A 115,343-nucleotide genomic window follows, 5' to 3' on the forward strand; every position below is an offset into this window, starting at 1 on the left:
TATATTTGATAAAACCCCAATAACTGGAAGAAATTGTTGTGCAAGCTTTATGTCTCTTTTTTCTAATTGTATTATAAATTCAACTGTTCTATACATATGCCCAGATGATCCATTAAGCATAATTGCATTTGTAAGACCTTGAATTCCGTTTTTTGACTTTATATTTAAGTCTGTCATATGATTATAGATTGTTTCTATAAACTCATCTATAGTTTCAACTTCAATCTCATTTAATGCCCATAATGCACAAACTAGATAATCATCCTCTTGCGTTATATTATAGTATTTCTCTTTTAATAAAATATACACATCTTTCATTTTTGAAGCAATATTATACTTGTCCTTATTTTTTCCATATTTCGCAATAACAAATGAAGTTAAAGCTAAATGATCACATTCATTAAATCCCTCTTCAATAAGTATATCCATTACTTTATATATGCTATCTATTAATTCTTTTTCTGATCCATTATCTAATGCAATAAGCAAAGATAGCATGTACAACATATCTCCTCTAAAGGGTGATACTCTTGATGATGTCATTTTTATATACTTTCTAATTTCTTTTACTTTTTCAACTGGAATTTCTTTTTCATAATGAGCATATATAAGAGATGCAAAATGATTTAATACATCTCCATCATTTCTTAACTCTTCTTTTGCTTGTCTATAATTCTCAATTGTCAGCTGAATCCTGTCCATGAGAAATCTTTCCATAAATAATTTCCCCTCGCTTTGCTATTAGCATATTATCGTCTACATATATATTATACTATAAAATTTGTGTCAATTTCATAACAAAATTATAACATTTATAGAAATAACTTTTTTATTTTATAAATTATAATGAGCTAAGCTAAATTTTAGCTCAGCTCACTAATTCTTTTTTTCAAAAGTTATTTATATTTCAAGCTTATTTAAGAGATTATTTTAACTCTAACATAAACAGAATAATAAAAGTAATCCAAATAATCCAAAATCACAGCAGCCACATCCACATCCCCAACCATTTTGATTATTATTTCCCATAAAAGGACTACAACTTCCATTTTTATCAAATAAGAATACTAATTTCACAGTTTCATCAGCATCTTCTAAAAATATTTTAGGATATATGCATAATAATTGTGATAATTGTGGATTATAAGATCTTATTATTATTGCATATTCCTTTTCTCTATTACATCTTACTTCTTCACAGCAAGAATCTTGTAAGCATGAATCTTGACAATAAAAATCTTCAAAGCCATCTCTTCTGTTGTTTCTTTCTACTATTCTTATTGGCTCAGATAATGCAAATAAGTTTTTACATGGAATGCATGGAGGCTCTAATATATCTCCACAGCACCTTACTATGCAGTTAATTTTTATACCATCACCAATTAATGATTCTGGTAAATTATTTCGTATTTCACGAGCTGCATTTCCACATGCATCAATAATCATATTGTACTCACAATTCCTACATCCTATAGGAGATATAAGCTTTAAACATATATTCATCTGTACATCCATCCTTTATCTTAAAGTTTAATCATACTATATAATATGTTTTCTTAATGAATTTGCTAATGATTATTAAATTATAATTTACTTCTTAGTATTATAAAAATTATTTTTTTATATAATATTATTTTTAACTTTGTATAATACTACTTATATATAAGGAGATGATACTTTGATTAAAAAAATTTTTTTCACTTTAATATTATCTATATTAATATTTATTAACACTAACTTTTTACCCACTGTTGCAGTAACTTTAGATAGTAATTTAAGTCAAGTGCCTGTTTCTGATATTTACAAAAAAGGTATTTATAATTTTGATATTACTTGTACTAAATGTGAGGCTCATGCTAAATTAATAACCCCTGATAAAAATTCAGTTATAATGGTAATAAATTCAGATGACTCACTAAGATTATTTAAAAAATGTACACCTGATGATTCTACTGCTACTATAGGGCATCTTACTAAAAATGATACTGTTATAATTGTTGGTGATGGTGAATTTTCTATAGACTTTATAAGGTAGTTTATTACTAATAAAAAAAGCAGAAGGTTTAATAATTTTAACCTTCTGCTTATAATTTTAAGGTTTTCCTTTAAAGCTCTATATTTTAAAGCTTTATAAACTTCTTACATAAAATCCTTTGTTATATACTTCTTTATCATATTTGATTTCAGTATCATTACAAAGTTTCTGATCTTTTTGTTCTATAACAAATTTCACATCATTTATTTCAACTAGTATATCCTCTGAGGTTTTATAGTCAGGATATATCTCATAAGCAGGTTTTCCACATCCTACTGCTGCTACCTTTAATCTTATGTAATCAAAACTACTATTGCTAATAAGGTCTAATAATGCTATTTTTGTTTTTTCACCAAATATTATATTCACTGTTCTCCACCTTTCTATAATTATATATTTAATAGTACTATAGCTATTAAATTTTTCAACTATATTTTATTTAATATTCTCAATAATATAGTTCTTTGCATAAAATATAATTATTATTTATTTTTAAAGGAGTAATTATGAAAAGTGACTTAAGAGATATTAAACATAAATATTGTGTTGACTTACCTTATCCTAAAATTGAAGTTGAAGAAAAAAACATTAACTATGCAAATCTTATTCAACTTAATTATGCTGGAATGGTATCTGAATTTTCAGCTATAGGTCAATATATCTTTCATGAAATGAATTTAGTAAATACTGATCCTAATGCTAGTGAAACAATTAGAGGTATAGCTATGGTTGAAATGCATCACCTTCAAATATTAGGCGAATTAATAATTGCATTAGGTGGTGAACCTGGATTTTGGATAAATAAAAAGTGTAAAAAACTTTATTGGACACCTAAATTTATAGAATATGGAACTACCCTTAATGATATTTTAAAAGAAGATATAAAAGGGGAAGAAGATGCTATAGCTCAATATAGAAAAACAGCTAATCTTATACAGGATGAAAACATAGTTGCAATTATAAATAGAATAATTTTAGATGAAGAGTTTCATATAAAATTATTAAATAATCTATATAAATTATAATTTTATATAGATTATTATTCTTCTCTTTTAATATACTATAAAGGTTTACAGATTTATTTAATTTTTTATTTAATAAAGCTCCTAAGTATGTTATAATGACCTTGTAATTATATTATTTATAATTTTTTATAAATTTTCGCAGATAAAAAGGAGTTTTAATTATGGGATTTAAAGATAAAATGACTAAATATTTTTCAGATGCATATATGCAAAAATATGGAGATAGAATGACTAGTGCTTCTGGTACAGTTTTATCAGTCAAAATTGAAGAAAAAAACATACTAGGTATTATGAGAATATTCAAAGCTCATATCTTAATTAAACCTGATATGGGTAAAGGAGTAGTTAAAACTCAATTTAAACAAAAGAGATGGTTTAAAAAGCCTGAATTTATAGATGTTAAACAAGGTCATAAGATTATCGTCATGGGAATTGGCGGAGAAAAGGGAAAGGATAATTCTGAAGTTATTATGATTTCAAACATAGCTAATTTAACAACTAAAAAAGATTTACATCCTTTCGATCATAATCAATTAAAAAAGGCTAGACAACAAGCAACAAGAATGAGAACTAGATAATTTCTATAAAAAAAGCAATGAATTATTCATTGCTTTTTTATTATTTCTCCACAAGTCTAAGAAACTCTCTAGTTCTCTCTTCCTTTGGATTTGTAAATATAGTTTCTGGGGTTCCTTCTTCTACAATTAATCCCTCTTCCATAAATACAATCCTATCTGCTACATCTCTTGCAAATTTCATTTCATGAGTTACTATTATCATTGTTCTTTTTTCATTAGCTAGCTCTTTAATAACCCCTAAAACTTCAGATACAAGTTCAGGGTCTAAAGCTGATGTTGGTTCATCAAACAAAATAACCTCTGGGTTAACTGCCATAGCTCTAGCTATACTTACTCTTTGTTTTTGACCACCTGATAATGTAGATGGATATGAATCTCTTTTATTTTCAAGACCAACTTTTTTTAACATATTTATAGCAATCTCTTTTGCTTCTTCTTTTGTTTTTTTCTTTACTACTAATAAAGCCTCAGTAATATTTTCAATTACAGTCTTATTATTAAATAAATTATAATTTTGGAAAACCATAGCTGATTGTTGTCTTAATCTATGTATATCATTTTTATTTACCTTAACTGTATCTATATTAATACTTCCTATATTTATTTTCCCTGAATTAGGTTCTTCTAAATAATTTAAACATCTAAGAAATGTAGATTTACCTGATCCAGATGGTCCTATAATTACAACTACTTCACCTTTTTTTACATTTAAACTAATATCCTTTAATACTTCGGTATTACCAAAGCTTTTTTTTAGGTTAATAACACTTATCATCTTTTCTCTCCTCCTAGTAAACTGATATTTTTCTTTCTATTCTTTTTTGAAGGAAGTTAAAGAAACTAATTGTTATCCAATATACTATAGCTACAACAATATAACTTTGGAAAAATTTATAGCTAGCTGCTGCACTCATTTGAGCCCTAGCTAAAATTTCTGTTACCCCTAATGTAAATGCTAATGAAGATCCTTTTATATTATCTATGAAAATATTTCCCAAAGATGGTAATGATATTCTAAAAACTTGTGGCATTACTATTCTTCTCATTGCCTGATCTCTTGTCATACCAACTGATAAAGCTGCTTCCATTTGACCTTTATCTATAGCCTCTAAAGCTCCTCTTAGTGCTTCTGCTATATATGCTGATGCATTTAATGCAAGACCTATCATAGCTGCAATATATGCTGTTATTCCTTTTAACGCAGGTACTAATTGTGGTAATCCAAAATAAAGCAAGAATAATTGTACAAGTAAAGGAGTTCCTCTTAAAAATGAAATGTAAATTTCAACTAATTGCTTTAATCCTTTCATATTATAAAATCTTACTAAAGCTATAATAATTCCAATAATAAGCCCAATTACCATAGATATTACTGATAAACTTAAAGTTGTTTTTAGTCCATTTAATACATTTATAATTAAGCTTTTAAGATATTTTGTATTATTTCCTGTAACATCTGTTTTCAGCCACTTGTTTGATATTTTTGTAAATGTTCCGTCTTCTCTCATATTTTTAAGAGTTTTATTAATATCTTCTACAAGTTTAATATTTTCTTCATTTTTAACAAATGGAAATGCATTTTTAACTTCTTCTATTGGCTCTCCTGCAAGTTCTAACTCTAATCCCTTTTCATTTATAGTTACTATAGCGGATATTTTATCTATAACAACACCATCTAATCTTCCTAAAAGTAAGTCTGTAAAAGCAGCATCTGTATTTTGATAAGTAACTACTGTAACTTCATTATTAGAGTCTTTCTCTCTTATAATTTGTTCATAATTACTTCCTAAATCAACACCAACTTTCTTTCCTTTTAAGTCATTAAAAGAATTAATCTTATTAGGATTTCCCTTATTTACAATAATTTGAGCTCCACTATAAACATATGGATCACTAAATAAGTATTTATCACTTCTTTCTTTTGTTATAGTTATTTGATTTGAGATAGTATTTACTTTTCCTGAATCTAAAAGACCAAATAATCCACTAAATGCAGCAGTTTTAAATTCAATCTTATAGCCTAATCTATTTCCTATTTCATTCCAAACATCTACATCGAACCCTTCTAAACTATTCCCTGATGAAAAGGTAAAAGGATAATAAGTACCTGACATAGCAACATTTATAGTTTTTATACTTTCATCTTTTTTATTATAAGCACATCCTGAGAAAATTACTAAAGTCATTATTATTAACAATAGTAACCTAATCTTCTTTTTCACATTATCCCATCCTTTTTATTTAATTACTTAACTTAATTATTTATATTAATTAAATGTAACTAATTCTGTTTCTTCAATTGCCTTTTCTACTAAAGTGTCTATTTCTAATACACTTTCTGATTTTTGAATTAAATCTACTCTTGGCTTTGTCTTCGGATGTTTTGGTACAAATATAGTACAACAATCTTCATATGGTAGTATTGAAGTTTCATATGTTCCAATATTCCTAGCAATATCCATAATATCCGTTTTATCCATCGCAATTAACGGTCTAAATACAGGTCTATCCGCACAATCATTACTTACCATTAATCCTTCCATAGTTTGGCTTGCTACTTGACCTATACTTTCTCCTGATGAAACTGATTGTATTCCATACTTTTCTGATAAAGTACATGCAACTCTCATCATAAATCTTCTCATTATTATTGTTAATTCATCTTCTTTACATCCATTTATAATTGCCATTTGAATTTCCGTAAATGGTACTATATACAAATTAACCTTTTCTGTATATTTTGCTAATATCTTAGCTAAGTCTTTAACTTTATCCTTTGCTCTTTCAGAAGTATATGGATGACTATGATAATAAACACAATGAAGCTCCACACCTCTTCTAGCCATTAAATATCCAGCAACTGGTGAATCTATTCCTCCTGATAACATTAGCATAGTGCTTCCATTAATACCATATGGAAGTCCTCCAACACCCTTTATCTTATCTTTTGTTGTATATATATAAGCATTTTCTCTTATTTCTATATTAACTAAACACTCAGGATTTTTAACATCTACTTCAATTCCTTCTATATGATTAAAAATATATCCTCCAACTTCTCTTGAAGTTTCTAAAGAATTTTTAGTGAACAGCTTATTTGCTCTATTTGTTTCTATTTTAAAAGTTTTAGGTGAAGCTTCTTTTACTTTTCTTAAAGCCTCTTCCTTAATTTCTTGGATATCTCTTTTAACTTCAGTAACTATACATACTTCAGAAATTCCAAAAACCTTTCTTACTCTCTCCGCTGCTTCTTCTATATTGTCTGATTTAATGAAATATCTACCTTGATCTAATATTATTTCATACTCAAGCCCTTTAAGTTTTTTCTTAATATTATCTCTTAGTTTTTTTTCAAACTTATTTCTATTTAAACCCTTTAAAAATATCTCTGATGCATATTTAACTAAAATTAATTTATTCATCTTCTTACTCTCCTTAAAAACATTAATGAACTACTTAAAACTTCTATTACCTTATCAATTTCCTCTTTTGTATTTTCTATTGAAAATGAAAATCTAATAGCACTTTCTATATCCTTTTTTGATAATTTCAAGCTTTTCATAACATAACTTCCACTAGTTGCACTACTTTTTGATGTACATGCTGATCCCGTTGAAACATAAATATCTTTTTCTTCTAATAAGTGAAGTAAAACTTCTGCTCTTATACCTCTAAAAGATACATTTAAAATATATGGACTAAATCCTTCTTCTATAGGACTATTTACTCTTATATCCTTTATATTAGAAAGTTTTTCTATCATATATCTTTTTAACTCTAGTACTTTATTATAATTACTTTCCATATTGCTTAAAGTCATTTCAGCCGCTTTTCCTAACCCCATAATACCTGGAACATTTTGAGTACCAGCTCTAAAACCACCTTCTTGACTTCCACCTTTTATTAACGGATTTAAAATTATTCCTTTTCTTATAAAACAAAATCCAATTCCCTTTGGTCCATGAAACTTATGAGCTGCTACTGATATCATATCAATGTTCATTTTTCTCACATCTATTTTAAGTTTTCCATAAGACTGTACTGCATCTACATGAAATTTTGCTCTTGAACTTGTTTCTTTTATAACTTTTCCTATTTCTTCTATATTTTGAATAGCTCCCATTTCGTTATTTACATGCATAATTGATACTAAAACAGTATCTTTGCATATTGCTTCCTTTAAGGCTTTAATTGATATTTTCCCATTTTCATCAACTTCTAAATATGTAACTCTTACGCCATTTTTTTCTATTTCTTTACTGCTCATTAAAACAGAATGATGCTCAAATGATGTAGTTATCAAATGGTGTCCATTTTTTAATAATCCTTTAAGTATTAAATTATTAGCCTCACTTCCCCCTGATGTAAAGTAAATTTCTTCTTTATTTGCTCCAATACTTGAAGCTAAATATTCTCTAACCTCTGTAAGTTTTTTTTCTGATTTTATACCTAGTTTATGTAGTGAAGATGGATTAGCATAATAATCACGCATTCCACTAGCAACTAAATCTATTACCTCATCATAAGGTTTCGTTGTCGCACTATTATCGAAATAAATATCCACTCATATCACCCCTAACTATCTTTAGTATTCTCTTTAAAGAATTTTATATTACCTTATATGTAAAATGTTTAATCCCAACAATGTTGATATGTTTACTATGGATTAATATTAAATATATCAGATTTTTATTAAATATCCAACCCTTAAATATAATTTAATTATATTTAAAATGCTTCCTATTATATAAAAACTATTTCTATTATAAAGTGTAATATAAAAAAAGGAAATTGGTTACTATTTCGTTACCATTTCCTTTTTTATATATTGAAACTATTTTATTTACTCCATCGCAATAAAGTCAACTTTTTCTACACCATCTAACTTACCTAAATCATCTAATAATGTTTTTAAATCTACATTTAATGACGATATATCTACCGTTAAAGTTAAATTTGCTCTTTCATTCATTGGTATTCCTTGATTAATAGTAATAATACTGCCATGTTCTCCTGATATATAATTAAGTATTTCAGATAAAACACCTTTTTTATCTACTATCATCATATTAAATGTTACTTTTTTACCTTGAGCTGTTTCTACAAAATCAAAAACAAAATCTTTATATTTATAGTAAACACTTCTACTAATATTTACAGTTTTAGCTGCTTCAGTAACATCTTTAACCTTTCTTTCCTTTAAAAGTTTCTTAGCATTTACAACTTTTTCATATACGTCTGGTAATACTCTTTTATCAATTACTAAATAGTTACCCTTCATTTATTTAAGTCCCCCTCAATTACCATAGCCCCCTGATTATTAACTAAAAGCTCTTTTACACCCCAATTGATCTTTTTAATTTTAAGATAATTTTTTATTGAAGTCAAAAATTCTTTATTGCTCTCCTCTACTATACACATAATAGTAGGCCCTGCCCCACTTAAAAAACAACATATTACATCTAGCTCATAACATTTATTGTAAACATCATCGTAATATTTTATTAATTTACTTCTATAATTTTGATGAAGCCTATCTTTACAAGCAAATTTTAATAATCTATAGTTTCCAGTAGAAAAAGAAGATGCCATTAAAGAAGCTCTGCCTATATTGTATATTGCGTCTTTTAATAAAATCTCCTTAGGAAGTACTTCTCTTGCTTCCTTGGTTGAAAGTTTAAAGTCAGGTATAATACAAGTAAACTTTATTCCTTCCTTTATATTAATTTTATTATATATTGTTTTCCCTTTATCTACTATAGCAATAATCATACCACCTAAAAGTGCTGGAGCTATATTATCTGGATGCCCTTCCATATTTACTCCTAAATCTAAAAGTTCATCTTTACTAAATCTATTTCCCATTATATAATTTGCACCTAAAAGCCCTGCTATTATACAACTTGAACTTGACCCAAGCCCTCTTGCAATTGGTATACATTGCTTTATTACTTTTATTTTTAGTCCTTTAAATTTATAATTTCCCTTTTGAAAGCATTTAATCATTGCTTTATAAATTATATTATCTTCATTACAAAATTCTTCTGGAATACCATCAAAAAACAGCCCACTATCTTCTTCCGAAAATTCATATTCATTATATAAATTAAAAGCTATTCCCATAGTATCAAATCCTGGTCCCATATTTGCTGATGTAGCTGGTACTTTTACTCTTACCATAAACATCTACCTTAAAAATGCACTAAGTGCATCTTTCATTTCCTCTTTATTCCAAACTTCATAATGTAAGATTTCTTGTTTTTCTAAATTCTTTAGATTATTTGGTATTGGTACTTTCGAAAATTCATTTAAAGCTTCCAAAACTTTAAAATCATCTTTATTTTCTACATTTAAGCCTAATGCATTACAAATACTTCTTGGAAATTTATACGGACTAGCTGTTGAAGCTATTAAGTATTGCTTTTTATCTTTTGTTTTATTTATATATTTATTAAGAGCTACATAAGCTACAGCTGTATGAGTATCCATTAAATAATTTTCCTCTTCATACAATTTTTTAATAGCTTTATATACCTCCTTAATATCTGCATAATCAGCATAAAAATTCTTCATAAATTCTTTATATTCTGAATTAATTTTATATACCCCATCATCTTTTAAAGAATTCATTAATTTATTTATTTCATTTCCATTTCTATTATATGCTTCATATAATAGTCTTTCTAAATTAGATGAAATAAGTATATCCATCGATGGCGATTCTGTAAGAATAAGATCTCTTCTCTTATCATATATTCCATCATTAAAAAAATCTGTTAGCACCTTATTTTCATTTGATGCACAAATAAACTTTGCAATAGGAAGCCCCATTTCCTTTGCATAATAAGATGCTAATATATTGCCGAAGTTTCCTGTTGGAACAACGACATTTATTTCTTCCCCCATTTTTATTTTTTGCTTATTGACTAAATCAAAGTACCCATAGAAATAATATACTATTTGTGGTACTAATCTACCTATATTTATCGAATTTGCAGAAGATAAAATATAACCTTTTTTCTTTAACTTTTCCCTAAATAAAATATCTGAAAATATTTCCTTTACTCCAGATTGTGCATTATCAAAATTCCCTCTAATTCCTATAACCTTAACATTTTTGCCCTTTTGAGTTGACATTTGTCTTTCTTGTATAAGACTTACTCCATTTTTAGGATAATAAACAACTACTTTAAATCCATCAATGTCACTAAAGCCTTCTAATGCAGCTTTTCCTGTATCACCAGATGTAGCTGTTAAAATAACTATATCCTCTTGAAGCTTACACTTCTTTTTAGCTATCTTCATAATTTGAGGTAAAAATAGTAATGCAGCATCTTTAAATGCTGAAGTTGGTCCATGATAAAGTTCTAAAAATCCATTTTCCTCTTTAACAGTAAATTTATTTTTGTAAGCCTCATTAATTGCCCCTTTTAATTCAACTTCACTAAAGTCTGTAAAAAACTCCCTAATAATTTTAAAAGCAAGATTTTCATAACTTAATTTACTATTACTTTTTATATTTTCAAATATTTTAGGAATTGTTTCCGGAACATAAAGTCCTCCATCTTTAGCAATTCCATTTATTATTGCCCTTGAAGAAGAAACATTAGTTTCTCCCCCCCTTGTACTCATAAATTTCATATAAACCACCCCAAGCGTTTATTTTTTTCCAACCCCTACCATAATAATAACATGTCTTTTTCTCAAATACAAGTGTTTTTTATGTAAAAACATTATTTAATTTATTCTTTTATATACTAACATTATTTTTTAATTTAAAATTATAAAACCCTTAAAATTCAAATAAATTTTAAGGGTTTTATAATTTTAAATTATTTTTTTGATTTTATTAATAAATATACACTATTTATTGTAAATATTATTCCTGAATAGAATAATACAATAGCCCAATGATTTAATCCTAATGGAACTGTATTAAATACATTTGCTAAAAATGGTACATATAATATACTACAAACCATAATCATTGATATTGTAACTGCCCCTACTAAATAAGGATTACTAAATATCTTAATCTCAAATATTGAGTGTCTTTCTGATCTACATTCAAATACATGTAAAAGTTGTGACATAACTAATGTTGTTAGTGCTAATGTTCTACATGTAACTAAATCCATTCCATAAAATCTTCCACTCATAAATGCTAAAAGTGTACAAATACCTATTAAGCAACCTCTAACAGTTATTTTAGACCATAGCCCTCTTGCAAATATGCTTTCTCCTTTTTCTCTAGGTTGTTGCATCATTATATCCTTATCTGGAGGATCTACGCCTAATGCGATAGCTGGTAATCCATCTGTTGCTAAATTTACAAAAAGTATTTGTATAGGTGTTAATGGATTAGGCATATAAAATAGTGACGCTAAAAACATGGTTAAAACTTCACCTAAGTTACAAGAAAGTAAATATCTTATAAACTTTCTTATATTATCATAAATTACTCTTCCTTCTTCTACAGCAGATACTATAGTTGCAAAATTATCATCCATAAGAACCATTGCAGCTGCTTCTTTTGTTACATCAGTTCCTGAGATTCCCATAGCAACTCCAATATCAGCTTCTTTTATAGCAGGTGCATCGTTAACTCCATCACCTGTCATTGCAACTATGTTATTATGCTTTTTAAAAGCTTTTACGATTCTAAGCTTATGATTTGGAGAAACTCTTGCAAAAACTCTAACATTTTTAACTTTCTTCATTAATTCATCATCAGTTATAGCTTCTATTTCTTCACCAGTTATAGCTTGATCATCTGTATTACATATATTTATTGATTTTGCAATTGCAAGTGCTGTATTTTTATGATCTCCAGTAATCATTACAGGTTGAATTCCTGCAAGTTTACATTTTAAAACTGCATCTCTAACCTCTAATCTTGGTGGATCTATACTACCTGCAACTCCAAGAAAAATTAAATCTTTTTCTAAAGTTTCATTCTTTACTAGTCCTTCATCCTTATACGCAGCTGCAATACATCTTAAAGCTCTATTAGACATAGCTTCAATATAGTTTGCTACTTGTTTTTTCTTTTGTGAAGTAAGAGGTTTTATCTTTCCATTTTCAAGAATATACGAACATTTTTCAATGACTCTTTCTGGAGCACCCTTCATATAGCAGGTTTCCTTTGCCCCCTCTCTAACTATAACACTCATCATTTTTCTTGTAGAATCAAAAGGAATATCATATATCCTTGTTGAGTTAGATACAAAACTCTCTAGAAGTGGTACATCCTTAAAAAATGCTTTAACCAAGGCTGTTTCTGTTGGATCACCATAAAGAGCTTTTTCTATGTTTTTAACTTTAAAATCGTAATTACAATCATTACAATATACAAGTGCCTTAGTTAACATAATATGATCTGTTAAAGTATCTTTTTCTAAGGCATATATTCTTCCATTTGTATATATCTCTTTAACTGTCATTTTATTTTGTGTTAGTGTACCTGTTTTATCAGAACATATAACTGAAGTACATCCTAAAGTTTCTACAGCTGGCAGTTTCCTTATTAAAGCATTCTTTTTAAGCATTCTTGATACGCCAAGAGCAAGTGCAACTGTAACAATTGCTGCAAGTCCTTCTGGAATAGCTGCAACAGCTAAAGAAACTCCAAGTAAAAACATTTCTGTTATTTCATTTCCACGAATTATTCCTAAAGTTGTTACAACAGCGCATATTATTAAACATAATGCTACTAAAACTTTTCCTAAAGAATCTAATCTTTCTCTTAAAGGAGATTTTTCCTCTTCAATGTTATCCAAAAGATTTGCTATCTTACCCATTTCTGTTTTCATACCAATTCCATCAACAAGTAAAATACCTCTTCCTTTTAAAACTGTTGTTCCCATAAATCCTGAATTGCTTCCTCTTTTTGTATCTTTAGATACACCAACTGATTCACCTGTTAATAATGATTCATCTATCATTAAAGATGAAACTTCAATAAATGTACCATCTGCTGGTATTCTATCTCCAGCTTCAAGGATTATAAAATCCCCTACTGTAACCTCTACTGAATTTAAAACCTTTAAAGCTCCATCTCTAATAACTTTACATGTAGGTGCAGCTAATTCCTTTAATGCCTCCAAAGACTTTTCAGTCCTATATTCTTGAACAAATCCAAGTATTGCATTAACAACAACTATAATAAGTATAGTAACCGCATCTGCTTTATCTCCCATTAAACCTGATATAACAGTTGCAGCTATTAATACCCATACTATAAAGTCATTAAATTGTGATAAAAAAATCACTATTGGTGATGTTTTCTTTTTGTGTGATAATTCATTTAATCCATATGTTTTCTGCCTATTTTCAGCTTCTTTTGTTGTTAATCCTCTACTTACTTCTCTTTCTTGTATCACCGGTTGTCCTCCTTATTATGATTTCTATATATTATATTTTGTAAATTTAAAGTTATGATTGAATTTTAATAATGAATTATTTATTATTTTTATGTAAATTATGCACTTATTTAATTTAAATAAATTAAAATCATTTAATTTCTTCTATAATTCGCTAAATAATTACGTTTATTTATCAAATTTCTACATATACTTTTACTAGACTCCTTTACAAATTCTCTACTTATATATTAGAATGAAGTATAAATAAATTTATTGCTAAGGAGGCATAAGACTTGAAAGATATAATTTATGTAACTGGTCATAAAAATCCAGATTCAGATTCAATATGCGCAGCTTATTCATATGCTGAATTTAAAAATAAGACAGGCAATATTCCTGCCATACCTGTAAGACTTGGAAATGTAAGTCAAGAAACTCAATTTATTTTAGATTATTTTGGTGTGGAAGCACCTAGATTCTTAAAAACAGTAAAACTTAAAGTTGAGGATTTAGAATTTGATAAAATAAGTCCTGTAGCACCTGAAATCTCATTAAAGAAAGCTTGGAATATAATGAGAGATAAAAATATTAAAACTTTACCTGTAGCTGATGAAAATGATCATCTATTAGGTGTTTTAGCTATCTCTAACTTAACTTCATGCTATATGGATATATGGGATAATAGAATTTTAGCTAAAAGCAATACATCACTAGAAAATATAGTTGATACGCTTTCAGCAAAAGAAGTTTATGTTGATGAAACTAGAAACTCTTTCCCTGGAAAAATAATAGTTACTGCTATGCAACCTGAAAGTATGAAAGATCATATAGATGAAGGTGATATTGCTATAGTTGGTGATAGAGAAGAAGTTCAAAATGCACTTTTAGATCTTAATATATCATTAATGATAATTACAGGATCACATGAACCACAACAAGCTATAATAGAAAAAGCTAGAAAGAATAATGTAAGTGTTATTGTAACACCTCATGATTCATTTACTGCTTCAAGACTTATAGTTCAAAGTATTCCTGTTGGATATGTTATGGTAAAAGATAAGTTAGTAACATTCTCAACTGAAGATTTAGTTGATGATATTAAACCTGTTATGGTAGAAACTAGATTTAGAAGCTATCCTGTAACTGATACTAACGGTAAAGTAGTTGGAACTGTTTCTAGATATCACTTAATATCAAACTATAAAAAGAAAATAATACAAGTTGATCATAATGAAAGAGGTCAATCAGTAGATGGTTTAGAAGATGCGGAAGTATTAGAAATTATTGATCATCACAGAGTTGCTGATATTCAAACTAATAACCCAATATTCTTTAGAAACGAACCATTAGGAAGTACTTCTACTATAGTTGCTAAAAGTTTCTTTGAAAATGGTATAAGACCATCAAAACAAGCAGCTGGACTTTTATGTGGAGCTATTATATCAGACACATTATTATTTAGAAGTCCAACTTGTACAATACAAGATAAGAATATGTGTAAAAAGCTTGCACAAATTGCTGGCATAGATATTGAAAGTTTTGCTAAAGAAATGTTTAAGGCTGGTACATCCTTAAAAGGAAAAACTGTTGTACAAATATTTAATCAAGACTTTAAACCATTTTCAATTGAAGATACAAAAGTAGGTATTGCTCAAGTTAATACAATGGATATCGAAGGCTTTATGCCATTAAAAGAAGAAATGCTTAAATATATGGAAACTAAAGCTAAAGAAGCTAATTTAGACATGGTTATGTTACTTCTTACTGATATATTAAATGAAGGTTCTCAAATATTAGTTGCAGGTGATAAACCTGAAATAGTAGAAAAAGCATTTAAAGTTACATTAAAGGACAATACAGCTTTCCTTGATGGTGTTTTATCAAGAAAGAAACAAGTTGTTCCTCCAATTACTTCAGCTATTACTTCAGCATAATAAAAAGGTGGCTCTAAGCCACCTTTTTATTATTTTGATCTTAAGTTATTTACCATACTCCACATTTCATCAGCAGTTCTTACTCCCCTTGAGCTTAATTCAAAGGCTCTTTGAGTAACTATCATATCTGCAAATTCAGTTCCAATATCTACATTAGCTCCTTCTAATGCACCTTGATGGAAGTCCACATCTGTTGTTCTTTTAACTTCAGCTCCAGGAGCTTGAGTAAAAAGGTTATCTCCTACTGATAAAAATGCCTTATCTCCCACTGCTATATATGCTGGTACTTCTGCTACTTGTAAAAAATTATCTCTTTGTTTTATATATAACTGTCCTTTTTTATCTATTAAAAAATTATCTTTTGTAAAAGTAACATTATCTTCTGAGTAACCATTTAAATAATTAAGTTCTACCTTATTTCCTCTATAATCTACAAGTCTTCCTCTTCCATCAATTGATAAGGCCCCATCTCTTGTATAGAATGATTCTCCTGTAGGTGATATTACCTTTAAGTAACCATTTCCATCTAAAGCTAAATCTGTTGATTTTAATGTTTCCATAAGCATTCCTTGTGAATTATCTCTAAACCACTCTGAAGTCTTAACACCTGTTCCTATAGTTGAATTTTTATTATTTAGTGGTATCCCATTTCTATCTAATGATTCTGTTAATAAATCCTTGAAACCAACTTCTATTCTCTTATATCCCATTGTTGTAGAATTGCCTAAATTATTAGATATTGCATCAAGTCTTTCTTGATTAGCATTCATTCCACTTTTTCCAGTCCATAATGTTCTTAACATAGCTTTTCCTCCTATTATCTAACTGCACCTATCTCATTAGCTGCTTTTCCCAAAGTTTCATCTAATGTTTGAATCATCTTTTGGTTTGTTTCAAAATTTCTCATTGTTGTTATCATATTTACCATTTCATTTGATACATTGACATTAGAAGCTTCTGTATATCCTTGTTTAACAAAGACTTGTGCATTATATTCAGGATTTTGTCCTCTATAATAATTGTCTCCTATTTTTTCTAAGCTTTTATAATCTTTAAAATCAGCCATTGCAAGTGAATGAGTAGATCTATTTCCTACAAATAAATTATTACTTTTATCTAAAACAAACTTTTCTCCACCTATAAATATTGGTTCCATGGCTCCTGTATTTTTGTTTATACCAAGAACCTTATCACCGCTAGTATTAATTAAATATCCATTATTTCCAACTCTAAAGCTTCCATCTCTTGTATAAACATTTTCTGTCCCAGTAGCTGTTGCCTTTTGTATTGTAAAAAATCCTCTTCCTTCAATAGCAAAATCTGTTGGCTTTTTAGTTGATTTAATTAACCCTTGAGTAAAAGCAGTATCTACACTATCAATTTTTGCCCCAAGGCTTATACTTCCTAGCTTTTGAACAATATTTTGATTTCCAACTATTTTATCTTTATTTTGAAGCATAACTTCATCAAAGCCTTTTACAGATAAATTATCACTTTTAAATCCATTTGTATTTGCATTTGTTATATTATTCGTTATATTAGCTTGTTTATTTTCCAATGTTATTAAACCAGATACTGCTGTATATAAACCTCTAATCATTTTTGCCATCTCCCTTAAATAATACTTTGCACTCACCTTCATAGTGCATTCCCATGCCTCTAGCTTTTTCTTCTATTTTATCAGGTGAAATACTTCTATTGAAGTTATATCCAAACATTAAAATAACAGTTAAAACCATACCTATTCCTATACCCATAAGTATTTTTCTATCACAAAAAAACTCTACTGATGATTTTAATTTTTTAATAAACCTTTTATTAATAGTACTTCCCCCTTACCTATAGACAATTTATCACATATTTCATCTTCTGTTAAACCTTCATCTAGAAGATCTTTAACTATATTAACCTTATTTTTTTTATCTTCTTTAATATTGAAGTTTATTTCTGAAACAACTCCATTTTCTATACTTGGTAAAGCTGTTTTATTTTCATTATTCTTTATATTATCGTCTTCTAATTTAATATTCTTAATAGAACTAATTGAAGTTTTTAGTTCCTCTATTTCTTTCTGTAAGTCTAATACTGTTTCTGCTAAATCTTTTCTAATAGATATTATTTCAATATCATAATCTCTATTAGAGTTTTTTTCCTCTTTTTGTAGCATTGCAATAAAGGATTTATCTTCTTTTTTTATAGCTCTAACATTTAGAATTATTAAAGTTATTCCTATTAATAGTATTAATATAGGATTCATTTTTCTCCCACCTTATATGTAGTTTACACTCTCCATTATTCCTCTTAAATTTCTAATAGCTCTACTATGTAATTGACAAACCCTAGATTCTGATACCTCTAAAATTTGTCCTATTTCCTTTAATGTTAGTTTTTCATAATAATATAATGTTAATATTAATTTATCTTTTTCTTTTAGCTTATCTATAGACTTAGCTAAAACTTCTATTTTCTCTTTATCTTCTAATGTTTCTTCTGGAGATGGACTATTTTTATCCTCTAACATCTCAATTACCGCTACTTCATCTTCATCTGAGTATATAATAGATTCTAATGATACAACCGACATATAATTAATATAGTTTTCTACTTGAAAAACTTCATCTATATCAATATTCAAGTCTATAGCAATTTCTTCTACCTTTGGTTCCCTCATATATATATTTTGAAGTTTTTCTACAGATTGATTATATTTAGCAAGTTTATCCATAGCACCTTTTGATATTGGTCTCTGCTTTCTAATTTCATCAATCATAGCACCTCTAATTCTTATAGTAGCATAGGATGAGAACTTCATCCCTTTACTTGCATCGTATTTACTTATTGCATCTAAAAGCCCTATAATACCATATCCTACTAAATCTTCATATTCTATATATTTAGTTTTTCCTATCATTACCCTTGAAGCTAAGTGCTTTACAAGAGGTATAAATTTTTCAACAATCTGTTCTTTGTGTAGTGATGGGCTTTGATTTTCCATAAACAAATACCTCCTCTAAGATAACTCCCTTTGCTTTCTCATTATTGTAAAAACAGTCTTAATTATTTTTTCTCTTGTTCCATTATCTATATCACAAAATTTTATTCCACAAATATATCTATTATCCTCAGTTTTTTCTTTTCTAACTATTTTTCCTCTAATAATTATCTTTTCATTTTGATAAATTAAATTTCCAACTATACTATCTCCATATGAAATATCTTCTTTTATTTTAATTTTCATACCACCACCACTTAGATCTAATAAAAGTGCTGGATTAAACTTCTCTTCCTTTTGAAAATCTCTTATTAAAGATTCTTCTTTAATATAATTTATAACTTGTACTACATTTACTCTTACATAATCTCTTCTTTGTATTTTTCTAATATCATATGGTTTTCCTAATTTATAAAATGGTATATTATTCTCTATTACTCTACCTAAAACTTTACATTTATAGTTAAATACATTTCCTTTATCATCATAATAAACTTGATCTACTTCGTCTCCATCTCTCATAGTTAAATATATTCCATTACATACTGGTATACTTATTAAACTTTCTTTTTCATTAATATCTTGAATTACACTTTTATATATTTCTTCATCCCATAATATAGCTACTTTGTTATTAACCCTTATATTTAACTTCATTATAATCCCCCATTAAGAAAAAATATTAAATAATTTTTTAAAAAGCCCTTGTGCTCCTAATCCCTTTTCTACCTTTTTTTCTCCCATAATTTTACATGAGATTTCTTTGATACATTTTGCAGCATCTGAATTTGGATAACTTATTAAAAATGGTATCTGCTCTCTTACAGCCATTATAAGTTTTCTATCTTCATATATACATCCTAGATAATTAGTCTTTAGTTTAAGAAATTTTTCTACAGCCATTTTAAACTTTATAAAAGTCACTTCTCCCTCTTTTTTATCTAAAACTTTATTTACTACAATATTTACCTTATTTTTTATTTTAAAATGATTTACAGCTTTTAGCAAGCTATATCCATCAGTTAGTGATGTTGGCTCTGGAGTAGTAACTAATATAAGTTCTTCTGAACAAGCGATAAAGGCTAAAACACTTCTGCTTATTCCTGCACCTGTATCTATTAAAATATAGTCAAAACCTTCTAGCATCTCTATTTTTCTTAAAAATAAATCCCTTTGAATTTGATCTAAATCTTCGATATTATTTAATCCACTTCCACCTGGTAATAACTTTACTCCTTCAGGTCCATCAACTATTACGTCTTCAATAGCTAAATTTTCCTTCATTAAATCAAGAACATTATTTTTTGTATATATACCCATTAATACATCATCATTTCCCATACCTATATCTGCATCAAAAATTAAAACTTTATTCCCATTTCTACTTAATGATATAGCCAAGTTAACAACGAAATTACTTTTTCCAACGCCACCTTTACCAGAGGTAATAGTTATTATTCTAGCTTTTTTATTATTAGAAACCATGCTTTCACCACTAGCTAATCTTCTTAAACTTTCTGCCTGGTCTAACATATAGTTTCCTCCCCTAATATTAACCTTTTAAGTTCTTCCTTTGTAGGGATTTTTATATCATCTGGTACGTTTTGCCCTGTTGTAATATAGGCTATTTTCCTTTTTGATCTTTTGGCTATATTAAAAATAGCTCCATAGGTGCTTGTTTCATCTAATTTAGTTATTATTAACTTTTCATATCCAAGCTCTTCATATCCAGATAATATTGTTTTAATATCTTTATTTTTAGTAGTTCCACTAATAACTAATGCAATATGATCTGCATTTACTTTTTGAATAAATGCCCTAAGTTCTGATATTTGCATTGAATTTTTACTACTTCTTCCAGTTGTATCGACAAGAATAACATCACAATCCTTCAAGCTATTTACTGCCTCTTCCATTTCTTTTAATGTTATTACAACCTTAAATGGAATATTCATAATTTCCGCATAAGTTTTTAGCTGCTCTACAGCACCAATTCTATATGTATCAATAGTTATTAAGCCTACCTTTTTCTTCTCTATCAATGAAAGTCTACCGGCAAGCTTAGCTATTGTTGTTGTTTTTCCAACTCCAGTTGGTCCAACTAAAGCTACTTTACCTTTTAATTCACTATTCCATAATTCTATTTCGCTATCAATTACTTTTTTAAAATCTTCTTTAAATATCTCTATTTCTTCTTTACAAGTTTCTTTTATCTCATTGTAATATTCACTATCTATATCTAAATCTTTTAGTAAATCCTCTCTTAAGTCTTTACTTTCTTCTTTAGTTGTATTTTTAATTACTTTATTTAATAATTCTTTTATTTCTTTTACTTCGTTTTCTAACTCTTTTTCTTCTTTTATAACTTCTATCTTCTTATTTTCATCAACTGAAGTGTCATTAATTAGTTTTTTTAATCCATCTAGAGATTCCTTAAAATCTATATCTTCATCCTTCTCTACGCTTACTTTTTTTCTACTATCTTTTTTACTATTTTCCAATGCTGCTGTTACTTCTATAAGCTTTGGTGAAAAATATCCTTTAATTCCAGGCTCTCTAACTTTTCTTTGGCTAATAATTATAGCATCCTTACCTAGCTCATATCTAATTCTTGTTAAAGCCTCATTCATATTCTTAACTGTATATTTTTTTATTATCATTGTAATGATACAACTCCTTCAGTTCTTATTTCCACATCATTTGGAATTTCATTTAAAGAAATAACCATAATATGTGGAAATACCATTTCTATTAGCTTTCTAAATACTGAACGAACATTTGGTGATACTAATATTACAGGTTGATTATTATGGAAATATACCATCTCTATAGTATTTCTTAAAGATTCTAATATTTTACTTGTAGTATCTGGATCAACAGCTGGGAATGAACCTTGCATTGATTTTTGAGTATTTGCAGCTATTATTTCCTCTATTTGTGGTGATAAAGTAACCACAGTAATACTTCTATTTTCATCTATTATTTGATTACATATTGTTCTTGCTAAAGAAAATCTTACATACTCTGTTAATAACTCTAAATCTTTAGTAAGTCTTGAATTATCTGCTAAGGATTCCATAATTGTTACCATATCTTTTATTGGAACTTTTTCCTTTAAAAGATTTTGTAATACCTTTTGTAATTCACCGATAGTCATTAAATCTGGTATTAACTCTTCAACTACAGTACTATATTTTTCTCTTGTATTATCAACTATTAATTGAACTTCTTGTCTTCCAAGTAACTCATAGGAGTGTCCCTTAATTGTTTCAGTTAAATGAGTTACCATTACAGTTGTAGGGTCTACTACTGTTAATCCCTTTATTTCAGCTTCTTCTCTTTGATCTTTATTAATCCATACCGCAGGAAGATTAAAAGTTGGCTCAATTGTTCTAATACCTGCTATTTGTGAGTTTTCTCCTGATGGGTCCATACATAAAAGCATATTTGCCATAAGCTCTGCTGAAGCTATAATTGTTCCCCTTATTTTAATAACATATTCATTAGTTTTAAGTTGAAGATTATCTCTAATTCTTATAGGTTGTACAACTATACCCATTTCAATTGCACATTGTCTTCTTACAGAAGCTATTCTTTGAAGTAAATCACCACCTGTAGATTCATCTGCTAAAGGAATTAATCCATACCCTATTTCTACTTCCATAGGTTCTACAGAAATTAAAGTCATAACATTTTCTGGCTCTTTTCTTTCCATTTCTGTAAATTCTTCTTCTTCCTTTAATATTTCTTCTTCTTCCTTTTTTTGCTCTTCCTTATATAGCATATAAGATAAAAATCCTGCTGATAATGATAATAGTAAAAAAGGAAACATTGGCATCCCTGGAATTAAAGATATAAATAACATTACTGCTGATACTATTCCTGTTGCAATAGGAAAAGCTGTAAGTTGATTTGTAAATGTCTTACCAAAGTTATCCGCTGAACCTGATCTTGTAACTAAAATACCTGATGCTGTTGATATTAAAAGAGCTGGTATTTGTCCAACTAGACCATCACCAATTGTAAGCCTTGTATATAATTCACCAGCTTGAGAAATATCCATATTTTTTTGTATTACACCAATTACTATACCTGCAACTATATTTATTATAGTAATTATAATTCCTGCTATTGCATCTCCCTTTACAAATTTCGATGCCCCGTCCATGGCTCCATAAAAATCTGCTTCTGATTGCAAATCTTGTCTTCTTTTTTTAGCCATTGTCTCATCTATTAAACCTGCATTTAAATCTGCATCTATACTCATTTGTTTACCCGGCATAGCATCTAAAGTAAATCTTGCAGATACTTCTGATACTCTTCCCGCCCCATTTGTAATAACTACAAATTGTATAATAACTATAATTAAGAATATAATAACTCCTACTACATAATTACCACCAATTACAAATTCTCCAAAGGCAGCTATTATTTTTCCTGCATCACCTTCACTTAAAATTAATCTTGTCGATGATATATTAAGACCTAATCTAAATAATGTTGTTACAAGTAATAATGTAGGAAATACTGATAATTGTAATACATTTGTTGTAAACATAGTAATCATAATAATTACTGCTGATAATGTAATATTAAATGCTAATAATATATCTAATATAAATGATGGAAGAGGTATAATAATCATAAGTACAATACCTAAAACACCAAAGGCAACTAATACATCTAAATTTTTCTTAAATTCTAACCTTCTATCTAAAAGCAACATTATCCCATCCTTTATACTCTAGTACATCTTCTTTTTTTTTCTTTAATTTGTACACCATAGCTAAAATTTCAGCTACTGCTTGGTACATATCTTGTGGTATATCTTTATCAATATCCACTTGCTCATATATCATTCTTGCTAGTGGTTTATTTTCTATAATTGGAATATCAACTTCCTTAGCTTTTTCCTTTATTTTCATAGCTATTATGTCAGCTCCTTTAGCTATAACTTTAGGAGCTTCCATTTCACCCTCTTCATACTTTATAGCTACAGCTAAGTGTGTTGGATTTGTTATTACTACTGTTGCATCTCCAACTGATTGCATCATTCTTCTTTGTGACATTTCTCTTTGTTTTTGCTTTATTTTAGATTTTAACTGTGGATCTCCTTCCATTTGTTTATATTCCTCTTTTATTTCTTGCTTTGTCATTTTAAGTTCATTATTATGTAGCTTAAACTGAACAAAATAATCTATTGCAGCAATAGTAACTAATAAAATAGCTATCTTATTAAATATACCTAAAATTAGAGATTTTACTTCTCCACCTAATGTAGGTAAATATAAATTTCCAATTTGCATTATACTATCAAAGTTATCTTTTACATATCTATATCCTATAAAGGCAACAATAGATACCATAATTAAATTCTTAACTAAATCTATTAACGCTTTTTTGGAAAACATATTTTTTAGCCCATTTATAGGATTTAATTTTCCAAAAGATGGTTTTATGGCATCTTTTGTTATTAAAAATCCTGATTGTGCTAAACTAGCGGCAACTCCAGCTATCATTATTGGTAATACTACTGGCATTAAAGCCACTGCTATCTTACTAAGAACAAGATAGTTCAATCCCTTTACACTATTTTCATTAATCTTAATAGCACTTAAATCATTTAAAAAATATATAACATTATTTTTTAAACTAGAAACTAAAAAAGTACTAAGTCCTGCAATAACTAATATTACTGCAATCATTGTAAGTGCAAGCCCTACATCTTTACTTCTAGCTATCTGTCCTTTTTTTCTAGCATCACTCTTTTTCTTTGGAGTTGCTTCTTCAGTTTTTTCATCTGCTGCAATTATAAACAAAATAGGAAAGGCTGTCATAATTTTTCTAAATATATCTGGTAAATAGCTAATACTACTTATAAATAGCTTTATTATTATTGGTAATGCTACCCCTATAGCAATTATTCCTACTAGCATCTTTACCGGCATACCAAGAATCATTACATTTATTTGTGGGACTGCTCTCGAAACAAGTCCCATACAAAGATCTGTTAATATAATTATCAATACTATTGGTATTGCAATTTTCAATCCTATAACAAAATATTTTGCTATTATTTCTATAAGTACCATCATAGTTTCCCCATAAAGAATTCCATTACCAAGTGGTACTAGCCTGAAACTTTCCATAATTGATTTAATTATCATATGATGTCCATCTATAATAAAAAAAATAATCATTGCAACGTAATGAAGTAAGTTTCCAGTTATTGTTGTATTTGTTTTACTATTAGGATCTAAAGTACTTACCATACTAAGTCCTATATGAACATCGATTAAACTTCCCGCCATAATAACTACTTCAAAAGCTATATTACTAATAAGTCCTAATATTAATCCAGTAGTTACTTCAGCTATCATATAAAAAATTAAAACATAATTGCTTGTAATTAAATTTATATTTGTATAATCTATTCCTCCAAGTACTGCTGAGGAAAATATTAAAGCAAATACTACTTTCAAAGTATTTGGAGTACCACTTGGAAAAAACACCTTAGCAATTCCCAAAAACGCAGTAACTCTTAAAAACACAAAAAATATAGCTAAAAAGTAGGCTGTATCTATCATACTGCTCTACCTCCTAGGTTGATATTTTAATAATAAGTTCAAATATTCTTTCTGTAAAGGCAACTATAGTATGCAGCATAAAACTTCCTAACATAAGCCCTACTGCTGCTATACCAAGTAATTTAGGAACAAATGTTAGTGTTTGCTCCTGAATTTGGGTAGTTGCTTGGAATATACTTATTATTAATCCAATTAATATTGCTACAATTAATATTGGTCCTGCAACCTTTAATGATGTAGCTAATGCATCTTTTACAATGCCAATTACTAAGTTTTCGCTCATTCCTTTTCACCTACCCACCAAAACTCATTATTAAAGATCTAACCATCAAATACCATCCGTCGACCATTACAAAAAGTAATAGCTTAAACGGTAAAGAAACCATTACTGGTGGTAGCATAAACATCCCCATTGACATAAGTACACTTGCTACTACCATATCTATTATTAAAAATGGTAAGAATAATAAAAATCCTATTTCAAATGCTGTCTTTAACTCACTTATTGCAAAAGCTGGAATAACAACATGTAAAGGGATATTTTCTTTAGTAATTCCCTCTTTATTAGTTTTTGAAGCTTCTATAAAAAGTTCTAAATCTTTTTGCCTAGTTTGCTTTAACATAAAGCTCCTCAAAGGCTTACTTCCAGCTTCCATTGCCTGTTCTTGAGTAATGGAATTCTCTAAAAATGGCTTAAATGCATTATCATTAATCTCTTTATAAACTGGCTGCATAATAAATATTGTTAAAAATAATGCTAGTCCAATTAAAATTTGATTCGGAATAGATTGCTGTGCTCCTAATGCACTTTTTAAAAATGAAAACACTACTATTATTCTAGTAAAACATGTAGTCATTATTATTATTGATGGTAACAATGTTAATATTGTTAATACAATTAAAAGTTTTATATTATCTACATAATTTTGAGGTGATGAATTTTCTCCTCCAATAGAAACATTAACATTAGGCACGCTTATTGGTTCAGCACTTACCTTAATAGTTGATGTAAATATTATTACTATAGCTAAAAATGTTATAAATAGGTATTTCTTTTTATTTACCATCTTTCTCTTCCTTCAACTTAGATTTACTCTTAAGCTTTAAAATTTTATCCTTTACTTTATCAAATAACTTTTGATATTGTAATGTTAACTCTTTCTTTTCCATATTTTTGCTATTTTCTAATTTTAAAATTTCTTCTTTTGATATTTCTTCTAATTTTTCTGTTTTTCCATTTGATATTGACATTACATAGCCCTTTTCACCTATTTTTAATAGGACTATTGAACTATCCTTTGACATCTGAATTCTCTCTAAAATTTTAATATACTTATTTTTATTTAGTTTATCTATTTTTTCTCCACTAAGTTTAAATGCTAAATACATAAGAGCTAATACTATACCTAATGCAAATACTAATTTAATAATCATAAATAAAAAACTTAATTCCATAGTTTACATCCCTTTATTGTACAATAATATCATTTATATATACGTCTATTAATGTACCTGATTTTAACTTTTGATTTAACCTCGTTAGCATATCTCCTTTTAGAACTGCTTCATTAGCAGGTTCAAAGGATTTTGCTTTACATGCTTTTAAATAAAATATTGCTGTATCTCTAAGAGCAACTTTCTTTTCTTTTAATTCTTTTTCTAAATCTTTATTTGATTTATTATAACTTACTGATACTGTAAGTTTTACATATCTCTTTGAGCCTTCATCACTAAGATTTACAAATATTTCTCCAACTTCAAAAAATGCTTCTTCTATAACAACAGGTGCAGTAGCAGCCCCCTTATTTAAATAAAAATAAACACTAGCAAAAGTTCCTCCACCTAAAATAGCTATTAGTGCTAAAGATATTATTAAAATCTTAGATTTACTTTTACTTCCATTCTTTTCTTCAGCCAATTTTTACCCCTCCTTATTAGTTGTCATTATTAAAATATTTACTCGTCTATTTTTAGCCATATTTTCATAAGTATCATTCGGAGCTACTGATCTATATGGTCCATATCCTGCAGCACTAAATCTGGATGCATTTTGTCCCATTGCTTCTACAAAATATCTTACTACATTTACAGCTCTATCCGCCGATAATTCCCAGTTTGATGGGAATTTTGATGTATTTATTGGCCTATTATCAGTATGTCCCTCTACTAAAATTTCATTATCTATAGATGTTATTAATGAATTAATAGTCTTTAATATAGCTTTACTATCTTCTCTTAAATCTGAACTTGAAGTTTCAAATAGAATATTATCTCTAAGTTGAATTACAATACCTCTATCACTATCAATTATATCAGCTACTGATTGTAAATCATTTTCATTAATAAATTCTTTTACTATTCTGTACATCCTTTTTTGTTCAGTTTCAACATTACCTTCAGTATCACTTTCAACCTTTATTTCTCCTCCAATAAGAGGAACTTCTCCATTATATAAATCGTATTGCATCAAAGAATCTCCACTTTCTCCTCCCATACTTAACTGAAAAGCTTGAGCAAGTTTCTTTATTTTTTGATTATCTACTGATGACATAGAATATAAAAGAATAAAAAATGTAAGAAGTAATGTAATACAATCTGCATAAGTTGCTAACCATTCATCACCTTTAGATTCCTCATATTGCTTCTTTTTTCTTCCTTTAGCCATTAAATAACAACTCCTTCATTGCTTTCAATAGTGCTATTTAAATATTCTAATTTTTCCTTTGGTGGTAAATATGATAGTAGTTTTTCTTCTACAATTCTTGGGTTAACACCTGACTGTATTGCTAAAACCCCTTCTAACATCATTTCTCTTGTACCTACCTCTTTAGCACTTTTTTGCTTAAGGTTTGCAGCCATTGGATTACAAAAAAGATTTGCTAATACTGATCCATAAAAAGTAGTGATAAGAGCTTTTCCCATACCTGATGCTATATTAGCAACATCAGTTAAGTTTGCAAGCATTTGAATTAACCCTATAAGTGTCCCTATCATACCAAAGGCTGGTGCATATACCCCCCAAGTACTATAAATCCCTGCACTTTTCATATGTCTACTTTCCATTTCTCCAATTTCAAGTTCTAATATTTCTCTAATTGTTTCAGGTTCTATACCATCTACTACCATTTGAAGACCTTTTTTAAGAAAAGTATCATCTAGTTCAGAAATATCGTCTTCTAACGATAGTAACCCTTCTCTTCTAGCTTTTTTAGATAAATCTGTAAACTGAAGTATAATTTCTCTAGATGAAGATTTATTTTCTTTAAATGTTTGTACAAATACTTTTGCTAATGTTTTAACTTCACTTAATGAATAAGTAATTAAAACCGCACTAAATGATCCTCCAACTGTTATTAATACTGATGGAAAATCCCAGAAAATTGTTAAACTACTTCCTGCAAGCATTCCATAAACTAATAGTATTCCTCCAATTATTAATCCAGCAAAGGTTAATGCATCTGACTTTTTCATAATTATGCCTCCTACTAAACCCTATATGTAACGATTTTATTTTTATATCTTATAACCTTTTCCACAACTTCATCAACTTCTTCTAATACAAGATATTTTTTTCCGTTTGTTAAAGTTATTAAAGTTTCAGGAACCTCTTCTATCTTCTCTATATGGTCTGCATTTAAAATAAAATCTTTATTATTCATTCCAGTTAAGTTAATCATAAATTCACCTCCATGTTTTATGGAAAATATAATTGATTGCGGGAAATAGATATAAAGATACCTTGAATCTATTCCCCATCCTTAATTTATTATTTGAAAACTATCTCTTTAAATTAATTATATCTTGAAGTATTTCATCACCAGTAGTTATCATTTTACCAGCTGCTTGGAAAGCTCTACTAGAAACTATCATATCTGTAAATTGTCCTGCTAAATCTACATTTGACATTTCAAGCATTCCTTGTAAATTTTCTCCATACCCCTTTGAATTATCATCATTAAGAGTTCCTACACCACTTTTTATAACAGCTTCTCCTGAGTTAACTGAACCACCATATAAATTTCCACCTAATTTAGTTAGTCCTTCTGGATTTTTAAAGCTTGACATTGCAATTTGTCCTAAAGCTGCAACTCTACCATCTTCTAAAACTCCATTTATTATTCCATTTTTAGCTATTGTATATGATTTAACTCTTAATTCTATATCAGTTCCTGGAATTTTCACCTTATCTGGAATCTTAAGAGTCTTAAGCTTACCGTCATATGATTTTAAATTTTTAGTTCCATCTACAAAATTTATGTTTCCATCATTATTTATACTTTCTATAGGTGTACCTCCCATAGTTTCTTCTGATACTACTCCACCTACTTCAATAGGTTTTCCTGTTACATTAACCCCTTGATCAATACCTTTTTCTGCAAGAGCTTTATTTAAAGCCTCTTGTACATTACGTGTTGATATAGCATTAGCAGTTACAAAGTCACCATTAACTATAATTGTTTTATTTTTTTCATCTATTTTAGCTTCAGTTTTTGTTCCTGCCGTTATTTGACCTATTTGAATTTTATAACCATTTAATGAAGCTCCCTTGTCAAGTTCAAGCTCCATGCCTCCAACAAGAACTTTTCCTGGAGCTTTATCAATTTCTCCACCTTCAACACTATCAGATGTTAATCCTGTATAAGGCCTTGATGTTCCTGATATTTTAACCTTTGGTTGTTCAACTACATACTTTTTAGCTAACTCTTCATTTATTTTATTTTCTAAATCCTTAGCTGCAACTTTCTTAGTAAAGTCTCCTTTAATTACAAGCTTAGGTGGATTCCCCCCAGCTGCTTTAGTATATTCTACTGAAAGAGTTGGTTCATTAATATCTGCTATTTCAAATGTAACATTATTTAATAAATCACTCTTTGGAAGTTCTACATTTAACCCTGCTATATTAAGTGCCTTTGGTGAAGTAGCTGTTACACCATCTTTAAACTTTACTTTATTCGCAACTTTTGCATTATCAATAGTACCATTTACAGTAAGTTTTGTTCTTATTCCTGCAGTTTTTAATGCATTATCTAATTTCCCTTGTAAATCTACATTTGTAAATTTAGCTGGCGCACTAAAATCACCTTTTATTATAATATTTCCATCTTCTACAACTACTGAAAGATTTGTACCTGCTGCCGATTCTGCAATTGAAATTGTATAGTCATTTAACTCTGCATTAGTTGCTCCTGTAAATGTAAATCCTCCAATTGAAAGATCTCCTTTAGCTATTTCATTTACTAAAGTAGGTGCCTTATCATTTTTCCCACTATCATCTGATGCACCTTTTATATTACCTAAAGTTGCTGGTGCTCCTGTAACCTTTGCTTCTTGAGTAAAGCCAGCTACTTTAAGCTTTCCATTAATTTCATCTTGTAAATCTGATGAATTAAATGTTTTATTTAAAAAGTCTGCACTTATTACAATTTTTTTTCTTCCATTCTCTACTTTTGCTTCAAGTGTCTTAGGTGCAATCTCTCCAATTTCAAAACTATAGCCATTTAATCCACTACCTTCACTAAGTTGAATTGTAAATCCACCTATACTAATAGCTTTTGGAGCAGATGCATCTGTTCCTCCTATAATAGCTTTAGAACTTAAGTTTTCTATATTTATTGGTTTGCCTGAAACAAATATTTGTTGTGAAAGCCCTGCTGATGATAATCCCTTATTAATTGCAGATTCTACTTGTGCTGTTGTTAATGCACCTGGAGTAGAAAAATCACCATTTACAATTATAGTTTTTTCATCTTTTTTAACATCAGCTGATGTAACTGTTCCTGGTCCAACTGATCCTAAAGCAACTTTATATCCATTTAACTGAGAACCTGGTCCAAATCTAAAATCTAATCCTGCCGTGTTTATAATACTTGGATTCTTACCTGTTGCTTCCATTGCGCTATCATCATTAGTTAATGAATATCCAAGCACTCTAAATCCAGCTCCTGTTAATAAATTTCCTGCTTCATCTAAAATAAATGATCCATCTCTTGAATACATAATTTCTGAACCTGATTTTGCAAGTGATTGTCCAGTTATATTATGAGCTCCTGCTCTATGATTTACTTCTAAGTTGCCATTATAAATTGCAGGCCCCTTACTTACCATAAAGAAACCATCACCATCTATTCCAACATCTAAAGATCTTCCTGTTGGTTGCATTGCACCTTGAGTCATTACTGAATCAATACTTGAAAGTTGAACTCCAAGCCCTACTTGACTTGCGTTAACTCCCCCCTGATTACTAGATGGTGCCATAGCATCTGATACATTTTGGCTTAACATATCACTAAATCTTGCTCTTGAAGATTTAAATGAAGTTGTTCCAACATTTGAAATATTATTTCCTATAACATCTAATTTTACTTGGTTTACTTTCATTCCGCTAATTCCGGAATACATTGATCTTAACATAATTATCCTCCAACCCTTATATTTTACCTTGCTTCTATCCTTCCACAAGGTTTAGCCTCCTAAATAGGTCCGGCCTATAAAACTACTACGCTATCTATATTTGTAAATATATTATCCTTAGCTCTTTCTTTCTCTACAGCAGTAATAACTGTTTTATTTTCTATACTTGCAATAAGTGCAACATCCTTATATAACATTACAGAATTTTTAGCACCTTTTCCTTCAGCAATTTTAAATCCTTTTGCGATTTCGTTCATATCATATTGAGTAAAATTAATTTCTCTTAATCTATCTGCTGCATGTTTTGAAAGTGTATATTCTTCATTTTTTATTGTTTTATTTAAAATTTCACTAAAGCTACCTTGTTTTATTTTATTATTTCTATTTTCATTTAGTTCACTAGTTGGTCTTTCAAAATTACCAACTGGATAAGCTTTTCCATTTATTATTCTAAAGCCCATCTAATCACCTACTCTTTTTCGGTTACTTCACCATTATCTTTTTCTGAATTGTCTTCTTTAAATATCTCTGATTTAGAATTTGCAACCTTAGTAACTTTATCATAGGTAAATTCTTTTATTTCATCTGTTCCATGAAGTTTTATTCTAACTTTAACTAAACCATCATCTTTAAGAACTCCTAAAACTTCACCTGTTAATTTATTCTTATCAATATCTACTTCATTTAATTCAACATGTTTCCCAATAAAAGCTGATGCAACTAATAAAGAAATATTTCCATTCATATTATTAAGTGGTGGAATTGAGTAATTTGGAACATCTAATACTGTCACTATTTCTGACATATCAAAATCTTTATATATATTTTTTCCATTTTCACTTACTTCAACCGAAACTGTTGTTTTGCCACTTTTTATAGTTACCGCTTTAACCACTCCAGTATAAGGCTTTCCTTCACTGTCAACAGATTTCATAGTAACACCCTTACCAACTAAGTCATTTGATGCAAATCCTGTCATAGTAGTATTTAAGTTTGACATCTGCTCCATGCTTGCAAATTGAGCCATTTGAGTTATATATTGGGTTGAATCATTATTCCCCATTGGATCCATATTAGCTAATTCTGCTGATAATATTTTTAAAAATGCATTTTTATCCATATCTTCACCAGGTTTCATTATCTTTGTCCCACGATCAGTAGCTCTATTTAGTCCTCCAGAATTACTAGCATTATTTAACCCTGTTCTATTTAAATTATAATTTCCAGCTTTTGTTCTATTAAAATTCTCAATTATACTTGACAATACCTTCCCTCCTAAGCTAGTAGATTTACATTACTATCATTATGAGTATCTCTACCTTCCTCTAAATCTTCTAATCCATTTATTTTTATTGTTTTATTTTCATTATAACTTTGGTTTTCTTTCTGATTGTTAAAGTTATCTCTTTGATTATTTCCACTAAAAAATGTAGTATCTTCTTGATATAATCCAATATTAACATCATGGATTTTTATATTTTGATCAGATAATCCTTTTTTAATATCATTTAGATTAGAATTTAAAAGATTATAGGTTTCTTTTGATGTAGCCTTAATTTCAGCTCTCATAATACCCTCTTCTGAAAGTATTTTTATTGTCATCTCTCCAAGTTCTTTTGGATAAATTTTTACTTTCAATTCAGATATTTCATTTCTCATCATGAATTTTACATTCTTTATTATATCCTCTCCCATAGTTTGCTTTAAAACTGGAATAGGTTCTTTTATAATATCTATATTTCTCATTGCAATTCGTTCATAAGGGGATAAAACCTTAGAAACATTTAAATCTTCTTTTCCTAATATTTTTGATAAAACTTTATCTTCCTTTAACAGTCCAGAAATTTCTTTTTCTTCTTTTTTTACTCCTGTTTCTTCAAACTTACTTTCAGTATTTTCTAAATTAGAAACTTTATTTATATACTTTAAATCTTGATTTTTAATTGTAGATAATTCGTTTTTTTCTTCTGAGAAATTACTATCTACTTTAATAGATTTATCTTCTAAAACTATTTTTTTTAAATTCTGATTTAAACTATCTTTATTTTTTCCTTTTACATTACTTAAATCTTCTTTATTTAATATTCTTTCTTTTAACAAGCTTAATATTTCATTAACTTTAACTAACTCTTCTTCAGATAATGTTTTTGGTAAATTATCTGACTCTACTTTATTTAATAATTTTACTATTAAATTTTCTATTTTTTTAATATCTACTTTACCATCTACATCTATTAAAGTTTTTTTATTTTCTATATTCTCTATTAAATTTGATATTTTATTTTTCAAATCTATATTTAAACTTTTAATACTTAAATTATCATCAATATTATTAATAGATTCTGATTTTACTTTTTCTTCATCTACTTTTGTACTTCTTACTTCAACAGATACTTGTAATAAATTAGCCATTTTATTTAAAAGTAACATAATTTCTTCTAAAGTATTCTCATCAAAATCATTTCCTTGGAAATTATCTTCTAATAAAAGTTCTTCTATTTTATCTGATATAGTTAAAATATCATCATTTACTTCTTTGTTTTTTATATTTAATTTTTCACTTTCATTAGTTTGATTTTTAGAGTATGTTATTTCTTTCTTTAATATATCCTTAAAACCTTCATTAGGAGTATTTGTAACTTCTTTTGACATTTTTTCTTTTGGATAATCTTCTCTAATATTTCCTACACTTTGAATTGAATTTACTTCCATCATCTACTTTTCACCTCCCTTCCTTGAGTTCTCATATATGCATAAAGGGCAAATTCATCATTAGATATTTGCTCTAATCTATTTTGCTCTATATCATATGCTAACTTTTGTTTTTCCTTTAATATATCAACTGTTTTTCTTTCTACTTGTTTTTGTATTAAATCATCTCTTCTAATTTCTACTTCTTTATTTTTTATAACAACTTCTTTTTCTGTTATATCTATTCCTTTATTTAAAGCAAACAAATAATTTTTCTTTATTTTTTGATATACTAAAGATTCTCCTTTATTAATGCCACTATATTTTTCATAGCTTTTTTTCAAGTCTTGTAATTTATATTCTGCAAGCTGCTTTTCTCTTTGAGATTCAGTAAATAATCTTTTACTTTCCTCTTCTTTTTCAATTCTAATTTCAAGAAGCTTTTCTAATCCAAATTTAAACCCACTTGCCAAATTATTTCCTTCTTTCTACTTAATTAAATAATGATTTAAGTATATTTATAGAATCCTCAAAGGTTGAGGATTCTTCAACTCCTTGTCTTAAATAATTATTAAGAGCATCATTATATTCTATTGCTAAATCTATTTTGCTATTTGATCCCTTTACATAAGCTCCTAGATTAATTAAGTCCTCTGAGTCTTTATAGGTTGCTAAAAGATCTCTAGCAATAGAAGCTGCTTCCTTATGGTTATTTTCTGCTATATTAGACATAAGTCTACTTACACTATTTAATATATCTATGGCTGGATAATGATTTTTGTGAGCTAAACTTCTAGATAAAACTATATGTCCATCTAATATACCTCTTACAGTATCTGCTATAGGTTCATTAAAATCATCACCATCAACTAAAACTGTGTAAATTGCAGTTATAGACCCCTTATCTGATGTTCCTGGTCTTTCCATTAATTTAGGCAACTTTGCAAATACAGATGGTGTATATCCTTTTTGCGCTGGAGGCTCTCCAATTGCAAGTCCAACTTCCCTTTGTGCCATTGCAAATCTCGTTACAGAATCCATCATTAAAATAACTTTTTTCCCTTGATCTCTAAAATATTCTGCTATTGCCGTTGCAGTTAGAGCTCCTTTTATTCTTATAAGAGCTGGTTTATCTGAAGTTGCACATACAATTACTGATTTCTTCATTCCCTCTTGACCTAAATCTTTTTCTATAAATTCTAAAACTTCTCTTCCTCTTTCTCCTATTAATGAAATAACATTAACATCGGCATCTGCTTCTCTTGCAATCATACCAAGAGTTGTACTTTTCCCAACTCCAGATCCTGCAAATATACCTATTCTTTGTCCTTCACCTATTGTTAAAAATCCATCTATAGCTCTTATTCCAGTTGGAAGAACATCCATTATTCTTTTTCGTTTTAATGGATCTGGAGGTTGATTTTCAAGGGGATATTTCTCATGGTTTTCTATCTCATTTCCTTCTAAAGGATTCCCAAGACCATCTAAAATTCTTCCTAAAAGTTCATTTGAACATTTAACCTCTAGGGGCCTCCTTTCTGGTACAACTCTACAACCTGGAGCTATTCCTGTTAATTCTCCTAGAGGCATTAAAAGAACAGCATCTTCTCTAAATCCAACAACTTCACATTTTACTTCTTTGTTGTCTAAATTATATATTGTGCATAATTCTCCTACAAAACCTTTAATTCCTTGTACTTCGATAGTTAATCCAATAACTTGTTTTACTTTTCCTTCATAGTAAACTGGATTAATTTCATTTACTCTTTTTGTTATCCCTTTGAAGTCTATATCTATCATATAACTGCCTCCAAGTTTTCTATCTAAATAGCTCTTCTTCCAATTTTTCTAATGTAATATCCATTCCTACTATTGTTTTTCCTGTTTTTCTTTCAACTACTGCATTACCACTTTTCATAAGTGGATCCTCAATTAAAAAAATCTCACCTTTTATGTTATAAGCTTTTTTATAATAATCACTTTTTGCCTTTATTGCTTCTATATGAGTTTTATTACATCTTATAACTATATTTTCTTCACCCTTGGCTTCTTCTACTAAAGGTTCTACTAAAGATATAATTCCTTCGTCACAACATATTTTTTGTCCTGCAATAATTTTAGCCATTTCTAATGCAAGTATTATTATTTCTTTTTGTTTTTCTTCTATATACTTTAAATAATCTTCATTTGCATTTTTTAATATATTATGAGCTTCTTCTATATCCTTTGTGACTTTTTCTTCTGTTTCTCTAGTTATATTCTCATAACCATTTTTATATCCAGAGTTATACCCATCTTCATATCCATTTTTTTGCCCTTGATTATATCCTTGCTCATATGCATCTTTTTCAATATTAGCTGCTGTAGTTCTTGCTTCTATTAATATTTTTTCAGCTTCCATTTTAGCTCTTTTTATAATACCTTCTCCGATATTTTCATAACTTTTTTTCATATCTTCTAAGGCTAAAATTTCTGCTGTTTTTTCTTTATTATCTTCTTTAATTTTACTTATATATATAGTATCTATTTTTTTATTATTTCCATCTTTTGCAGAAACATTTTTTATAAGGTTATACGATAATTGCATCTTCTCCACCTCTTGAGATTATAATTTGATCTGCATCCTCAAGTCTTCTAATGATAGAGACAATTTTTTGTTGTGCCTTTTCTACGTCCATTAATCTTACTGGTCCTAAGTACTCCATATCTTCCTTTAATGAAGCAGCAGCTCTCTTTGATTGGTTTCTGTAAATAGAATTTGCAACATCATCAGAGCATCCCTTAAGCGCAAGAGCAAGTTCCTTACCTTCAACTTCTCTAAGAATTCTTTGAATAGATACATCATCAAGAGTAATAATATCTTCAAATACAAACATAGAACTCTTAATTTTATCTGCAAGTTCTGCATCTTCTCTTTCTAAGCCTTCAGTAATATTCTTTTCTGTTGTTCTATCAACTTGGTTTAATATATCAACAAGAGTTTCAACTCCACCTAATGATGTCATATCACTTCTTACTACAGTACTTAATTTACTTTCGAGAACCTTTTCTATCTCTTTTATAACCATTGGTGAAGTATTACTCATAGTTGCAATTCTATAAGCAACTTCACTTTGCACATCTTCTGAAAGTTCAGCTAAAACTTGTGCTGATTTATCTGGCTGAAGATAACATAAAATAAGCGCAATTGTTTGAGGATGCTCATAAGTAATAACATTTAACAATTGATGAGCATCTGCTTTTCTAGCAATAGAAAATGGCCTATATTGCTGTGTGGCTTCTGTTACTTTACTTAATATTTCACTTGCCCTATGCGGACCTAGTGCTTTTGCTAGAAGGGTTCTAGCATACTCTATTCCCCCTTCTATTATATAGTCTCTAGCTTTATTAATTTCTAAAAATTCATCAAGTATAGTTTCTCTTTGTTCTGATGTTACAGATGAAATATTAGCAATTTCATAAGTGATTTTTTGTATCTCACTTTCTGGAAGCTTTTTAAGTATTCCTGAAGAAGCTTCTGGTCCAAGAGTTATAAATAATATAGCCGCCTTTTGTATTCCATTTAATTTTCCTGACTCTCTTGCCATCTTATCACCTCTCATCTTCTGCAAGCCATGACTTAATTATATCTACTACTTGGTCTGGTTTGTCTGTTGCATATTTTTTAATTTCTTCTTCAATATGAGCTTTTGGATTAATTGAGCTAAAATCTATTGGAGGAAGTTTCTCTGTATTAACTCTAGAAATATTATCATCTATAACAACATCTAATAAATTTTCTTCCTCATCTTGATTTTTATTCTTTTTCTTTCTAAATAATAAAATAGCAATTATTAATGATGCTAAAGCTAAAGCACCTAATGATATATATGTAATCATTTTATTTCTATTTTCCTTTGCCATTAATTCATTTAGTGCATCAAATTCTTTTTGAGCATTTTCTTTTGTTGCAGGATCAAATGTCATTCCTACTACTGAAATCTGATCTCCTCTTTCTCCATTAAATCCAATAGCTGTTTGTACAGCTTGTTCAACCGCTTTTTGAAGATTAGTATCTAAATTACCATCTATAAAAACAGATGCTGTTAATCTTTTAACTTCTCCTGGTGCACTTATTGTTTTTGTTTCTGTTTTTCCACTTTCATAATTTGTTTTTTGTTGTTCTTTTGAAGATGTTGTATTTCCATTTCCTGAATTCACTGTATTTCCCATATTATTATCTACAGGGCTATTACTAGTTGCACCATTATTATTTCCATTCAACTCTTTAGTTGTTTCTTGACTTATTATAACTTTATTAGGATTAATTACTGTTTCTGTTTTATTTTTTGAATCAAAGTCTAAATCTACATTAACAGTACTTTTTACCTTATTTTTACCTACAACAGGCTCTAAAAGTTCAACAATAGATTTTTGTAAATTTTCTTCATACTTCTTTTCTAATCCATATTGTTTTTCTACACTTTCAGCACTTGCTACACCATTTTCTAAATTATTTATATCTTTAGATAATAAATTCATCTTATCATCTACTACTTCTATATTCTCTTTAGGTATATTTTCTGTACTACCTGAAACAAGAGCAACTATTGCTCTTACTTGTTCTAAAGTTAATTTATTTCCAGCTGATAATTTTATATATACTGCCGCTTTTCCCGGAGTCTTATCTTCTACAAATACAGAATCCTTAGATGGTGTTATATGTACTCTTACATTTTCTACTTGTGGAAAGCTCTTTATAGTTTTTTCTAACTCTCCCTGTTGCATCCTTAGCTTTTTAAGCTTAAACTCTTCATCTGTCATTCCAAATGAACCACCACTATCCATTAGTTCATAACCTTTACTTCCAGTTGAAAGCTCTGGAGCTAATTCTAGTCTTAATTCATCAACTTTATCTTTAGAAACCATTATGGTCTCACCTTCAATTTTCATATCAACTTTTTTTTCTTTAAGTTTATTTGTAACCACCTGTGCATCATTAGGATCTAAATTTGAAAATAAAACTTTGTATTTATTGGCTGAACTATAAAAAATCATAGATATTATTGCAATTATAAAGGTTACTAAAGCAATAATTATAGCTATTCTCACGCCTTTTCCAAAGGATTTAAACTTTTCCATTAGTTTCTTAAAACCCTCTTTAAGCTTATTCATTAATCGCACCCCTTACTTCTATAACTGCATTCTAGTTAATTCTTGTACTGCCTCTACTACTTTATTTCTTACTTGCACAGCAAGTTGAAGTGACATCTTTGCTTCCTCTGTAGAAAGCATCACTTCATGCAAATCTACTTTTTTTCCCATAATAAGGTCATTATTCATATTATCTGATTCTACTTGTTTTTCGTTTAACTTATCTAAATTTTCTTTTAATATATTCCTAAAATTATTAGATTTTATATTATCTTTCTTATTTATGTCCTGTGAAAAAATATTTTCACTAGGAATGAATCCGTTTATTTTCATCTTTTATTCTCCTATCTTCCTAACTCTAGCGTTTTCATAAACATACTTTTTGTTGCATTTAAAGTATCTATATTTGCTTCGTATGCCCTAGATGCTGCAATCATATCTGCCATTTCATTTAAAATATTTACATTAGGCATATTAACATATCCATCCTTATCTGCATCAGGGTGAGATGGATTATACATCTTTTTAAGTGGAGATTTATCATCTACTACTCCCACAGCTTTTACTCCATTCAATCCCTTTTCATTATCTAAATTTTCTTGAAAAACTGCAATTTTTCTTATGTAAGGCTTTCCATCTTTACCTCTAGTTGTTTGAAAATTAGTTGTATTAGATGTTATTGTATCCATTCTTAATCTTTCTGCTGAAAGTCCACTTGCAGTTATCCTCATAGTATTAAATAAATTCATTTTTATCTACCGCCTCCTGAAATAACATTTTTAGTCATACTCATTTTAGAGTTTGCTTGTGTAATTAACGCATTATACATTAAACTATTAGCTGCTTGATCAACCTTTTCTAAATCAATATTTACATTATTACCATCCATTCTCATGCTTGTACTATCATCTTTCTTAATTAATACACTATTTGAATCATCATTTCCTTTAATATGCTGCTCTTTTGTTCTTTTTAAAGAAAATACCTCTTTAGCATTAGAAAAACTTTCATCAAATGATACATAAGACTTTTTAAATCCTTTAGTATTGACATTAGCCATATTATTAGATATAACCTTTTCTCTTAATGCAGAAATGTCTAATCCTTGTTTAATTAATCGATATGTGTTGTCAGTATTTATATTCAAATTTCTCACTCCTAAAATAACTCATAATTTATTGTATATAATTTCTATTACAAATAATTTTTGTAATTATTCTCCTTAACTATATTATAGTTTAATATAAATTATTTTTCTATAATAATTTTAAAAAAAATTCACATTTTATTTTACATATTTTCTCTTTTTTTGTATCTTTATACACTTTATTCGTCAATCTAATCACATTCTATTTTTTTCGACATTTTTCTCTATGATTATTATTCTCATCCATTAAAACTAAAAAAGGAGTTTGCTACTTTAAAATTTATAGTAAGAATATATTTTAAACTATTGGATTAAATGTTTATTTTGATACATGCCTAAAAGAAGTAAATATAAGCACAAAAAAAGTTACCATTGTAATTTTTTATTAATATTTTTTTAATAAAACGACTACATCATATCTATCATTAATAAGTTTAATAATTTAAGTTTATGAAAAAGGATGGATTCGATAGAATCCATCCTTTTTCATATATTAGCCTAGTTACTTTTGCAACATATACTTCTTTTTTTATAATCTATTTAATATTTTCTAATATTCTTAACACATCCTGTGGAAATCCATTACTTTGACTCATAAGAGCTATAGATGTTTGATGTAAAATTGATGTTCTAGAATACTCTGCCATCTCTAGTGCTAAATCCGCATCTCTTACCTTACTTTCCGCCTTTTCTAAATTTAAAGAAGTCGATGATAAGTTTTCTGTAGATGTCTCCATTCTATTTTGAATTGCACCATATCTACTTCTTATAGAATTAACACTTTTAATAGCTTCATCTATTACTAAAAGATTTTTATCTTTATCTTCTTTCTTTCTTACATCTAAATTCTTTAATGTATTTCCTTTTTCATCCTTTAAAACATCAGTTGTTACATTAAATACAGGTATCTTTATTTCTTCTTTAACATTTGCACCAATAACATGCGGTATATGTATTGGATAGTCATTATTCGAAACCTTATTGCTGTTTAATAAATTTACCCCGTTAAAAGATGAATTTTTAGCTGTATAATCTATATGATTTTTTAATTGATCTATTTCTGCTTGAATTGAATTTAAGTCTTTATCAGTTAAAGTACTATTGCTACCTTGAATAGTTAATTCTTTAATTCTAATAAGCACTTCCCCTATTGAACTTAGTGTTCCATCTACTGATTGCATCATAGAAACTCCATCTTGGAGATTTCTCTCTGCAGATTGAAGACTTCTAATTTGCATTCTAAGACCTTCACTAACAGCAAGTTTATTAGGATTATCTTTTGATGAATTAATTTTACTACCTGTACTTATTCTATTTAAAGCTACAGATTGTATTCCTAAATTCCTTTTATAATTCTTATATATATTTAATGAAGTCATATTTTGATTTAATCTCATAATAACTCCTCCCATCTTTTCTATTTATTAACATTATTATATAATAACTTATCATCATCTTAACCTTTATAGATTATTTTACTAATACTATCAAATAAGATAATTTATCATAACCTAGCTTTTTAACTTCATCACATATTTTATTAAGAAATTTATTATCATGCTCTATCACTCTAGAAAAGGAATAAAATATCTCTATTAATTTATCTTCTGTAAATTCTTCTTTATAAAAAGCTAAAGATGTAGTTAATAACATTTTTAGTGAGGAATAACTTACAATTAGCTTTATAACTTCATTATAAATATCTTTATTTTCCAATCCACACATAAAATTATTATATATGTTATAAACTAAATAATTTTCTATTATATATTCATGTTCTTTTAAAAACTTATTATAATAATCCTCCTCTATTTTTGAATATATTTTTATTAAATCTTCTAAAGATTTTTTCTCATCAAATCCTATTACTTTATCAAAATTAATGCACATTTCATTAAATTTATTATTTATAATTATTCCCATTTTTCTTCTTGCTTGTAATATACTTTTAACAACAGGAAACTTTACCTTTTCTATTGTTGGTATATTATCAAAAGAATCTATTACATCTTTATATTCTAAAATACCTTTATATTGATTTATAATTTCATAACATTTTTCTATATTACCATTGCTATCTAATATCTCTTGAACTTTTTCACTTATCATTACCACTATAGCAATACGTTTCCATATAGGTATATATCTATATTGTACAATACTAATACTTGTACTTCTTAACTCCCAAAATAAATTATATAAATCTTCATTTGTTTTTGTTATAATTTTAAAATACTTTTTATTATCTAAATTCAACTCTTCTTCACTATAATTAAAAGTTATACATTCTTTATTAAGTAAAATTTTTCTACAAGCTTCTGGACAAGATATTGTTAATCCAAGTTCATATAAATTATTAAACTTATTAGTACTTCTTGGATAAGTTTTGCATGTAAAGCTTAAATATCCACCCCCTAATTTTTTATAAACACTACATAAATTATTGCTGTCAAGCATTGAACATGCTCCATAAGAATTTAATTGAATTCTTGCATAACTATTACCACTGACATTTTTTCTATTTCTTTTTATATTTGAGTTTAATTCTAATCCAAAACTACTTTTTAATTTTCTATATTTAATAAATGTTTCCTTATCAATATCAATATTCCATATAGCAGAACAACAATTTGCTTCACAATCACTTCCTATACATCTAAAGTCATCATAATATTGAGGCTTTAAAACTTTATCCATAAATTTTATACCTTTCACTTTATTATTTAAATTTCATATTTATTATCGTTAAAATTTTACGAAACTTTATATAATAATTATTTATACTTATGTAAAAAGAGCGAGATATAATCTCACTCTAAATTAATTTTATAAATATTATCTTAATAATTGAAGAACACCTTGTGGTTGTTGATTAGCTTGAGCAAGCATTGCTTGAGCAGCTTGAGAAAGGATGTTATTCTTTGAGAAACTCATCATTTCTTTAGCCATATCAACATCTCTAACTCTGCTTTCTGCAGCAGTTAAGTTTTCTGAAGATGTACTTAAGTTATTAATAGTATGTTCTAATCTATTTTGTACAGCTCCAAGCTTAGCTCTTTGAGTTGAAACTTGTTCTATAGCTGTATTAATAGTTTTTATGCTACCATTAGCAGTTTCTCTACTTGAAACATCTGAACCATTAATTGTAAATTTAGCTTTATCTTTTAGCTCTTTATTTTTAAATCCTAATTCTGCATCTGTAATTTCTTTACCATCAATAGTTATTTTGTCAGTTCCTAATGTTCCTACTAATTTACCATCTTTTATAACATTAGTTCCTGATACTTCATAAGTTCCAGGTGCTAATTCCTTGGCTTTTCCTGTAATTGCATTCTTAATATCTGCAACACCATTTTTAACTGTTATTACAGCTCCATCACCTAATTTAGATGTAACTAATGTTGTTTCTTTAGTGTTTGCTGTTATTTTAGTTCCATCGTCAGATGTTGCTACAACATTTCCATCTGTATCCACTATATTTTTTCCTTTTAGTGTATAAGTTCCATCAACTAAGTTACTTTTATCAGTTAATTTTATAGTTTCAATTGAGTTTGTTGATGTTAAGCCTAAACTACTTGAATCCATTTTTGAAATATCTAAATCTATACTTTGATTACTATTAGCTCCAATATGGAATTTACCTTTAAATCCACCATCTAATAGCTTTTGAGTATTGAATTCTGTATCGCTAGCTATTCTATCTATTTCTTTTGTTAAAGCATTAACTTCTTCTTGGATAGCTTGTCTATCTACAGCAACGTTTGTATCATTTGAAGATTGTACTGATAATTCTCTCATTCTTTGAAGAATGTTGTGAGTTTCGCTTAAAGCTCCTTCAGCAGTTTGGATAAGTGAAATACCATCTTGAGCATTTCTTGAAGATTGATCTAATCCTCTGATTTGACCTCTCATTTTTTCTGATATTGCAAGACCTGCAGCATCATCTCCAGCTCTGTTTATTCTTAAACCTGAGCTTAATTTTTCCATTGACTTTCCTGACATTGCAGTGTTACCTGTCATATTTCTGTGTGCGTTTAACGCGTTCATATTGTGATTGATAATCATAATAAATTCCTCCTTGAATTTTCCTTTTAGACATCCTTGTCTTTTATTTTTTTATTTTAGAAACTAAATTATTATAATTTAGTTTTACTAACTATTTACTCTTAAGAGTTTTTAAAGCTTTATATTATATTTATCGTCATCTTTTTATATAACTTTAGCTTTTTATAAAAATATTTTTATAAATATTTTAAAGCCTTATGTTATACTTATCGTTGCTTTTTTATATAACTTTAGCTTTTTTATTATATTTGTGTACTAAAAAAACTTTGTATTTTCATATTATTACTATATGCACTATTTACACTTTTTCTTTTTCTAAGAGTTAGTAATTCCTCTTTTACCTTTAATTGTTCTTCTTCTATTGTAACTTTAAACAACTTATCTATTTTGTCTATTTCTAAATCTAAGTACCTTTTCTTAATTTCATCCTTTGATACTTCTAATGAAAATATTTTTTTTAGTAATGTATCTCTTTTTTCCATTATATCTTCTACATCTGCATCCATTTTTATTTTATTTAATGCTTTTAATGTTATTTTTTTATATTCTAATAAAATTTCTTCAATCATAACTATCTTCCTAATTGTTGTGCAAGATAGTTTTGTTGTGAATTATATTTATTCATCATTTTTTCTAGCTTTGAATATTTAGTATAAAGTAACTGTTCTCTTCTTGAAAAATCTTTTTCTAAATCCTTCATTTTCTTTTCATGCTTTTCAATAGTTTTTGTAAGTTCATTATTTACAATAGTTGACGAACCTTCTATACCTACCTTTTTAATAAAAGAAGATCCTACTGTCACAGTTTCTTCATATAAAATACTTTTTAATCTTTGCATTAATCCACTTTGAATATATTTTTTGCTATCTGATACCCCTTCTGTAGTTGGTTTAGATTTTATAAATAAATTCATTACTTCTTCAGAATTTTGCTCTAATGATTCAGTCAGCTTTTTTTCATCTATTGTAAATGTTCCATTTTTTGTTCCTTGATAATTTGCTACTGGTTTTATTCCTATTTTTTCAAGACTTAATCCTGAACCTTCTACTAAATCTCTCATTGCTTGTTTCATACTATTTGCAATTCTTGTTACATCTTGATCTCTACTAAGCTGTCCCTTTTTAACTTTTTCATTCCAAAGCTTTACTTCATCTTCTGACATTGATTTTTTTTGTTCTGCTGTTAAAGGCATAAAACTTTTATCCCTTTTTTCACTTGTCATAGTATTAAGCTTTTCTATTAGTTTATTATAATCATTAATAAAGTTAACAAGCTTTTCTTTAATTTCTTTAGAATCCGTTTTTCCTGATATTTTTATTGGTGTAGAAGTAGGTGTTACATCATTGAACTTAAAGTCTATTCCATCTACTACAACTCTATTTCCAGTTAAAGCTATTTCTCCTACGTTATCTCCATATTGAATTTTATTTCCATTACTATCTTCAAGCTTTACTCTAGCATTTTCACCCTTTGTTATAGTATATATATGACTATCACTTTTCATGGTAAAGTTAATATCTTTTCCTGTTTCTTTAGACGATACAACTATCCCCTTGGTAAAATCAGAATATTCTGCTTTAATACCTATGTTAGATAACTCCGAATCCAATTTATTAACTATTTCTTTTTCACCAGTTAATCCCTTTAAATCTACATTAATAGTTTTTCCATCCTTTTCAATTGTTAAAGTCTTATCTTTTAAATCATCTGGATTTATTATCTCACTTTTAGTTGATGTTGCTAATTTTTCTACCGTAACCTTATAATTCCCTGTTTTAGCTCCTGCTAGTCCAGTTGCTGAAACTGAAGTTTCATCACTTGATGTAAACTTACTTGTTCCATAATTACTTGAAAGTAATAAACTATCTTTATTAGCAACATCAAAATATTTATTGTAAAATTCTCTTGAATCCTTTATTACTTCTCTATATAGTTTTTGTTTTATTTCAACTATCTCTTTTTTTTGACCTTGCTGATCTATTTTTACTCTATAAGGTTTCATTGAATCTTTAACTATTTGATCCATATCTAAACCTGATGCTAAGCCTGTTATTCTCATACTTCCTCCTTTTTAATAAAAAAATCTTTTTTATCTTTGTTTTTTTGAAATTTCATATGCTTCATGCCATGTATCTCTAACATTTTCTATTACTGGTATTAACTCCTCTAAAGCATTTAAGTCCTTACTTAAGTTTATTTCAAATAATCTTGTTTTTATAAACTCGTATACTTTAAATATTTGCATAGCCCATTCCCCTGCATTTCTATCTAACGAAACCATTAATTCTGTAAATATATCTTGTACTTTAACTAAGTTTTCATGGCTCTTTTTAATATTCTTTTGTTCTAAAGCTTCTTTTGCTATTTTAGAAAACTTTACTGCACCATCTACAAGCATTAATAGTAACTGTTCCTTTGAAGCATAATTTACACTATTATTTTTATATACATTAAATGCATTGCTGCCATACATAATATAATCCTCCTATTTTTTCACATCCAGAAATGTTCCTTGTAATAAGTTACTTTCTTTTTCTTCCTTTTCTGCATTAAGTTTTATTGCTGGTTCTTCTAACCTAGTAGCTTTGACAATTATTTTTCTTTTTTTATTTTCCTTAGCTTCTGATTCTATATACTCTTCAAAGGATTTTTTATTTCCTTTTTCGCTATCTCTATATATAGAAATTTGTTCTTTTCTATGAACTTTTCCATCTCTTGTTCTTTCATAAATCTTTCTTCTTAAGTCAGTATCTATTTTATTTAACAAAAAGTTCATATAATCTCCTCCAGCTAAGCCTTTTTATCAATAGCAACACCTACTAGTTCACACATTTTTGCAACTAAATCTAGTATTTTTTTAGGTGGACATTCCATTATCACTTCTTTTGTTTTTGAATCTACAATCTTAATCATTATATCTCCAAATCTATCGTGTACAGAATATTCAGCATAAGTATTATCATCCTTTAAAAATTTATTTAACTTATCCACTGCCTTTGCTAAATCTTCTTCCCTATACCCCTTATCTTTCGAAGTTACATCTACTACAACATCCTTGTTATTGTTATTTAAAACTTCTCCACAGGAATAAACATCAAGGTTAGCTTGTCCGCCTTGACTTACAACCTTCATATCCATCTCAAATTCCTCCTCCCTTTAAAAATGAAAAGGGAATAATCCCTTTCGTCTATACTATTTTATTTAATATTTTTTAGAATATCTAAATCTATTTTAATAGCTTCAAGATTTTCACTTTCAACCGCTTTATAAATTTCTTTTCTTAAAATACTTATATCTTTCGGAGCTGAAACTCCAAGTTTTACGCTACCATCGTCTATTTTAGATATAGTTATCTCTATATTATCACCTATTAAAATCGACTCACCTTTTTTTCTTGTTATAACTAACATAACAACCACCTTTCTTCAAATTGAAAATGGATATTTATTTAAAAATTATAGGATGTTTTATTTGATAAATTTCTTTATCTCCTATAAATTGTTCCCCTATTTTCTTTTTTATATTTATAACTAGTGGAGCTTTAAGATTTGCTGTTATGTTTTCAACCTTAGAGTTTAAGGTAACTATTGAGTAAAGCATAATATCCTCTGGGGATACTACTTCAACTTTTTTTATAATTTCATCACTAAGTTCTATTTCATAAGTACTTTCTACATCAAATGGAGATATTACAATAAATGCTATATCTTTATTTTCTATTGATTGTACAATACTAAATGGACTTTCATTTGAAACTTTTTTAATAACATATTTCTTTAAGTCTTCGAAACCAGGAATTCCCTTTTTAAAAGTTACTATTTCATCTTCATCATAAATAATCTTTCCATGTACTGGTGATACTAATTCCATTTCACTTCCCCCTATCTTAAGAAGTCTAATAGTGATGGTTGTATTATTTTTGCACTAGTTTGAAGTGATGCCATATATACGCTTTTAGCTACTGATACTTCAATATTTTTTTCTGCAAAATCTATATCTTCTGTTTTAGATAAAATATCTTTCATATTAAAGTTTTGTTCTTCATTTTGCTCTCCAGCAGAATCCATTCTATTTTGCTTTGCACCTACTTCTGATCTTATTCTTAATAAGTTTGCCATTGTTTCATCTATAGCTGATAAGTTTTCATTTGTAACTTTTTCTACATCTATCGAATCCTTTGAATCTAGATTATTAGTAATATCTTTTAAAAGATTCATTACATTAGATTCTTTTCCATGTCTATCTTTAAATAATAATAAATCTGTAGCAGATACACTATATTCCATAGTTACACCTTGTGAAATTTCTACATTAAGCTTTTTATTAATCATATTAATTTGTTGCTGTATTTCAAACTCATCGCTATTAAGATTTAAGTGCTCTCCATTTTTTCCACTTAAGTACATTATATTATTTCCTGTATCTGTATCCTCCATTGATCCAACAGGTTTTGAGCTTCCTTTAGTTCCTCCAAATATATATTTACCATCAAAGCTTGTATTTAATATTTGTGTTATTTCATTAACTTTTTCATTTATTTCATCTTTAATTGCTTTCTTTTCATCACTTCCATAGGCTGCATTCCCAGAAGAAACCATAAGTTCTCTAACTCTTTGAAAGCTATTATTTAATTGTTCTAATGCCGTATCAGTTGTATTTAACCAGTTTGATGTATCTTTAATATTTTCATTATATTGAATATTAGTAGATATATCTGAATGTAATTGCATACTTCTTGCTACTTTAAAAGGATTATCAGATGGTCTTCTTATTTCTTTACCTGATGTTAATTGGTCATTTAATCTTTTTAAAGTATTTTGATTTCTATTTAAATCTTTTAGAAAGCTTTTTGCCATCATTTGATTTGTAATTCTCATTCACTTTCACTCCTATCTCTTTAATCCATTAATTACCACATCTAAAAGTTCATCTATTGTAGATATAATCTTTGCACTTGCGTTATAAGCATGTTGAAATTGTACTAAGTTTGCCATTTCTTCATCTAAAGATACACCAGATTTTGATGCTCTTGTCTCTTCTAAGCTAAATAGTAAGTCCTGTTGATTCGTAACCATTCTTTTAGCTTCTTGAGCTTGTACACCAAGTTTATCAACTGAATCTTTAAAGTATGAATCTAGTTTCATACCTGATGATGAATTTTCTATCTTAATACCATTTCCATCTATAGAGTTTCCACCTTTAGAAATATCAAACATATCTTTTCTTGAAAAAATAGTTTCATTTACACTTTGTATTTTAAGAAGTGAATCTCTAAGTTGCGCAATTGCTAATGCTCTTGCTCCATCTGATTCACCATCAATTGTGTTATCAGCTGTATAAGCAAACATATTATCATTGGTTTTAGTTTTTATTTTCATAACATTCTCTAATATTTCTTTATTAATTGAAATATTTTTAGCTGTTATTTCTTCTTCTTTATATAAAGTTTCATCTAAATTTTTTAATATATTATTATTATTGTATTTAGCTATATCTTTATTAACAAAGTATGGTAAGTAATCTCTATCAATACCTATTCCTGTATTTATCGGATTATCCATACCACTATGGATTGTATTTACTGAAAATGCTATTGATTTTGCAAGCTTGTTTAGTTGATTCATATATCCAAAAATATCTTTTTGTACTGAAACTAAACCACTTAAATCACCGTATTCAGGTTTAAACATCATAAGTTCTGTTGCATATATAGTATCTCCATCTCCAATTGGATAACCATCACCCTTTACAGCTTGACCATCTTTACTCGCCCAAATTATTCTATTATCATTTATAGCTTGTATCTGTTCTTTGGACATGCCAGAAACTATCATAGTTTGTTTATTACTTTCACTATCCATATTACCATTTTTATAATATGTAATTATATAACTATCTTCTGACATATCAGCTTCATTTTTTGAGATTTCTGATACATATGAAAATCTAGTAACATCTCCATTTGGATTTGAATTTACTATAGTAGAAACCTTCATTCCACCTTCATCAGCTGGTCTTAAGTCTATACCATTAAATTCTCTCTTATCAACTTTTAAATTAAACTTATAGCTTAATTTATCTACTAATAAGTCTCTTTTATCCATTAAGTCATTTGGACTATTTCCAGATACACTTACATTAATTATCTCTTGATTCACTCTATCTACTTGATCTAACATGCTATTTAATTCTGTTATTCCACTTCTAAGCATATTTTGAGCATTACTCTGTAATTTTTCTAACTTTGTATAAGTGCTATTTAAAGCATCTGTCAACGCAGCTGTTTGCTGTGCAGCTACAGTTCTTGCATTTGAACTATTAGGTTGCTTAGATAATTCTTGAAAAGAATCAAAAAATTTACCCATAAGGCTCGAAATGCCTGTTTCTGATGGTTCATTTAAAACACCTTCTATTTCATATAAAAATTTATTTCTTGCATCATACTTTCCAAGAATAGAACTTTCATTTCTTACTTGAAAATCTAAAAAACCGTCTCTTACTCTTTCTATAGCTTGAACTTGTGCTCCTGTACCTAATTGTCCTGGTTGAACAGAAGATCCCCTATAGGCTCCACCAAAAGGTCTTGTTGTTTCAATTTTAGCTCTTTGTTTTGAATATCCTTCTGTATTGGAGTTATTTATATTATGTGAAGTTACATCTAGGCTCTTTTGAAAAACATTCATGCCTCTTTTTGCTATATTGAATGTTGAAAATAGTCCTGCCACCGCTTTTCCTCCCTTATTTATGCATAATTAAAATTATTTTAATACACTTATTATCTTTTTATATTTCCATATGAATTATAAACTGGAACTTCTCTTCTTGGATTAATAAGATTTAATAATCTATTTGTAAAGCTAAGTTGTTGTTTTATAAGTAATTCATTAGTATCTTTTTGAAGCGTTATTTCTTGTAAAAGTTTTTGAAGATTTCTATATACTTGATCTAATTCTCTATCTTTAGAATACTCTACAAACTCTTTTATTGAATTCTGTCCAAGTAATTGTCTTCTTTCAACCTCTACTTCTGCAATCTCTCTATTGCATAACTTAATTTCTTCAACTATACCTTCTAAACCAAAAATATCTTTATCCATAATCATTTTATATTGCTTCTCAAGTAATATTAATAACATTCTTAAAGCGCTATCCTCTTTTTTTAAAATTTGAAGTAGCCTATTAGTCATACTAGTCTCTTCCTCTCATCGAATCTACCATTCCTTTAGCTATTAATTTTGAATTGTAGCTATAAGTTCCTGTAGATATTTTATTTCTTATCTCTTCAACTTTAGCTTTGTTATCATAAATATTTTTATCTATAGAATAATCCTTTAAAGCTTTTGCTTCTTTAGATAGTTCAATTCTATCTACTTGGATTTTTTTATCAACTTTATTCACTTTATTAGATGACATTTTATTGTAGTATTCCGCACTTCTTACATACCCAATTCCTTTTATGTTCATTTGAAGCCCTCCTGAATTTATTATCTATTTTATTTATCGTACATGATTCTATTAAGTTTAGTTTTAAAAACAAAAAACTAGAAATGGATTTAATCCATTCTAGTTTTTATTCCTATCTTAATGACTTTATTCTTTCAGCACCACTTACTATACTTGTTATTCTTACTCCAAAGTTTTCGTCTACGACTACAACTTCGCCATAAGCTATTTTCTTTCCATTAACTAAAACCTCAACTGGTTCTTCTGCTAATTTATCAAGTTCAACTAATGATCCTGTACTTAAATTTAATATATCTTTAATACTTTTCTTAGTTCTTCCTAATACTACTGAAATATCTAATGGAACATCCAGTATAAGATCTATATTTTTATGACTTTCTCCAACTGTCCCTTGATTTAAAGGTTCAAAGCTAGCTTTATTAACTTCAACAGGAGTTTCTATAGTTTTTACACTTTCCGTACTTATAGTTTTTTCTTCAAATTTATATTCTTCTTTAGGTTCATTTACAACTATTTCACTAGCTACTTCCTTTATATCGTCGTCTTCACCCATCATTATTGAAACTATTTTTTTTGCTGTAGGTATTGGAAGTATTTGCATCATATTTGATTGAACTAATCCTTCAATACTTAAATCAAAACATACTTGAACTATAGGTTCTGTTTCTGTTATAGAATCTGTAATAGTTTCATCTATATCTTTCCATATCTTTGATTTTGGTGGAGATATATTTACTTCTCTTGCAAACATAGTTGCCATAGAAGTTGCTGCTGAACCAATCATTTGATTCATAGCTTCTTGAACAGCACTAACTTCAATTTCTGACAACTCTGTAGTTTGTACTTGTCCATCTCCTCCCATCATAAGATTTGCTATTACCGCCGCATCTATTGTCTGCATTATCAATATATTTCTTCCTGTAATACCTGATGTATATTTAACATCTAATATTATATTAGGATATTCAAAGTTCTCTTTTATCTCCTTTAAAGTTGTTATCGTTACTCTTGGAGTAGTTATATTTACTTTTTTATTTATAATTTGATAAAGAGCTGTTGATGCAGAACCCATTGATATATTTCCAATTTCACCAAGTAAATCTTTTTCTATATCTGAGATTATTTCCTGCCCATTATTAGTTGGTTTCTCTTCTTCTGCTTCTGATCCGCCATTTAATAATGAATCTATTTCCTCTTGAGACAAAAAACCATTGCTCATTCTAATTCACATCCTTATCTAAAATATCTAAAAGTTCTATTCCCATGTTTTTACCAACTATTCCTGGTTTACCTATAAAACAATTTTCATCTTCAACGAATACTTTTACAGGTTCATTATACTTTGTATCTAAAACCAAAACATCTCCGTTTACTAGCTTTAAGAAATCATCTATAGTAATTTCTGTATTACCTAATTCAACACGCATAGAAACTTCTACAGGATCTAATCCCTGTTTAACTTTTTCCCTAGATTCTGCTATTAGATCTGACTCATCTGACTTAAACCAGTATTGAACTATAAGCTTATCAAGCACCTTCTCTACACTTAAATATGGAATACAAAGATTCATATATGTAGTATTTCTGCCTAATTCTACTGAAAAACTAATTAATGCAACTGGTTCATTTGGAGCTAAGGTTTGATTTGCTGCTGGATTTGTTTCCAACCCTTCAAATTCTGGACTTACCTCTAAAATACCATCCCATGCTAAAACTAATGATTTTATCATTTCAGATGTAATGTTCGCCAGTATATTTTTATCTATTTCTGAAAATTCTTTTTCATATTCCTTACGTTCGCCTGTACCGCCTAATAATATATCTAGTACTCTAAAGGAAAACTGAGGGTTCATCTCTAAAAGTAAGTTTCCTTGCAGTGGTGGCATTCTAAATACTGAAATCATTGTTGGATTTTGAATAGAGTGAATAAATTCTTCATATGTTATCTGCTCTACACTTTGTATTTCTACTCTTACATGCTTCCTTAATTGTCCTGAAAGATAGTTTCCAATTATTCTTGCAAATCCATCATGAACCATTTCTAATGTTCTTATGTGATCTTTAGAAAATTTTTGTGGACTTCTAAAATCATATTTTTTTATTTTATGTTTATCGTCCTTCTCTACTAACTGTTCAGGTGCTACGTCTCCTGTAGAAAGGGCAGATAACAAAGCATCTATTTCACTCTGTGATAAAACCTCTGCCATTTTCTTCCCTCATTTCCTTATTGATTTAGTAGTTTCTCTATTTCTATTACTGTTAATAACCTTCCATCAAGGTCAATTACACCCTTAATATATCCTTCTATATTATGAGCTCCTAATTTTTGCATTTTAACTTCATCTATATCTATTACTTCTTCAACTTCATCTACTGATATTCCAATTTCTTCACCATCTACTTTTAATATGATTATATTATTCTGTTTATTTTCTGAAGTTATTTTTAAAAGTAAGTTAATATCAACTAAAGACTTTATACTACCTCTTAAATTAATTAAACCCTTAATATACTCTGGAGCTCTTGGGACTGTAGTAATACTCATCATATCATTAATACTTAATATTTTATCTGTTTCTACTGCGAAGTGTTCTTCCCCTAATTTAAATACAACAAATTGCATTTGACTCTCCTCCTAATTAGTTTAGCCAATTACTTTTCTAATAGCCTCTAACACTCTATCTGCTTGGAATGGCTTAACTATAAAATCCTTTGCTCCTGCCTTTATAGCATCCATAACCATTGATTGTTGACCCATTGCTGAACACATTATTATTTTAGCACCAGCATCAAAAGATCTTATTTCTTTAACTGCTTCTATTCCATCCATATCAGGCATTGTTATATCCATTGTTACAACATCTGGATTTTCTTTCTTATATAAATTTACTGCCTCTATTCCATTTGAAGCTTCTCCTACTACTTCAAAACCATTTTTTTGTAGTATATCCTTTATCATCATTCTCATAAATGCTGCATCATCAACTATTAAAACTTTTGTCATTTTTTTATCCCTCCAAAATTATCTTATTCCTAATGAATCTAATATTATTTCTAATGAACCTGGAGCTGGAATGTAATAAAAATGTCCATCTATATTACTATCATCTTCTCCAATAAATAATGTTTCTATATCTAAAATATACTCTTCGTACTGTCCAGCTTCTACAAATGTAGAAACAAGTATAGCACTTAGCATATCATTAGCTACTGCTGGCACTGATGCCGACGCTTTTACTTTAATAAAATCTGCTATGGCATTCATAAATGAAGAAGATATTATATTACCTATTTCCCCCATAACTGAAGTTCCCATTTCATTAATAGTAGTTTCTTTTGATCCTGTTAAATTTGATATTATATTTAAAGCTACATCAGTTTCAAATACATATAAAACACTTCCTGGAATATCATCTTGAACCTTTACCAATACTGCAACTACTTCGTTTTCTTTATAATTATCAAATAATTCGCTAAAAGCTATAATATTTAAATTTGGAACTGACATATCTATTTTTGTTCCAAGTAACATCGATAGAGAAGTTGCTGAGTTACCAGCTCCTATATTAGATACTTCTCTTAATGCATCTAGTTGTAATGAGGTTAAATTTTTGTAATTCATACAATACCTCCTTTTAAATCAATGCAGCCACATCTAGAATTAATGTTACTAATCCATTACCTAATATAGTAGCTCCAATATACTCTTTTAGCCCCTTTAGTGTTTTCCCTAATGGCTTAATTACTATTTCTTGTTGACCAAATAATGAATCTACTAATAATCCCACAGTTTTTTCTCCAACTTTTACTATTATTATAAAGCTTTTTTTACCATGTTCTGTTTTTATTCCAAGTCTCTTATTTAACCTTATTAGAGGAATAATATCATCTCTATAAACTATAACTTCTTCGCCATTAGTTTTCTTAATAAATTTTTCTTTATAATCTATTACTCTATCTATAAATCCAAGAGATATAGCTAAAGTTTCCTCTCCTACTTTTACTAGTAACGCTTGTATTATTTGAAGTGTAAGTGGAAGCTTAATTACAAAAGTTGATCCCTTCCCCTCTTCACTTACAACATCTACAGTTCCTCCTAGAGATGAAATTTTTGTTTTAACAACATCCATTCCAACTCCTCTACCTGATATATCAGTAACTACTGTATTAGTGCTAAATCCTTGAGCAAAAATAAGATTTTTAATATCAAAATCACTTAATCCCTCAGTTGATATTCCCATTTTTTCAGCTTTGGCTTTTACCTTAGCTACGTTTATTCCTGCTCCATCATCACTTACTTTAATAAGTGCCTTTGTTCCTTCTTGATATGAAACTAATTTAATTGTTCCAACTGGATCTTTACCATTTGCAACTCTTTCTTCTTTACTTTCTATACCATGGTCTGCAGCATTTCTTAAAAGATGTATTAATGGTTCTCCTATTTCATCTATAACAGTTCTATCAAGTTCTGTTTCAGCACCTTCAATTACAAAGTTTATTTCTTTCTTAAGTTCAACCGATAGATCTCTTATCATTCTTGGGAATCTGTTAAATACAACATCTAAAGGCAACATTCTAATTTTCATAACTAAATCTTGCAAATCAGAAGTTGTTCTCTCAACCTGTTCTAAGGTTTCGACTAACTCTTGTGATTTATTATCTATAACTATTTGTTCTAATCTAGTTCTATAAATTACAAGTTCAGATACCATATTCATTAACTTATCTATTCTTTGTAAATCTACTCTTACTGATTGATGTCCTCTTTTATTTTCTTTCTTCTTCTCTGTTTTAGATGCTATGCTTTCCTTTATTGGCAGCGTTTCTATCTCTTTTATAATTTCAGTATTTATCTTAACGTCTTCTATAAATTCATTTAAAACTATCTCTTCTAATTCTATGTAAGAAGTTTTAACTTCTCTAACTTCTGATATATTTCTTACTACTTTTCTAATGTTCTCACTTGAATTGCTAGTTACTAAAACAAAGGATAATTCTGAATCAAACTGTTCATTTTCAATATCTTCTGTAGATGGAATAGATTTTAAAATTTCTCCATGGCTTTCTAACTCTTGAACTATTAAAAATGCTCTAGCAGATTTTAATAAAGTATTTTCACTTAAAATAATTTCTATATTTACTGCATTAAATCCATTTTCATTTGCTTGTTTTATTACTGAAACATCATATTCATTCAGCTCTACCTTCATATTTGGGGTTTCTTTTTCATCAACTGATACGGTTTGCTCTTCAACCACCTTATTATTAGCTATATCTTCTAATGATTCCATAATTTTTATTATATCTACTACTTCATCATTACTTTCTTCTATGTTATTTACCATTCTTTCAAGAGTATCTAAGCAATCAAATAATGTTGTAACAACATTTTGTGTAACTTTTAATTTTCCTTCTCTAAAGTTTGATAAAACATCTTCCATTTTATGTGTTAATTCTGCTATATCATTAAATCCCATAGTAGCTGCCATACCTTTTATTGTATGTGCTACTCTAAATATCTCATTTAATTTATCAATATTCTCTGGTTCTTGTTCTAAATCTAGCAATGCTTCATTCAATGTTTGAAGATTCTCCATAGATTCCTCTAAAAACATTCCCATGTATTGAGATACATCCATGATTTATTCCCCCTTATATTTTTTTATATATGAATGTTGATACTTTGTCTAAACCATATTCTTTATAATTATATATACTTTCTGTTGCTCCAACAAAAAGTAACCCACCTTCTTTTAAGGAATTTGTAAATTTTTTAAATATTTCTTGCTTAATTTCATTTTTAAAATATATTACTACATTTCTACAAACAATTAAATCAAAACCTTTTTCATAGTTATCCACAATTAAATCATGCTTTTTAAATTCAATCATGGATTTTATACCATTATCTATAATATAATTTTTTTCACTTTTTACAAAATACTTTTTTAATAAATAATCATCTATATTTTTCATTTCAGCTAAAGTATATTCTCCCTTTTTAGCTCTTTGTAATATTGTACTATCTATATCAGTAGCTAAAATTGTATGTTTATAAGATGAATTTATTTCTTTTAATATCATTGCTATTGTATATGGCTCACAACCTATAGAACATGCTGCACTCCATATTTTAAGTTTATTACCTTTAGATAATAGTTCATTTTTTATAGCCTTCTCTAACTCTTTAAAAAGTTCTGGATTTCTAAAAAATTCAGTTACATTAATAGTTATAAAGTCAAGAAATTTTTTTCTTTGATCATCATCTTTAATTAGAAGTTTTTTATATTCTTCCAAGGAAGATATTCCTATTCTAGACATTAAACTTCCAATTCTTCTATTTAATTGTTCTGGCTTGTAGGCATTTAAGTTAACTCCTAGTTCTTTAAAAGCCCAGCTATGAAAATCATTAAAATCCATATTTCCTCCTAAGCTTTATTTAATAAGCTTTTTATTTTTTCACTTATTTTATCTAAAGGTACTACAAAATCTACAGCTCCAGTTTCATATGTAGCTTTCGGCATCCCATATATAGTACAAGTACTTTCATCTTCTGCTATAGTAACTCCACCATTTAACTTTACAACTACTGTACCTTCTGCTCCATCCTTCCCCATTCCAGTTAAGACAACAGATATAACTCTCTTTAAATATATGTTTGATGCTGATATAAATAATTTATCTACTGCAGGTCTTACTCCCCATATAGGCTTTTCTTGATTAAGATTTATAACCCCCCCTTTAGAAATCTCCATATGATATCCACCGGGTGCTATGTAAACAGTATTCTTTTTTAATTTTAATCCTTGATATGCTTCAAGGACTTCTAGTTCACATTTATTATTAAGTCTCTCTGCAAATGACTTTGTAAATCCACTTGGCATATGTTGTACAACTAATACTATAAGATTTAAATCTTTAGTAATATCCTTAATAACTTTTTCAATCGCTCGTGGGCCTCCTGTAGAAGCTCCTATTAATAGTACATCATATACTTTATCCAAGTTGCATCACCTCCTAAAGACGCTTTACTACGCTTCCTATACTCTTTATTAGCACTGTACCGTCTTCAGTTTCTACAATCATAGTTCTACCTTTGTTTCCTCCAACATCCTCTGCTATTATCGGAATTCCGAGACTATTTAAAGTCTCTACAACAGCTGTTGAATTTCTTTTTCCTACATCACTTATTATCTTTTTATCTGGAAAGTTAAACATAGATGCTCCACCTGCTATTTTAGCAACTATATTTTTCTTAATACACCCATTATCAACCATCTTAGATAACAAACTTGGAATTCCAATATCTGCGTATTTCATTGGGTTCACTATATTTTTAAACTGTGTACTATAGGGAAGCATTATATGTACAAGCCCTGCAATTTTCTTTTCTTTATCATATAAAGCAATCCCTATACATGAGCCTAATCCCATAGTTATTACTCTATCTGGAAAAGAGACAATTGAGTGATCTGCTATCCCTACTCTAACCTCATTTTTTTCTCTCATTTTTTCACCCCTGGAAAATCATCTCTTCTTCTTCTAAGGTTAGTATCATATCTAAATCCAACATAATAATTATACTTTCATTCTTCTTGATTAAACCTCTTATATATTTTTTAGAAACAAGAGTAGAAACCGCATTAGGGTTGTTTATTTCTTCTTCTGTAATACTTTTAACTTCGCTTACATTATCAACTAAAATACCAAACTTTCCTGACTCTTTTTTTACTACTATAATTTTTTTATCATCACTATCTTTATTTTCTGGTTGTCTAAACTTTTTCACAAGGCTTATTATAGGTAATACTCCAGTTTCATAATTAATTACACCTTCTAAAAAATCTGGTGAATCTGGTAATGTTACTGGTTCTTCATAACCTAAAATTCTTTCTACCTCCATAATATCTGTAGCATAAAATTCATGTCCTAACTTAAAAACTAAAACTTTTATTTCTCCCATTCTTTACCCCTCCTATAGAAGTAACTTATCAACAGCTAAATTTCCTTGTTTATCTATATAAATTTGTATATCCTTTGAGGCTCTATCTAGGATATAGCACTTATTTCCAACACAAAAGGTCGTATTTTGATATGCTACATCAACATTGATTCTCCCATTTTCTCCAACTTCAAGTTTTGTCTTTACTCCAGCTTCGCTTCCTACTACCCTGGCTACTATCTCATTTCTTGCCTTTAAACATCCACCTCTACAAACAGAATTTTTTAAGTAAAAGGATATTTTATCTAAAGATTTTATTTCTGATGCAAAAACTCCTTTTCCAATAATATTTATACTGCCTGAAGTGTAAATTTTAGCATCTTGTCCATATTCTATAGTTAAATCTGCTGGTAACGATCTTTCTTTTTTTAAATTTTCAAGTTCTAAATTTATTTCATCTATTATTTTTAAAACTTCTTTGAAATTCTTTATATTTACTGGAGCTAGTCCAATTAAATACTTCTTAATATTTTCTGAAACCTTAGAATCTTGACAACAATCACTTAAAGCCGAAGATATAACTTGTATACATATTTTTGATAAGTTTTTATATTTAGTTTCTATTAATCTTTTTATAAGCATTCCATCATTTACTGTTCTATCAACTAGATTTCTTTCTTTTAAGTAGCTTATATTTAAGTATAAAGAGTTTAAATATTCCTTTAATTGAGTAAGATTATCAATTCTAGTTTCTTTAATAAGATCTTTCCCTCCAATTTTAATTTCTGAACTTACTATATTTCCACAAATTTTAGAGGTATCTTTACCTTCAACAAAAGCTGAGAACACTCCATTTCTTATTTCTACACTTCCTCCTGATATTACCTTCATACCTTCTGTTACTTTACCGTTTATTTGAACATTTGCAGGAAAGTCAATATTACCACTTGATATATTCACATCCATTCCTACTATGTGTATTGGACTTACATATATCATACCTTTTTTAAATGAAGGCTTTCCATCTATTGTAGAAATTATTTTATTATCAATTTTCTTACATCCAGCACCTATTTTAATAACCAGTTTACTCTTTAACTTTTTGGGTATTTTTTGAGAAAATACATTTATTCCATCTTCTCCATCTTCCCCTATTATAATTTCGGCCAAAATTTCTCCAGCTTTAACACTTGAAATTGATTTTAAGTTTTTATAATCTATTTTATTTAAACTTTCATCAATTTTTATTTTATTATCATCATTAAAATAAAACTCTACTTTATCTTCTATTGGCTCTTTAGCCTTAATTCCTTTAGCAATTAAAAGATCCCTTATTTCCATTTTTTCTTTTATTTGTTTAATAGCCTCTTCATCTAAACCAAAAATAATTCCCTGTTCTTTTAAAGTTTCTCTTATTTTATCTTCACTTATTATAGAAGGAATTTCAGTTTTTTCTTCCACCTCTAAGACTTTACAATTACTTTTTTCACTATCTTTAAGTCTATATACTTTATTATTTTTATATGATAAAGAAATATACGCTTCTGTATTATCATTATTAAGCTTTAGTGATATATCTACTTCACCATCTTCTACCAGTTCTTCAAAACTTATTTTATCAGTTTCTTTTACTATATGAACTCTATTTATAACTTCATTATTTATAATCAAATTCCCTTTTTCCGGTGGTATAATAGTGGCAAACTTCCCTTTTCCAATTGGATTTCTTACTATTATATTTCTGTCTCTAACATAGCAAAAACCATCTATATCTTCTTTATTATTTTTCATATTGATATTAACCATACTATATCCTCCTATCAAAACCATATATACTTAGTATATCATAGCATTTAAATCATTTAAATTAATTATAATAAAAACATTAAATAAATTCGATTTTTTTCTAAATAAAAAAGAAATATTTGTATTTATATTTTAAATTCTTCTATATAGCTCCTTATTTCATCATTTAATTTAACCATTAGTAATTTAATTATTTTATTATTAACATTCATACTATATTTATCTACACTTGATATAGGCAAAATATTAGGCGATGTACCACTTATAAACATACCTTCTATTTCATTCAATTTATCTGAACTTACTTTTTGTTCCTCAAATTCTATCCCTATATTTTTAGCCAAAGCTATTATTCTTCCTCTTGTAACCCCTGGTAGTACATCTTCAATAGGTGACGTAATTAAAGTATTATCCTTCACCATAAATATATTGGACTTGCTGCCCTCTGTAATAAATCCATTTCTATCTATTAATATTGCTTCAAAAGCATTTTCTTTTTTTATACATTCCATCACTTTTTCTCTAAAGGTACTATCTATAACTTTTGCATTTGGATTTTCTCTTTCTCCATTATATAGTATAGTTTTAACACCATTATCATACATTTCCTTTGTTGGATAGGAATGCTTAATGCTAAAAACCTTCATAGTATCACATTCTATATCAAAAGTAATTTTAATGTTTCCATTTTTTATATCATTTGCTTTTATTAAGTCTATTAAATATTGTTTGATTTTATCATATCTATATGAAAAGTGTTTGTTCATTAATCTAAACGATCCTTCAAATCTTTTTATATGATCTTCAAAAAATAATGGAACACCATCTATTACTCTTATAACCTCATATATTATCCTACCTTTTTCTGAAGTATCTTCCGTGTAATTATTTAATTTTTCTAGATGCCCATCTTCTAAATAGAACTTCTCTATAGCTTCCATTTTAATTCCTCCTTCTATTTCCACCTTAATATCTCAAATTCATGCCTCTTCTTGTAGTTAATAAGATATGGTTTTCCAACTAAGTCAAGTAAAGGTTTATCTGATAAAGAATCTGAAAACATATATGAATTTTTAAAGTCTATTTCTAATTTTTCTTTCTTTAAAACCTCATATAATCTTTTTACCTTTTCCTCTCCTTTACAATTAGCCCCCTCCATTTTTCTAAAAAACTTTCCATTATTAAATGAAAATTTAGTTCCTATTATCATATCAACTTCTTTAATTGCATATAGTTCTCTTAAATAAAATTCTGGAGAAGCAGATATTAAATATATCTTATACCCCTCCTTCTTTAATTTTTTTATCATGTTTAATGCATCTTTATATAAAATCTTATCTAGTCTATCTTTATAAAATTCCTTTACAAGTATAGCTAAATCCTTTTCATCTATTCCATCTATAAATTTTAAAAAGGTTTCCTTTACTTTCTTTTCATCATATAACTTCACACCATACATAATCCCACTAAATAATGCCCTTGGAATAAACTTAATATTTTTTTTATCTTTATAAATTACATATTTAAAAAGTTCCATTAGGGTTTCTTTTCTAGTTATTGTATAGTCTACATCAAATATTGCTAATTTATCCACTAATATTCCTCCTATAAAACTCTTATATCCTATTATATAATAATTTTTTCTACATTTAAACAATTAACCATTATAGTAACTTAAAATATAAAATTTCACATTAATAAAGCTAGAACCCATTTCTGGAATCCTAGCTTTTTACTACTTCAGTTTATTTAAAAATGCTTCTATTCTATTTAATCCTTCTTTTATAATATCTATTGAAGTTGCATATGATAGTCTTATATAATTATCAAGACCAAATGCAACACCTGGAATAACCGCAACCTTTTCTTCTTCTAAAATTTTACTTGCAAACTCTAATGAATTATTTATTTTATATCCGTTTAATTCTTTTCCGTAATACCTACTTATATTTACCATTACATAGAAAGCTCCATTTGGCTTTATTAAAGAAAGTCCTTTTATTGTGCTTATTTTATCAACCATAAAATTTCTTCTTTTTTCAAATTCTATAATCATATCTTTTATTTCATCTTGTGGACCAGATAAAGCTTCTAAAGCTGCATATTGAGAAATAGAATTAATATTTGATGTAGTATGACTTTGTACTGATGTCATAAGCTTTGCAATTTCATTTGAAGAAGCTGAATAACCTATTCTCCATCCTGTCATTGCATAAGATTTAGATAAACCATTTATAACTATAGTTCTATTATATGCATCCTCTGAAAGTGAAGCTATACTAATATGTTTTTCATTATCATATATTAACTTTTCATATATTTCATCTGAAATGATAATTAAATTATATTCTTTTGCAAATAGCGCAATAGCTTCTAATTCTTCCTTTGTATATATTGTTCCAGTTGGATTATTAGGACTATTAAGAAGTATTACCTTTGTCTTATTTGTTACAGCTTTATATAAATCTTCCATTGTATATTTATAATCATTTTCTTCCTTTGTTTCTACAAATACAGCCTTTCCATCTGCTAACTTTACAAGTTCTGGATAGCTTACCCAGTAAGGTGTAGGTATTATAACCTCATCTTCTGGATTTAAAATAGCCATAAAAGAATTGGCTAAACTTTGTTTTGCACCAGTTGAAACAACTATTTGTGAAGCCTCATAATTTAAATTATTATCAACTTTAAATTTTTTGCATATAGCTTCTCTTAATTGTAATATTCCATTTGTCGGTGTATATTTTGTTTTCCCTTCTTTCATTGCCTTAACAGCTGCTTCTATTATATTGTTAGGAGTATTGAAATCGGGCTCTCCTGCTCCAAAACTTACTACATCTACACCTTCTTCTTTTAATGCTTTTGCCTTTGCCGTTATTGATAATGTTATTGATGGATTAATATTTTTAGCTTTTTTTGATAAATCCATTTCTGTACCCCCATTTTTATGTTTACTTTATTAGCTTATTAAATAATATTTCATTTATACCAAAACTACCTAGCCCAGTGTCGTGTAATGATTGCTTTCCATGATAATCACTACCACCAGTTATAGAAAGTTTATGTTTCTTAGATAAATTATAAAAATTATTGGTTTGTTGCTTTGAATGACTAGGGTGATATACTTCTAATCCCTTTAAACCATAACACTTTAAATCTTTAACAAGATTTTCTATTGACATTCCTCTATAAATTTGCCCCGGATGAGCTAAAACTGCTATTCCTCCGGCATTATTAATAACCTCTAAAGCTTCTTTATAATTAAGCTTAAACCCTTTCACATAGGCTGGTTTACCTTTTACTAGATAGGAAGTAAATGCAGTTTTATAATTATCAAAATAGCCTTTTTTAACCATAGCATTAGCAACATGACTTCTACCTACTGTTGAATCTAAATCTGTTGCTAAATCCTCTATTGTTAACTTTATATTATGATTTTTAAGTTTATATAATATCTCTTCAACTCTTGAAATTCTTGAAAAATTTAATTTTTCTACAACCTTTTTTAATTTAATATTTTCAATATCTATAAAATATCCAAGAACATGTAACTCTAAGTCTTTATATTCAGTACTTAGTTCTATTCCTGATATTATTTCTATATCATTATATTTCTTGGTTGTTATATATTGAGCTGCTATAGAATCATGATCTGTTATAGATATTGCTTTAACTCCTGCTATTTTAGCTATTTCAATAATTTCTTCCGGTGTCATAGTTCCATCTGAATAACTTGAATGTATATGTAAGTCAGCATACTTCATCTTTAACACCTTATTTCTTAATATATATTTAAAATATATCACTACTAAAGTAAATTGACAATTAAAAAAAGTGCCTAATGGCACTTTTTTTATATTATTCGTTTGCTAACTCTTCGCTATAATATTTAGAAACTCTATCAAACTCAGCTTCTTCTGGAACTGTAAGTTCCCCTTCTTCTCCTGATCTAAATAAATAAACTGAATCTTCATTTGGATCTTGAGCTAAAATATATTCATTTTCTTCAAATTCAAAAGCATCTATTATTGGACATGAAATTACATTTCCATTATCATCTTCTAAATCTACAACAAAGTGTTCATGTTCGTGTTCACCACATCCACATCCAGCTTCTTCATGATCATGGTTACATCCACATCCAGCACCTTCTGAATGACATCCACATCCTTGTTCTTCTTCGTGGCATCCACATTTATTTTCGTTACACATATTAAATTCCTCCTTTTTATTATCTAGTCACTTTCATTCTACCCCTAATCATAATAAATTAAAAGTAAAATAATTAAATTTCTTTATAAAAAAATAAATAAGAGGCTAAATAGCCCCTTATTTATTTAAATTATTCTTGTTCTGATAACTTTTTATATCCTGCTAATCTTTCCATAGCATCTTTTTCAGTTTTTTCAAATAATGCTTCTGCAGCTTCTGGGAATGCCTTAGCTAATGATGCATATCTTACTTCTCCCATTAAGAATTCTCTGAAGTCACCCTTTGGTTCTTTTGAATCTAATGAGAATGGATTCTTAGTTCCTATTAAAGTAGGATTGTATCTGTATAATCCCCAGTATCCACAATCAACAGCTTTCTTAGCTTCATCTTGACTGTTTGCCATACCACTCTTAATTCCATGGCTGATACATGGTGCATAAGCGATTATTAATGATGGTCCCTTATAAGCTTCAGCTTCTGCTATAGCCTTAAGAGTTTGGTTCTTATCTGCACCCATTGAAACTTGAGCTACATATACATAACCATAAGTCATTGCCATCATACCAAGATCTTTCTTCTTAGTTCTCTTACCTGAAGCAGCAAACTTAGCTATAGCTGCTGTAGGAGTTGATTTTGATGATTGACCACCTGTATTAGAGTAAATTTCTGTATCGAATACAAGAACATTTACGTCTTCTCCTGAAGCAAGAACATGATCTAATCCACCGTATCCGATATCATAAGCCCATCCATCTCCTCCGAAGATCCATTGTGATCTCTTAACTAGGAATTCCTTATCCTTTAAGATTTCTCTAGCTATATCAGAATCTACAGTTTCTAATGCAGCTATTACATTATCAGCTCTATTTCTAGTACCTTCTCCACTTGTCATATTTTCTAACCAGTCTGAAAGTACTGCTTTAACTTCTTCAGAAATATTTTCTTCTAAAAGTTTCTTTGCATTATCAGCTATTCTTTCTCTTATAGCTTCAACTCCTAAATGCATACCTAATCCGAATTCAGCATTATCTTCGAATAATGAGTTTGCCCATGCTGGACCGTGTCCATTGTGATTAACTGTGTATGGTGTAGCTGGAACAGATCCACCCCAAATTGATGAACATCCAGTAGCATTAGCAATCATCATTCTATCTCCGAATAATTGAGTTACTAACTTAGCATATGGAGTTTCTCCACAACCTGCACAAGCTCCTGAGAACTCAAGTAATGGTTGTTCAAATTGGCTACCCTTTACAGTATTCTTGTTCATTGGGTTCTTCTTAGCTGAAACCTCTTTAACAGCATAATCCCAAGCTTCAACTTGTGCTTCTTGTGTGTCTTGTGGCTTCATAATTAAAGCCTTACCTGGTGCTGGACAAACTTGAGCACAGTTTCCACATCCTGTACAATCTAATGGAGTAACTCCGATTGTGTAGAATGTTGGTTCTTCTGTCTTTAACGCCTTAGCAGCAACTATTTTCATAGCTTCTGGAGCATTGTCTTTTTCATTTTCATTTAGTAAGAATGGTCTTATTGCAGCATGTGGGCATACATAAGAACATTGGTTACATTGGATACATTTATCTTGAACCCATTCTGGTACATTGATAGCTACGCCTCTCTTTTCATATGCAGCAGTACCTGCCATGAAAGTACCATCTTCCATTCCAACAAATGTTGAAACTGGTAAATCAAATCCTTCTTGTTTATTAATAGGTTCTACTATATTCTTAACGAATTCTGGAATATCATCATTTTCCTTGTTTTCTTCAACTACGATATCTTTCCATGATGCAGGAACTTCAATTCTAACAATTGATTCAACACCCTTATCTATAGCAGCGTTGTTCATATTAACAACTTTTTCACCTTTTTTCCCGTATGACTTAACAACAGCGTCTTTTAAATACTTAACAGCATCTTCAACTGGGATAATGTTAGCTATTTTAAAGAAAGCAGCTTGCATTATCATATTGATTCTTCCACCAAGACCTATTTCTTGAGCTATCTTAACAGCATTTAAAGTGTAGAATTCAATGTTGTTTTCAGCTATATATTTCTTCATGAATGCTGGTAATTTTTCTTCAACTTCTTCTGGAGTCCAGATTGTGTTTAATAAGAATTTAGCATTCTTCTTTAATCCATCTAAAACATTATATTTGTAAACATAAGCTTGGTTGTGACAAGCTACAAAATCAGCCTTATCTATTAAATATGGTGACTTAATTGGTTGCTTACCAAATCTTAAGTGAGATACAGTGATTCCACCTGATTTCTTTGAGTCATATGCAAAGTATCCTTGAGCATACATATCAGTATGGTCTCCGATAATCTTGATAGCACTCTTATTTGCTCCAACTGTTCCATCTGATCCAAGTCCCCAGAACTTACAAGCCTTTGTTCCTTCTGGTGTTGCATTGATGTCTTCAGTAACTTCTAATGAAGTATTAGTAACATCATCTACAATTCCTATTGTAAATCCATTCTTTGGTTCTGATTTAGTTAAGTTTGCATAAACTGCTGCTATATGTGATGGGTTTGGATCTTTTGATCCTAATCCATATCTACCACCAACTATAACTGGGGCATTTTCTCTTCCATAGAATGCATTCTTAACATCTAAGTATAAAGGTTCTCCAGTAGCACCTGGTTCCTTAGTTCTATCTAATACAGCTATTGCTTTTACTGTAGTTGGTATTACTTTTAATAATCTTTCTGTTGAGAATGGTCTGTAAAGTCTTACTTTAACAAGACCTACTTTTTCTCCATTTGCATTTAAATAATCTATTGTTTCTTCAGCAACATCTATTGATGATCCCATTGCCACTATAACTCTATCAGCATCAGGAGCTCCATAATAATCAAAACAATGATATTCTCTTCCTGTTATTTTAGTTATTTCAGCCATATAGCTTTCAACAACTTCTGGTACTTCGTCATAGAATCTATTTACTGATTCTCTTGTTTGGAAGTAGATGTCTGGATTTTGAGCTGTTCCTCTAGTTACAGGATGATTTGGATTTAATGCTCTCTTCTTAAAAGCATCTAAAGCTTCATAATCAACTAATCCTGCTAATTCATCATATTCTATAACTTCTATTTTTTGAATTTCATGAGATGTTCTAAATCCATCAAAGAAGTTCATAAATGGAACTCTTGTCTTTATAGCAGTTAAATGAGCTACTGCTGATAAGTCCATAACTTCTTGTACTGAACCTTCTGCAAGCATTGCAAAACCAGTTTGTCTTGCTGCCATAACATCTTGGTGATCTCCAAATATACTTAATGATGATGTAGCTAAAGCTCTAGCTGATACATGGAATACTGTTGGTAATAATTCACCAGATATTTTATACATGTTTGGAATCATTAATAATAATCCTTGTGAAGCTGTATAAGTTGTTGTTAATGCTCCAGCTTGTAATGATCCGTGAACAGCACCAGCTGCTCCAGCTTCTGATTGCATTTCCATTACCTTAACAGGTTGACCAAAAATATTCTTTCTTCCTTGAGCTACCCATTCATCAACATGTTCAGCCATTGGTGATGAAGGTGTAATTGGGAAAATAGCAGCTACGTCTGTGAAAGCATATGATATATGTGCCGCAGCCGTATTACCATCCATAGTTTTCATTTTTCTCATCGTATTTGACCTCTCTTCCTTAAATTAAATTAATCATCAATAAACATAATTATTGTTTAATAAAAAACTTGAAATACAATATACAAAAATATATTTTGTATATAAAAATTAAATTGCTTAATCTTTATATACATACTTACCCCCTAAGCAAGTAATTTATTAATGTATTTTATCCCCTAAATCTATTTTGTTAATTCCTCTCCTAATTTGATAGCTTCACTAAGTTCTGCTTCACTAGGTGATTCTTTAACTGCAATGCTGCCTACTACATTGAAATCGTAGTCCTTCATTCTGTGAACCCAATCCACCATAAATTTACCGTCATCCCAACCATATGAACCAAATAAAACTAATTTCTTTTGGTTATTTGGTAATAGTTTAAACTCATTTATAAATGGCTCCATTTCACGTTGCTCTATCCTATTGTTGTCCATAGATGGACTTCCAAATGCTACTGCGTCTGCATTTGTAACATCCTCAATTAAAGCATCATAAACATGCTTTATAGTAACTTCAGCTCCATTATTTTCAGCACCTTTTGCAATAGCATTTGCAAGTACTTCAACATTGCCTCCATTACTCCAATAAATAATTGAAATTTTCTTCATAAAATATAGCACCTCATCCTTTGACTAGTATATAAGTCACTTTTTTGGATATTTATTACCTAATTTTTACTTACCTTTTAATTATATACCACTATTTTATTTTTGCAAGTTTTATACTGTCCATATTCAGTTTATATATCTATCTCATCTTTAAAAATCCTTATTTTTTTAATTTAACTCAATGCTCTTTAGTATTACTTCCGATATCGCCTGTACTCCATTTTTAGCCTTACTATTTTGCATATTTTTTATTAGCTCATTTCTTTTTAATTTAAGTTCTTTAACTTTTTGAATTAATAAATGACTCTCTTCCATCATTTTATCTTCATCTAAAACTAAGGAATATCCTTCTTTTTCAAAAGAATTTGCATTAAGTATCTGGTCACCCCTACTTATTTTTTTAGAAAGTGGTATAAGTAAAGTTGGTTTTTTTAAAGCTAATAGTTCAAATATTACGTTTGCTCCTGCTCTAGATATAATAAAATCTGCGGCATTAAGTAAATGTGGTAATTCATCTTTTACATATTCATATTGTTTATATCCATTTGTGAACTTTAAATTATTGTCTAAATTATTTTTCCCACAAATATGAATAATATTAAAATCTTTTAATAATTCTTTTATATTTTTTCTTACTTCATCATTTATACTTTTAGCTCCTAAACTGCCTCCAATTACTAAAAGTATTTCTTTATCATCTTTAAATCCACATATTTCTTTACCTTTAAATTTGCTACCTTCAAATATCTCTCTTCTAATTGGTGTCCCCGTGAGAACTCCCTTTCCATCCTTTACATAATTTAAGCTTTCTCTAAATGTTACACATAATTTATTACAAAATGGAGCTGATAATTTATTAGCAAGTCCTGGCGTTAAGTCCGACTCATGAGATACAACAGGAATTTTCTTCATAGAGGCTGCTATTACTACAGGAACAGCTACAAACCCTCCCTTTGAAAAAATAACATCTGGCTTTTCTGTCTTTAAAATTTTACTAGCTTCCATTACGCCTTTCATTACTTTAAATGGATCTGTGAAATTTTTAACATCAAAATATCTTCTAAGCTTTCCTGATGATATTTCAAAATAAGGAATATTAGCATCCTTTATTATTTCTTTTTCTATACCATCTTTACTTCCAATATACTTTATTTCAAATCCCTTTTCTTTTAATTCAGGAACTAAAGCTAGGTTTGGAGTTACATGTCCTGCTGTACCTCCTCCAGTCATTATAATTTTATATTTTTTCATAAAAACACCTCTTAAATTATTGATTAATCATTTTATTGCTACTCTATTTTACCATCTATTCCTTTACTTACATCTTATAATAATAAAAAAATTACACAAGCTATAGTCATTAAAGGAAAAGGAGGTGGACAATATGGCAAAGACATTAGTACCAGAAGCTAAAAACGGATTAGCTAAGTTCAAAAATGAAGTAGCTAGCGAAATGGGAGTTCCATTTACTGACTACAATGGTAACCTTTCTTCAAAACAATGTGGAAGCGTTGGTGGAGAAATGGTTAAAAGAATGGTTGAAAAGTATGAAAGTGGTATAAAGTAATATCTTTTCAACTACTAAATCTATATTGTATTATGTTAAAGATTATATACATAATACTAAAGTATAGGGTATCTTTTATAAGATACCCTTTATTATTAACTAAGTCTTATACTTTTAATCATTAGTTGAATGCTTCTCTTCCCATTAAATTCATTAATATTTGGATAATATATTAAATCAGCCTTTGCATTAATATATGAACTCTCACAAGCTTTAATAAATTCGTATTCTCCATATCTATATATAAACTCTTCTTTAAATTCAATAAATTTATCAAAGCTTATTCCGTCAATATTTAAATTTGTACCTTCAATTTCACATCTTAATTTTAAGAAGTTTTTCTCTTTTCCAATTAACCATATACGATTTAACTTAACATTTTTAACTGCAAAAACAGGACTTGTATTTCCTTTCCCAAAAGGTTTTAGCCCATCAATCATATCTATTAAAGTTTCATTTAAATATTGTAATGGTAATGGAGAGTCAATTTTAATTAAAGGTGTTATATCCTCTTCTGTCAAAGTACATAATTTATTTAGTTTTTCTCTTAAAGGATTTATATTTTCCTCTTTTAATGATAATCCTGCCGCCATTGGATGTCCACCAAATTTCTCTAAAAGTTCACTACATTTTGATAGTTCCTCAAAAATATTATATCCTTCTATAGACCTAGCTGATGCCTTTGGCATATCCTTCCCTCTTGTTATTATTATGCAAGGTAAATTAAATCGTTCCTTCACTCTCCCTGCAACAATTCCTGCTATACTTTCATGTACATCTTTATCATAAACAACTATTACTTTATCACTTGATTGCTTTTCATTTTCAACTCTTTCTATAATTCTATCTGAACTTTCTTGTGTTAACTCCTGTCTTTTAGAATTTAATGTATATAATTGATCTGCTAAATATTTTGCTCTCTCTTTATCTTTAGTAATTAGAAGTTCAACTGATAAATCTGCTGTCTCTAATCTCCCTGTAGCATTTATACAAGGTCCTATAACAAAACCTAAATGATATTCTTCTAAATTTTTATCTTTTAAATTCGTTACTTTTCTTAATTCATTAATACCTATATTTTCACTTGAATTTAATAACTCTAGACCTTTTTTCACTATAATTCTATTTTCATCTAATAAATCAACTACATCACACACTGTAGCTATAGCCGCAAATTCTATAAGTTCTTCATATTTTTTATAAGGAATATTAAAGCTTTTAAATAAACATTGTGAAAATTTTAGCGCAACTCCAGCTCCACATAGTTTTTTAAATGGGTAGTTACAGTCTTTTCTTTTTGGATTAATTACTGCATCTGCTTTTGGAATTTCTTCTTTTATATCTCCGCTTTCATTTTTTCTAAGTGGTATATCATGATGGTCTGTTAAAACAACTTTCATACCAAGGTCTTTAGCTAAATTAACCTGTTCAAATGCAGAAATCCCATTATCACAAGTAATAATAACGCTATATCCTTCTTCATAAATTTTTTTAACTCTTCCACTATGCATTCCATAGCCTTCTTCTTCTCTATTTGGAATATGATAGTTAAAATTAGCATTTACAGTTTGTAACGCCTTATATAAAATAACTGTGCTTATAACTCCATCACAGTCATAATCTCCATATATTATTATTTTTTTCTTATTATCTATAGCATCTTTTATTATTTTTATACCTTTTTCCATGTCTTTTAGTAAAAAACCATCATAAAGATCTTCAACTGTTCCGTATAAAAACTTATTTGCAACCTCTTTATTATCAATCCCTCTATTTGCAAGTAATCTTAAAACAAGAGGATTTTCATTTATAGAATTGGAGAGCTTTAAGAAGCTCTCCTTTTTATTAATTAACATCCACTTTTCTTTCATTATTCCCCCATAGTACTTTGAAATTATTTAAATAACATTCCTTTAGAAATTTCATCAACCTTATTTGAATCTATTTTTTCTAGTATCTTAAAAGCAAATGGAATTGCTGCTGCTGGTCCTCTTCCTGTAATTATATTTCCATCAACAACTACTAATTCTTCTTTATAGTTACATTCTCCAAGCTCCTTTTCAAAGCCAGGATAGCATGTAATATTTTTGCCTTTAGTTATCCCAGCTTTTCCTAAAGCTATTGGTGCTGCACAAATTGCACAAATATATTTTTTATTGTTATTGAATTCTTTTATAACTTTTATAACTCTATCATCATCTCTTAAATTTTTAGACCCCGGCATTCCACCTGGAAGAACTATAAAGTCATACTCTAAAATTTCTTTTTCATCTAAAACCTTATCCGCTATTATATTAATTTTATGAGATGTAGTTACTTCTAATGAATTAAGTGATATTGTATCACAATTAACCTTAGCTCTTCTTAAAATATCAACTACTGTTAAGGCCTCTAAAGTTTCAAATCCATCTGCTAATAAAACCGCTACTCTCTTCATATCCAGTTACCTCCAATATTAAAATGTTATTGAATCTCTTTTATCTCATCCTCTAAGGCAATTACAATTATAGTACTTCCTCTACCAGCTCTATTTTGTAATTTTATTTCTTCTATATCTACATCTTTTTTAATTTTATTCTTTGTTGTTATTGAAATTTTCTGTTCTATATCTAGTGATATTTCTCCATTTGCGTTATTTTTTCTAATTTCAAATACCTTTCCATATAGAACTTCATCATTTTCCTTTAAGCTTATTCCTGTAACTCCTGAAGCTATTTTACCCATTGGATTTACGTTTTCAGATGAAAATCTAATACCCATTCCTTTTTTAGTTGCAATTACTATTTCTGAATCTGTTGAATCTAATATTTCAGCAGCTACTACATAATCATTTTCATATTTAAATTTATATGCTATTTGTGAGGAGTAACTTCCTTCAAACTCTTTTAAGAATGTTTTTTTGATCATTCCTTTTTTAGTAAAGAAATAAACAACTTTATTCTCATCAAAGGACTTTATAGAAAATACTTGAATAATTTCTTCATCTTTTTCCAAGTTATCTACTATATTTGCTAAAGGAATTTCCCCGTTATTAACATTTTGAAGTAAAAATGCTGGGATATTAAATATTTTTCCTTTACTACTAAACAGTAATAAAATTCCACTTGAGGTTGTATTTACCTTAAGCTTTTCACTTTTTCTAGCTTTGGCAAAAGCTTTAAAGTTCTTCTTATTAGTTACACCTACTGTAAATTCAACAAAATTCATTGAGTCACAATATTCTACTTCAACTACTTCATCATTATCTGGAAGAGTAAATAAAGAAGTAGGTAATATATTTCTTGGTTGATCTTCAATTTCTGGAATTTCTAATTTAAATTCTATTCCCATTTTAGTCTTAAAACTTGCAAAATTCTTCTTTTCCTCATTTTCAAGTATAATAATTTTTTTAACTTCTTCATATTCTTTCATCTTTAAAGCTTGAAGCTTTGTATATGCAGTTTGGAATTTATCTAGTGAACTTTTCTTAATTCCACCTTTAGAAGTTATAAATTGAATATATCTATTTGGCATTAGGTTTGATATAGATATTACATCAACTATTATTTCTTCATCAAGATTTAAAGCTTTAATTAAACTATCAACTTTTTCACCTTTTTCTTTCCATTTACACTCTGGTATATTTATCCCTTTAATCTGATACATATTCCCTTTATTTGTGAAAATCCATAGATTTTCTGTTGTATTAGATTTAAATAAGAATTTTAGTTCATCGCCTTCTCTATAATCAATATCTTCAGCTTTTGCATTTAATCTATTAAAACTCTTCACTGGTATTCTTTTTATAAATCCATCTTTAGATAAAGTTATCATAACATCTTCAACTATAATTAACTCTTCTACATCTATTTTTGCTTCACTATCATCATGTATTATTTGAGTTTTTCTTGGATTTTCATATTTTTCAGTAACTTCTTTAAGTTCCACTCTTACAACTCTTAAAAGTTCCTTTTCGCTTTCTAAAATCTTTTTTAGCCTCTTTATAGTTTTTTCTAATTCATTGTACTCTTTTTGGAATACTTTAATTTCTAATCCTGTCAGTCTATAAAGCATTAACTCTAAAATAGCTTCTGCTTGAATTTCTGTAAATCCAAATTTATTTATTAAATTTATTCCAGCATCTTTTTTAGATTTAGATTCTCTTATTGTCTTTATAACATCATCTAATACGTCTATAGCCTTAATAAATCCTTCTACAATATGGAATCTCTTTTCAGCAATTGCAAGTTCTTTAATTGTTCTTCTTGTAACTATTTCCTTTTGATGGTTAACATAATGCATTATAATTGTTTTAAGCCCCATAGTTTGTGGCTTACCATCTGCTAAAGCAACCATATTAAAGCTTATATTGCATTGTAAATCAGTTTTCTTAAATAAATACTTTAAAATTTTATCAGCACTTTCTTCATCAACTGATTTTCTTAGTTCTATAACAGATCTTACTCCACTTCTATCTGATTCATCTCTTATATCTGTTATAGCCTCTAATGCCTTTGCATGTCTTTTATCCCCTGTCATTTCTGATATATTTTGAAGGAGCTTTGCCTTATTTCTCCTATAAGGGAATTCAGTTATTACAATTCCTAATCTTCCATTTTCAAGTTTTTCTATACTTGTCTTTGCTCTTAACGATACTTTTCCCTCGCCTGTCTCATATGCAGAAAGTAATGAGTTTTGTCCAATAAGTATTCCTCCTGTAGGAAGATCTGGGCCTTTTATATATTTCATAAGCTCTTTTGTTGTTATTTCTGGATTGTCTATGTATGCTAAAACCCCATCAGTTACTTCTCCTAAATTATGTGGAGGGATATTAGTTGCAAGACCAACTGCAATACCAAAAGTTCCATTAACTAAAAGATTTGGATATCTGCTTGGTAATACTTTAGGCTCCATCTCACTATCTGAGTAGTTAGGTACCATATCTACAGTTTCTTTGTCTATATCTCTAAGCATTTCCATCGCTATTGGCGCAAGTCTTGCTTCTGTGTATCTCATTGCGGCTGCTCCATCACCATCCATTGATCCCCAGTTTCCATGTCCATCTATAAGAGGCTCTCTTGTTGAAAAGTTTTGAGCCATAATTACCATTGCATCATAAACCGAACTATCCCCATGAGGATGGAATTTACCTAAAATATCCCCAACTATTCTAGCTGATTTATAATATGGTCTATCTGGATATGCCTTTAAAAGATATGCTCCATATAATATTCTCCTATGAACAGGTTTTAAACCATCCCTTACATCTGGAAGTGCTCTATCCTTTGCAACTTCTATTGCATAAGGTAAATAATTATCTGGCATAGCTTCTTCTAAAGGAACTCTAATAATATTATTATCCTTAGGTATATCATTTACTTTCTTTGCCATACTATTTCTCCATTCTATCTATATTAAAATTCACCATACTTATACATATAATTTTTTCTTGGTTCAACTATATCTCCCATTAATAGTGATACCATTTTTTCAGCTTTTGCTGCATCTTCTATAGTAACTTGCATTAAAGTTCTTGTTTCTGGATTTAAAGTTGTTTCCCAAAGTTGATCTGGATTCATTTCTCCAAGACCTTTATATCTTTGTATTAACGCACCCTTTCCAATTTCTTTTTTAACACTTTCCAATTCATCATCACTATAAGCATATTTGGCTACATCTTTTCCTTTTCCACTTTTATAAACCTTATATAGAGGTGGTTGTGCTAAGTAAAGATGTCCATTAGCTATTAAAGGTTTCATATATCTATATATATATGTCATCCAAAGAGTTCTAATATGATATCCATCAACATCAGCATCACTCATAATAATTATTTTATCATACTTCAAATCTTCTTCCTTATAGTTATCTAAAGTTCCTGTTCCTATTGCTGTATTAAATATTTTAAGTTCCTCAGATGCTAATACATTTTCAAGCTTTTGCTTTTCTGTATTCATTATCTTACCCTTAGATGGCATTATTGTTTGAAAACGTCTATCTCTAGCTTGTTTAGCTGATCCACCTGCTGAATCTCCCTCAACAACTATAAATTCATTAACAGTACTATCTTTTAAAGTACATACTGCTACTTTTCCAGCAAGAGGAGCTGTACCTTTCCCAACTTTTTTCTTTTCTGCATCATTTATTTTTTTTATTTTCTCTCTTCTTTGAGCAGCTTGAAGAGCATTGTTTATAATCATTGCTGCTACTTCTTTATTATCTTCTATCCATTCACTAAACTTTGTATATGATAAATCATTCATCATTGTATAAGCTTCTGTGCTTCCAAGCTTTGTTTTTGTCTGTCCTTCAAAGATAGGATTAGTAATTTTTATTCTTACTATAGCTGTCATTCCCTCTCTAAGATCATCACCTTCAAAATCCTTATCTTTTTCTTTTACTAAGCCTAGTTTTTTAGCCCCTTCTTTAAAGGCTCTTGTCATACCAGTTTTAAAACCTGTTTCATGTGTACCTGCTTCTGTTGTTGGTATATTATTAACATAACTTGCTATATTTTCTGTTGTAGAATCTGTAAATTGAATACAAACTTCACCAAACATTTGAATATTATCTAAACTTCTTTCCCCTTCAAAGTATATAGGCATTTGATGAAGAGCTGTTTTAGATTCATTTAAATATTCTATAAAATCTAATAATCCTCTTTCAGAATAGTATTCTTTTTTATTCTCTTCATCTTTTCTTTTATCTATTAATTCAAGATATATTCCTTTATTTTGGAATGCTAATTCCTGTAATCTTTCATCAATTATATCAAATTTAAAATCTACTGTTGAAAATACATCTTTATCAGGCATAAAAGTTACTCTTGTTCCTGTATTTTTAGACTTTCCAACTAATTCAAGCTTTGTAACTGGCGTTCCTGGCATGTCTTTTTTTAATTCTTCATCATATGCATATTGAAATCTTTGTTTATATATATTTCCATTTTGATGAACTTCTACTTCTAACCAGCTAGATAATGCATTTACTACAGCTGCACCTACACCATGAAGACCACCAGAGGTCTTATAATTTTTATTATCAAATTTTCCTCCAGTATGAAGCTCTGTAAATACCATTTCCACTCCTGATTTATTTTTTATAGGATGTATTCCCGTTGGAATTCCTCTCCCATTATCAATAACAGTTATACTTTTATCTTTATTTATAATAATGCTTGCTTTATTACCATATCCGTTTGATATTTCATCTATAGAGTTATCTAATATCTCCCATATGCAATGATGTAATCCCTTATTTCCTGTTGAACCTATATACATCCCCGGTCTTACTCTAACAGGTTCTAACTTTTCTAAGGATGTTAAGTCAGTTACATCATATCCTTTAATTAAATCCTTACTCATATAAACCTCCAAAATTTAATCCACATCTAAAAATAGGTTATATACATACTATAATCTATCTACATAAACTATAATTTATCCAAGTACAAACCTTCTATGCAATCTTTATAATTTTATCATACTTAACCTATCAATAAAAATATATATGTAATAAAAAAATTTGTCAAACAAATGTTCGCACAAAAATAAAGCCAGCGCTTAGCGCCGGCTTTATTATACATCACATATTTCTATGCTTCTAACATGCTTAGTTGGATTCCATTCTTTATTATTTTTTCTTAATATTCCTTCTATAGTTATTGGTATCCATGTTAAAGTATATAAAGAATATAGTAAAAATCTAAAGAATAATATTAAATTATTTTTACCTAAGAATAATGCTGTTGCTAATAAAAATGATACGTTATACACAATATTAATAAGTACTATAACTGAAAAATCATGTGTTTTATTGGCAAACATAGGTAAAACAAATATACTTAGTGAATAGAATAATAACATTGCAAAAAATCCTGAAGATATTTTTTTATCTAATCTCATAATTAATGGCGTTAATAAAAATTGCATAACTGCTATAGCTTTAAATAAAAAATCTCCTACAACATATGTCATTACAAATATATTAAGCCCATTTGCACTCATTACTTGAAGAGCAGTTAGTAAAATTGAAATACCTATCATCAATGTGAAAAATGGTTGAATAACATATAAAGCACAGTCTAAAACAAACCATTTTCTTTCTAAAACACCCTTTTTAATAAGTTTAAAGAAATATCTAGAGGCAACATCTGCAAATCCTTGCATCCATCTTCTTCTTTGGATCCATGATTGTTTTAATGTTAATGGTTTTTCATCATAAATAATAGCATCATGTGCCCAACCAACTTTTTCTCCGTTTAATATTAGTTTACAACTAAATTCTAAGTCCTCTGTTAAACAGGTAGCACCCCATCCAAATTCCTTAAGTATTTCAGTATCTATAGCAAATCCAGTCCCACCTATTTGGTTAGATAGTCCAACATTTGCTCTTGCTAATTGATACATTCTATTTTGAGACCAAAACGCTATTGAATATGAAGCTGATATCCATGAATCGTTAGGATTTTTACTATCTATATATCCTTGTACAACTTTATATCCTTCTAACATTTTTGAATTTATTTCTTTACACCAGTTTTTTTCAACTAGATTATCCGCATCAAAGATAGCTATTGCATCATATTTCTTTTTCATTTTAAATATTTTTGCAAACATCCATTCTAATGCATAACCTTTACCTTTTTCGGTATTGTTGAATCTTTCATAAACATATACACCATATTTTCTTGCAACTTTTGCTGTATTATCTGTACAATTATCAGCTATAACAAATACATCAAATAATTCTCTTGGGTAATCTTGATTTAACATACTCTCTATAAGTTTACCTATTACGACATCTTCATTATGGGCTGCAACAATCATAGCAAATTTTTTCTCAGGTTTATAATTCTTTTTTTCCGACTTTCTTTTTAGGCCAAAAAATGCCAATATAAAATAATACATGGTAACAATAAAGACGAAAAGCTGAAATATTCCTGTTACAGTAAAAATAATTTCTCCCATTATATCCACTCCTATAAATCAAAGGAAATTTCCTTATATTACTATTTTTCTATTTTCTCTTTTGCATCTTTTTAAATATATTCTAATAGAGACTAAAAATCAAGCATAGAAATCTTAAAAATTAATTAAGATTATTTTTTGAAATTTCTCACTTTTAAAAATAGTGTTTTTTATTTCTATAAAAATATTATTTTTATAGAAATATTACTTATATCTTCTCCAATTACTTTAATAAGTATTTATCATAAGTTAATCATTTACATAAACACTTATATTATTACCATATCCTAAAAAAATATTACAGTCTAATTACATATTTTTCTTATAATCTCAAATAATATTAAATAATATTAAATTTAAAATATTATAAATTTAATTTAATCTTTAAAATTTATTTTTTATAGTAATACAGCATATCTATAAAAAACACCTAATTCATTAAGAATTAGGTGTTTTAATTAAACTCAAAATAGGGGTTACTATTATTGAGGTTTAAACTATTCCTTGAGCTAACATAGCTTCAGCAACTTTCATAAATCCCGCTACATTTGCTCCAACTAAAATATTGCCAGCTTCTCCATACTTTTCTGCTGCTTTTTTTGAATTTTGATAAATATTAACCATTATATCCTTAAGTTTTGAATCAACTTCTTCAAATGTCCAAGATAGTCTCATACTATTTTGTGACATTTCAAGAGCTGAACAAGCAACTCCGCCTGCATTAGCTGCTTTAGCTGGACCAAACATAATTCCAGCTCCCTGAAGTAAATCAATCGCTTCTAATGTTGTTGGCATATTTGCTCCTTCTGAGACAACTTTAACACCATTTTCAATTAATTTTTTAGCTGATTCTATATCAATTTCTCCTTGCGTTGCACAAGGAAGAGCTATATCACATTTAATTGACCAAATACCTCTATGCCCTTCAAAATACTTTGCAGTAGGAACTTCATTAAGATACTCTTTTATTCTACCTCTTCTTACTTCTTTAATCTCTTTAATAACCCTTAAGTTTATTCCATTATCATCATAAATATATCCATTAGAATCACTTAAAGCAACTACTTTGGCTCCTAATTCTGTTGCCTTTTCTGTTGCATATATAGCAACGTTACCTGATCCAGATATTACGACTGTTTTCCCTGAAAAACTTAATCCATTATCCCTTAACATTTCTTCTGTAAAATAAACCAATCCGTATCCTGTAGCTTCTGTTCTTGCTAAGCTACCACCATAAGTTAGTCCCTTACCAGTTAAAACACCTTGATCATTTGCATTTCTTATTTTTTTATAGTATCCATACATATATCCAATTTCTCTTCCACCAACTCCTATATCTCCAGCTGGAACATCGGTGTCAAGTCCTATATGTTTACATAATTCAGACATAAAACTTTGGCAAAATCTCATTACTTCTCCATTTGATTTTCCCTTTGGATCAAAATCTGATCCTCCTTTTCCTCCGCCTATAGGAAGTCCTGTTAAAGAATTTTTAAATATTTGCTCGAAACCTAGAAACTTAATAATACTTTGATTTACTGATGGATGAAATCTTAACCCACCTTTATAAGGTCCAATTGCACTATTAAATTGCACTCTAAAACCTCTGTTTACCTGTACTACACCCTTATCATCAACCCAAGGAACTCTAAAGAATATCTGTCTTTCCGGTTCTACTATTCTTTCTAATATTCCAGCCTCAACATATTCTGGGTGTTTGTCAAACACAGGTGCTAACGAATTCAAAACTTCTGTTACAGCATCTAAAAATTCTATTTCTCCTGAATTTCTCTTTTTAACTTGTTCAAGAACATTGCTTACATATTCTTTTCCATTCATTCTACCATCTCCTTTGACTTCCAATTTATTTATATAATACAATATCCTAGTAAATTTTGCTATATTTTTTTCAAACATTAATTTTTTTTGAAAATAACCCATATTTTCAATTGTTTTTTAACAAATCATCATTTTGAAAACCTTTAATTATTTATTTACACATTATTAATCTTTTATTAATTAACTTATATTAATTTTAATATTATTTTTTTATTATTTTGATAATATAAATAAAGCGATCATTTTTAAATTTTTACCAAAAGTATTTTTATCAATAATCGCTTTGTTATTTTATTGTTTAAACTTTGTATATAAAGTTATTTTTCCATTTCTTTTAACATATACTCTATAATCTTTATCTTTTTCCCTTTACTATGTAAATATATAGGAATTGCTGTTAATATACCTACAACTGTACCACAAATTATATCCCACATAGTATCCTCTAAACCATTTTGTGCTGTTAATCCAAATAAAGAATCTGTTGTAAACTCCCATATTTCCCATATCCCCGCAGCTGCTGCCGAAAATATTATAACAAATATAACTGAAGTTTTTGGGTTTAAATCTTTTATTTCCTTTCCATTACATAAAAATATAAAATATATATATCCAATAATAGCTATAATTGCTCCTGATCCTAAATGTAGAAACTTATCATAGTTAGTTATAGAATAAAAGTCCCATATACTAGCTAAATACATTGATAAAAATATAAACCCTAAAATAATATAATAAGACGTTTTTGATTTTTTTTAAAAGCTTTTTCTATAAAAGATATATGTTCCTATAATAGTTACTGCTATTAATGCTATTCTTGGAATCTTTTCGCCATTTCTTACAATCAAATCATAAATAGTAGTAAAAACTAATAATATCATAAAGCCTAAGGTTACTAATAATTCTCTATTTTTCGTTTTCATTTTATCACTCCTAAAACTACTAAATTAACCTTAATATTATATCAAACTTATTATATATTATTCCTTTTTCAAGCTAATTTTAACTAATTGTTAATTATATATCTTATCTTTTATAGTCTTATATAAAATCAATGAATATATACTTCCATATATTAGTCCACCTAAATGGGCATAGTTATCTATATTAGGTATAGTTACACCTATAATAATATTAATAACTATAACTTGTATTATATTCATCATATAATCTTTTCCAATATTTTTTCTTTCTTTAAAAGCAAATGTAAGCATTGCTCCTAATAATCCAAATATAGCTCCAGACGCTCCAACTGATACACTATTTGGTCCTAGTATATAGCTTAATAGTGATGATCCAATAATTGATATAAAATAAATAGAAATATATTTCTTAATTCCATAAATTTCCTCAACCTGTGTTCCAATTATTTTTAGTGATAACATATTAAAAAATACATGAATTAATCCTCCATGTAAAAATGCAGATGTTATTAATCTCCAAACTTGACCATTATCAATTAATATATTTACCTTTGCTCCCATCTGTATAAGAGTTCTTACGTCTATATCAAATAAATTTCTAGCTTTTATAGCGGAAATAATGTATATTAATACGTTTATAATAATAATTGAATATGTAAGCTTATACTTACCAAACTCCCTTTTAGGTGTAGTATCTACTTTAACTATATATTCAAGTATTGGTACTAATGACTTGGAAGCTTCACTACAATAAATTACACGTCTCTCTTTTAATGAAAATACGACTTTATTTTTTATATTATAATCACCATCAAAATTTATGTAATCTTCTGATGCTAATACAACTAAATTTAGTAAGTGAGGCTTATTAAAAGCCTCACTTAAATATTTGTTTCCTTCTTCATAATTTATATCTTCTTCTGAATCCTTTGAAATTATTACTCCTACGACTACATTACCCATATCAAGGATTCCAATCCATTTAGTTTCTTTATGAAACTCACTATAGTAATCCTTCATATAGAACCCTGCATTTTTAGTTAAAAGATTAAAAAATACCTTTTCAAACTTTTTCATATTCCCCTCTTTTTCTTCTAAATTTCCTTTTCTAACATATCTAAAAGTTGCTTAAATCTTTCCATTGTAGCTTCAAGTGGCTTAGAAGTTGTCATATCTACTCCAGCTTTCTTTAATATTTCTATAGGATAATCACTTCCACCACTTTTTAAGAACCCAATATATTTTTCAGTGGCATCTTTTTCTCCATTTAATATACTCTTAGCAAATGCTGAAGCTGCTGCATAACCTGTTGCATATTGATATACATAGAAATCTGAGTAGAAATGTGGTATCCTTGCCCACTCTATATCTATTTCCCTATCAACTATCATATGTGAACCAAAATATTTCATATTTAAATCATGCCATGCACTACTATAATCCTCTGAAGTTAAAGGAATTCCACTTTCTAAAGTTTCATGAGTATATAATTCAAACTCTGCAAACATCAATTGCCTAAATACTGTTGTTCTAATTTGCTCAAGTTCTTGATTAATTAAGTATAATTTTTTCTTTTTATCATTTTCTTTATTTATTAAATAATGTATTAATAAAGCTTCATTGGTAGTAGAAGCTACCTCTGCACAAAATAATGTATATCCTGCATATATATATGGCTGTTCTTTTCTTGAATAATATGAATGTATTGAATGGCCCATTTCATGCGCTAATGTAGAGACATCATTTAGTTCATAATTATAATTTAAAAGAACATATGGCATTGTACTATATCCCCCCCAGGAATATGCACCACCACGTTTTCCTTTATTTTGATAGATATCAACCCAGCCATCTTTAATTCCATTTGTAAATATATTTAAATATTCTTCTCCTAGTGGCCTTAAGCCTTCTAAAGTTATTTTAACTGCATCTTCAAAGTCTATATGCTCTTTTGGAATTTCTATAACAGGAACATATAGGTCATACATATGCATCTCCTCTACTCCTAGCATCTTTTTCTTTAATTCAATATATCTATGAAGTAAGCTCAAATTTTCATTTATTATCTTAATTGAGTTTTTATATACTTCCACTGGAATATCATTCGGTTTTAAAGAAGATTCTAAAGCTGAATCATACTTCCTTATCTTAGCTCCAAAATTGAAATTTTTTATTGAACTTGAAAGTGTTGTTGCAAAAGTATTTTTAAGGCTCTCATATTCTTTATATAATGCTTTAAACGCTTCTTCTCTTACTTTACGATCTTTACTTTTTATAAATGATGAGTAATTTCCTTCTGTTAATTCAACTTTTTTACCATCTTCATCATTTATATCTCCAAACTTCATATCTGCATTTGCCAACATATTATGTATAGCTTCTGGAGCCTGCAAACAATCTGATACCCCTGCTAGAAGTTCTTCTTCATTTTTGCTTAATATATGAGGTTTTTCCTTTAATATATCTTGAAACATAAATCTATACATTTTTAATTCTTTATTACTATCTATAATTTTATCTATATATCCATCATCAAAAGCTAATACTTCTGGAACAAAATATGCAGTATATGTTGCAAATTCTGCCATATATGCATCTATTTTATTCATCATACTTTGATATTTTGTATTTGAAGTATCCTCATCACATTTTAAATGTGCATATACATAAATAGTTTCTGCCTTAATTCCTATTGATACATATCTTTTTAAATACTCTATAATATTATCCTTATCTTCTAATTTACCCTCAAATTCTTTTAATTTTGGTGCTTCTTCCTTTAAATCTTGAAAAGCTTTCTCCCACTCTTCATCTGAAGAAAATATTTTGTTAACCTTCCATTTGTACCTTTCTTCTATTTCCTCCCTTTTCTTTAAAACCTTTGATTCACTCATATTAATCCGCCTAAAAATTTAGGCTCCTCCCTTCTTAGTTATATTCTTCTTCTTTACCTTTAATATCATTAAATACTTTTTCCATAGCTTCTTCTATTAAATTTACGCATTTATCTAATCTTTCTTTTATAATAATATAATCATCTTCGTAGTTAAATTTAATTAAAAATGTTGGATTATATTCATCTAAAACATCCTCAATTGAAAATCCACTTTCCTCAAATGTATCATAATTAAAAAGATCATATATAGCTGAGTATTCCCATTCTTCAACATCTTTATTTGTATCAAAATATAAGTTTATTGTATTATCTAAAACAAATAATTTTTTTACATATAATGCACCTTCTGAAACTTCAAAACTACCTAACTCTTTTGTAATAAACCCCGTTTCTTTATCTTTTTCCATTAATACTAAACTTGAAAAATCCATATTAAATCTCCTCCAAATAAATTTTACTTTTGTTCTTTAATATAAAATATATATCTATTATATGTTTTTCCCATATAATAAGGCAATATCAATAATTTATATAACTAAAATTCTCTATACTACCTTTACATAATGGTAAATTATGGTAATATAATGTTAAAGGGTTTGGAGGGATATTATGAGAAAAAAAGTTTCAAAAAAAGGTTTAATGATAAAAAGAAGGGAAAGACTTAAACAGAGAAGAAAAAGATTTTTTATAGCATCATCTATAATTATATCACTTATTCTTTTATCTTCCTTTACTATTTACACTCTTATAATAAGAGGTAAGCTTAAAAATTTATCTTATGCCGTTGATTATCACTTTACTAGTTCTTCTTTAAAAGAAAATAGGCTTTTAAGGGTTCAAGAGTTCAATTTAGAATTTTCCGATAATGAAACTGCAATTATAGAGGCTTATGGTCTTACTTATAAAAAGCCACGTGAAAATGCTAAAGTAAAAGCTTATTTAAAAAGAGATAAAAATGGTGTATGGAAACTAGATGCAACTACATCACTTAATGAAATTGCTGATAAAAAGTAGTTGTTGCAAATTATTTGCATTATCATATATAATAGAGTTAGAAATATTAGGAGATGATTTTAATGATTACCATAGACAACTTGTGCTTTTCATATACAAATAAAAAGCCTTATTTACTTAACAATATTAATCTAACTATTCCTAAAGGAGCTTATGTTTCTGTAGTTGGTGAAAATGGTAGTTGCAAAACTACTTTAATAAAATTAATTTTAGGACTATTAGCTCCTACATCTGGCTCTATTACTGTTAAATCTAATTTAGTAAGCTACGTACCTCAAAAATTAGATACATTTAATTCACAGTTTCCTATAACTGTGAATGAGGTATTAACTTGCCATAAAAAAGTATTAAAAAACTCTGAAATTAATATTAATTCCATATTAGAAAATGTTAATATGCTAGAATTTAAAGAAAAACTTCTTGGAAACCTTTCTGGCGGGCAACAACAAAGAGTTCTTATTGCAAGAGCTTTAATGGGTAATCCTGAAGTTATAATTTTAGACGAACCTTCTACTGGTGTAGATGAAGCAAATCAATTAGAAATTTATAATATATTAGAGAAACTAAATCGAATTAATAATAAAACTATAATTTCTATAGAACATAATATAGAAATTGCTTTAAAATATTCAACACATATACTTAAAGTACATAATGGAAAAATTTCCTTATTTACAACAGAAGAATTTAATAAAATAAGACAAAAAGATTTAAGGTTTAATAATGCTATGTAGGCATTATCCTTTTCTTTACTTCTTAGAAAGGTAGAATTTCATGTTTCAATTAGATTTTATGCAAAATGCCTTTATGGCAAGCTTTATTATCTCTATATTATGTCCTTTTATAGGATTATTTTTAGTTCTTAGGCGTTATTCTATGATAGGGGATACTTTATCTCACTCTTCCTTTGCAGGTGTTGCTATTGGTTTAGTTATAGGGATTGACCCTATAATAACAGCTTTCTTATTTACATCATTTTGCGCTTTAATAATTGAATTTTTAAGAGATTATTATAAAAAATATGCAGAGTTAGTTATGTCTTTAGTTTTAACATTTAGTCTTGGAATTGCAATTATTTTAATAAGTAGTGGAAAAGCTTCTGCAAAAGTAAATTCATTTTTATTTGGTAGTATTCTAACTGTAACTACTTCTGATATTATTTTAATATCAATAATAGGACTTATCTGCTTAATAACTTTAATAATTTTATATAATAAGTTAGTATATATTACTTTTGATGAAGAAGGTGCTAAAACTGCTGGTATAAAAGTTAAGCTAATTAACTACATATTTACATTACTTGTAGGTGCTACAATTTCTATGTCAATTAGAATAATGGGTATTCTTGTAATTTCATCTATTATGATAGTACCTGTTGCAACAGCCATGCAACTAAAGAAAAGTTTTAAATCAACATTAATTTTTTCAATTTTATTTGGATTTATTGATATTATGTTAGGCTTAGTACTTTCTTATTACATAAATAGTGCCCCTGGTGGAACAATCGCAATAACATCAGTTTTCACCCTTATATTAGTAATAATTTTTGATAGATTTAAAAAATAAAACTATAACCAAAGTTATTTTTACATATCTTTGGTTATAGTTTTATTTTTTTGCATTCATCACAAACACCTTTTAACTCTAATTTATGTTCTGTTAAACTGAATCCTGCTTGAGCTTTTATTATTTCTTCAATTTGCTCCATAGGACATGGAATTTCAACAGACTTATTACATAATTTACATTGAAGCATATGACTATGATGTGATTTTTTTAGAACATATAAAGCAGCCCCATCTCCAATATTAACTTTTTTAATTATTTCCTTCTCTTCAAGCAACTCTAAACTTCTATAAATAGTACTAAGATTTAAGTTTACACCTTGTTTTCTACATTTATCATATAGGTTTTCCGCTGAAAGACCTTTATCAGCTCCTTGAATAATATCTAACAGAAGTTTTCTTCCCTTTGTAATTTTAATTCCTCTTTCTCTTAGAAAATCATCCCAATTCATATCTTTCTCCTAATGTTTATTAGATTAATTAATATTATATCATATTGTTATTATTTTTTGTATTGTTAGAAAAATATCATTTTTATTCCAAATAAAATTAATATTATTCCACCTAAAAAGTCAGCATATTTGCATATAAAGTTTATCTTTCTTACATATCTACAAAGAAAAAATCCTGTAGTACAAATTAATAGCGTAATAAGACCTATTAAAATAGAATCTACAAATAATAGTAAAATCAATTGCATTTCATGAAATGCTGTAAAACCTATAACCAAAGCATCTATACTAACTGAAACACCTAAAATTATATACATTGCTTTTCTTATTAAAAATGAATCATCTTTATCATCTTTTTTAAATCCATCAATTATCATTATTGCACCAATTGCTCCTACTATTAACCCACCAATTATATTTGGAATACTTGCAATATATGTATCAAAAAACACCCCCGATACTCCACCTATAAATAGAAATAAAAATTGAAAAAATGCAAAAGATACTATAAATCCAATTTTATTTTTCCTTTTTAATGATGGATTTATTCCAAGACTTATACTTAATCCTAAAGCATCCATTGCTAATGCCACTCCAATTAAAATTACCTCTTTTAATCCCATATACTAATTTCTACTCCTTTTTAATAATTCTACCTTATATTTTATTAAAAAGAGTAGCATTTATGAATTTTTATTTTAAATAAACACTTTAATTTCTCTAAAATTTATTGTATATTATTAATTAGAGTACATAATTTTTAAAAAGTATATCACATTTTGTAATATAGTATAAAGGAGAGTAACTTCATGGCAAATTGTATAATAGCACAATCAGGTGGACCAACTTCGGTTATAAATTCTAGTGTAGTAGGATTATTAAAGGCAAATAAAGATTTAGGAATATATGACAAAGTATATGGTGGGCTAAATGGTATTCAAGGTATTTTAGCTGGTAATATAATAGAGCTTTCATCTTTTAGTGATGATGAAATAGAAACCTTTAGATATACACCATCATCTGGCCTAGGTTCTTGTAGATATAAAATGAAAAAATTAGAAGAGTCAACTGAAGAATATGACAAGCTTTTGGAATTATTAAAGGTTAATGATATAAAAGCCTTTTTTTATGTAGGCGGAAATGATTCAATGGATACAATTGCAAAGCTTGGAAAATATGCAAAAGAAACTGGTCTTGATATTAAATTTATTGGTATTCCTAAAACTATAGATAACGATCTAATGTTTACAGACCATACACCTGGTTTTGGTAGTGCTGCAAAGTTTATTGCAACTTCAACTCTTGAAACTTATTTAGATGCTTCTGTATATATAAATAATGGTATCTTTATATTAGAAACAATGGGAAGAGATACTGGTTGGCTAGCTGCATCATCAACTTTAGCAAGAATTGATAATAAACCCGTAGCTGATTTTATCTATTTACCTGAAGTAGCTTTTGATATAGATAAGTTTTTAAATGATGTAAATAATAAATTTAAAAAACAAAATAAAGTATTTATAGTTGTTTCTGAAGGATTAAGAAACTCTGAAGGTAAATTTATAACTGAAGTTGAAAAACAAGCTCATGATACTTTTGGACATGCTCAACTAGGTGGAGTTGGATCATATTTAAAAAACTTAATAATTAATTCAGGTATAACAACTAGAGTTAAATCTCTTGAACTTGGAGTTCTTCAAAGATGTGCTATTCACTGTGCTTCTGATATAGATCTTACTGAAGCCTTTGATGCAGGATATTCAGCTCTTAAATTTTCTAATGAAGGAAATAGTGGTTATATGGTTGGTATTAAGAGAGAGTCAAACTCTCCATATAAATCATCACATTTTTTAATTGAAGCTGATAAAATTGCTAATAATGTTAAGTATTTCCCTAAGGAATGGATAAATAAAGAGGGAAATAATATTAAAGAAGAAGCTTTTGAATATTTCTCTCCTTTAGTATTCGGAGCTCCTAATTTAAAGATTAAAAATAGTTTACCAAAGTTTAAAACTTTTAATAAATAGTTATAATTAAAATAGTCTTGGAATTAATTTTTCCAAGACTTTTTTTCTTAATTATTTTTGTTTATCCATTCTATAGTATTTAAAAATATATCTACCTCATCTAAGCTATTATAAACACCAAAACTTGCTCTTACCATACCTGGCATTTTAAAGTTTGGATTTATTAAATGCTTACTAGCTTCTTCATCTGATAGCTTTAAAAGTCTTTTTATATATGGATGAGCACAAAAAGCTCCTTGCCTTACAGCTATAGCCCTAAATTTAGCTAAAACCTCTGCAACCTCAGCATTATATATTCCATCTATATTAAAAACTACTATTCCTAATCTATCATTAATTTTTTCACAATCCCCGTAAAGTATTACTTTATTTATACTCTTTAATCCATTAATAGTCTTTTCAAGTAGTATATGCTCATTATTTTCTATCTTATCATATCCTATTATTTGAAGCTGTTTTATGGCCTCAACTAGTGCTACTGCTCCAAAAAAATTAGGACTGCCGGCTTCATTTTTCTCTGGTGAATCAAGAAGTATTTCTTCATAATCTAAAACTGACTCTACCATTCCACCGCCTTTAAAATCAGTATCTAAAGAGTTAAATCTCTCTTTTAATCCTATAATTGCTCCACTTCCAAATGGTGCATACATTTTATGAGCAGAAAATACTAAAAAATCTATTTCCTCTCCTTTATTTTCTCCAGATAAATTCACTTTCCTATGAGCTACAATTTGCGCACCATCTACAATTATTTTAGCACCATATTTATGAACTAATTTTGCAATTTTTTTTAAATCATTAATATAACCAGTAACATTTGATGCTGCTGTTATGGATACATACTTAACTAAACCTCTATGTCTATTAAGTGTTTCTTCTAATTCATCAATCTTTAATCTTCCATCTTCATCTACTTCTATATATTTTAAATTGCACTTTCCTCTCCATGGTAAATCATTTGAATGATGCTCCATTCTAGTTGTTATAACTATATCGTTCTTGCTTTCTATTAATATATTAGAAAGCCTATTTATCCCTTCAGTAGTATTATTAACGAAAATAACAGTGTACTTGTCTTTAGGGGCATTAAAAAAATCAAGTATAAAATCTCTGCTTTCATTATATACTTTAGTACAATATTCAGATTTTTGCCCCATTCCTCTTCCTATAGAGCCATAGTAGTTACAAGATTCCGTTACTTCCTCTAAAACTCTTTTAAAAACAGGAGTGGTAGCTGCATTATCAAAATTTATTGGAACTATTTTATGCCCACCTAATATAGGAACTTTATAATCAAGCCCTATAAACAAACTTCTTAAATAATTATCTCTTAATCCATACATGCCATTACCTCCCCTATATCCTATTCATTTATGTATTTTATGGTGATAGTAAAGATTTTATACTATTGATAAAAATTGTACTAATTCTAGTAAATCATACATATTTTATAAGGTAACATATGCAAATATAAAACATATATTTATATTAAAATATTCTTTGGAGGAGAAATATGAATAGATCTAAAAAAAATTTAGCTATAGATGACGATTTAAAGTTTATTCCATTAAATATTAAAGAACCTTTTTCATCAAAGGATTCTAATTGGCTTCCATTTATAAATTTAAATTGTCAATCTACTACTAATATGACAAATAATTTTATTGCTGATTTTGCTACCCCTATGCTATATGAAAATCTTAATAAAGGACTAGTAAATATTCCTGACTTAGAAGTTATTCCATTGCCTAATAACGTTACAAATAATACTTCAAATAAAAATGAACCTAATTTAAATATGAATAATAAAAATGTTACTACGCCTAATCAATCTTCTGAAAATTATACTTTAGAGTACCCTTCTGAAACTATATCTGAAGAACTGTATTCTTATAACTCAAATTTACCAAATTGCCATACTACTCAAACACGAGATAATGAATTTTTTCAAGAGCCTCTTCATATGAATTTACTAAGAAATTTTGATTTTATTTTAGACGAATTTGATGATTTAAGAGGATGCTGTCCTAATAAAATAGATAAAATTTTTAGGGATATTGAAGAAAACCATTCATTTATTATAGGTACATTAAAAGCATATAAAATTCCTTATCCAATTATATGTTTGTTAATAAAGAAAATTATAAAATTTACCCTTAACTATTCTGAAGATTGAGGTGATTAAATGATTCTATTTAGAGAAAACTTACCTAATTTACAAAGTAAAATTAGATTTCTTCATAGCCTTCCTAGTTCTCTGCAAGTAGATATATATGCTAATGGAGAATTAATTGGAAAGGATTTATCCTTTAGTAAAATTACATGCTATAAAACCATTTCACCTGGCAGCTATAAAATTGAAATTTTCAACTCTGGAACCTATGATTCACCTATATTAGCCAAAAATATAGATCTTTTACCTAATACTAGTTCAACAATATCACTAATTACTTTAGGTAATGATATTGATATTTTTGTTCTTAATGATGCAAATATACCTGAAACTATAACTAATTCATTTTTAAGATTTATACATTTATCACCTAATGCCCCATTATTAACATTATCACTACCTAATGATATATCTTTGTTTGGTAATGTAGAATATGTTGAAACTACTGGGTATTATCCTTTATCTCCAGCAATATATAACTTTAAAGTTTTATTTTTACCATCAAATACATTTAAATATATAAAAGACATAACATTAAAAAACGGAAAATTTTATACTATATATATAATAGGATCACTTAATGCTAGTCCTCAATTGGGTTATTTACTTGTAGAAGATGGAAATCAATAATTTTTATATCTAAAGCTTTATTCTATAAATATAAAATAATAAAGCCTTGAAATCTATGGTTTCAAGGCTTTATTATTTTTGTTTATTTGCCTACCTCCGCCCCTTCTAGTATAATAAAATTGAATTTATAGAAATTATATTTACATTTATATAGATATAAACTTTTGGAGGATACATTTATGATAGTTTTAAGCTGCAAAGATATATGTAAAAGTTATGGAATACGTGATGTTTTAAAAGGAGTAAACATTTCTATTAATGAAGGTGATAAAGTAGGAATAATTGGTGCAAATGGTGAAGGTAAATCAACTCTTTTTAAAATTATTACAAAAGAACTTTCTCAAGATAGTGGAGAAATTTTTATAGATAAAAATAGAACTATTGGTTATTTAACTCAACATTTAGATTTATCTACATCGAATACAATTTATTTAGAAATGACTTCTGTATTTAAAGACCTTAATGAAATCGAGAAAAGACTTTTAAAAATAGAAGAAAAAATGAATGAACCTTATGATGAAAATAATGCTGAATACCATAATAAATTAATAAAAGATTATACTACTCTTCAAGATCTTTACTCTCATAAAGGTGGATATACTTATAAAGCTGAAATATCAAGAGTTCTTAAAGGCCTTGGTTTTATAGAAGATGACTTTGATAAAGAAATTTCAACTCTTAGTGGTGGACAAAAAACTAGAGTTTCATTATGTAAATTACTTTTAAAAAATCCTGATATAATTTTGCTAGATGAGCCTACAAATCATCTTGATTTAGAAGCAATAGAATGGCTTGAAGCTTATTTACAATCATATAAAGGAACTGTACTAGTTATATCCCATGATAGATTTTTCCTTGATGCCGTAACAAATCATACTTTTGAAGTAATAAATGGCCATGTTAATTGCTATAATGTTTCTTATACTAAATTTATTGATCAAAGAAAGAAAAATTATGAAGCTCAACTTAAAGCTTATAATCTTCAACAAGCTGAAATTAAAAGACAAGAGGCAATAATAGAAAAATTTAGAAGTTTTAATCGTGAAAAAAGCATTAGAGCTGCTGAAAGTAGAGAAAAAGCATTAGATAAAATTGATCGTTTAGATACGCCAGATAAGGAAAAGGAAGCTTCTAAGATACAATTTGAAACTTCTGTTAAAAGTGGCTATGATGTTCTTCATACAGAAAATTTAAGCAAAAGTTATGGTGATAATACTTTATTTAAAGACCTTAGCTTCGATTTAAAAAGAGGTGAAAAAGTTGCTTTAATAGGTGAAAATGGTAGAGGTAAAACCACTTTATTTAAAATAATACTAAATAATTTAAATTCAGATAGTGGTAATATAGTTCTTGGTACAAATGTTAATGTAGGTTATTATGATCAAGAACAATCTGATCTTAATCTTAATAAAACTATAATAGATGAGGTTTGGGATCAGTTTCCTAATTTAACTACTTCAAAGCTTAGAGGTGTCCTTGCATCATTTTTATTTACAGGTGATGATGTGTTTAAAGAAATAAATACATTAAGCGGCGGTGAAAAATGTAGAATAAATCTTTTAAAACTTATGCTTTCAAGATCTAATTTACTACTTTTAGATGAACCTACAAACCATTTAGATATTATGTCTAGAGAAGCCTTAGAAGACTCTCTACTTAATTATGATGGTACATTAATGGTAATATCCCATGATAGATATTTTTTAAATAAAGTTGTTTGTAGAATTCTTGAACTTAAAGAAAATGGTGTTAAGGAATACCTTGGAAATTACAGCTACTATCAAGAAAAAAAACTAAATCCTAATAGATATGAAGAGCTTGAAGATCTTTCTAATGGTAAAACTAAAACTCAAATAAAAGATGAAAAAAAGAAAAAGAAAGAATTAGAAAAAGAAGAAAAAGCTTTAAAGCTAAAAATTAAAAAACTTGAAGATGAAATCTCTTTTAAAGAAGATGAGCTTCTTTCTCTTCAAGAACAGCTATGTTTAGAGGAAATTTATTCAAATCCATCTGAAAGCGAACGTGTTAATAAAGAAATTAGAGATTTGGAATCTACTATTTCTAAACTTTATGAATCTTGGGAAGAACTTAATGAAAATTAATATTATAAGAAAAAGCTGAGTAAATTCACTCTCAGCTTTTTTCTTAATTATCTTAATCCAGTAGAACCAAATCCACCATTTCCTCTTTCACTATCTGATAATTCTTCAACTTCTGTAACATCAACAGCCCATACTGGTTTAACAAGCATCTGAGCTATTTTCATACCCTTTTCAACTTTAAATGGGTTTTTACCATGATTTATAAGTATAATTCCTAGTTCACCTCTATACCCTTCATCAATTGTACCTGGAGTATTTAAAACTGTAATTCCATGTTTTAAAGCCAACCCACTTCTTGGTCTTACTTGTCCTTCTGTTTGCTTAGGTAACTCTATTTGAATCCCAGTTCTTACAAATCCTGTTTCACTAGGATTTATAATTATTTCTTCAACTGAATATAAATCTAATCCTGCATCTCCTTCATGGGCAAAGTTTGGTATTATTGCGTCTTTATGTACTTTTTTTACCTTTAATGAAAATTTGTTCATTTGTATTCCTCCATTGCACTAACAAATATATTAATATATTATCATATTTATTTAGTTTTGTAATATAAATTTAAAAGATTAAGACCATTCATTTATGATCTTAACCTTTAACCTCTAACGTTTATAACAATTTGCTTTTATTTTATTAATTACAATTACTGATGATTCTTTATTCTCATTATCTATTATTACTTCATTCCATGTAAGATAACAAGGTTTTTCAAAAAATCTTCTATCTAGAATAGCAATAACTCTGTAACATCCATTTTCTAAATTTGTAAATTCTATTTTCCCATCATCATCAGTTACTTCTGAATAGCAAAGCTTTGGTGAAACTCCATTTATTTTATAGAGATTTATTTTAGCTCCTTTTAAAGAAACTCCATCCTTCTTTCCAAGTTTTGAAAATACAGTTATATGTCCTTTTTCTTCTACAACACAATTTTCTTTTTCACTATTTATTTCTTCTAAGTTTTCATTGTTATTTTCATTATATTCTTTAGAGGTATAGTCATTTTCATTATTATAATTATTTTCAAAAATTTCATAATTATTATTAGTATTAAAATTATTATTTTCCTCATAATTATTACTATAATTATGGGTTATGTGCTCATCATCTCTACCATTGTTAATTATACAAGGCTCTGCTTCACTTTCACTTACCTGTATAAATACATTATAACCTTCATCATTATCTACTCTATATGACTCATTATGCCCACTATTTTTAGCTTTTGATTCAATCCCCTGATTTTCACTATTGTCATTCTTATAGGACTTTTCTCCATTTTCATCCATATAATATTGATCCTCTATCATGATTTTCATAATATCCTCCTAAATATAATATAGTTACATAATATGATAACCATCTATATTTTGTGATAAGAAAAAAGTGCTTTAAAGCACTTTTTTAATTAAAATATCATTGATGATATTTGACACAAGTTTTTTATATAATTATACTCTTTAAAATTAAATTCCTTTTCATTTACAGATACTGAAAAATAAAATACAGCAACTACCTCACCATTTTTTAAAACTGGTACTATACATACTGAATTCCAATCTGGTAAATTCCCTTCATCCTTTAATATATTAATATTATCCCAGTCAATAAAATATATCCTATTACAATCTTTTACAACTTCATTTATATCTTCTATTGAAGCTTTGGCAATATATGAATTTATTATATATTGAAGTTTTCCTAGTTTTTTTGCTATATCTAAACATTTATTTAGATATATAATAACTTCTTCTTTTTCTTTTAAATCAATATATAATTTACTAATTTTAAATGATAATTCTAATGAATTTTCATTTACATCAATACAATTTGTAAATGCCATTTTATAATAATATAATGCTTTTTCTATATCTGTTTTTTCTTCAATAAACGAAGCATATTTTTTATAGTAAATAACTAATTTCTCACTACCTTCTATTCCCTCCAACTGATATAATAGCTCCTCTATTAAAGTATTATCAGTATGGCACTCTAATTCTATTAATTCTATTAACTCCACTTTTAATCTTCTAACTGTGCATGTTTTAATTCTAGAATATATTATTTTTTTATCCAAATATCTTTTAAACTCTACAATTGTAATTTTCCCATCTACTATTTCTTGAATTATTCTTAATGATTTAAGAGATAAAAATTCACTTTTATCTACATCATTTTTTATAATATATTTTTCTACAAACTCAGCATTTATTGGATACTTAATTACTGCTAATTTATTTAATATAAGCATTTGTCTATAACTTACATTATCTAAACCTTTAAAAATATTTTTTTACAAATGATTTTATATATGATGGATTTCCTAGGGTATATTTATATACTTCCTTTGCAAATCCCATTTCTATATATTTATTTCCAAATATTTTCCCTATAATATATTGAGTATTATATTCATTAAATAATCTCATTTTATATTCTTCAAACTCTTTTATGCCTCTTAACGAATCCAAAATCCCCTTAAAAATATCTCCCTCTATGTTTTCATTATAACTAAATAAAATAACCATATTTTCAAGTTTCCCTTTGGATAAACAAAGATATTTTATAAATATTTTCAATACTATATTTCTAATATCGATATCATCTATAATTAAAATTGTAAATTTATTAGAGGAATGTTCCCTTAACATTTTTATAACTCTATTTATTACCTGTAATTCATTTTTTAATATGCTATCTAATTCTAGTTTTTCATTAGTTGAAATTTCAGAAAATCTTTCTATATGCTCTTCATATCTTTTTACAATTTTTTTATCTATATTTTTAATATTTTTTAAAAATTCAGTCCTACCTATACCATTTTGCCCAACTAACCCAATTATCTTATAATTTATTTTATTTTCTTCAACATCACTAATAGAATTTTTTATTTTATTTAATTCTAAATCTCTTCCTATAATATCTATTTCACTATATATAGAATCTATTTTTTTTATATCATAGGTATTATACTCTTTATTAAATATCTTATTTATAAGAAGTATTAATTCAGTAATTGAATTTATATTTCCCCTGCTAAATTGATTTATTGTTTTTTTACAAAATCATTATGCTTTTCATTTGATATTACCTTTACTGATTCTTTAAATATTATTTCAAACAAGTCCATAATATCTAATAAATTATTATTTCTATATCTTGTATGAACTATAAAATTATTTTCTTTACTTTTTAATCTCTTTATTATATTTAATCTTCTAAATTCATCCTCTAATATATTATTTAACTTTATTATTAATTCACCATTATTTTTTTTATAAATTAAAATATCTTTAATATTTATTTTATTAAACTTATATCCTTTAATATTTAATGTATTAACTATTTCACATATCTTAATAAATATATCTATTTTTTCTTCAAAGCTAGTTTTCTTTATATATTCATAGGAGTTTCTATTTCCAAAAAAAACCTCTGTAATATATCCTACCTTATAATCTGTTAATTTTATTCCATCAATATTTTTTACAATTAAACTATCTTTTAAATTAACAATACCTTCAAAATTTAAATTATATGATGTCTTAAACTTTGTTAATAAATACTCTTTAACTTTCTCTTTAATTACGTTATTCTCCAGTATATAAACAGAATATTCCTTTTCATCTTCTAAATCCCTTACTAAATAATTAGAAAAATCATCATAATAGCTTATAACATCTTCAATAATATATCTATTATTTATAATTCTCATATACAATCATCCCCATAATAAAATAAATCCCTATATATTAATTTAACTTTATAAAAAACTGCTTGATTTATTTTCCTAATTAGATAATAATTCAAGCAGTCTTAAATTTTCTTTAATTTAATATCATCTTTGACGCCTCTTCAAAAAATTTTGGTTTACTATAATAATATCCTTGTATAATATCACAATTTACTTCTTTTAAATACTTTAATTGCTCTATAGTTTCTACCCCTTCTGCTACAACAAGCAGCTTAAAATAATGTGATAATTCAACTATACTTTGTATAATATGTTCACTTCTATCATCTATATTAATACCATCTATGAAACTTTTATCTATTTTTAATACATCAATTGGTAAAATTCTTAAATAATTCAATGAAGAATATCCTGTCCCAAAATCATCTAATGCTAAAGTTATTCCAAGTTCTTTAAGTCTTTGTAATATCTCTATATTCTTTTGAACTGACTTCATTATTATACTTTCAGTTATTTCAAATTCTATATACTCTGGTGAAAGATTATATTTTTTTAGACAGCTATCTACAAATCTTACAATTTCCTCATCTCTAATTTGAACGTCTGATAAATTAATAGCCATTTTAAATTTTTTATCAGTTTTTAAAGATAGATCTTTACAATGTTTAAAACATTCTTCAATTATATATTTTCCTATATCAACTATTATTCTTGAACTTTCAGCAATAGGTATGAACTCCTTTGGAGGAATAAATCCTAATTTACTACTTGTCCATCTTGCCAAACACTCATATCCTATTACTTCTTCTGAATTCACCCTAATCTTAGGCTGATACACTAGGTTTATTTCATTATTTATAATAGCTGATCTTAAACCTTTTTCTATTTCAAATTCTCTATTTAAGGATTCTAAAATACTCATATCAAAAAACTTATATCTATTTTTTCCATTTTCCTTTGCAGTGTACATTGCCATATCTGCTCTTTTTAATAATGTAGTTATATCCTTTCCATCTGATGGATATATACTTACTCCAATACTTAAAGTACAAAAAACCTCTTTATCATTTATATTAATTGGCTTACTTAAAGTTTTAATAATATTATCTAATATTACTGTTACTTCATTTTTATCCTTTATATTATATTTTGCTAATATAAATTCATCTCCTCCAAACCTTGCAATAAACGATTCTTTTCCACTTAATTCATTTATAAGTTCTGAAAATTTTATTAATAATGCATCTCCTACATCATGACCATAGGTATCATTTACATATTTAAAATTGTCTAAATCTATAAATATAAAAGCTACCCTTTCATCAGTTCCTTGTCTTTTTTTTATTATCTCAGTAACTGAATCAATAAAATATCTTCTATTTGGCATTCCTGTTACTTCATCATAATAACTTAAATGTTTAACTTCTATTTCTTTTTCTTTTCTATCTGTTATGTCACATAATGATCCATAAATAAATTCTTTTCCATTATTATCAATAGATTTTTTTCCTTTGCTTTGTAACCATAAGATTTTATTATTTCTACATTTTATTCTATAATCAATTTCATAATAACTTTCTATTTTTGAATTTACTATCCTTTGCATTTCTAAATTATATTTTTCTATATCTTTTGGTACTATATATTTGCTCCATTCAGAATTTGAAATTATTAAATCATCTTTAGTTTCATAATCTAAATACTTTATTATTTTATTATCAAAAGCTACATTATTGCTTTGTAAATCCCAGCAAAAAATTATATCTTTTGACCCTTCTACAACTAGCCTATGTTTTCTTTCCCTTTCTTTTAATATTAATTCTTGCTTTTTTCTTTCTGTTATATCCGTTATAATACCTGATAAATAAAAAGTATTATCTTTTATTTTTCCTTTTCCCTGTACTTCTACAACCATACTTTCCCCTAAGGAATTAGTAATAAAATGATCTATATTAAATTCACTTAAATTTTTCTTTTCACATATATTTTTATAAAATAATTTTGCATCTTCTTTTTCTTTATCATCTGTAAAAAAATCAAACCACTGATTTAAACTTTCTATTTCTTTATTAACTTTTAAAATCCTTTTCATCCTATTAGACATGTATACTGTTTGGCTTTTATTATCCCATTCCCATACTGCTCCATTTAAAGCTTCTAAAGCCATTTTATAACGTCTATTATTAACTTCTGCAATTCTATATAATCTTTTGTATCTCTTATTTTTATAAATATTTTTAATAAATAAGATAACACATAATAAACTTAATGTAATTATAATTGAATCATTAAAATATATAGTTATTCCTATTGCTATTATTACTAATATGCCTAAAAATATATTAAATACTAACTGTGGCCTTTTCACTAATTCTCACCAATGCTTCCCTTATATATATTTTTCATAACACTATTTTATCATATTTTTCCATTTTTAAGAACAGATTATTTATTAAAAATAAAAAAGAGCCTAGTAAAACTAGACTCCTAACTTGCATATATTATTTTTCTTTAATTAATTTTGTTAAAATTAAGTTTGCAATAACTCCTACTATCGCAGCTAAACTTAATCCTGATATACTAACTGTTTCTGTAATATTTATTCCTATTGCCTTTGGTAAGAATAATCCTGAAAGTCCTACAAAAATAATACTACTCATTACTATTATATTTTTTATACTGAATTTTACTTTTTCATTTATAACAGTTTTTACACCAACTAATGCTATCATTGAAAACAACATTATACTTATTCCACCCATAACTGATGATGGTATAGTTCTTATTGCAGCACCAAATTTATCTATAAAGCTAAGTATTATTGCAAAAATTGCTGTTAATCTTAAAATTGATGGATCATAATTTTTTGTTATTGCTAAAACTCCTGTATTTTCTCCATAAGTTGTATTAGCTGGACCACCTAACATTGAAGCTGCTAAAGTCGCTAATCCATCTCCAAGTAATGTTCTATTTAAGCCTGGATCTTCTATAAAGTTTTTTCCTACTACTGTTCCATTTGTTGTAATATCTCCAACATGTTCCATGAAAACAGCTAGAACTACTGGAACCACTATCATTATTGCTCCTAAATCAAACTTTGGTAATGTAAATTTAGGAATAGCCACAACGCTTGCATTTTGTATCGCTGAAATATCAACTTGTCCTAGCACTAAACTTAATGTATATCCAACAATTACTGCAATTATAATTGATATTTGTGATAAAAACCCTTTTCCAAACTTTTTAATAGCTAAAGCTAAACCTAAAGTTATTCCTGCGATCATTAACTTAGTAGAAGCTCCTGCTTCATTCGCTATAACAGCATTTAGTCCCGCCATTTCTAATGCAGTTGGTATAAGATTTAATCCTATTACAACTATCATAGGTCCAACTACTTGTGCTGGAAGTACTTTTCTTATTTTGTCTACACCTATTTTTTTTATTATAAGAGATACCGCTACATAAACTAATCCTGCTACAAACATACCACCTTGAGCATATCTTAAATCTCCATATTGTGCTACAACAGCCCCAATTACTGGTATAAAAGCAAAAGATGATCCTAAGAAAACTGGAACCTTACCTTTTGTACAAAGATGAAATATTAATGTTCCAATCCCTGCTGAAAATAATGCTACTGATGGATCTAATCCTGTTATTATAGGTACTAAAACAGTTGCTCCAAACATTGCTATCAAATGTTGAATTCCTAAAATTCCTTTTATTATTCCTTTTTTTACTTGTTGTATTTCTGTACGTTCCTTTGATTCTACATATTGTGCCATTAGATGACCTCCCTATTTTTAGTAAGGAGAAAATTTAATTTCTCCCTTTTTAGCCTCTCTGGACTAATATTAAAAGGTTTATTTTAATAAAAAAGACCTCTCCACAAAGCTGTGAGAAGTCATGAAAATTTCATAAAACTATTAATTACTTAACTTCTTCTCAGCCTCTCTGGACTAATTTAAAGAACTTTATTATTGCTTTTGCTAAATTATATCAGCTTAATTATTTTTTTGCAAGATAAAATTTAATTTTATTTTTAAATATAAATTTTATTTTTTCCAAATAATAAATATTTTATTATTTTAAAAATAAGGAATACTAAATTTATAGATAAATTAAAGGAGGCTTATATATGAAAAACAAAAAAATAATTTTATCTATTGTATCACTAAGTATTGCTTTAATTTTATCATTCTCTTTTGCACCTAAAGCACTTAGAAGTAATGATGAAATAGATAATAATAAAGTTGAAAAAGTTGTATATCTTACATTCGATGATGGTCCTGGTGGAAAAACTACTCTTCAAATTCTAGATACATTAAAAAAGGAAAATGTACCTGCTACTTTCTTTGTTATTGGATGTCAAATTAAAGGTCAAGAAGAAACTATATTAAGAATGAAAAATGAGGGGCATAGTATTGGGCTTCATAGTTTTTCTCATAGTAGAAATAAATTATATCACGGAGATGAAGGCTTTTTAAAAGAAATGCTACAAGCTCAAGATGTGCTTTACACTGTTACAGGAGAAAGATATAATATTTTAAGATTTCCATTTGGTTGTAATAATAATACATATAAATTATCTCAATCTTTAATTGATGAAATACATGCAAATAATCTTAAAATATATGATTGGAATACTGATAGCGGTGATGGAGCAAATCCTCATGCATCACCAGATAGTATTTTGCGTAATGCTTGTAATCATAAAAAAGATAATACTTCTGTAGTAATTTTAATGCACTGTTCATATGCAAACAAAACATCCGCTGCCGCATTACCTGGAATTATTAAACATTATAAAGATGAAGGATATACCTTTAAAGCAATTGATGAGTCAACACCAGAATTATATAAGGTTATGAAAAAATAAAAGGTGGTTTATACCACCTTTTTTAATATCTTATTTTTGTTCCTGTAGCTTTAAAGGCTACTTCTACAGCTTTATATAAAATTGTACCTAGAATTAAATTCATTATTATTGCAGGAATTACAACTAATTTTACTAGACTCATAAATTCTCCTGGTAATCCTACTATTATTTGTGCCGATGCTAAAAACACTAAACCACTTATCAATGTTCCAAACAAAAGTGATAATATTATTTTTACGTTATTACTAACTTTATTTTTAAAAGGTAAAAGTATTAAATAAATAATATTTGCAGTTACTACTTTATCTATAATATTTGGCAACTGACCTCCTGGAAACTTAGTAGTTAATGCTGTGAAAATTCCAATTATTATTCCCGATAAAAGGCTTGTCTTATAATCATCATTTATTATAATTATTATAAATAACATAGCAAGTGCAAAGTCTGGCTGCATTGGTAATCCTAAAGCTGGTGTAATTTGATGTAATAATGCTCCTATTCCTATTAATATTGCATTTAATATCATTTTTTTTGTATTAACATTTCTATTCATTTTCTTTTCCTCCTTGAATTTCAACTATTTATACTTTAATCCACCATTCATTTCATACCATTTTTATCAACCCCTTTATCCCTAATAATCTATTAAATTATTTTTAAATATAAAAAATCCGTCCTATATAAATATATAGGACGGATATAATCCGCGTTGCCACCTAAATTGCTTATAAAAAGCCTCTCATTTTCAGGTACTACCATACCCTATTCCCTATATCGTGGGACATACGGATCAACTAATATCTAATAAAGATTTCGTATCACACCTCAGAGGCCCATTCACTATTTGCTACAGTACCGAAATCACACCACCTTCGGCTCTCTTAAACCTTACATAATAGCTACTATCCCTCATCAAAGGATTTATTAATTATTACTTTAATTATATATTATGAAACTTCATCTATTTTGTCAATACTTTTATAAAATTTATCTCTATTTGGAAGTATAACCATAAATATGAATAAAACCAATAACAGCACTCCTTTTATCATACTTGTAGCACTTATAGACCACCAAATTCCATTTATACCTAGTAAGTCTATTCTTGAAAGAAGTACACAAAGTGGTACTCTTATACCTGTAAATATAATACTTACCCATGATGGTGTAATAGTATCTCCCAAACCTGAAAAAGCACCTGCTGTTGTTATTTCTAAACACATAAATAATTGAGAATACCCTAATATCTTTAAATATATTGCTCCTTGCATTATTGCCTCTTCCTCTGGAATAAATAATGCAAATATTCTTTCACCTGAAAATACAAGTAATATAGTTGCAAATATACCTACTATAATTGCCATTATCATAGTAACTTTAAAGCCTTTATATATTCTATCCCATTTATTAGCTCCATAATTTTGTCCAATAAATGATGTTAATGCTGCCCCTAAACCACCTGCTGTCATCCATGATATAGCTTCTATTTGAGAACCTACTTTTTGAACTGCTATTGAAACGGCACCAAAACTTGCTACCACTCTTCCTATTAGCATAGCAAATACTGAAAATAACCCATTTTGTAAAGCTGCTGGTATCCCTAGTTTACATATTTTGTTTATATATATTTTATCTATATACTTTTTATTTTCAAATTTTAAATTATATCCATTTCTTATAAATGCTACTATAAATATTAATGTTACTATAGCTTGTGCTAAAACAGTTGCTATTGCAGCTCCTGAAACGCCTAAAGCCGGTAATTTTCCAAATCCAAAAATTAAAATTGGATCAAATACAATATTAAATACTAATCCTACTGTATTTATTATAAATGGCGTTTTACTATTTCCTGAAGCATTAAAAATCCCTGTAAATAAAGGTGGCAAGAACATAAATATCATACCTATAGAAACTATAATTAAATATTCTATTGACATATTTATTATGTTTTCATCCCCAAGATTAAAAAATCCTATTATTTCTCTTCTAAATATTATTAATATAATTGTATATGCTAATGCTATTACTACATTAATAAATAAACTATTATATATAAACTTATTTTTTTCTTTTAAATCATTTCTTCCGCTAGCTTGTGCTACTCCAATTTCAGCCCCAACCTTTGATATAAACACTAAAGAACTTCCAAACCAAGTAAAAAAACCTGCTGTTCCAACTGCCGCAACTGCCTCACTTCCAACTCTTCCTATCCAAATCATGTCTATCATGTTATATGCCATTTGTATAAATGACGTTCCCAAAATAGGAAGGGATAGTTTAAATAAAGTACTAAATATATTTCCTGAAACTAAATCAACTCTTTTTTTCATAACACCCTCCTTAATTATCATAATAAATAATCAAATTTAAATTATATATTATTTCTAAACAAAAATAAAGAACTACAAATAACTTTGTTAGTTCTCTTAGAAATTATATAACTCTCTATTTAACATACTAATTACATTTTCAAATGAATCTGGTTTGCTATAATAATATCCTTGGACGGTATCACAATATACACTTTTTAAATAATCAACTTGTTCTTTAACCCCTACCCCTTCAGCAACTACTGATATACCTAACTTATGTGATAATTGTGTTATATTTTCTACTATGTATCTACTCTTATCATTATCAGCCATATCACTTACAAAACTTCTATCTATTTTTAATACATCTATGGGTAATCTAGTTAAATGATTTAAATGAAGAATATACAGTTCCAAAGTCATCTAATGCTGTTCTAAGTCCTTTTTGAATTGAATATATTTTATTTAACTCGTAGGAGATATTATAATTAAATATTTGATATTGACTTTTACCATTACTTTTTGCTATATCCATTGCTGCATCACAGTTCTTTAGAAACGACTCAAAATCCAATTAACTCTTTATATTTATTACGCTTTCCTCTACCTTTTATGCTTATCCATTTCTCTTTTTTCTTCGTCAACTATTTTAATTTCTATTTCCTCTATATTATTATCAATATAACTATCTATAAGTTTAATTATGTATAATTTATAGTCATTGTGTACATATTTCCTACATTCACTAAAAGTAATAGAAATAATTTTTTCTTCTATACTTAAAATATCTTTATTATTTCCATATAACACAACTAAATCTTCTTCTATATCTATTAAAATAAAAAGTCCTTTTCTAAATATGTTTTTATATTTAACTATCTATTAACTATTATAACCAAACTTTTCTATTTATCACTTTTTACTTTCTTATCATTTATTAATGTTGCAACTAAAGCTGTTGATGCTGCAATAAGTAACGCTAATTTTCCTGCTTTTTTAACCTTCATGATTTACCCTCCCTTTAAATTTATTTAAATTGATTTTGTTCTATAACATATTCATATCCAGCTTTACTAAGCTTATTTTTCAACTCATTTTCTGAAACGCCAAATTCTTCGCAAAATCCCTTTAAGTTAGGATAAAAATCTCTTAGTTTCATGTTAATAACACTTACTAAAATATTAGGATCCATGGCCATAATGCTATCCCTATCCATATTTCCTCCTTTATAAAATTATTTTTCTTATAATTTTATATTATCCTCATATTATATAGTTATTCATTTCTCTTATTTTATCATATAAATAATAATCTTTTATCTAACTAAAATATACCATAAAGTCGATAATAAAAAAAGTGTATTTATACTACTTTATTTCTATTAATTAAATATTTTTATTTTTCAGTATATAATTAATTTATATTAATATAAAACAAAAAAAGAACTCTAATGAGTTCTTTTTAATTTTTACCTTTATCATTAACTTCTGGTACCTTTGCTGCTTCACTTTTTTTCGGAGATTCATATCTTTTCTTCTCCCAAGTAGCTTGCTGTCCCTTTTTAGCCATAAAATTTCACCTCCATTTATATACACTTAGTATATATCTAGGAGATTTTATTATTCCAAATATTAAATACAAATTTGGAATTTAAATGTAACTTCAAAAACTATTCTTCATCATATATATCTAAATACTTTATTTTTTTACCATCTTTTTCCCACCCTAATATTGAATCCATACTAACATTTTCAGCTGATTTAAAGATTGATTTTTCAACCCCATCAAAATTCTTTTTAAGTTCTTTTATTAAATCCTTTATTTCATATCTTTTATTACCTATTTTTTCTGCAGCAACCATGCATGCACAATTTAGTGGCCATATTCCTGCATTACTTGTAAATCTTTTTATATAATCTTCCTCTATATAATAAAGTGGTCTTATTAACTCCATATTCTCAAAATTTTTAGATTTTAATTTTGGAAGCATTGTTTTAAAGTTTCCTGCATATAAAACATTTAAAAGTGTTGTTTCTATTACATCATTATAATGATGTCCTAGTGCAAGCTTATTGCATCCAAGCTCCTTAGCTTTATTATATAAAGACCCTCTTCTCATTCTTGCACAAAGATAGCATGGATAATCCTTTGCCATTTTATCAACAACTTCAAATACCTTACCTTCATAAATATGTACTGGAATTCCTAAGTGATTACAGTTTTCTATAAGCAATTCTTTTATTTGAGGATGATATCCTGGATCCATAGCAATAAATTCTAATTCAAAATTCATTTGCCCATGTCTTTTTAATTCTTGAAAGCATTTTGCTAATAATAAGGAATCTTTCCCACCTGATATAGCAACAGCTATTTTATCTCCTTCTTCTACTAAGTTATAATCTTTAACAGCTTTAACAAATTTAGACCATATGTGTTTTCTATATGTTTTAACAAGACTACGTTCTATTTCTTGTAATGATTTTTTTTCTTCACTTGGAATAAGTCTTTCACAACCTTTTCCTGATATGCTACTCATATTTTCACCTCTAATTTAATAAATCTTTTTTTCAATTATAACACCTTTTATAACTTATGTCTTTATTTCTTCCCTTTTGCCAGTATAATAGTGGATGATAATATACATAAAGTCCCTATAGCCAGGGCTAATGTTAACTCTTCACCAAATAATATCACTCCTAATATTATGCTTACAATAGGCTCAAAAGTTCCAAGTATTGAAGATGAAGAAGTACCTATTATCTCTATAGATTTAAGTAAAAGTATCATTGAAAGTATTGTAGATATTACTGCAATTCCTATATATGATAATGAATTTTCTAGGTTGATATTTAATAAAATATCATTTGTAAATAATCCATATAAAAGCATTCCTACTCCAGCTCCTAATGTTACATACATAGTTGTTACTCTGTTATCTAAGCCCTTAATAGATTTTAATCCAAATGATATTATAACTAATCCATATGTTATTCCTGAAAAAATTGCAAGAATAACCCCTATTATATTTAGAACTTGATTTTCAAATGCAATTAATGCATATACTCCTATTATAGCTAGCAATAATGAAATAACCTTACTTTTACTCATTTTTTCTTTAAAAACTACGAATCCAATTATACAAACAATTGCAGGATATATAAAATGTAGCGTTGTTGCAAGACCTGCTCCTAAATAATCATATGACATAAATAAAGTTTCAGTAGTTATTGTATATCCAAAAAATCCAATTAAAAGTAATATCTTTACTTGTTCCTTACTAACTTTCATCTCTACTTTTTTATATTTTAAGTATAAAAATAATAATGTTGTAGCTATAAAAAATCTAAATATTAATACAGTAGTAGGATTTGATTCATTTTCATAAGCTACCTTTGCAAAAATAGGCATAAGTCCAAAAGCAGCTGATGATATTATTGCGTATATTATTCCTTTATAATTTTTCAAATTGTTATCCCCCTTGATGATCTTCATAATTAGTCAAAACTTACGCATTAATTATATATCAATAACTCTGAAATATCACTGTATAAATTTTGTTTTATACTTCCCTTTTCCCAAGAAAATATATAATAATAAATCCTAATATCATTAGTCCTATAGCAAATATACTAGTTATACCTCTAGGAACCCCTGGATATATAGGTTGTATTGATCCTATTACAAATCCTAAAATAAGCATATATGTTTCCTCTGGAAATTTTTTCAATAACTTTTCTATTATTTTTGTTGTCGCTAATGTTCCTATAATTACTCCAATAACTAAAGGAATTAAAAATTCTATATTAAAATTATTAATTGAATTTAACGTAATATCATAAAGTCCTAATGCTAATAGCATAAAAGACCCACTAATTCCTGGAAGTATAAGCGCTACAGCAATAACAAAACCTGCTAAAGCTAAAAATAACATACTTTTTATGCCTCCTAAAGTTGCCATAGTAGTAATTGCTTCTGGTTTTGAAGACATAAAAAAAGCTATTCCCAATCCAATCAATAAAAATATCAAATTATACTTACTCTTATCTTTAGTTGTTGCTCTTTTATATAAAATTGGTATTCCACCACAAACTACTCCTATAAAAAAGAAACCAGTTAATATAGGATACTTATCTATTGTTATTTCAATTATTCTACTAAATGCAATAAGTCCAACTAAACCACCTAATCCTAATTCCAGTAGTAACTTGCCATTACTTTTCCAATCTTCAAAAAAAGAACTTATCGCATGAATTAAATCATCATATATCCCAAGAATTATTGCCATAGTTCCTCCACTAACACCTGGTACAAGTGTAGATAAACTAATAGCAACTCCCTTAAGCATATTTATAAAACTTTTCATATTTCACACCTCTTACATAATAAATATTGAATTTTCGTAACGTCTCGTTATATTATCATTAAAATTACTTTATTTCAATATATTAACAAGCTTTTAACAAACCCCCTAAGTTTTATAAACAATATTTATATTTTTATAAACTAATATTTATTACTTATTAGCTCTTTCTCCTATAGCTTAAGTTTTATTATATCTGTATCACGAATAAAACTTGTAAAATTATAAAGTATAAGTACTTCATCAAAAGTATTATCTTTTATATAATCACTTACCTTAACTCCAAAACTTCTTAAATCCACTACATGAATTTCTTCAAAGTTTTGAGTTAAAAATGGAACTAGTGAGTTAGCATATGAATCTTTAAATATTAATATTCTTTTTCCATTACTTAAACCTTTGTTTCGTATTATACTTAAGGGATTATTTCCTCTTAAAAAAATAGAATATTTATCTCTTATATTTACTTTTGAATAATCATATATACCATCATAATTATTTTCACCTACTGACATAGTTAAGTTATCTATTTCATAAAAAGTTAATTTATCGCCCAAACTGTTAAATGGTTTAGCTTTAGAAAAATAAGTTCCATAAAAATTATCTAATTTAACCTCATTAAATTTTTCTAATTTAACTGGTGATTCCATTAAGAAATTTATATACTCCTTATAAGCTAAATATGCACCATAAGATGTCCAATGATGATCTGTTTTATAATATATATATTTATCTTTATTTTCTTTCATTGTATTTATTAAATTAATTTTATTGCAATTTTTAAGCTTATTATAAATTATATCTATTTCCTCTTCTTGATTTATTACTGGAGACTCTACTGGTAATTTCTCTTTATATATTTCTGATGAGTTTGGAACTAATATAACTGAAACTCTAGTATCTATACTATTTACCAACTCATTAATAGCATTTATATTTGTATCTACTCTTTTTTCATCAAATCTAGTAACCTTATCAAATAGAAATCCATCTTTTCCATATATTATATTGTTATTTTCAATTTTACCTAATAAATATTCACTTCTAGATTTAATATTAATCCAATTATCCCTTAGAATAAATTGATCATTTACATACTCCTCATATTTTTTAGAAAAATCTCCATTATAGTATTCTCGCCATGAAAATTTAACCTTTGTTTTTAATTTTCTATTTTCTAGTTCTGAAAATATTTTATCTTTATTTAATATATCAACAATAAATATTCCAAAGATAATGATAAAAAAAGAATATACAAGCGGATTTTTTTTCATACCATTATCTCCTCCTTAATCCACTTATTGTAAATTATGAAAAATGCTTTAAAAACAAATAAAGTTTTTAAAGCATTTTTTAACTACTATTTTAAAGCTTCTTCGAATATTTTAGCAGCATTTTCTGAATTATTTTGTCCATCTTCATAATCAGGAATTATAAACAGTCCTACATAATTCCCAACTATTTTAACTTTTGCTGCTTCTACTGCTTCTGGCTCTCCTGGATAAAAAGCTGCTGCCTTCTTATCTTCTATTACCTTTTCTAATGAAGTTTTAACTGATTCTACCTTTCCATCCTTGGCCTTTATAACAGCTATAACTTCTAATCCTGAATTAATCATGCCGTTTTCAATAGAATATTCTTCAACATCATCTAAATTTAAATGAATTTTTTCTTTTGCTAATTCCTCTTCAATTGGCATCATTGCTCTTAATTCAATTTTTTCTTTAATTGTTTTTACAATATCAGACGGCTTCACATTCTTATCTTCTCCACCTTTTGATGAACAACCTGTAATTGTAATTCCCAATACAAATACAGCTAATAAAGTAGATATAATCTTTTTCATTACTTTCCCCTCTTTTCCTTAGAATATACTTTAGCTAATTGCTATTATACACTATGAAAATAACAATTCAAAGTAAATGTTTACCTTAAATATTTTATTAACATTCTCACTATATTTATACGAAAACAAGGAACTAGAAAGCTTCTAGCTCCTTATTCTTATATTAATTTAATTTCTATTTATAATTTGTTTATAATAATATAACATTTTATCTATATTATTATTCCTTGAGGAAAATTAAATATATTATCAGGATCATACTTCCTTTTGACTTCTTTTAACTTATTAATATTTTCACCATAATACTCTTTTTCATATTCATTAAGTTCTGCAATAGGAAAATTAATAAAAGAACCCGTGGTAATTGTTTTTATATATTTAAATTTTTCATTAACCCATTTTCTATTAATTGGTGCATATTTTTGTTCTTCCCATACTGATTGAAATCCCATAATTGCTTTTGCATCTCTATAATAAAATGCTGTTTCAGTTTTATAAATATCTTTTACAGCCCCTCCTAATCCATAAAAAGAAATAGCTGTATATATGGATCCTTCTGGTTTATTATTTACTATAGATATAATTTCTTTTATTTCTTTTATAGTATAATCTTTAAATATGTATCTACCTGTTGATTTATACATTTCATAATCTGGATGACTATCTTGAATTTTTCTATTTCCTTCTAAGACAGTATCATACTCTAAATTAAACTTTCCATTGTTACTAATATCCTTAAAAGGTTTTAATATATTAATACATTCTTCTTTACTTCCATAAAATAGGCCTGTAAACTTAATTCCCTTTCCCTTTTCTTTTGAGTTATAAATTGCCATTTTTAAATTTATACGTCTATCTAAATCTTTATATTTATTTTGCCAAGTTTCTATTATTTTTATTTTCTCTTCAAGGTCTATATTAGGAAAATCAATATTTATTAAAGTTGCCATTTTTATTTTTTCTGAAAGATTAAATGTTAGTGAAGTAACTATACCAAAGTTACCACCACCACCGCCTCTACAAGCCCAAAACAAATCCTTATTAGAGTTTTTATTTGCAATTATTAATTTTCCATTGTAATCTATAACTTCAACCTCAATTAAATTATCACAACCAAGTCCTAGCATTCTACTAGAGTAACCCCAACCGCCTCCTAAAGTAAAAGCTGCAACTCCAACTGTTGGACATCCCCCTCCTGGAAATGGATAGTTTTTTTCACCTAAAGCTTCATATAGCTCTCTGTTTCTAACCCCACCTTGAATTTTTACAGTTTTCTTTTCTTCATTTATATATATATTATTCATTTTACTAATATCAATAACTAAAACATCATTCCCTGTTGAATACCCTTCATAATTATGACATCCTGATCTTATTCTTATTGGTATTTCATTTAATTTTGCCCATGATATAGCATTTATAATATCAATTTCCTCATAGCAATATACAATTACTAATGGATACTTTTCTATAGCCC

Annotated in this window: 117 protein-coding genes, 2 pseudogenes and 1 other annotated feature (2 of these 120 running past the window's edge); of the genes and pseudogenes, 13 read left to right on the forward strand and 106 right to left on the reverse strand. The window is 27.8% G+C overall.

Features of this window, described 5'->3' with window-relative positions; translation table 11 throughout:
• Positions 1-717: the 5' portion of a DUF4003 family protein gene (locus tag ACYQ1T_RS00620; RefSeq protein WP_459830772.1), read on the reverse strand. It extends 234 nt beyond the left edge of the window; 717 of the gene's 951 nt are visible here — the first part of the coding sequence; the start codon lies at positions 715-717; its stop codon lies off the left edge, out of view.
• Between the two features lie 219 nt (positions 718-936).
• The gene (locus tag ACYQ1T_RS00625) at positions 937-1,503 is read right to left on the reverse strand and encodes a hypothetical protein (protein WP_459830773.1); all 567 of its coding nucleotides are present in this window, start codon (positions 1,501-1,503) and stop codon (positions 937-939) included.
• A gap of 175 nt (positions 1,504-1,678) precedes the next feature.
• Between ACYQ1T_RS00625 and ACYQ1T_RS00630 the strand changes: the two genes are divergently transcribed.
• Positions 1,679-2,035, forward strand: coding sequence for a hypothetical protein (locus ACYQ1T_RS00630; protein ID WP_459830775.1), 357 nt, complete (start codon positions 1,679-1,681; stop codon positions 2,033-2,035).
• 93 nt (positions 2,036-2,128) lie between these two features.
• Here ACYQ1T_RS00630 and ACYQ1T_RS00635 read toward each other — a convergent pair whose 3' ends face one another.
• Positions 2,129-2,404, reverse strand: coding sequence for a hypothetical protein (locus ACYQ1T_RS00635; protein WP_459830776.1), 276 nt, complete (start codon positions 2,402-2,404; stop codon positions 2,129-2,131).
• A gap of 137 nt (positions 2,405-2,541) precedes the next feature.
• On the opposite strand from ACYQ1T_RS00635, the gene ACYQ1T_RS00640 reads away from it, so the two are divergent.
• Both ACYQ1T_RS00640 and ACYQ1T_RS00645 read left to right on the forward strand, forming a co-directional pair.
• Positions 2,542-3,060 (forward strand): ferritin-like domain-containing protein, encoded by a 519-nt coding sequence (locus tag ACYQ1T_RS00640; protein ID WP_459830777.1) that lies wholly within the window; start codon positions 2,542-2,544, stop codon positions 3,058-3,060.
• Between the two features lie 161 nt (positions 3,061-3,221).
• Positions 3,222-3,638, forward strand: a complete 417-nt coding sequence (locus ACYQ1T_RS00645; RefSeq protein WP_459830778.1) for a hypothetical protein — start codon at positions 3,222-3,224, stop codon at positions 3,636-3,638.
• Positions 3,639-3,678: 40 nt separating this feature from the next.
• Here ACYQ1T_RS00645 and ACYQ1T_RS00650 read toward each other — a convergent pair whose 3' ends face one another.
• The 8 genes from ACYQ1T_RS00650 to ACYQ1T_RS00685 all read right to left on the reverse strand — a co-directional run bounded on the left by ACYQ1T_RS00650 (position 3,679) and on the right by ACYQ1T_RS00685 (position 14,020).
• The gene (locus ACYQ1T_RS00650; protein WP_459830779.1) at positions 3,679-4,413 is read right to left on the reverse strand and encodes an amino acid ABC transporter ATP-binding protein; all 735 of its coding nucleotides are present in this window, start codon (positions 4,411-4,413) and stop codon (positions 3,679-3,681) included.
• A 13-nt stretch (positions 4,414-4,426) separates the two neighbouring features.
• The gene (locus ACYQ1T_RS00655; protein ID WP_459830780.1) at positions 4,427-5,860 is read right to left on the reverse strand and encodes an ABC transporter permease subunit; all 1,434 of its coding nucleotides are present in this window, start codon (positions 5,858-5,860) and stop codon (positions 4,427-4,429) included.
• A gap of 45 nt (positions 5,861-5,905) precedes the next feature.
• A complete protein-coding gene (gene thiI / locus ACYQ1T_RS00660) occupies positions 5,906-7,060 on the reverse strand; it encodes a tRNA uracil 4-sulfurtransferase ThiI (RefSeq protein ID WP_459830782.1) in 1,155 nt (384 codons plus the stop codon).
• On the reverse strand, positions 7,057-8,202 hold the full coding sequence (locus tag ACYQ1T_RS00665) for a cysteine desulfurase family protein (protein WP_459830783.1): 1,146 nt from the start codon (positions 8,200-8,202) through the stop codon (positions 7,057-7,059). Before ACYQ1T_RS00665 ends, thiI begins: the two co-directional genes overlap by 4 nt.
• A 279-nt stretch (positions 8,203-8,481) precedes the next feature.
• Positions 8,482-8,919, reverse strand: a complete 438-nt coding sequence (locus ACYQ1T_RS00670) for an ACT domain-containing protein (protein WP_459830784.1) — start codon at positions 8,917-8,919, stop codon at positions 8,482-8,484.
• Positions 8,916-9,818, reverse strand: a complete 903-nt coding sequence (gene thrB / locus ACYQ1T_RS00675; RefSeq protein ID WP_459830785.1) for a homoserine kinase — start codon at positions 9,816-9,818, stop codon at positions 8,916-8,918. The genes ACYQ1T_RS00670 and thrB overlap by 4 nt, the downstream gene beginning before the upstream one ends.
• A gap of 6 nt (positions 9,819-9,824) precedes the next feature.
• The gene (gene thrC, locus ACYQ1T_RS00680) at positions 9,825-11,279 is read right to left on the reverse strand and encodes a threonine synthase (RefSeq protein ID WP_459830787.1); all 1,455 of its coding nucleotides are present in this window, start codon (positions 11,277-11,279) and stop codon (positions 9,825-9,827) included.
• A gap of 191 nt (positions 11,280-11,470) precedes the next feature.
• Complete coding sequence (locus ACYQ1T_RS00685; RefSeq protein WP_459830788.1) at positions 11,471-14,020, reverse strand: calcium-translocating P-type ATPase, PMCA-type; 2,550 nt, start codon at positions 14,018-14,020, stop codon at positions 11,471-11,473.
• Between the two features lie 275 nt (positions 14,021-14,295).
• Between ACYQ1T_RS00685 and ACYQ1T_RS00690 the strand changes: the two genes are divergently transcribed.
• The gene (locus ACYQ1T_RS00690) at positions 14,296-15,936 is read left to right on the forward strand and encodes a putative manganese-dependent inorganic diphosphatase (RefSeq protein ID WP_459830790.1); all 1,641 of its coding nucleotides are present in this window, start codon (positions 14,296-14,298) and stop codon (positions 15,934-15,936) included.
• 29 nt (positions 15,937-15,965) lie between these two features.
• Here the strand turns inward: ACYQ1T_RS00690 and ACYQ1T_RS00695 are convergent, their stop codons facing one another.
• The 62 genes and pseudogenes from ACYQ1T_RS00695 to ACYQ1T_RS01000 all read right to left on the reverse strand — a co-directional run bounded on the left by ACYQ1T_RS00695 (position 15,966) and on the right by ACYQ1T_RS01000 (position 71,887).
• Positions 15,966-16,739 (reverse strand): flagellar hook-basal body complex protein, encoded by a 774-nt coding sequence (locus ACYQ1T_RS00695; protein ID WP_459830792.1) that lies wholly within the window; start codon positions 16,737-16,739, stop codon positions 15,966-15,968.
• Between the two features lie 14 nt (positions 16,740-16,753).
• On the reverse strand, positions 16,754-17,536 hold the full coding sequence (locus ACYQ1T_RS00700) for a flagellar hook-basal body complex protein (RefSeq protein WP_459830794.1): 783 nt from the start codon (positions 17,534-17,536) through the stop codon (positions 16,754-16,756).
• A complete protein-coding gene (locus tag ACYQ1T_RS00705; protein ID WP_459830796.1) occupies positions 17,529-17,693 on the reverse strand; it encodes a hypothetical protein in 165 nt (54 codons plus the stop codon). Before ACYQ1T_RS00705 ends, ACYQ1T_RS00700 begins: the two co-directional genes overlap by 8 nt.
• Before the next feature lie 38 nt (positions 17,694-17,731).
• Positions 17,732-18,193 (reverse strand): hypothetical protein, encoded by a 462-nt coding sequence (locus tag ACYQ1T_RS00710; RefSeq protein WP_459830797.1) that lies wholly within the window; start codon positions 18,191-18,193, stop codon positions 17,732-17,734.
• Positions 18,194-18,205: 12 nt separating this feature from the next.
• Positions 18,206-18,931 carry a FliA/WhiG family RNA polymerase sigma factor gene (locus ACYQ1T_RS00715; RefSeq protein ID WP_459830798.1) on the reverse strand — a complete coding sequence of 242 codons (726 nt, stop codon included), beginning with the start codon at positions 18,929-18,931 and terminating at the stop codon, positions 18,206-18,208.
• A 15-nt stretch (positions 18,932-18,946) separates the two neighbouring features.
• The gene (locus ACYQ1T_RS00720; protein ID WP_459830800.1) at positions 18,947-19,585 is read right to left on the reverse strand and encodes a flagellar brake protein; all 639 of its coding nucleotides are present in this window, start codon (positions 19,583-19,585) and stop codon (positions 18,947-18,949) included.
• 12 nt (positions 19,586-19,597) lie between these two features.
• Positions 19,598-20,461, reverse strand: a complete 864-nt coding sequence (locus tag ACYQ1T_RS00725) for a MinD/ParA family protein (RefSeq protein ID WP_459830801.1) — start codon at positions 20,459-20,461, stop codon at positions 19,598-19,600.
• Positions 20,455-21,588 carry a flagellar biosynthesis GTPase FlhF gene (gene flhF / locus ACYQ1T_RS00730; RefSeq protein ID WP_459830802.1) on the reverse strand — a complete coding sequence of 378 codons (1,134 nt, stop codon included), beginning with the start codon at positions 21,586-21,588 and terminating at the stop codon, positions 20,455-20,457. Before flhF ends, ACYQ1T_RS00725 begins: the two co-directional genes overlap by 7 nt.
• Positions 21,585-23,654, reverse strand: a complete 2,070-nt coding sequence (gene flhA, locus ACYQ1T_RS00735; protein ID WP_459830803.1) for a flagellar biosynthesis protein FlhA — start codon at positions 23,652-23,654, stop codon at positions 21,585-21,587. Before flhA ends, flhF begins: the two co-directional genes overlap by 4 nt.
• Positions 23,638-25,515, reverse strand: coding sequence for a fused FliR family export protein/FlhB family type III secretion system protein (locus ACYQ1T_RS00740; RefSeq protein WP_459830805.1), 1,878 nt, complete (start codon positions 25,513-25,515; stop codon positions 23,638-23,640). The genes flhA and ACYQ1T_RS00740 overlap by 17 nt, the downstream gene beginning before the upstream one ends.
• Positions 25,516-25,528: 13 nt before the next feature.
• Positions 25,529-25,798, reverse strand: a complete 270-nt coding sequence (fliQ, locus tag ACYQ1T_RS00745; protein ID WP_459830806.1) for a flagellar biosynthesis protein FliQ — start codon at positions 25,796-25,798, stop codon at positions 25,529-25,531.
• A 10-nt stretch (positions 25,799-25,808) separates the two neighbouring features.
• Positions 25,809-26,582: a flagellar type III secretion system pore protein FliP gene (gene fliP, locus ACYQ1T_RS00750; RefSeq protein WP_459830807.1), complete on the reverse strand. Its 774-nt coding sequence runs from the start codon at positions 26,580-26,582 to the stop codon at positions 25,809-25,811.
• Positions 26,572-26,970, reverse strand: a complete 399-nt coding sequence (locus ACYQ1T_RS00755; RefSeq protein ID WP_459830809.1) for a flagellar biosynthetic protein FliO — start codon at positions 26,968-26,970, stop codon at positions 26,572-26,574. The genes fliP and ACYQ1T_RS00755 overlap by 11 nt, the downstream gene beginning before the upstream one ends.
• A gap of 13 nt (positions 26,971-26,983) precedes the next feature.
• Positions 26,984-27,433 carry a flagellar basal body-associated FliL family protein gene (locus ACYQ1T_RS00760; RefSeq protein ID WP_459830810.1) on the reverse strand — a complete coding sequence of 150 codons (450 nt, stop codon included), beginning with the start codon at positions 27,431-27,433 and terminating at the stop codon, positions 26,984-26,986.
• A 3-nt stretch (positions 27,434-27,436) separates the two neighbouring features.
• Positions 27,437-28,180, reverse strand: a complete 744-nt coding sequence (locus ACYQ1T_RS00765; RefSeq protein ID WP_459830812.1) for a flagellar motor protein MotB — start codon at positions 28,178-28,180, stop codon at positions 27,437-27,439.
• Positions 28,180-28,986: a motility protein A gene (locus ACYQ1T_RS00770; RefSeq protein ID WP_459830813.1), complete on the reverse strand. Its 807-nt coding sequence runs from the start codon at positions 28,984-28,986 to the stop codon at positions 28,180-28,182. The genes ACYQ1T_RS00765 and ACYQ1T_RS00770 overlap by 1 nt, the downstream gene beginning before the upstream one ends.
• A gap of 14 nt (positions 28,987-29,000) precedes the next feature.
• Entirely contained in the window at positions 29,001-29,192 is a 192-nt protein-coding gene (locus ACYQ1T_RS00775; RefSeq protein WP_459830814.1) for a flagellar FlbD family protein, read from the reverse strand.
• Positions 29,193-29,292: 100 nt separating this feature from the next.
• On the reverse strand, positions 29,293-31,926 hold the full coding sequence (locus tag ACYQ1T_RS00780; RefSeq protein WP_459830816.1) for a flagellar hook-basal body complex protein: 2,634 nt from the start codon (positions 31,924-31,926) through the stop codon (positions 29,293-29,295).
• A gap of 74 nt (positions 31,927-32,000) precedes the next feature.
• Entirely contained in the window at positions 32,001-32,387 is a 387-nt protein-coding gene (locus ACYQ1T_RS00785) for a TIGR02530 family flagellar biosynthesis protein (RefSeq protein WP_459830817.1), read from the reverse strand.
• An 8-nt stretch (positions 32,388-32,395) separates the two neighbouring features.
• Positions 32,396-33,190, reverse strand: a complete 795-nt coding sequence (locus tag ACYQ1T_RS00790) for a flagellar hook capping FlgD N-terminal domain-containing protein (protein WP_459830818.1) — start codon at positions 33,188-33,190, stop codon at positions 32,396-32,398.
• Positions 33,191-33,201: 11 nt separating this feature from the next.
• A complete protein-coding gene (locus ACYQ1T_RS00795) occupies positions 33,202-34,641 on the reverse strand; it encodes a flagellar hook-length control protein FliK (protein WP_459830820.1) in 1,440 nt (479 codons plus the stop codon).
• Positions 34,638-35,090: a flagellar export protein FliJ gene (fliJ, locus tag ACYQ1T_RS00800; protein WP_459830821.1), complete on the reverse strand. Its 453-nt coding sequence runs from the start codon at positions 35,088-35,090 to the stop codon at positions 34,638-34,640. Before fliJ ends, ACYQ1T_RS00795 begins: the two co-directional genes overlap by 4 nt.
• A 19-nt stretch (positions 35,091-35,109) precedes the next feature.
• Entirely contained in the window at positions 35,110-36,417 is a 1,308-nt protein-coding gene (gene fliI, locus ACYQ1T_RS00805) for a flagellar protein export ATPase FliI (protein WP_459830823.1), read from the reverse strand.
• A 19-nt stretch (positions 36,418-36,436) separates the two neighbouring features.
• Positions 36,437-37,204, reverse strand: coding sequence for a FliH/SctL family protein (locus ACYQ1T_RS00810; RefSeq protein WP_459830824.1), 768 nt, complete (start codon positions 37,202-37,204; stop codon positions 36,437-36,439).
• On the reverse strand, positions 37,188-38,204 hold the full coding sequence (gene fliG, locus ACYQ1T_RS00815) for a flagellar motor switch protein FliG (protein ID WP_459830826.1): 1,017 nt from the start codon (positions 38,202-38,204) through the stop codon (positions 37,188-37,190). The genes ACYQ1T_RS00810 and fliG overlap by 17 nt, the downstream gene beginning before the upstream one ends.
• 4 nt (positions 38,205-38,208) lie before the next feature.
• Positions 38,209-39,771: a flagellar basal-body MS-ring/collar protein FliF gene (gene fliF / locus ACYQ1T_RS00820; protein WP_459830827.1), complete on the reverse strand. Its 1,563-nt coding sequence runs from the start codon at positions 39,769-39,771 to the stop codon at positions 38,209-38,211.
• 18 nt (positions 39,772-39,789) lie between these two features.
• Positions 39,790-40,083: a flagellar hook-basal body complex protein FliE gene (gene fliE, locus ACYQ1T_RS00825; protein WP_459830829.1), complete on the reverse strand. Its 294-nt coding sequence runs from the start codon at positions 40,081-40,083 to the stop codon at positions 39,790-39,792.
• An 11-nt stretch (positions 40,084-40,094) separates the two neighbouring features.
• A complete protein-coding gene (gene flgC / locus ACYQ1T_RS00830; protein WP_459830830.1) occupies positions 40,095-40,499 on the reverse strand; it encodes a flagellar basal body rod protein FlgC in 405 nt (134 codons plus the stop codon).
• 2 nt (positions 40,500-40,501) lie between these two features.
• A complete protein-coding gene (flgB, locus tag ACYQ1T_RS00835; protein ID WP_459830832.1) occupies positions 40,502-40,897 on the reverse strand; it encodes a flagellar basal body rod protein FlgB in 396 nt (131 codons plus the stop codon).
• A gap of 536 nt (positions 40,898-41,433) precedes the next feature.
• On the reverse strand, positions 41,434-42,294 hold the full coding sequence (locus ACYQ1T_RS00840; protein WP_459830833.1) for a flagellin: 861 nt from the start codon (positions 42,292-42,294) through the stop codon (positions 41,434-41,436).
• Positions 42,295-42,367: 73 nt separating this feature from the next.
• Positions 42,368-43,594, reverse strand: a complete 1,227-nt coding sequence (gene fliB / locus ACYQ1T_RS00845) for a flagellin lysine-N-methylase (RefSeq protein ID WP_459830836.1) — start codon at positions 43,592-43,594, stop codon at positions 42,368-42,370.
• Between the two features lie 138 nt (positions 43,595-43,732).
• Positions 43,733-44,962, reverse strand: coding sequence for a flagellin N-terminal helical domain-containing protein (locus ACYQ1T_RS00850; protein WP_459830838.1), 1,230 nt, complete (start codon positions 44,960-44,962; stop codon positions 43,733-43,735).
• A 242-nt stretch (positions 44,963-45,204) separates the two neighbouring features.
• Positions 45,205-45,531: a hypothetical protein gene (locus tag ACYQ1T_RS00855; protein ID WP_459830840.1), complete on the reverse strand. Its 327-nt coding sequence runs from the start codon at positions 45,529-45,531 to the stop codon at positions 45,205-45,207.
• Positions 45,532-45,533: 2 nt separating this feature from the next.
• On the reverse strand, positions 45,534-47,021 hold the full coding sequence (fliD, locus tag ACYQ1T_RS00860) for a flagellar filament capping protein FliD (protein WP_459830841.1): 1,488 nt from the start codon (positions 47,019-47,021) through the stop codon (positions 45,534-45,536).
• Positions 47,022-47,051: 30 nt separating this feature from the next.
• Complete coding sequence (gene fliS / locus ACYQ1T_RS00865; protein ID WP_459830843.1) at positions 47,052-47,435, reverse strand: flagellar export chaperone FliS; 384 nt, start codon at positions 47,433-47,435, stop codon at positions 47,052-47,054.
• A 12-nt stretch (positions 47,436-47,447) separates the two neighbouring features.
• Positions 47,448-47,738: a hypothetical protein gene (locus ACYQ1T_RS00870; protein ID WP_459830844.1), complete on the reverse strand. Its 291-nt coding sequence runs from the start codon at positions 47,736-47,738 to the stop codon at positions 47,448-47,450.
• A gap of 14 nt (positions 47,739-47,752) precedes the next feature.
• Positions 47,753-48,100 carry a flagellar protein FlaG gene (locus ACYQ1T_RS00875; protein ID WP_459830845.1) on the reverse strand — a complete coding sequence of 116 codons (348 nt, stop codon included), beginning with the start codon at positions 48,098-48,100 and terminating at the stop codon, positions 47,753-47,755.
• Between the two features lie 59 nt (positions 48,101-48,159).
• On the reverse strand, positions 48,160-48,372 hold the full coding sequence (gene csrA, locus ACYQ1T_RS00880) for a carbon storage regulator CsrA (protein WP_459830846.1): 213 nt from the start codon (positions 48,370-48,372) through the stop codon (positions 48,160-48,162).
• 34 nt (positions 48,373-48,406) lie between these two features.
• Entirely contained in the window at positions 48,407-48,832 is a 426-nt protein-coding gene (gene fliW / locus ACYQ1T_RS00885) for a flagellar assembly protein FliW (protein ID WP_459830847.1), read from the reverse strand.
• Positions 48,833-48,843: 11 nt separating this feature from the next.
• Positions 48,844-49,839 (reverse strand): flagellar hook-associated protein FlgL, encoded by a 996-nt coding sequence (gene flgL, locus ACYQ1T_RS00890; RefSeq protein WP_459830849.1) that lies wholly within the window; start codon positions 49,837-49,839, stop codon positions 48,844-48,846.
• Positions 49,840-49,851: 12 nt separating this feature from the next.
• Entirely contained in the window at positions 49,852-51,687 is a 1,836-nt protein-coding gene (gene flgK, locus ACYQ1T_RS00895; RefSeq protein ID WP_459830851.1) for a flagellar hook-associated protein FlgK, read from the reverse strand.
• A gap of 50 nt (positions 51,688-51,737) precedes the next feature.
• Positions 51,738-52,148, reverse strand: coding sequence for a flagellar protein FlgN (locus tag ACYQ1T_RS00900; RefSeq protein ID WP_459830852.1), 411 nt, complete (start codon positions 52,146-52,148; stop codon positions 51,738-51,740).
• 1 nt (position 52,149) lies between these two features.
• Positions 52,150-52,425: a flagellar biosynthesis anti-sigma factor FlgM gene (gene flgM, locus ACYQ1T_RS00905; protein ID WP_459830853.1), complete on the reverse strand. Its 276-nt coding sequence runs from the start codon at positions 52,423-52,425 to the stop codon at positions 52,150-52,152.
• A 112-nt stretch (positions 52,426-52,537) separates the two neighbouring features.
• Positions 52,538-53,644 carry a flagellar motor switch phosphatase FliY gene (gene fliY, locus ACYQ1T_RS00910; protein ID WP_459830855.1) on the reverse strand — a complete coding sequence of 369 codons (1,107 nt, stop codon included), beginning with the start codon at positions 53,642-53,644 and terminating at the stop codon, positions 52,538-52,540.
• A 1-nt stretch (position 53,645) separates the two neighbouring features.
• Positions 53,646-54,632, reverse strand: a complete 987-nt coding sequence (gene fliM / locus ACYQ1T_RS00915; protein ID WP_459830856.1) for a flagellar motor switch protein FliM — start codon at positions 54,630-54,632, stop codon at positions 53,646-53,648.
• Positions 54,633-54,649: 17 nt separating this feature from the next.
• Positions 54,650-55,048 carry a chemotaxis protein CheW gene (locus ACYQ1T_RS00920; RefSeq protein WP_459830857.1) on the reverse strand — a complete coding sequence of 133 codons (399 nt, stop codon included), beginning with the start codon at positions 55,046-55,048 and terminating at the stop codon, positions 54,650-54,652.
• Between the two features lie 21 nt (positions 55,049-55,069).
• Entirely contained in the window at positions 55,070-55,429 is a 360-nt protein-coding gene (locus ACYQ1T_RS00925) for a response regulator (protein WP_459830859.1), read from the reverse strand.
• Between the two features lie 18 nt (positions 55,430-55,447).
• Positions 55,448-56,047 carry a chemotaxis protein CheC gene (locus ACYQ1T_RS00930; protein WP_459830860.1) on the reverse strand — a complete coding sequence of 200 codons (600 nt, stop codon included), beginning with the start codon at positions 56,045-56,047 and terminating at the stop codon, positions 55,448-55,450.
• Between the two features lie 13 nt (positions 56,048-56,060).
• Positions 56,061-58,064: a chemotaxis protein CheW gene (locus ACYQ1T_RS00935; protein WP_459830861.1), complete on the reverse strand. Its 2,004-nt coding sequence runs from the start codon at positions 58,062-58,064 to the stop codon at positions 56,061-56,063.
• Between the two features lie 13 nt (positions 58,065-58,077).
• Positions 58,078-58,845 carry a CheR family methyltransferase gene (locus ACYQ1T_RS00940; protein WP_459830862.1) on the reverse strand — a complete coding sequence of 256 codons (768 nt, stop codon included), beginning with the start codon at positions 58,843-58,845 and terminating at the stop codon, positions 58,078-58,080.
• Positions 58,846-58,853: 8 nt separating this feature from the next.
• Positions 58,854-59,414: pseudogene (locus ACYQ1T_RS00945) on the reverse strand (CheB methylesterase domain-containing protein); the annotation flags it as partial.
• A gap of 28 nt (positions 59,415-59,442) precedes the next feature.
• Entirely contained in the window at positions 59,443-59,934 is a 492-nt protein-coding gene (locus ACYQ1T_RS00950; protein ID WP_459830864.1) for a chemotaxis protein CheD, read from the reverse strand.
• Positions 59,935-59,938: 4 nt separating this feature from the next.
• On the reverse strand, positions 59,939-60,388 hold the full coding sequence (locus tag ACYQ1T_RS00955) for a chemotaxis protein CheW (protein ID WP_459830866.1): 450 nt from the start codon (positions 60,386-60,388) through the stop codon (positions 59,939-59,941).
• Positions 60,389-60,400: 12 nt separating this feature from the next.
• Positions 60,401-62,173, reverse strand: a complete 1,773-nt coding sequence (locus ACYQ1T_RS00960) for a flagellar assembly protein A (protein ID WP_459830867.1) — start codon at positions 62,171-62,173, stop codon at positions 60,401-60,403.
• Between the two features lie 125 nt (positions 62,174-62,298).
• Positions 62,299-63,114, reverse strand: a complete 816-nt coding sequence (locus tag ACYQ1T_RS00965; RefSeq protein WP_459830869.1) for an aminotransferase class IV — start codon at positions 63,112-63,114, stop codon at positions 62,299-62,301.
• 14 nt (positions 63,115-63,128) lie between these two features.
• On the reverse strand, positions 63,129-63,767 hold the full coding sequence (locus tag ACYQ1T_RS00970) for an HAD-IB family hydrolase (RefSeq protein WP_459830870.1): 639 nt from the start codon (positions 63,765-63,767) through the stop codon (positions 63,129-63,131).
• A 141-nt stretch (positions 63,768-63,908) separates the two neighbouring features.
• Entirely contained in the window at positions 63,909-65,102 is a 1,194-nt protein-coding gene (locus ACYQ1T_RS00975; protein WP_459830871.1) for a pyridoxal phosphate-dependent aminotransferase, read from the reverse strand.
• Positions 65,103-65,124: 22 nt separating this feature from the next.
• Entirely contained in the window at positions 65,125-65,937 is an 813-nt protein-coding gene (locus ACYQ1T_RS00980) for a PHP domain-containing protein (RefSeq protein ID WP_459830872.1), read from the reverse strand.
• Positions 65,938-66,031: 94 nt separating this feature from the next.
• Positions 66,032-66,385 carry a DUF1292 domain-containing protein gene (locus ACYQ1T_RS00985; RefSeq protein WP_459830874.1) on the reverse strand — a complete coding sequence of 118 codons (354 nt, stop codon included), beginning with the start codon at positions 66,383-66,385 and terminating at the stop codon, positions 66,032-66,034.
• Positions 66,386-66,515: 130 nt separating this feature from the next.
• The gene (gene nifJ / locus ACYQ1T_RS00990) at positions 66,516-70,028 is read right to left on the reverse strand and encodes a pyruvate:ferredoxin (flavodoxin) oxidoreductase (RefSeq protein ID WP_459830875.1); all 3,513 of its coding nucleotides are present in this window, start codon (positions 70,026-70,028) and stop codon (positions 66,516-66,518) included.
• Between the two features lie 182 nt (positions 70,029-70,210).
• The gene (locus ACYQ1T_RS00995; protein ID WP_459830877.1) at positions 70,211-70,636 is read right to left on the reverse strand and encodes a flavodoxin; all 426 of its coding nucleotides are present in this window, start codon (positions 70,634-70,636) and stop codon (positions 70,211-70,213) included.
• 168 nt (positions 70,637-70,804) lie between these two features.
• Positions 70,805-71,887: an undecaprenyldiphospho-muramoylpentapeptide beta-N-acetylglucosaminyltransferase gene (locus ACYQ1T_RS01000; RefSeq protein WP_459830879.1), complete on the reverse strand. Its 1,083-nt coding sequence runs from the start codon at positions 71,885-71,887 to the stop codon at positions 70,805-70,807.
• A gap of 133 nt (positions 71,888-72,020) precedes the next feature.
• On the opposite strand from ACYQ1T_RS01000, the gene ACYQ1T_RS01005 reads away from it, so the two are divergent.
• Positions 72,021-72,203 (forward strand): alpha/beta-type small acid-soluble spore protein, encoded by a 183-nt coding sequence (locus tag ACYQ1T_RS01005; RefSeq protein WP_459830881.1) that lies wholly within the window; start codon positions 72,021-72,023, stop codon positions 72,201-72,203.
• Positions 72,204-72,298: 95 nt separating this feature from the next.
• On the opposite strand, the gene recJ is transcribed toward ACYQ1T_RS01005, so the two are convergent.
• From recJ to ACYQ1T_RS01060, 11 genes and pseudogenes are all read right to left on the reverse strand, one after another.
• Positions 72,299-74,074, reverse strand: a complete 1,776-nt coding sequence (gene recJ, locus ACYQ1T_RS01010; protein ID WP_459830882.1) for a single-stranded-DNA-specific exonuclease RecJ — start codon at positions 74,072-74,074, stop codon at positions 72,299-72,301.
• A 23-nt stretch (positions 74,075-74,097) separates the two neighbouring features.
• A complete protein-coding gene (locus tag ACYQ1T_RS01015; RefSeq protein WP_459830883.1) occupies positions 74,098-74,640 on the reverse strand; it encodes a DJ-1 family glyoxalase III in 543 nt (180 codons plus the stop codon).
• Between the two features lie 26 nt (positions 74,641-74,666).
• Positions 74,667-77,573, reverse strand: coding sequence for a DNA topoisomerase IV subunit A (locus ACYQ1T_RS01020; RefSeq protein ID WP_459830885.1), 2,907 nt, complete (start codon positions 77,571-77,573; stop codon positions 74,667-74,669).
• 23 nt (positions 77,574-77,596) lie between these two features.
• Positions 77,597-79,546, reverse strand: coding sequence for a DNA gyrase/topoisomerase IV subunit B (locus ACYQ1T_RS01025; protein WP_459830887.1), 1,950 nt, complete (start codon positions 79,544-79,546; stop codon positions 77,597-77,599).
• 213 nt (positions 79,547-79,759) lie between these two features.
• Complete coding sequence (locus ACYQ1T_RS01030; protein WP_459830889.1) at positions 79,760-81,151, reverse strand: glycosyltransferase family 2 protein; 1,392 nt, start codon at positions 81,149-81,151, stop codon at positions 79,760-79,762.
• Positions 81,152-81,643: 492 nt separating this feature from the next.
• The gene (gene gdhA, locus ACYQ1T_RS01035; protein WP_459830891.1) at positions 81,644-82,990 is read right to left on the reverse strand and encodes an NADP-specific glutamate dehydrogenase; all 1,347 of its coding nucleotides are present in this window, start codon (positions 82,988-82,990) and stop codon (positions 81,644-81,646) included.
• Between the two features lie 317 nt (positions 82,991-83,307).
• Positions 83,308-83,727 (reverse strand): annotated as a pseudogene (locus ACYQ1T_RS01040) (DUF2238 domain-containing protein); the annotation flags it as partial.
• A gap of 18 nt (positions 83,728-83,745) precedes the next feature.
• Positions 83,746-83,913, reverse strand: coding sequence for a hypothetical protein (locus ACYQ1T_RS01045; RefSeq protein ID WP_459830894.1), 168 nt, complete (start codon positions 83,911-83,913; stop codon positions 83,746-83,748).
• Positions 83,914-84,003: 90 nt separating this feature from the next.
• Entirely contained in the window at positions 84,004-84,990 is a 987-nt protein-coding gene (locus ACYQ1T_RS01050) for a rhomboid family intramembrane serine protease (RefSeq protein WP_459830896.1), read from the reverse strand.
• A 17-nt stretch (positions 84,991-85,007) separates the two neighbouring features.
• A complete protein-coding gene (pepF, locus tag ACYQ1T_RS01055) occupies positions 85,008-86,807 on the reverse strand; it encodes an oligoendopeptidase F (RefSeq protein WP_459830898.1) in 1,800 nt (599 codons plus the stop codon).
• 34 nt (positions 86,808-86,841) lie between these two features.
• Positions 86,842-87,240 (reverse strand): DUF6762 family protein, encoded by a 399-nt coding sequence (locus ACYQ1T_RS01060; RefSeq protein WP_459830899.1) that lies wholly within the window; start codon positions 87,238-87,240, stop codon positions 86,842-86,844.
• A gap of 178 nt (positions 87,241-87,418) precedes the next feature.
• Here ACYQ1T_RS01060 and ACYQ1T_RS01065 point away from each other — a divergent pair, with 178 nt between their 5' ends.
• The 3 genes from ACYQ1T_RS01065 (at position 87,419) to ACYQ1T_RS01075 (ending at position 89,389) form a co-directional block, all read left to right on the forward strand.
• The gene (locus ACYQ1T_RS01065; protein WP_459830901.1) at positions 87,419-87,823 is read left to right on the forward strand and encodes a hypothetical protein; all 405 of its coding nucleotides are present in this window, start codon (positions 87,419-87,421) and stop codon (positions 87,821-87,823) included.
• Positions 87,824-87,885: 62 nt separating this feature from the next.
• Complete coding sequence (locus ACYQ1T_RS01070) at positions 87,886-88,557, forward strand: metal ABC transporter ATP-binding protein (RefSeq protein ID WP_459830903.1); 672 nt, start codon at positions 87,886-87,888, stop codon at positions 88,555-88,557.
• Between the two features lie 40 nt (positions 88,558-88,597).
• A complete protein-coding gene (locus ACYQ1T_RS01075; protein WP_459830905.1) occupies positions 88,598-89,389 on the forward strand; it encodes a metal ABC transporter permease in 792 nt (263 codons plus the stop codon).
• Between the two features lie 34 nt (positions 89,390-89,423).
• Here ACYQ1T_RS01075 and ACYQ1T_RS01080 read toward each other — a convergent pair whose 3' ends face one another.
• Both ACYQ1T_RS01080 and ACYQ1T_RS01085 read right to left on the reverse strand, forming a co-directional pair.
• Entirely contained in the window at positions 89,424-89,840 is a 417-nt protein-coding gene (locus tag ACYQ1T_RS01080; protein WP_459830907.1) for a Fur family transcriptional regulator, read from the reverse strand.
• A 65-nt stretch (positions 89,841-89,905) separates the two neighbouring features.
• Entirely contained in the window at positions 89,906-90,463 is a 558-nt protein-coding gene (locus tag ACYQ1T_RS01085; protein ID WP_459830908.1) for a manganese efflux pump MntP, read from the reverse strand.
• Positions 90,464-90,649: 186 nt separating this feature from the next.
• On the opposite strand from ACYQ1T_RS01085, the gene ACYQ1T_RS01090 reads away from it, so the two are divergent.
• Entirely contained in the window at positions 90,650-91,867 is a 1,218-nt protein-coding gene (locus ACYQ1T_RS01090) for a 6-phosphofructokinase (protein ID WP_459830910.1), read from the forward strand.
• A 47-nt stretch (positions 91,868-91,914) separates the two neighbouring features.
• On the opposite strand, the gene ACYQ1T_RS01095 is transcribed toward ACYQ1T_RS01090, so the two are convergent.
• The gene (locus ACYQ1T_RS01095; protein WP_459830912.1) at positions 91,915-93,210 is read right to left on the reverse strand and encodes an aminotransferase class V-fold PLP-dependent enzyme; all 1,296 of its coding nucleotides are present in this window, start codon (positions 93,208-93,210) and stop codon (positions 91,915-91,917) included.
• A gap of 170 nt (positions 93,211-93,380) precedes the next feature.
• Between ACYQ1T_RS01095 and ACYQ1T_RS01100 the strand changes: the two genes are divergently transcribed.
• The 3 genes from ACYQ1T_RS01100 to ACYQ1T_RS01110 all read left to right on the forward strand — a co-directional run bounded on the left by ACYQ1T_RS01100 (position 93,381) and on the right by ACYQ1T_RS01110 (position 96,772).
• Positions 93,381-94,043, forward strand: coding sequence for a hypothetical protein (locus ACYQ1T_RS01100; protein WP_459830913.1), 663 nt, complete (start codon positions 93,381-93,383; stop codon positions 94,041-94,043).
• Positions 94,044-94,052: 9 nt separating this feature from the next.
• On the forward strand, positions 94,053-94,670 hold the full coding sequence (locus ACYQ1T_RS01105) for a DUF4397 domain-containing protein (RefSeq protein WP_459830915.1): 618 nt from the start codon (positions 94,053-94,055) through the stop codon (positions 94,668-94,670).
• 179 nt (positions 94,671-94,849) lie between these two features.
• The gene (locus tag ACYQ1T_RS01110; protein WP_459830917.1) at positions 94,850-96,772 is read left to right on the forward strand and encodes an ABC-F family ATP-binding cassette domain-containing protein; all 1,923 of its coding nucleotides are present in this window, start codon (positions 94,850-94,852) and stop codon (positions 96,770-96,772) included.
• 47 nt (positions 96,773-96,819) lie between these two features.
• On the opposite strand, the gene dut is transcribed toward ACYQ1T_RS01110, so the two are convergent.
• From dut to ACYQ1T_RS01145, 7 genes are all read right to left on the reverse strand, one after another.
• Positions 96,820-97,260: a dUTP diphosphatase gene (gene dut, locus ACYQ1T_RS01115; RefSeq protein WP_459830918.1), complete on the reverse strand. Its 441-nt coding sequence runs from the start codon at positions 97,258-97,260 to the stop codon at positions 96,820-96,822.
• A 114-nt stretch (positions 97,261-97,374) separates the two neighbouring features.
• Positions 97,375-98,091 (reverse strand): prealbumin-like fold domain-containing protein, encoded by a 717-nt coding sequence (locus ACYQ1T_RS01120; protein WP_459830920.1) that lies wholly within the window; start codon positions 98,089-98,091, stop codon positions 97,375-97,377.
• Positions 98,092-98,180: 89 nt separating this feature from the next.
• The gene (locus tag ACYQ1T_RS01125; RefSeq protein ID WP_459830921.1) at positions 98,181-99,023 is read right to left on the reverse strand and encodes a hypothetical protein; all 843 of its coding nucleotides are present in this window, start codon (positions 99,021-99,023) and stop codon (positions 98,181-98,183) included.
• Positions 99,024-99,051: 28 nt separating this feature from the next.
• The gene (locus ACYQ1T_RS01130; protein WP_459830922.1) at positions 99,052-99,423 is read right to left on the reverse strand and encodes a hypothetical protein; all 372 of its coding nucleotides are present in this window, start codon (positions 99,421-99,423) and stop codon (positions 99,052-99,054) included.
• 395 nt (positions 99,424-99,818) lie between these two features.
• Positions 99,819-100,487: a hypothetical protein gene (locus tag ACYQ1T_RS01135; RefSeq protein WP_459830924.1), complete on the reverse strand. Its 669-nt coding sequence runs from the start codon at positions 100,485-100,487 to the stop codon at positions 99,819-99,821.
• 112 nt (positions 100,488-100,599) lie between these two features.
• Entirely contained in the window at positions 100,600-102,834 is a 2,235-nt protein-coding gene (locus ACYQ1T_RS01140; RefSeq protein ID WP_459830926.1) for a sensor domain-containing protein, read from the reverse strand.
• Positions 102,835-102,967: 133 nt separating this feature from the next.
• Complete coding sequence (locus ACYQ1T_RS01145) at positions 102,968-104,251, reverse strand: uracil-xanthine permease family protein (protein ID WP_459830927.1); 1,284 nt, start codon at positions 104,249-104,251, stop codon at positions 102,968-102,970.
• A gap of 353 nt (positions 104,252-104,604) precedes the next feature.
• On the opposite strand from ACYQ1T_RS01145, the gene ACYQ1T_RS01150 reads away from it, so the two are divergent.
• A complete protein-coding gene (locus tag ACYQ1T_RS01150) occupies positions 104,605-105,345 on the forward strand; it encodes a polysaccharide deacetylase family protein (RefSeq protein WP_459830929.1) in 741 nt (246 codons plus the stop codon).
• Positions 105,346-105,367: 22 nt separating this feature from the next.
• Here the strand turns inward: ACYQ1T_RS01150 and ACYQ1T_RS01155 are convergent, their stop codons facing one another.
• The 12 genes from ACYQ1T_RS01155 to ACYQ1T_RS01210 form a co-directional block, all read right to left on the reverse strand.
• Positions 105,368-105,898, reverse strand: coding sequence for a tryptophan transporter (locus ACYQ1T_RS01155; RefSeq protein WP_459830930.1), 531 nt, complete (start codon positions 105,896-105,898; stop codon positions 105,368-105,370).
• Between the two features lie 133 nt (positions 105,899-106,031).
• Positions 106,032-106,270 (reverse strand) — a binding site (T-box leader).
• Between the two features lie 22 nt (positions 106,271-106,292).
• Positions 106,293-107,678 (reverse strand): MATE family efflux transporter, encoded by a 1,386-nt coding sequence (locus ACYQ1T_RS01160; RefSeq protein WP_459830932.1) that lies wholly within the window; start codon positions 107,676-107,678, stop codon positions 106,293-106,295.
• 96 nt (positions 107,679-107,774) lie between these two features.
• Complete coding sequence (locus ACYQ1T_RS01165) at positions 107,775-108,083, reverse strand: EAL domain-containing protein (protein WP_459830933.1); 309 nt, start codon at positions 108,081-108,083, stop codon at positions 107,775-107,777.
• A complete protein-coding gene (locus ACYQ1T_RS01170) occupies positions 108,040-108,234 on the reverse strand; it encodes a hypothetical protein (protein ID WP_459830935.1) in 195 nt (64 codons plus the stop codon). Before ACYQ1T_RS01170 ends, ACYQ1T_RS01165 begins: the two co-directional genes overlap by 44 nt.
• Before the next feature lie 29 nt (positions 108,235-108,263).
• The gene (locus tag ACYQ1T_RS01175) at positions 108,264-108,470 is read right to left on the reverse strand and encodes a hypothetical protein (protein ID WP_459830936.1); all 207 of its coding nucleotides are present in this window, start codon (positions 108,468-108,470) and stop codon (positions 108,264-108,266) included.
• Positions 108,471-108,687: 217 nt separating this feature from the next.
• Positions 108,688-108,876 (reverse strand): DUF4250 domain-containing protein, encoded by a 189-nt coding sequence (locus ACYQ1T_RS01180; protein ID WP_459830937.1) that lies wholly within the window; start codon positions 108,874-108,876, stop codon positions 108,688-108,690.
• A gap of 453 nt (positions 108,877-109,329) precedes the next feature.
• Positions 109,330-110,196 carry a tRNA 2-thiocytidine biosynthesis TtcA family protein gene (locus ACYQ1T_RS01185; protein ID WP_459830938.1) on the reverse strand — a complete coding sequence of 289 codons (867 nt, stop codon included), beginning with the start codon at positions 110,194-110,196 and terminating at the stop codon, positions 109,330-109,332.
• A 62-nt stretch (positions 110,197-110,258) separates the two neighbouring features.
• Positions 110,259-111,125, reverse strand: a complete 867-nt coding sequence (locus ACYQ1T_RS01190; protein ID WP_459830940.1) for a DMT family transporter — start codon at positions 111,123-111,125, stop codon at positions 110,259-110,261.
• A 94-nt stretch (positions 111,126-111,219) separates the two neighbouring features.
• On the reverse strand, positions 111,220-112,023 hold the full coding sequence (locus ACYQ1T_RS01195) for a DUF368 domain-containing protein (RefSeq protein ID WP_459830942.1): 804 nt from the start codon (positions 112,021-112,023) through the stop codon (positions 111,220-111,222).
• A 170-nt stretch (positions 112,024-112,193) separates the two neighbouring features.
• Positions 112,194-113,294, reverse strand: coding sequence for a DHHW family protein (locus tag ACYQ1T_RS01200; RefSeq protein ID WP_459830943.1), 1,101 nt, complete (start codon positions 113,292-113,294; stop codon positions 112,194-112,196).
• Positions 113,295-113,380: 86 nt separating this feature from the next.
• Positions 113,381-113,866, reverse strand: coding sequence for a DUF4358 domain-containing protein (locus ACYQ1T_RS01205; protein WP_459830945.1), 486 nt, complete (start codon positions 113,864-113,866; stop codon positions 113,381-113,383).
• A gap of 212 nt (positions 113,867-114,078) precedes the next feature.
• Positions 114,079-115,343: the 3' portion of an FAD-dependent oxidoreductase gene (locus ACYQ1T_RS01210; protein WP_459830946.1), read on the reverse strand. Its footprint extends 88 nt past the window's final position; 1,265 of the gene's 1,353 nt are visible here — the last part of the coding sequence; the start codon falls outside the window, past its right edge; it ends in the stop codon at positions 114,079-114,081.

The organism is Clostridium carnis (assembly GCF_054657435.1).

Bases quoted from the DNA above. Each gene is read 5' to 3' on its own strand.
- ACYQ1T_RS01005 (WP_459830881.1), top strand. From the start codon at position 72,021: ATGGCAAAGACATTAGTACCAGAAGCTAAAAACGGATTAGCTAAGTTC.
- ACYQ1T_RS00775 (WP_459830814.1), bottom strand. From the start codon at position 29,192: ATGATTAACTTAACTGGAATGAATAATAAAGATTTTATTTTAAATGCA.
- ACYQ1T_RS00840 (WP_459830833.1), bottom strand. From the start codon at position 42,294: ATGAGATTAAATCAAAATATGACTTCATTAAATATATATAAGAATTAT.
- ACYQ1T_RS01130 (WP_459830922.1), bottom strand. From the start codon at position 99,423: ATGTTAAGGGAACATTCCTCTAATAAATTTACAATTTTAATTATAGAT.
- flgC (WP_459830830.1), bottom strand. From the start codon at position 40,499: ATGAATTTATTTAATACTATGAGGATAACTGCAAGTGGACTTTCAGCA.
- ACYQ1T_RS01080 (WP_459830907.1), bottom strand. From the start codon at position 89,840: ATGAATTGGGATGATTTTCTAAGAGAAAGAGGAATTAAAATTACAAAG.
- ACYQ1T_RS00705 (WP_459830796.1), bottom strand. From the start codon at position 17,693: ATGGGTATAGGAATAGGTATGGTTTTAACTGTTATTTTAATGTTTGGA.
- thrB (WP_459830785.1), bottom strand. From the start codon at position 9,818: ATGGTAAGAGTAAAAGTACCAGCTACATCAGCAAATATGGGACCAGGA.
- ACYQ1T_RS00925 (WP_459830859.1), bottom strand. From the start codon at position 55,429: ATGACAAAAGTTTTAATAGTTGATGATGCAGCATTTATGAGAATGATG.
- ACYQ1T_RS00785 (WP_459830817.1), bottom strand. From the start codon at position 32,387: ATGGGCTTTAGAATAATAAATGGAAAAGCTTATCCAGTTGGTAATTTT.
- fliM (WP_459830856.1), bottom strand. From the start codon at position 54,632: ATGGCAGAGGTTTTATCACAGAGTGAAATAGATGCTTTGTTATCTGCC.
- ACYQ1T_RS00720 (WP_459830800.1), bottom strand. From the start codon at position 19,585: ATGAAGTTAAATATAAGGGTTAATAACAAAGTAGCTATATTATGGGAT.
- ACYQ1T_RS00640 (WP_459830777.1), top strand. From the start codon at position 2,542: ATGAAAAGTGACTTAAGAGATATTAAACATAAATATTGTGTTGACTTA.
- ACYQ1T_RS00985 (WP_459830874.1), bottom strand. From the start codon at position 66,385: ATGTGTAACGAAAATAAATGTGGATGCCACGAAGAAGAACAAGGATGT.
- ACYQ1T_RS00955 (WP_459830866.1), bottom strand. From the start codon at position 60,388: ATGGGAGAAATAAAAGTTTTAGTTTTTAAGTTAGGACATGAATTTTAT.
- fliE (WP_459830829.1), bottom strand. From the start codon at position 40,083: ATGAAAATAAACGGATTCATTCCTAGTGAAAATATTTTTTCACAGGAC.
- ACYQ1T_RS00980 (WP_459830872.1), bottom strand. From the start codon at position 65,937: ATGAAGTATGCTGACTTACATATACATTCAAGTTATTCAGATGGAACT.
- ACYQ1T_RS01125 (WP_459830921.1), bottom strand. From the start codon at position 99,023: ATGCTTATATTAAATAAATTAGCAGTAATTAAGTATCCAATAAATGCT.
- thrC (WP_459830787.1), bottom strand. From the start codon at position 11,279: ATGAAATTTATGAGTACAAGGGGGGGAGAAACTAATGTTTCTTCTTCA.
- ACYQ1T_RS01030 (WP_459830889.1), bottom strand. From the start codon at position 81,151: ATGGGAGAAATTATTTTTACTGTAACAGGAATATTTCAGCTTTTCGTC.
- flhF (WP_459830802.1), bottom strand. From the start codon at position 21,588: ATGATAATAAAAAAATATACAGTTAAGAATATGAATGAGGCTTTAACA.
- ACYQ1T_RS00695 (WP_459830792.1), bottom strand. From the start codon at position 16,739: ATGTTAAGAACATTATGGACTGGAAAAAGTGGAATGAATGCTAATCAA.
- ACYQ1T_RS01000 (WP_459830879.1), bottom strand. From the start codon at position 71,887: ATGAAAAAATATAAAATTATAATGACTGGAGGAGGTACAGCAGGACAT.
- fliB (WP_459830836.1), bottom strand. From the start codon at position 43,594: ATGGATAAAGTTTTAAAGCCTCAATATTATGATGACTTTAGATGTATA.
- ACYQ1T_RS01200 (WP_459830943.1), bottom strand. From the start codon at position 113,294: ATGAAAAAAAATCCGCTTGTATATTCTTTTTTTATCATTATCTTTGGA.
- ACYQ1T_RS00940 (WP_459830862.1), bottom strand. From the start codon at position 58,845: ATGGATTTTAATGATTTTCATAGCTGGGCTTTTAAAGAACTAGGAGTT.
- ACYQ1T_RS01090 (WP_459830910.1), top strand. From the start codon at position 90,650: ATGGCAAATTGTATAATAGCACAATCAGGTGGACCAACTTCGGTTATA.
- ACYQ1T_RS01180 (WP_459830937.1), bottom strand. From the start codon at position 108,876: ATGGATAGGGATAGCATTATGGCCATGGATCCTAATATTTTAGTAAGT.
- ACYQ1T_RS00650 (WP_459830779.1), bottom strand. From the start codon at position 4,413: ATGATAAGTGTTATTAACCTAAAAAAAAGCTTTGGTAATACCGAAGTA.
- ACYQ1T_RS00930 (WP_459830860.1), bottom strand. From the start codon at position 56,047: ATGAATTACAAAAATTTAACCTCATTACAACTAGATGCATTAAGAGAA.
- ACYQ1T_RS01060 (WP_459830899.1), bottom strand. From the start codon at position 87,240: ATGGATTTTTCAAGTTTAGTATTAATGGAAAAAGATAAAGAAACGGGG.
- ACYQ1T_RS01025 (WP_459830887.1), bottom strand. From the start codon at position 79,546: ATGAGTAAGGATTTAATTAAAGGATATGATGTAACTGACTTAACATCC.
- fliW (WP_459830847.1), bottom strand. From the start codon at position 48,832: ATGGAATTAGTATCACCAGTACATGGAAAGATTATTTATGATGAAGAT.
- ACYQ1T_RS00765 (WP_459830812.1), bottom strand. From the start codon at position 28,180: ATGGCTAAAGGAAGAAAAAAGAAGCAATATGAGGAATCTAAAGGTGAT.
- ACYQ1T_RS00625 (WP_459830773.1), bottom strand. From the start codon at position 1,503: ATGAATATATGTTTAAAGCTTATATCTCCTATAGGATGTAGGAATTGT.
- pepF (WP_459830898.1), bottom strand. From the start codon at position 86,807: ATGAGTGAATCAAAGGTTTTAAAGAAAAGGGAGGAAATAGAAGAAAGG.
- flhA (WP_459830803.1), bottom strand. From the start codon at position 23,654: ATGTTGCTTTTAGATAGAAGGTTAGAATTTAAGAAAAATTTAGATGTA.
- ACYQ1T_RS01205 (WP_459830945.1), bottom strand. From the start codon at position 113,866: ATGAAAAAGATTATATCTACTTTATTAGCTGTATTTGTATTGGGAATT.
- ACYQ1T_RS01065 (WP_459830901.1), top strand. From the start codon at position 87,419: ATGAGAAAAAAAGTTTCAAAAAAAGGTTTAATGATAAAAAGAAGGGAA.
- ACYQ1T_RS00935 (WP_459830861.1), bottom strand. From the start codon at position 58,064: ATGGATGTATCTCAATACATGGGAATGTTTTTAGAGGAATCTATGGAG.
- ACYQ1T_RS00855 (WP_459830840.1), bottom strand. From the start codon at position 45,531: ATGATTGAAGAAATTTTATTAGAATATAAAAAAATAACATTAAAAGCA.
- dut (WP_459830918.1), bottom strand. From the start codon at position 97,260: ATGAACAAATTTTCATTAAAGGTAAAAAAAGTACATAAAGACGCAATA.
- ACYQ1T_RS00780 (WP_459830816.1), bottom strand. From the start codon at position 31,926: ATGTTAAGATCAATGTATTCCGGAATTAGCGGAATGAAAGTAAACCAA.
- ACYQ1T_RS01045 (WP_459830894.1), bottom strand. From the start codon at position 83,913: ATGAAAACGAAAAATAGAGAATTATTAGTAACCTTAGGCTTTATGATA.
- fliP (WP_459830807.1), bottom strand. From the start codon at position 26,582: ATGGTAAATAAAAAGAAATACCTATTTATAACATTTTTAGCTATAGTA.
- ACYQ1T_RS01160 (WP_459830932.1), bottom strand. From the start codon at position 107,678: ATGAAAAAAAGAGTTGATTTAGTTTCAGGAAATATATTTAGTACTTTA.
- ACYQ1T_RS00725 (WP_459830801.1), bottom strand. From the start codon at position 20,461: ATGTTAGACCAGGCAGAAAGTTTAAGAAGATTAGCTAGTGGTGAAAGC.
- ACYQ1T_RS00810 (WP_459830824.1), bottom strand. From the start codon at position 37,204: ATGCAATTATCGTATAACCTTATAAAAAATGTTTCTGCAAAAGATGGA.
- ACYQ1T_RS00700 (WP_459830794.1), bottom strand. From the start codon at position 17,536: ATGATTAGAGGTTTATATACAGCAGTATCTGGTTTAATAACATTGGAA.
- ACYQ1T_RS01020 (WP_459830885.1), bottom strand. From the start codon at position 77,573: ATGGCAAAGAAAGTAAATGATATACCTAAGGATAATAATATTATTAGA.
- ACYQ1T_RS00960 (WP_459830867.1), bottom strand. From the start codon at position 62,173: ATGGTTAATATCAATATGAAAAATAATAAAGAAGATATAGATGGTTTT.
- ACYQ1T_RS00920 (WP_459830857.1), bottom strand. From the start codon at position 55,048: ATGCAATTTGTTGTATTTAAATTAGGGGAAGAACACTTCGCAGTAGAA.
- gdhA (WP_459830891.1), bottom strand. From the start codon at position 82,990: ATGAATGGAAAAGAATATGTAAGCAATGTTCTTGAACAAGTTAAAAAG.
- ACYQ1T_RS01110 (WP_459830917.1), top strand. From the start codon at position 94,850: ATGATAGTTTTAAGCTGCAAAGATATATGTAAAAGTTATGGAATACGT.
- ACYQ1T_RS00715 (WP_459830798.1), bottom strand. From the start codon at position 18,931: ATGGAAAATCAAAGCCCATCACTACACAAAGAACAGATTGTTGAAAAA.
- ACYQ1T_RS00950 (WP_459830864.1), bottom strand. From the start codon at position 59,934: ATGAGAGAAAAAAATGAGGTTAGAGTAGGGATAGCAGATCACTCAATT.
- ACYQ1T_RS01105 (WP_459830915.1), top strand. From the start codon at position 94,053: ATGATTCTATTTAGAGAAAACTTACCTAATTTACAAAGTAAAATTAGA.
- ACYQ1T_RS00710 (WP_459830797.1), bottom strand. From the start codon at position 18,193: ATGAATCCTATATTAATACTATTAATAGGAATAACTTTAATAATTCTA.
- ACYQ1T_RS00755 (WP_459830809.1), bottom strand. From the start codon at position 26,970: ATGGAATTAAGTTTTTTATTTATGATTATTAAATTAGTATTTGCATTA.
- ACYQ1T_RS01070 (WP_459830903.1), top strand. From the start codon at position 87,886: ATGATTACCATAGACAACTTGTGCTTTTCATATACAAATAAAAAGCCT.
- ACYQ1T_RS01135 (WP_459830924.1), bottom strand. From the start codon at position 100,487: ATGAGAATTATAAATAATAGATATATTATTGAAGATGTTATAAGCTAT.
- ACYQ1T_RS00645 (WP_459830778.1), top strand. From the start codon at position 3,222: ATGGGATTTAAAGATAAAATGACTAAATATTTTTCAGATGCATATATG.
- fliF (WP_459830827.1), bottom strand. From the start codon at position 39,771: ATGAATAAGCTTAAAGAGGGTTTTAAGAAACTAATGGAAAAGTTTAAA.
- ACYQ1T_RS01195 (WP_459830942.1), bottom strand. From the start codon at position 112,023: ATGAAAAGTTTTATAAATATGCTTAAGGGAGTTGCTATTAGTTTATCT.
- ACYQ1T_RS01050 (WP_459830896.1), bottom strand. From the start codon at position 84,990: ATGAAAAAGTTTGAAAAGGTATTTTTTAATCTTTTAACTAAAAATGCA.
- ACYQ1T_RS01075 (WP_459830905.1), top strand. From the start codon at position 88,598: ATGTTTCAATTAGATTTTATGCAAAATGCCTTTATGGCAAGCTTTATT.
- thiI (WP_459830782.1), bottom strand. From the start codon at position 7,060: ATGAATAAATTAATTTTAGTTAAATATGCATCAGAGATATTTTTAAAG.
- ACYQ1T_RS01015 (WP_459830883.1), bottom strand. From the start codon at position 74,640: ATGAAGAGAGTAGCGGTTTTATTAGCAGATGGATTTGAAACTTTAGAG.
- ACYQ1T_RS00740 (WP_459830805.1), bottom strand. From the start codon at position 25,515: ATGATAGATACAGCCTACTTTTTAGCTATATTTTTTGTGTTTTTAAGA.
- ACYQ1T_RS01185 (WP_459830938.1), bottom strand. From the start codon at position 110,196: ATGAGTAGCATATCAGGAAAAGGTTGTGAAAGACTTATTCCAAGTGAA.
- ACYQ1T_RS00795 (WP_459830820.1), bottom strand. From the start codon at position 34,641: ATGATGGAAGTAAATTCAATTCAAAGTGTAGGAAATATTAGAGAAGAT.
- ACYQ1T_RS00975 (WP_459830871.1), bottom strand. From the start codon at position 65,102: ATGGATTTATCAAAAAAAGCTAAAAATATTAATCCATCAATAACATTA.
- ACYQ1T_RS00870 (WP_459830844.1), bottom strand. From the start codon at position 47,738: ATGAACTTTTTGTTAAATAAAATAGATACTGACTTAAGAAGAAAGATT.
- ACYQ1T_RS01100 (WP_459830913.1), top strand. From the start codon at position 93,381: ATGAATAGATCTAAAAAAAATTTAGCTATAGATGACGATTTAAAGTTT.
- ACYQ1T_RS01155 (WP_459830930.1), bottom strand. From the start codon at position 105,898: ATGAATAGAAATGTTAATACAAAAAAAATGATATTAAATGCAATATTA.
- ACYQ1T_RS00850 (WP_459830838.1), bottom strand. From the start codon at position 44,962: ATGATTATCAATCACAATATGAACGCGTTAAACGCACACAGAAATATG.
- nifJ (WP_459830875.1), bottom strand. From the start codon at position 70,028: ATGAGAAAAATGAAAACTATGGATGGTAATACGGCTGCGGCACATATA.
- fliQ (WP_459830806.1), bottom strand. From the start codon at position 25,798: ATGAGCGAAAACTTAGTAATTGGCATTGTAAAAGATGCATTAGCTACA.
- ACYQ1T_RS01085 (WP_459830908.1), bottom strand. From the start codon at position 90,463: ATGGGATTAAAAGAGGTAATTTTAATTGGAGTGGCATTAGCAATGGAT.
- ACYQ1T_RS01145 (WP_459830927.1), bottom strand. From the start codon at position 104,251: ATGGCACAATATGTAGAATCAAAGGAACGTACAGAAATACAACAAGTA.
- fliS (WP_459830843.1), bottom strand. From the start codon at position 47,435: ATGTATGGCAGCAATGCATTTAATGTATATAAAAATAATAGTGTAAAT.
- ACYQ1T_RS00995 (WP_459830877.1), bottom strand. From the start codon at position 70,636: ATGAAGAAAATTTCAATTATTTATTGGAGTAATGGAGGCAATGTTGAA.
- ACYQ1T_RS00770 (WP_459830813.1), bottom strand. From the start codon at position 28,986: ATGAAAAAGTCAGATGCATTAACCTTTGCTGGATTAATAATTGGAGGA.
- ACYQ1T_RS00900 (WP_459830852.1), bottom strand. From the start codon at position 52,148: ATGACTAATAGGCTACTTCAAATTTTAAAAAAAGAGGATAGCGCTTTA.
- ACYQ1T_RS01165 (WP_459830933.1), bottom strand. From the start codon at position 108,083: ATGACTTTGGAACTGTATATTCTTCATTTAAATCATTTAACTAGATTA.
- fliY (WP_459830855.1), bottom strand. From the start codon at position 53,644: ATGAGCAATGGTTTTTTGTCTCAAGAGGAAATAGATTCATTATTAAAT.
- fliG (WP_459830826.1), bottom strand. From the start codon at position 38,204: ATGGCAAGAGAGTCAGGAAAATTAAATGGAATACAAAAGGCGGCTATA.
- ACYQ1T_RS01095 (WP_459830912.1), bottom strand. From the start codon at position 93,210: ATGTATGGATTAAGAGATAATTATTTAAGAAGTTTGTTTATAGGGCTT.
- ACYQ1T_RS01120 (WP_459830920.1), bottom strand. From the start codon at position 98,091: ATGAAAATCATGATAGAGGATCAATATTATATGGATGAAAATGGAGAA.
- fliD (WP_459830841.1), bottom strand. From the start codon at position 47,021: ATGAGAATAACAGGCTTAGCATCAGGTTTAGATATGGATCAAATAGTT.
- csrA (WP_459830846.1), bottom strand. From the start codon at position 48,372: ATGTTAGTTATAACAAGAAAAAAAGGTGAGTCGATTTTAATAGGTGAT.
- ACYQ1T_RS00965 (WP_459830869.1), bottom strand. From the start codon at position 63,114: ATGGAAGCTATAGAGAAGTTCTATTTAGAAGATGGGCATCTAGAAAAA.
- ACYQ1T_RS00670 (WP_459830784.1), bottom strand. From the start codon at position 8,919: ATGAAGGGTAACTATTTAGTAATTGATAAAAGAGTATTACCAGACGTA.
- flgM (WP_459830853.1), bottom strand. From the start codon at position 52,425: ATGAACATAAAAGGAATTGGGTATGTAAGAAGTGCGGAATACTACAAT.
- flgL (WP_459830849.1), bottom strand. From the start codon at position 49,839: ATGAGAATTACAAATCAAATGATGGCAAAAAGCTTTCTAAAAGATTTA.
- ACYQ1T_RS01150 (WP_459830929.1), top strand. From the start codon at position 104,605: ATGAAAAACAAAAAAATAATTTTATCTATTGTATCACTAAGTATTGCT.
- recJ (WP_459830882.1), bottom strand. From the start codon at position 74,074: ATGAAAGAAAAGTGGATGTTAATTAATAAAAAGGAGAGCTTCTTAAAG.
- ACYQ1T_RS00875 (WP_459830845.1), bottom strand. From the start codon at position 48,100: ATGGATATGAAGGTTGTAAGTCAAGGCGGACAAGCTAACCTTGATGTT.
- fliI (WP_459830823.1), bottom strand. From the start codon at position 36,417: ATGATAGATATAGACTTCAAAGGGATAACAAAAAGAGTAAATGAAATT.